The organism is Pseudoduganella rhizocola (assembly GCF_045984285.3).
In the GTDB taxonomy this organism is placed as follows: Bacteria; Pseudomonadota; Gammaproteobacteria; order Burkholderiales; family Burkholderiaceae_D; genus Rugamonas.
Genome location: NZ_JBJQIK030000002.1, coordinates 501,753 through 613,014, shown reverse-complemented (window position 1 = coordinate 613,014; position 111,262 = coordinate 501,753). Strand labels below are relative to the sequence as shown.

Below are 111,262 nucleotides of genomic sequence, written 5' to 3'. Positions count from 1 at the left end.
GGCCTTCTCCTTCCAGGCCCTGATTTCGTCAGTCCCGGTGTGCACCTGGCCGACATCGTTCACAACGGCTTGCGCGGTGAAGCACCGCGCAACGGCTTCAGGGGTCTGCTGATCGGCCACAAAATAGGCCGATATCGGCTCGGGCAGGTGTAACGCGGCTTGTGTGCTCATAACTTTGGCTCCTTGTGGTGAATATGAGCGTAAGGATGCGCCAGCGCGGCCCATTAGTGAATGCTCTAGAATTTGAATGTATTATTTAGAAAATAGTTCATAATCTGTGTGACACTGAACGAAGGGGACGGTACCTGATGCGTGGATCTGATTTTGCGGAGTTGAAGGCTTTCGTCGCCGTCGTGGAGCGCCAGAGCTTTGCCCGCGCGGCAGAGCATCTGGGCCTCTCGCCGTCGGCACTCAGCCAGACCATCCGGCAGCTCGAAGAACGCATCGGCGCGCGTCTTCTGAACCGCACTACGCGAAGCGTTGCGCCCTCGGCGAGCGGCGAACGGCTTTACAGCCGCGTGGCGCCCTTGTTTCGGGAGATGGATGTTGCTGTCGCAGAGGCCAGCGAGGCGACAGGGCAGATAAGCGGCACGCTGCGCATCAACACGCTGGGCATCGCAGCGCGGACCATCATTGCACCCCGGCTGGCACGCTTCCATCAGGCATACCCTGACGTGGTGCTCGACATCGTGGTTGACGACGCGCTGGCCGATATCGTCGTTGGCCGTTTCGATGCTGGCATCCGCGTGGGCAACCGGCTGGAAAAGGACATGGTTGCCATCCGCCTCACGCCAGACCTGGACATGGTGGCCTTCGCATCTCCGGGCTACCTGGCGCGTTGCGGCACACCGAAGACACCAGCAGATTTGCACCGCCACGCCTGCATCAACTGGCGGCTCCAGATGGATGGCCGGCACTACCGCTGGGAGTTCGAGAAAAAGGGCCAACGGCTCGAAGTGGCGGTGAACGGACCCATCGTCACCAACCACGCTGACATAGGCATTGCCGCAGCGCTGAATGGGCTCGGCATTGCCTATCACTTTGAGCGGGATGCCGTAGGAGAGCTGCTGGCTCAGGGCCGGCTGGTTCAGGTGCTCGCGGACTGGTCGATTTCGCGCCCGGGACTGTTCCTCTACTACCCGAGCAGGCAGCATCGCCCCGCCCTCCTTGGTGCATTCATCGACTGCCTGCTGGATCGAAAACCGTTCGACCGACGCTGAGCTCCAGCGAACTGATCTGTTAGATAGTATGTGAACGCGTTGGCCGATACTAACGCGCTGCGGGGCATCAAGCTCGAACGCTTCTGGCGCCCCCAGCGACTGCGCCATCCTCCCCGCCTATGCCGTGCTGCCGCTGGACGACTTCGCTCGGCGCATAACCAAACTGTGCCTTGAAGGCGCGGCTGAACGCCGCGTCCGACGCGTAACCGACACGCTCCGCTACCTGGGTGATCCGCAGGGCGCCGCCGGCCAGCATGTCAGCAGCCAACGTCAGCTTCAGGCGTTTGACATACTGCAGGGGCGCTTCGCCCACGCGCGCCGTGAAGCGCTCTGCAAAAATCGTCCGCGACATCGTCGCCAGCGACGCCAGCTGCCGAACCGTCCACGGTGCAAACGGCGCGGCGTGGATCGCATTGAGCGCGCGCCCGATGCGCTCATCGCCGATGGCGCCAATCCAACTGTTGGGATGGGCCTGACTGGCCGCCCAGGTACGTAGTGTGCGGATCACCAGCAAGTCGATCAAGCGCGAAATCATCAGCGAGGATCCAGGCTCTACTTCATGCGACTCCTTTACCAGGAAATGCGTCAGCGCATTCAGCCAGTCAGGCGGCTTGCCGGGGCCGGCCTGCAGATGAACCACTAGCGGCAGCGCCGCCATGATGGCCGCCAACGATCCGCCCTCGAAATGGAACAGGCCGCCGACCACACTAGCGGCCGCGCCATCCCCGCCATAGTCGAGTACCGACCTGTCGCGGTCGAAGTGCGCACCGATCACCTGGCCGATGGGCACCGGTGGCGTGGCCAAGTCATCGCCAACTACGTGGCCAGTGCCGTGCGGCAGCAACACCATGTCGCCGCAGCCAAGGCGCACCGGCGCCGCGCCCAACGGCGTGAGCCAGGCGCTGCCGCTGGAGATGAAGTAGAAATGGGCCGGCCCTGCGGGGAAAGCGATGCTCCATGGCCCCCGTAGCTGCGCCGAATACACCAGTTCCCCACGCAGGCGGATCAAGGTCAGCACCTGCGACAACACATCCGCCCGAGTCGCCGCCATGCCATAGTCCTGCGCATTTCCGGACGATCGATCATGAGACACGGGGACTTCGCTATGGCTGTTCATACCTGGCGATCCTATCATTTGTCCTGTGGTTCCAATTTAATTTCCCTCTCAAAGGAGTATCTCATGAAAGCACTGAACAAACTTGCATTGATCACCACCGCGCTGATCGGCGGCCAAGCGATGGCTGCAGAAAAGCCGGCCATCGCCTTGGTGCACGGCGCCTTCGAAGACAGCCACGTGTGGGACGCCGTCAGCAGCAAGCTGCAGGCCGACGGCTACCGCGTTATCAACGTCAACCTGCCGGGCCGCCCCAGCGCGCCGCTTGCCTCCAATCTGGTCACCAGCGAACTGTACCGCGACACCGTGTTAAGCGCGATCGGCGCCGAGAAACAACCAGTGGTCTTGGTCGGCCACAGTTTCGGCGGCATTGCGGTATCGGCGGTGGCAGAGGCCGCGCCGGCCAAGGTGCGCACCGCCGTCTACGTGGCGGCCTACCTGCCGCAGAACGGCGAGTCGATGCTGTCACTTGCCAAGCAGGACCGTGACAGCAAGGCTGGCCCCGCGCTGCATATCGACGAGGCAAAGGGCTTGGTTTCGGTCGATTATGCGGCCCGTGCCGACCTGTTCGCCAATGGCGCGCCCGCCGGGCTGCGCAAGATGCTGCCGGACCTGATCATCGATGAACCTCTGGCGCCAATCGTCACGCCTCTGGCGCTGAGTGCCGCGAGCTTCGGCCAGGTCGACAAGGTGTATATCCACACCGCACGCGATCAGGTGGTCAGCCCATACTTGCAGCAAAAGATGGTAGCGGCCACGCCAGTGCGGCTGCAGTTGACGCTCGATACCGGCCACACGCCTTTCCTGACCGATGTTGCCGGGCTGACCAACGCAATTGAACAGGCTGCCAAATAAGCGGTGTGATGCACGGGACTACGGCCGCAGCAGGTAAAGCTTCTGCTCGCGGTAGTCCCACACAGTTTTGAACTGGCGCAGGAAGGCATAACCCAGTACCAGCACTGCCGGATCGGTCAGCCCGGTTGGAACGGCGGCGGGAAAACCGCTGGTCAGCACGAAGATTTCCTTCAAATCCGGCATAGCGGTGGCGCCGATCCTCAGCCCGGAAAGATCATATCTGCCGTCTTTTCCGGATGGTTTCAGCACGCCGCTGGCGAGCAGCCGATCCATACTCTGCTGGTCGATACATAACATGCCGTAAGCCCCGGTATCAAAGGCGGCGGCAACAGGCAGATCACCCACGCGGCCTGCCATCACCGGGATATGGGGAAGCTTGCGCAGGCCGAACGGCAGCGCCGCCACCAGTTCCTCGCCCGCCAGCGCGTCGGCGGAGGCGCTGCGGTAGAAGGTGGCCTTTTGCTGACGGTAATCCATCTTCAGCGTCGATGGATTCCACAGATTGAAGCCGATCCAGCCAAGAAAGTCGGGAGTGATGCGTTCGAGCTGAGTGGCATCCTGCGTTTGCACGGTGGTGACCTGGGGGAAATCGAGTCCCCCCACATGAACCTGCCGAACCACTGGCGCGCGCCGGATGGCAAATTTTTGGCCACTGCCGAATTGCCCGTCACCGGTTGACGTGGTGTCAAGCGGGACGCGATGGTCGTTAATCGCCAGCGCGATTTCCAGCCCAGTATCCAGCATCCATTTCCCGCGCACGCCTTCCACGCTGCCTTCGACGAAGGGATACTCCCGCACCATTACGAAAGGCAGGGTGACAATCTCAGCTCGCAAGCGGAACTCGGGAGCTTGCTCGGATTTCGCCAACCCCTCGGTGCTGGCAATGGCGGACAGGCTGAAGATTCCCAGCGCCCATGCGGTGACCCATGCCTGGGCACGTTGCGCCGTGGCCGATTTTTTCATCTTGCTCCCTTGGCTAAAGTGAGCCACCATCATACTCTTCGGCCATTTTTTACTCATCTATACAAAGAGGGGCGCGACAGGTCGCGCAGCGCGGCTGCCCATCTCACGCTGGGTTGCCACCAATGCAGTCAAACGCATTTTCAGTATCCCAACTAGAAAGCGCCCGATTGGGATAGGTATGCGCTAGCTCCTCCAAGTTGACACTTTGACGCTTGAGCGAGAAATCGTTAGGGACTTCATGCATCTCATAAAAGCTAATCTTGACCTCACGTTCGGCAAGCGAACATATGACCGCATGCTTCACAGTGTCCGGGCAGCGAATACCAAACGTAATATCGGTTAGTTCAAACGGCGACTCAGCCAGCCCCCTCGGCCCTAGGTGGCGCCACTCCTTTTCGTACTTCCAGTCCTTCGCCTTTCGCAAAAACACTGCGGCATTAATTTCACTACGTGCCGCGACATCGCCGTCGAGCATTGCTGCGATTCTGCTTGTTGCGATCAATCTCGACCCGCCGTAGTCAACCCTATACAGCTGGGATCTTGCTCGTTCTGGAATGCTATAACCAACGCAGAGTCCCCTATGTTCATCGCCATAGTGACTCCACATAAGGGGGCAGGAAAAGCGCCGAGCGAGCGAGAAGACACCACTGCCGTACTGGCCCATCAGCTCTGTGCGTATGTGTCGAGTTAGGATCTCCCGGTGCGCGTCATCCGCAGGCGCACCATAGCCCGGATCACTCGCGTAATACTCGGCTTGGTCAAGGAGTTGCTGTGCGCGCCTTACAGAGTGCTTCTCAATATGCTCAAGCGTCTTGGGGCCTCGATATTTAATCGTTCTAGCAGCCCCTTCCATTTCTTCCTTTACACGCTGCTGCACCATGCGCCGAAGAATCTCTCTGAGCTCGTGAATCGTGGAATCCGACTGCACACAAGGCTTCGTGTCTAAGGGATCGTTAAATGATGTCGGATCAGCGTAAAACACTGCATCTGATAACAGCAATTCTATTGTCCTCGCAGAAAAGCCCCGGTACTTATAAAGACGCTTAGGAGCAAGCTCAATCCCCTGATCCACGTCGTTCGGTATGTTCATCGATATTTCCGTCTCCGATTTTCAAATGCAGGCTTCGTTCCTTCAAGAATATCCACAGCAGCGCGATTCAGCGCCAACTCTTCGATCCCACCCGATGTGTATTCGATTTGGTTGGTACCGTCCCTCCGCATCGTGCACACGATGACTTGCTCGGCGTCGCAGGCGACCGCAAGGTTGGCGTTATGCGTGACCATAATTACTTGGCGATGTTGCTTAGCCCTAGTTAGGACGTTGACCAGAAGTTTGTAGACCGTCTCGTTATCCAAATTTTCCTCTGGCTGGTCCAGGATAATTGGGATTCGTTCACGGTCTACAAGTAGATAGAATATTAGAAGTAGTGCGCCGCGTTGACCTGGAGATAGCCGTTCAAGCTCCACGTTGTCGAGGTTCAGACCGTAACTCAAATCGGCGTATGAAAGTCCGAAAAGGAAATCCATAAGCTCTGAGGGTGTGCGATTGGACTTCACGAGCGATGTCAGGGCAACAGGCTTCCCTGTATTGGTCGTCGTTAGTTTCAAGTGCGCTGCGTCAAGGAAGGCCCGCAATCCCTCTTCCGTCTCAAGGTCATATGTTGCGATCAATGTCTGGGCCACTGCCCGCGATTCCTCAATGCCAGCGAAAGAGCCGACACTCTGCTTCACAAAGTCGAACAGCCGAACTACAAACGGGTCAAACGAAAACTTCACCGAGAAATTTACCCCGAGTGCGTCTTTGATTTGAGGCTCTTCATCGATAAGCTTCTGCACAGAACTGAACATCTGTCGCAGCAACTCCGCCCGCTGCTTGAGACACCTTAGAATTTCTATCGAAATAAGGGTACGCTGCTCAACCAACTTATTGAGCTCTTGGCGTTGTGTCCCCAGTGCTCGAAGCTGGGCCCACAGGCCGGCAAACGATTCCGGCAATTCAGGATTCCCGACAGCGGCCTTCCACTCTTGCTCCCAATCTTTAAGCCGCTCGATTGACTCTTGATGGAGCTTCATCGGCTCATTCATTTTCGTCTGCTCCGCAGCTCTCATTCCGCGGAGGTTGGAAAGTCTCGCCGTTAAGGAATCCTCTCTGGTTTCGTCCAGCTTGGCACGAGCGGCCTCTAACGCCTGTGTCGCGGCTGTACGCAAGCCGTCAACTTTGCTTAAGTCAGTTGCAAACGTGATGATTTCGTCGACCTCGAGCTGAAGGGTCGAGAGTTTTGGATCAAGCTCCAATCTCTCTTCCTTGACATACTTCTCGACTCGAGCAATGTGTTCCTTCACATCGTCGATAATTCGGATGGTACCTTTGTCAGATTCGGATTGGTTCCGTACGCTCTCGATTTGAGCATTTACGTCATCGATAAGTGCATTCAATTCTTCGATTCGTTTCGCTGCTCCGGCAGTCACTTCGTCGTTTTCCGAAGGAGCGGCTAGAACAACCGGAACGTTGGCTTTGAGAGCCCTCAGTCGCACCAGGGCGAGGCGAACAGATTGTCGTAAGGACTGTTGAGCGTCAGGAGTGACCTCCGCTGTTAAGCTGAGAATCCTCGAGTTAACGCCAGTAAGTCTGCTGCGATGGGTCGCAATCTCTCGTTCAATGCTGGCGCTTCGCCTATCGATGATGTCGTCAAGGGTGTATGCGCCGTCCCGCTCATCATGAGGTATGTGGGAGTAGATGACTTGTTTCAGTTCCTCTTGAAGAAGCTTATCATCACCGGCTACGTGATCATTGCAAAGCTCCTCAAAGTATCTCTGAGGAAGATACTTAACCCTCTGCACGGAAGAAGGCGAACGGCTACTAGAAAGTAACCGCCACTCGGCGGCTTTCGCATCTTGGTTCCACTTCAGCATCGCCTCAAACGAGCTCGCCTTGTCATCTTTCTTCAAGCGAAACCGATGCTCAGAGAGGAACGAGAAGTAGTTGGAATTCAGCGTGTCGCCAAGTAGGCCAAGAACGTCAGCTAGCGCGCTCTTTCCACTTCCTTTTTTGCCGATGAGCGCGACCAAGTCCTGATTAAATTCCAAATTTGTTCCGTCGAGCCAGGCGCCAATCTCCGGAGCGCCAGCGCGCTTCCTAACATGAATGGATTCAATAAATAGCTGTGGATTCCTCGCAACAAAATCTAACTTCGGAGGCGTTGGCCCAGTAAATGATCGATTAGCGGGCTCTTTGCAAGCTTGAAGAAGACCAGAAAAATTTGGTGATGCCTTGATCCAGGTCGCTCGTCCGCCGGGAAAACTTCCATAATCAGTAATCTTATGCGCATCGCTGCCACGAACCGCTAGTTTTGGATGCTTTATCGCCTCTTGAAACTCCGAGAAGTACTCTTGGTTTTCGTTGGTCTGAATGCCAGCGAACGCGTCACGTGTTCCTTGGTTGCCGACCTCGAAGATTGCCTCCATTGCTAGAAGCTCATTCGGAAACGAGTGATGTTCTCGAAACTTAATCTTCTTGACCCCATCATTCGTATCAAACGGTACAAACAAAATTGCCTCGTCACTGCCAAACTGCTTCAGAGCTGCCTTTACAGAGTCGGTGCTTACCTCAACGGTCTTACTGGCTGCGATTAGTGCAACGGCCTTGTCAGACATAACGGTAGCTTTTGAGGTACCGAGCTGGGCGAGTCTCTTATCGGTGAGGTGTTCACGAGCCCATTCAATGAGATAGTCGTCGTTCAACGGCTTATCTGTGATGCTTAAGTGAAGCTGTGATTTGAATGCCTGCAGCTTTTCGTCTGACAAGCCTTCATTGAGTATCACATGCATATTTAGGCGGAAGTCCCCTGGCGACACCATCCGAAGCTCGATGCCAGGGAGTATTGTGGCATCGCATTTGATTGCGCCGGGTTGTTTCAAGTAGTCGCGAAGTGCGATGACGCCGTCGAACGTCCAATAGTCCATAACCGCAACTACAGCACAATTAGATGCGTTTATGCCTTTAACTACCTGCTCAAGCAGCGCGGTACGCTCCTCAACCGAACTGATGTCACGCAACCGCTTGCCACCCGACCATTCGTATGACGCGGGCGTGTGAATATGAAGGTCCCATCTATTCCAAAGTGCACCTCTACCCATCTCAACCTCGCGCCAGAATTGATTTCTTATGGTCGCATTGTTAAGTCTTCTTGGCAACAAACCTTAATCGTCGCCTCCTCACGCCCGACGCAGTACAGCAACATTTAAAAGGCTCTAATATCAAACCGAGTTAACACAGTTAAAAACAGGAGCCTTTCTAGGCTTTTCGCTACAAGCCAATAGATTCGTCGGAATATCGATGAGCGAGCTAAGACCCGTTAACCCTGAGAACTCAATGAATGAGTAAGTGGCGAGTTGTGCTGGCGTTGCCATATGCTTCTGCGACAGCGCAAGGGAAGCGAAATTGTGGAGGCTAAGGCCGAAATCGTACCGGTATAGATGACATTGCACGCCGTAAGACGCTTTTGAAATCAAAGCCTTAGGGACACGTTATCGGATTGCTACACGACCGGGTCCAGGACAAGCTAACGATGCGGACGATCGTTATAGATGGTGCATACGCCGCGCGCCCACGGCGCGCGGTGCTGCCGCGCCGCGGCAGCAAATGGGCGATTCGAAGAGCCCGGGCCCGGTAGGGCCCGGTCTTCGAATCCCACCGACTCCGTCCGGAACAAAAAAAATGGGCTCCCGCAGGGGAGCCCATTTTTTCTGTTCCTGGCGGAGACGGTGGGATTCGAACCCACGATACAGGTTTTGCCCGTATGCTTCCTTAGCAGGGAAGTGCCTTCGGCCACTCGGCCACGTCTCCTAGCTGATTGCTCAACTATTGCCCTTCTCTCTCACGTTTCCGTGCCAGATCAGGACGACCGCCATAGTAATTGCCCGAACCACTTTGGTCAAGGAAATCGGCGGTTTTTTTCTGAAATATTTATTCTTTTTCCAACTCGAACGCCTTGTGCAGCGCGCGCACCGCCAGCTCCATGTATTTCTCGTCAATCAGCACGGAAATCTTGATCTCGCTGGTGGAGATCATCATGATGTTGATGGTCTCTTCCGCCAGCGTCTGGAACATCTTGGAGGCCACGCCTACGTGCGAGCGCATGCCCACGCCCACCACCGAGATCTTGGACACCTTGGCGTCGCCAATCAGGCTGGAGAAGCCAATTGCTTCCTTCTGCGCGTTCAGCGCTTCAATCGCCTTGTTGTAGTCGTTGCGCGAAACGGTGAAGGTGAAGTCGGTTTTGCCATCCACGCTCTGGTTCTGGATGATCATGTCCACTTCAATGTTGGCGTCGGCCACCGGGCCCAGGATGTGATACGCCACGCCCGGACGGTCCGGCACGCCCATCACGGAGATTTTGGCTTCGTCACGGTTGAAGGCGATGCCGGAGATGACTGCTTGTTCCATATTGGTGTCTTCCTCAAACGAAATCAGGGTGCCCGAGTTGGCTTCTTCGGCCAGATCCATCAGCGGATCGGTCAGCGAGGACAGCACGCGGGTCGGTACGCGGTAGTTGCCGGCAAATTCCACGGAGCGGGTTTGCAGCACTTTGGAACCGAGCGAGGCCAGTTCCAGCATTTCTTCAAACGTAATCGCCTTCAGGCGGCGCGCTTCGGATACCACGCGCGGGTCGGTGGTGTACACGCCGTCCACGTCGGTGTAGATCAGGCATTCGTCGGCCTTCAGCGCAGCGGCAATCGCCACGGCGGAAGTGTCGGAACCGCCGCGGCCCAGCGTGGCGATGTTGTCGTTGTCATCCACGCCCTGGAAGCCGGTAATGACGACGATCTTGTTCTCTTCCAGGTCTTTGCGCACGCGCGCGTCATCAATCGACTGGATGCGCGCCTTGGTGAAGGCGGAGTCGGTTTTAATGCCAACCTGCCAGCCGGCGTAGGACACGGCCTGTTTGCCAATCGCCTGCAGCGCCATCGACAGCAGGCCCACGGACACTTGTTCGCCGGTGGAGGCGATCATGTCCAGCTCGCGCGGGTCGGGCGGGTTCTGGATTTCCTTGGCCAGGGCGATCAGGCGGTTGGTTTCGCCGGACATGGCCGAAGGCACGACCACAATCTGATGTCCCGCATCGTGCCACTTGGCAACACGGCGCGCGACGTTCTTGATGCGTTCCGGCGATCCCATCGACGTGCCGCCGTACTTGTGAACGATTAAAGCCATAACTTGAATTCGGTTGAAGGTAAAGGGAGCCCTTTACTCTACATGCTGCGGTGCAAAACGACAAGTCAATAAAGTTATGACTATATACAGACTTAGCATATGCACATATCAAATTGCCGGGGTAACTGATCTTTATTCGGCCTGCCAGCGAAAAACGATACGATCGCCGGTACCTAAGGTCATTTTATGGCAGTCCATGCCGATACCGGCAGCGAACAAAACTTGCCCCGGAATGCTGACCACGGGGCTGCGTTCGCGCTCCCAGGCCGGCACGCCAAGCGCCTGGTAGTGGTGCTTGAGGTTGCGGGTGGGACGGTTATGGGCGGGCTTGAGGCGTTCGCCGCCGCGGCGGAATTCGATGGTGAGCAGCTGGTCCCGCAACCAGGCGGGGTCGAGGCCCTCTTCCGCCTTGTCAAAATGCAGGGTGCCGCCGTAGGCCGGGAACGGCATGCTGGCTTCACCGGACCAGCGGAAGTGCTGGCCTGGCTTGTCGTCGAACTGGTCTTCGCGCGTGCCTTCCAGCTCGCGCAGCTTGGGCGCCAGGTGCAGGCGGCCGCGGTGGCGGCGCACTTCGCAGTCGGGGTGGCTTACCTTCAGGTTGGCGTCTTCGCGGGCCGTGAGGGCCTGGTCCTGCATCTCGGCCAGCCAGGCGGCGGATGGAATGCGGATCTGGCGTACCGCGAACCAGTGCCGCAGCACGTTGGCGCGGCGGTCCTTGCTGAGGGCGGCAAGCGCTGTCAGGTCGATGCTGTCGCCCTGCAGGATGGCTTGCAGGTCCGCTTCGGCCAGTTCGGTCAGCAGGCGCTGGGCGGATTGGGCGTGGCTTGCGCTGCGGGCGAAGCGTTCCTGGAAGCCGGGAAAGGATGCGGCCAGCAGCGGCATCACGCCGTGGCGCAGGGCGTTGCGGGCGTAACGCGGGTCGCTGTTGGATTCGTCTTCGATGTGGGCGATGGCGTGTTCACGCACGTATGCTTCGAGCTGGGCGCGCGAGGCTTGCAGCAGCGGACGGGCCAGCAGCAGGGTTTCGTTCTGCAGCAGCTCGGGGGCGTGGTTGAAGGCGTCCATGCCGGAGAGGCCTGCGGGGCCGGCGCCGCGCAGCAGCTGGAGCAGCACGGTTTCAGCCTGGTCGTCCTGGTGGTGGGCGGTGAGCAGCAGGCTGACGCCATGCTCCTTGCACAGGCTGCCCAAGGCGGCGTAGCGGGCTTTGCGGGCGGAGGCTTCGGTGCCTTTGCCGTCGGCTTGCAGGCTTACCTTGCGCGCGGCGTAGCTGATGCCGAGGCGCGCGCATTCGGCGGCGCAGTGGGCTTGCCAGGCGTCGGCGTTGGGGCTCAGGCCGTGGTGGATGTGGAAGGCATGCGGGTTGTGCTTGCCGCTGGCGTGCAGGGCGTGCAGCAGGGCTGAGGAGTCGAGGCCGCCGCTGTAGGCGATGGCGATGCCCTGCTCTGCTACACCAGCGGGCAAGGCTGCCAGGGACTGGTTCAGCAGATCAGTCAGCGGGATTGACTTCATGGCAGGCGCGTCGTCCCCGCGCAGGCGGGGACCCAGGAGAGATAATCGAAGACAGACCCTGGATAAAAATAATCAGGGTCTGTCCCCAATTTATTCTTGCGGGGTGGTTTCTTTGAATTTGCCGTAGCTCATCAGCTTTTCGTGGCGGGCTTCGAGCAGGTCTTTGGTTTTCATGCCCTGGAACTGGCGCAGGCTGTCGGCCAGCGCACGTTTCAACATCGTCGCCATCGCTTTCGGGTCGCGGTGGGCGCCGCCCAGCGGTTCGTTGACGATTTTGTCGATCAGGCCGATGGCTTTCAGGCGGTGCGCCGTCAGGCCCAGTGCTTCGGCGGCGTCGGCCGCACGTTCGGCGGTCTTCCACAGGATGGAGGCGCAGCCTTCAGGGGAAATCACGGAGTACGTGGCGTATTGCAGCATCAGCACGGCGTCGCCCACGGCAATCGCCAGCGCGCCGCCGGAGCCGCCTTCGCCGATGATGGTCGCAATCAGCGGCACTTTCAGCTCGGCCATCACGTACAGGTTGTGGCCGATGGCTTCGGACTGGCCGCGCTCTTCGGCGTCAATGCCGGGGAAGGCGCCGGGCGTGTCCACGAAGGTGAAGATCGGCAGGTTGAATTTTTCGGCCAGCTTCATCAGGCGCATGGCCTTGCGGTAGCCTTCCGGCTTCGGCATGCCGAAGTTGCGCATGGCGCGTTCTTTGGTGTCGCGGCCTTTCTGGTGGCCGATCACCATGCAGGGCTGGCCGTTGAAACGGGCCAGGCCGCCCACGATGGACTGGTCGTCCGCATAGGTGCGGTCGCCGTGCAGTTCGTGGAAGTCGGTGAAGATTTCGTTCACATAGTCCATGGTGTATGGACGCTGCGGGTGGCGGGCGATCTGGGCCACCTGCCAGGGCGTGAGCTTGGCGTAGATATCTTTGGTCAGCTGCTGGCTTTTCTTGGCCAGGCGGTCGATCTCTTCCGAGATGTCGACGGCGGAATCGTCCTGCACGAAGCGCAGTTCTTCAATCTTGGAATCCAGCTCTGCAATTGGCTGCTCAAAATTGAGGAAAGTGGTTTTTGTCATTGTACCTCCGAGAGTATGACGCTCCCGTCTGCCCCGCTTATGGCTGGGCTGCGGGAGGTCGAATTTTCGCTATTCTACCGGAACCGGGTCCAGACTACGCCATAAATACCAGGTGGCCACCGTACGATACGGTTCCCAGTTGGCCGACACTTCGCGCGCATCGCTGCGGGAAACGGGCTCGCCCGAGAAGTAGTTGTGGCTGATGCCTGCGATCAGGCGCTGGTCGTCCAGCGGCAGCACGTTCGGCCGCAGCAGGTTGAAAATCAGGAACATTTCGGCCGTCCAGCGGGTGATGCCGCGAATCTGCACCAGTTCCGCAATCACGGCCTCGTCGTCCATCGAGTGCCACTGGGTGGCGTGGACCTTTTTTGCCTTGAAATTGTCGGCCAGGTCCAGGATGTATTCGGTCTTGCGTTTGGAGAGGCCGCAGGCGGCCAGCTCCCCTGCCCCGGCTTTCAGCACGGCGGCAGGCGCGAATTTGGGACAGCACTCCAGCAGCTTCTGCCAGGCCACATTCGCGGCCTTGGGCGTTACCTGCTGGTTGACGATGGAACGCGCCAGGGTGGTGAACGGGTCGTCGTGGCCCACCAGGTGCAGGTCGCCGAACTTGGGAATCAGCTTGCTCATGATGCGGTCGCGCTTCATGAGCTCGCTTTTGGCGTCTTCCCAGTACGGTGGCACTGCCACGCTGTTGTCCCTCGATTGAACCATTATGCGCGGCGCCAGTTGGTGGTGCCGTCAGGCTTGTCTTCCAGGACGATGCCGGCCGCCAGCAGGTCGGCGCGGATCTTGTCGGATTTGGCGAAGTCGCGCGCCTTTTTGGCGGCGGCGCGGTCGGCAATCGCCGCCGCAATCGCGTCTTCGCCCATGGCGTCGCCCACGGCCGCCTGCAGGAATTGCTGCGGCTCGCGTTCCAGCAGGCCCACTACTGCGGCCAGTGCTTTCAGCTGGCGCGCCAGTTCCGCCGACTTGGTCTTGTTCACTTCCGTGGCAAGGTCGAACAACACGGCGATGGCGACCGGGGTGTTGAAGTCATCGTCCATCGCTTCGGCGAAGCGTTTGGCGTGCGCTTCGTTCCAGTCCAGCGCCTTGCCGTCGCCGCTGACGCCGTCCAGCGCCGTATAGAGGCGGGTCAGCGCAATGCGGGCATCGTCCAGGTGCACGTCCGAGTAGTTCAGCGGGCTGCGGTAGTGGGCGCGCAGGATGAAGAAGCGCAGCACTTCGGCGTCGTACTGCTTCAGCACGTCGCGGATGGTGAAGAAGTTGCCCAGGGATTTGGACATCTTCTCGTTGTCCACGTTCACAAAGCCGTTGTGCACCCAGTAATTCACCATCGGATGGCCGAAGGCGCCTTCCGACTGTGCGATTTCATTTTCGTGGTGCGGAAATTCCAGGTCGCGGCCGCCGCCGTGGATGTCGAACTGCTCGCCGAGCAGCGCGCAGGACATGGCGGAGCACTCGATATGCCAGCCCGGACGGCCGGAGCCCCATTTCGAGTCCCACTTCGCTTCTTCCGGTTCGCCTTCCTTGGAGGCCTTCCACAGCACGAAGTCCAGCGGATCGCGCTTGCCGGTGTTCACGTCCACGCGCTCGCCGGCGCGCAGGTCGTCCAGCGAACGGCGCGAGAGCTTGCCGTAGCCTTCGAAATTGCGCACGGCGAAGTTCACATCTCCGTCGTCCGATTTGTAAGCCAGGCCTTTCGCTTCCAGCTGCTCGATGAGGGATAGCATCTGCGGCACATATTCGGTAGCGCGCGGCACATCGGTCGGCTGCAGGATGCCCAGGGCGCCGATGTCTTCGTCCATGTATTGCGCAAAGCGCGTGGTCAGCGAGCGGATGGTTTCACCGTTCTCCACGGCGCGCTTGATGATCTTGTCTTCGATGTCCGTGATATTGCGCACGTACTGCACGTCATAGCCCGATGCCAGCAGCCAGCGGTAGATGACGTCGAACGCCATCATCATGCGGGCGTGACCGATGTGGCAGTAGTCGTAGATCGTCATGCCACAGACGTACATGCGGACTTTGCCCGCTTCCATCGGTTTGAAGGTCTGCTTCTCGCGTGCCAGCGTGTTGTAAATCTTTAAATTACTCATCGGACTCGTATTCTGATTCTCTTCCCGTCTCCCGGCGCAAAACGGCTGCCGGGCGCCTTGCACTATGGAGTGCCGCGCCTGCGCTGCTGCTGTTTTGCCTTGGGAGTGACAGCCCCTTGGTGGAGTTCTTCTTTGATAGAATGGAACGTCGTCGCCAAGTATAGCATTGATAAAATGGCGAAAGCACTTTATGGAAAGCGGAGAAGATGATTAAAAAAAGCTTGACCTTTCTCGGCGCAATGCTTCTGAGCGGCGCCGCCCTGGCAGCCGAGATGCCGCAGGTGTCCATCAAAACCACCGAAGGCGAGATTATTCTTGAGCTGAATGACGAGAAGGCGCCCAAATCGGTGGCCAATTTCCTGGCCTATGTGAAAAGCGGCTTCTATAAGAACACCATTTTCCACCGCGTGATTGACGGCTTCATGATCCAGACCGGCGGTTACACCAAGGATTTGAAGGGCAAGCCGACGCTGAAACCGGTCAAGAGCGAGTCCCAGAACGGCCTGCGCAACGAGCCTTATACCGTGGCCATGGCGCGTACCGACAATCCGGATTCGGCCACTTCCCAGTTCTTCATCAACGTGGCCAATAACGAAGGCCTGAACTATCCGATGCCGGATGGCGTGGGCTATACCGTATTCGGCAAGGTCATCCAGGGCCAGGAAGTGGTGGACAAGATCAAGGGCGTGCTGGTGGACGATAAGCCGATGTTTGCCAATATCCCGGTCAATCCCATCACGATCAAGTCCGTTACGGTACTGAAGACGAAGATCGAAACGAAAACCGAGCCGACACAGTAAAATAGCGTTTTGTCATGGGCTGCTGTAATATCGCGGCCCTGTTTCACACAACAATACCCACAGGATTCAACATGACCACCATTACCATCACCACCAACAAAGGCAAGATCGTTGCTGAACTGGACGCGGAAAAAGCGCCGAAGACCGTCGAAAACTTCCTGCACTACATGAACGCCGGCCACTACAACAACACCATCTTCCACCGCGTTATCGATGGTTTCATGATCCAGGGCGGCGGTTTCGAGCCGGGCATGAAGCAGAAGCCTGCCGACAAGACCGTGGAAAACGAAGCCAAGAATGGCCTGAAGAACGAGCCATACACCCTGGCCATGGCCCGCACCTCGGCGCCGCACTCGGCATCGGCCCAGTTCTTCATCAACGTGAAGAACAACTCCTTCCTGGACTACCCGGGCCAGGACGGCTGGGGCTACGCAGTGTTCGGCAAAGTAACCGAAGGCACCGAAGTCATCGACGAAATCAAGAAAGTGAAAACCACCCGCAGCGGCATGTTCGCCGACGTGCCGGTGGAAGACATCATCATCGAGAAGATCGAAGCAGCTGCTTAATTTGCAGTGATTCTTTTCATCTCAGACCTGCATTTGCAGCCGGAGCGCCCGGCGATCACGGAAGCCTTCCTGCGCTTTCTTGACGAACAGGCGCTGGCTGCAAAGCAGCTCTACCTGCTCGGCGACCTGTTCGAATACTGGGCAGGCGACGACGACCTCTCCGCCCCCTTCCACCAGCAGATAGTCAGCGCCCTGCGCCGCGTGAGCGATGCCGGCGTTGAAGTATTCTGGATTGCGGGCAATCGCGACTTCCTCGCCGGTGCCGATTTTGCCACTGCGGCGGGCTTGACGCTGCTGCCCGAAACCTGGGTCATTGAGGTTGGCGGCAAGCGCATCGTGCTGTTGCATGGCGATGCGCAATGCACGGACGACGTCAAATACATGGCTTTCCGCGCGCAGGTGCGGCAGCCCGCGTGGCAGCAGCAATTCCTGGCCATGCCGCTGGAGCAGCGCAAGCAGATCATCGCGGGGCTGCGCGAAAACAGCAAGCAGGCCCACACCGAAAAATCGTACGAGATCATGGACGTTACGCCCGCGGCCATTGCCGAAGTCTTCGAGCAAACCGGCGCCACGATCATGATCCACGGCCACACCCACCGTCCGGCGGTGCACGACGTTGACGGCAAGCTGCGCTACGTCCTCCCCGACTGGGAGCCCGATGCAGCGCCGCCGCGCGGCGGCTGGCTCGCCCTCGCCGACGACGGCACCCTCACCCGCCACGCCCTCCCCGCCAAGCAACCCTGACACCATGGGGTCAGGCACCCAGGTGTCAATAGCTGAGCCCGCGACACCATGGGGCCAGGCCCCAACTGTCGCGAGCTCAACCACCCACTTGCTGCCGAGTCCGCGACACGAGGGGGCTGGCCCCATGGTGTCGCGGACTCAGCGGTTCCAGATTTGGGCTTCGGTCCAGCCGAGCTCGGCGAAGTCCTGCGCGCGCAGGGGTGCCTCGCCCTGGGCGAAGAATTCGTCTAGCTGGGGAGGCTTTACGGGCGTGCCGGACAGCATGTTGTGCACCTGCCCGCGGTGGTGGATCTGGTGCTGGAAGATGTGCGCCAGCAGCCGCACCCGGGTGTCGCGCTGGGGCTCTCCTTCGCGGCCGATGCTCACCACATGGTTCAGCACCTCATCGCTCAATTGCGCGCAGTAGGCAATCAGCTTGCGGTCGGATGCGGCCTGCTCGCGCCATAGCTCGGCGCAGGTGGCCATCGGTTCCGGTGGACGAAAGAAGGTTCCGTAGTCCGGATGCGGCGCTTCGCCGCGCCAGTCGCGTTTAAGGCCATCGATGTAGAACCAGTCCACCGTGAGGATGTGGTTCAGCGTGGCCTTAATGCTGGGGAAGAATCCAATGCGCGGCGCTTCGAAGTCCTCCTGGCTCAGTTCATTGCAAGCCCGCAATAACCGGTGGTTGGCCCACGCATTGTTATAGGCCTGCGTCAAAAGATGGTGGGATAAGGTGTTCATCGTTTCCGCAGCTTACTTGAATTCGAATCGCCGCGGCATATGCTGGGCCTCATGTGCACTCGCTGCGGAGGATGCCATGTTGAATGCCGACATGTTGCGCAAGGCCTTTCCTCTTTGTGCCGACGCGGAGGACTGGGCCGCCGCCCTCTTCCCCGCCATGCAGCGCTTCCGCATCACCACCAAGGGCCGCATTGCGGCCTTCCTGGCGCAGGTGGGGCATGAATCAGGCGGCTTCCAGCGCCTGGAAGAGAACCTCGTCTATCGAACGCCTTCGCGCCTGGCGGCCGTGTGGCCGCGCAGGTTCTGCGATGCGGGCATGGCCGAGCCCTTTGTCTGCAATGCGGAAGGCCTGGCCAACTTCGTCTATGCGGGCCGCATGGGGAATGGCGACGCCGCCAGCGGCGACGGCTACCGCTTTCGTGGCCGTGGACTGATCCAGCTTACCGGCCGTGAGAACTATGCGCGCGCTGCAGCGGCGCTGGGCCTTGACCTGCTGGCGCAGCCGGAGCTGCTGTCCTCGCACGGTCCTGCGGCATTGAGCGCAGCCTGGTTCTGGGATGACCGCGGCCTGAATGCGCTGGCCGATACGGGCGCATTCGACGAGATCACGCGCCGTATCAACGGCGGCGTGACCGGCCTCGCAGAGCGCCGCGAACTATTGCGGCGCGCGCGTGCCGCGCTGGAGGCTTAGCTGGAGGCGCGCGGAATGCGGCTGAAGGCCGATTCCAGGCGGCGGATCAGCGGCAGGTTCATGGTATGCGTGTGCTTGTTCCAGCGGTCCATGGTTGCCTGCAGCTCATTCTGCAGCTTGTGCGCGAGCTGGATCTCACCGGCGCCCGCCGCCCAGATGGCAAATTCCGCGCGCGCCTCAAAGCTGCCGAAGCGCTCCACCGCAGACTCGAATTCTGCGCGCGCTTCTGCATTGCGCCCGGCGGCCGCATAAGCCTGCGCGAGCAGCACACTGGTTTGCTCCGGGCGGTAGTTGCGATCGGTGCGTCGTACGTAATCGAGATGCGTTACCGCTTGCTCAGCATCGCCACTGGCCAGCAAGGCGCGCGCAGCGCCCAGGCGGATTTCAAGATCGCCGGCAAAGGCGCCTTGCAGGCAGGCTTCATACATGGACGCCGCCTCCTTCGCTTCCCCCGCTTCCAGCAAGGCTGCTGCGAGACGCATCTGGTTCTGCGCCGTCGGCGTGAACTCGAAAGCGTCGCGCGCGGCACGCAGCTCGCGCGTAGGATCGAGCGCTTTCGCGGCGCTGGCCACGGCCTTGCGCGCGCCGTGCTCCAGCCGCGAGTTCGGCAGATACACGCCGAAGAAATACACCACACTGCCCAGTAAGGGGAACGAGAACAAAATCAGCAGCCAGTACATCTGCTGGCGGCTGCGAATGGCGTGAACCGCGAAAAAGAGTGCGACCAGAACGTGCAGGCCGATGCCGAGGATGGGCATGGTGATCTCCAGGAATCAGTTGCACATATTTTAGAGCCAGCCTTGCCACGGCACAACTGACACATCGGTGCCTGACCCCATGGTGTCATACTGACACCATGGGGTCAGGCACCTGTTGTCAGCGTGGCTGGGGTTCGATGTGGATCAGCAGGCCTTGCGGTGTGGTGCGGATGGAGGTGGGGATGAACTGCACGCCGGCGTAGCGCAGCTCGTCGACGCGGAAGGTGTAGAGCGGCACGTCGCGCACCAGTTTGTTGGCCAGCACGTCGGCTACGGCGGCCACCTGCTGCTGGGTGCGCGAATCCAGTGCGTCAAGCTGGAACTGGTCGATGCGGGCGTCGTGCAGGAAGACCGCATTGCGGGCATTGTCCACCACCAGGCGGCCGGAAATCGCCAGCGCGCCTTGCCAGGACTGGCGTCCCAGGATGGGCGTCACGTCCATGCGCGCCGCCAGCTGCACGCGGTCGTTCATGCCTTCGATGGCGATGCGCGGCTGCGATAGCTGTACGTCAAATACCGCCAGCACACGCTGCTGCACCGGGAAGTGGCGGTCCAGGCCGCGCTGCAGCTTGTCCAGCGGCACGTCTACGTCGCGCGGCCCCGTGAAACTGGCGCAGCCTGCAAGGGCAGCCAGCAGCAGTATTGCGAGACAACGGGCGAGAATGGATTTCATCATGCGCTTTCCTTTGAATTGGGCGACGGCCATGCGCGGCATGCCGTAGAGTTTGGCCGATCATAAAGGAATCGCACAATGGAAGGAACACGAATCGGATGCGCGGGCTGGTCGATCCCGCGCGATGCGGCGCAAGGCTTTCCCGGCGAAGGCAGCCATCTTGAACGTTTTTCACGCGTCTTGAACGCTGCGGAGATCAATACTTCGTTCTACCGCCCGCACAAGCCGGAGACTTACCAGCGCTGGGCCGGAAGCGTGCCCGACGACTTCCGCTTTGCCGTCAAGCTGCCCCGCACCATCACGCACGACGCAAAGCTGCGCGGCGTGGATGCCCTGATCACCCAGTTCGCATCGGAAGCAGCTGGCCTGGGACCGAAGCTGGGCTGCGTACTGGTGCAACTGCCGCCGAAGCTGGAACTCGACCAGGGCGCCGCGCGCGATCTGTTCGCCGCCCTGCACGCGCATTTCGGCTGCCTGCTGGCCTGCGAGGCGCGCCACGGCTCGTGGTTCGGCGAGGCCGCCACACAGCTGCTGCGCGACGCCGGCGTCACGCGCGTGATCGCCGATCCCGCTGTCGGTGAACCCGGCCCTTATGTGGCCACCAGCGAAACCGCCTACATCCGCCTGCACGGCAGCCCGCGCATCTACTACTCCTCCTATGAAGCCGCCAGGCTGGCCCAGGTGCGCGACTATGTCGCCAGCCAGAAAGCCGCCTGGGTGATCTTCGACAATACCGCCTCCGGCGCCGCCGCCGCCAACGCCCTCGACCTCCGCAAGCTGATGAGCTGACCGCCGCCTGCGGAGACGAAGCGAAAAATTGTTTGCGTTCTGATTTTTTAGTGTTATAGTTCACTACAACACCAGTCCATCACAACACTACTGGAGAGGAGCCACGCATGTGGAATGAAAACACGCCGATTTACCGCCAGCTCAAGGAGCGGGTCATCGGCATGATGTTGGACGGCTTGCTGAAGCCGGGCGACGCCCTGCCCTCCGTACGGCAGGTAGCAGCCGATTATCAGCTCAACCCGATCACCGTCTCCAAGGCATATCAGGAGCTGGTCGATGAAACCTTGGTAGAAAAACGAAGGGGATTAGGTATGTACGTCACTGAAGGCGCTGTCGACAAACTGCTGGCATCCGAACGCGAACGCTTCCTGAGCGAGGAATGGCCGGCGATGGTGGAGCGTATCCGCCGCCTGGGGCTGAACCTGGAGCAGCTGCTGCAAGGCGCGCAAAAACCGGGGGCCGCCGTATGAGTGCCCTGATCTCCGCCAAAGGCCTGACCAAGCGCTATGGCAAGCAGGCCGCCCTCGACAGCGCCTCCTTCGACGTGCAGCCCGGCCGCATCGTGGGCCTGATCGGTCCTAACGGTTCCGGCAAGACCACCACGCTGAAGGCTATTCTCGGCCTGTGCCAGTTCGAAGGCGAGCTGTCCGTTCTGGGCATGGATCCGCGCAGCCACCGCGACGAGCTGATGCGCGATGTGTGCTTCATCGCCGACGTGGCCATCCTGCCGCGCTGGCTGAAGGTGAAGGACGCCATCGACTTCGTGGCCGGCATCCATCCGCGCTTCGACCGCGAGAAGGCGCAGCGCTATATCGAGCACACCAAGCTGTCGCCGAACATGAAGGTGAAGGCCATGTCCAAGGGCATGATCGTGCAGCTGCACCTGGCCCTGGTGATGGCGATCGACGCCAAGCTGCTGGTGCTTGACGAGCCGACCCTGGGCCTGGACATCCTGTACCGCAAGCAGTTCTACCAGAACCTGCTGGAGGACTACTTCGACGAGAACAAGACCATCGTCATCACCACGCACCAGATCGAAGAGGTGGAACACATCCTCACCGACCTGCTGTTTATCCGTGACGGCAAGATCACGCTGGCCGCGTCGATGGACGAAATCAGCGACCGCTACACGGAAGTGATGGTGAATCCGCACTCCGCCGCCGCGGCGGCAGCCCTGCAGCCGATGGCGCAGCGCACGGTGTTCGGCAAACCGGTAATGCTGTTCGACGGCGTGCCGCGCCAGCAGCTGGAAACCCTCGGCGAACTGCGCACCCCCAGCGTGGCGGACCTGTTCGTCGCGAGCATGAAAGGAACCTACGAATGAATACGATGAAATGGCTGGTCAAGCGCGAGTTCTGGGAACACAAGGGCATGCTGCTTTGGGCGCCGCTTGCGATCGGCGCGGTCATGATCCTGTTCAGCGTGATCATGATGGCCAAGGGCCACGACGTTGGCCTGCACATGGAAGGTCCGGATGGTGAATTCACTTCCACCACCGTCACCATCGCCGATGCGCAGAGCCGCAAGATGGTGGAACTGTCGGCAGTGGGCTTCCCCGCCATTGCAGCGCCGCTGTACATCAGCATGGCCTTCCTGGTGTTCTTCTACTCGCTGGGCGCACTGTATGACGAGCGCAAGGACCGCAGCCTGCTGTTCTGGAAATCGCTGCCGGTGTCGGACGCCACCACCGTGCTGTCCAAGGCCGGCATGGCGCTGATCGTGGTGCCGCTGGTGGTGCTGGCGGCCGCTTACGTGACCTCGCTGGTGATCCTGCTTGCGGTCTACGCCACACTGGCCTTCAAGGGCGCCAACCTGTTCGGCGCGCTGTTTGCCACGCCGCAGTTCTGGCTGACGCCGATCCGCATGCTGTCGCTGCTGCCGGTGTACCTGCTGTGGGCCCTGCCGACCGTGGGCTGGCTGCTGCTGGTGTCCAGCTGGGCGCGTTCCAAGGTCTTCCTGTGGGCCGTCGGCGCACCGCTGCTGGTGCTTGCGCTGCTGGCCTGGGCCGAGAAAGCCTTCGCACTGGGCGTGGACATCAAGTGGTTCGTGAAGCACGTCGTGTTCCGCATGCTGGGCAGCACCATGCCGGGCACCTGGTTCTTCGGCAGCGAAACGGCGCGCGAGGCGATGCAAACCGCCGGCCACGTCGCCCGCGAACAAGGCCCGCTGCTGATGTTCAATGAGTTCTACCTGCAGTCCTGGCAGTCCGTGCTGTCCACCGATGTGCTGGTAGGTGCTGCGGCAGGTGCGGCGATGATTGCCGGCGCCGTGTGGCTGCGCCGCTGGCGCGAAGAAGGCTGATCCACGCCGGGCGCTTGCAGGTTTTGTAAGTTTTGTCTTACATGAGCACCCGCCCGGCACCGATGTTGAGCTCTGCAAAAAATTTGCATAATGCAATCAATGCGCCGGCGGTTGCCGGCGCGCTTTGTATTTTTGATTGCCAATGCCATGAATATCGTCGACCAGCGCTACCTGTCCGGCTCCAACCGCTACTGCAGCGAACCGTGCCTGCTCAGCATCCTGGAACTGGATCATTCTCCTACCGAAGATGAACTGCACACGCTGAAGGCGGGACTGGCGCGCGCCCTGCCCGGCCTGCGCCGGGGCCGCAGCCTGATCGGGGTGATCGGCGACGATGCGGACGACCGCTCCACCAGCCTGCGCCTCGCGCGCCTGATCCAGAGTGTCGCAATCGAACTGCACCGCCTGACGGGCGATGACGTGATGGTGGGCTTCGTGGGCCGCGTGCCGCGCGCAGACAAGCGCTATCGCCTTATCCTGCCCTTCCGCAGCGGCGAAGTGGCGAATGCGGCGCTGGCGCTTTCGCTGGACCTGGTCAGCGCCATCCTGGCGGGACAGGAGCTCGACCTGCAGGCCGGCATCGGCCAGCTGGAGGCAATTGCGTCGCGCAGCAAGCCGCGCGCGACGAATGACGCTGTCGCCAGCGACGCTATTCGAATTGCCGCCTGAATTGCTCGAACTGGGCTGACAGCGCCGCGAATTCCTCGCGCAGCTGCTGCACTTCCTGCTCCAGCTGCGCCACCCTGTCGTTGCGGCCCGCGCCACCGGATGGCGCCGCGCTCACATAGCCCGCTTCCTCCTGCGCCAGCACTTCCTCCCCGCTCAGCAAATGGCCGTAACGCGGTTCGCGCGTGCCGGGCGCCTGCGCCAGCTTCGCCACCAGCGGCGGGTATTTATCGATCAGGAACTGCAGGCCCGCTTCCACTTCCGCCACCGACTTGAATTCGTGCATGCGTCCGGTGCGGGTACGGATCTCGCCCGCCGTCTGCAGGCCGCGCAGCATCAGGATGGTGAGAATGGCGACCTTGTCCTGCTCCAGCGTCCATTTGATGCGCATGCGGTGTTCGTATTTCGTCACGCGTGCGCCGGCCTGGGTGATGGAGCTCACCAGCTTGCGCTGGGTAAGGCGTTCCAGCGCATCGGCAACCGTTTCTTCCGACAGCTGCATTACCGGGTCGCGGCTGGACAGCTGATTGCAGCCGTTGGTCAGTGCGTTCAGCGACAGCGGGTAGTTATCCGGCGTCAGCCCTTCTTTTTCGGCCAGCACGGCCAGCACGCGGATCTCGACGGGATCGAGGATGTCGTCGCTCATGTTCTTCCTTTATTCGACCAGCTTGTTCAATTCTGCCGTATCGACTTTATCGCATGGCTGCAGATCCTGGCAAGGCAGGCCTGCCGCGCGCAATGCCGCCGTGATGCGTTCGATCTGCTGCTCCTGGGCCTCGGCGTGGGCGATCAGGCTTTGCAGGGCTTTCGATAGAGGATCGTCGCCGCTGGTGGTCACGCCGTAGGCGGCGAACAGGCGCGAAGCGGTGCCGTGCGGGTGCTCGGATTTCTGCACGATGTGGGCCGGGTTGCCGACGGCTGTGGCGCCGGGCGGCAGTGGCTTCAGCAGCACGGCGTTGGAGCCGACCTTGGCGTATTCGCCGACCGTGAACGCGCCCAGCACTTTGGCGCCGGCGCCGATGATGACGCCGCGCTCCAGCGTGGGGTGGCGCTTGGCGCCGCTGTGCAGAGAGGTGCCACCCAATGTGACGCCCTGGTAGATGGTGCAGTCGTCGCCCACCACGGCGGTTTCGCCGATCACTACGCCGTAGCCGTGGTCGATGAAGACGCGGCGGCCGATGGTGGCGCCGGGGTGGATTTCGATGCCGGTCAGCCAGCGGGCGATGGTTGAGATGAAGCGGCCCAGCCATTTCAGGCCGTGGGTCCAGCACCAGTGGGACCAGCGGTGCAGGATGATGGCGTGCAGGCCGGGATAGCAGGTCAGCACCTCCCAGCCGTTGCGGGCGGCGGGATCGCGTTCGATGATGGCGCGGATGTCCTGGCGGATGTGGCGGAACATCATTCTAGTGTACGCGATTCCGGATGGATAATTGGGGACAGACCCTAATTTACGGCCGCGGACCAGGAGACCGGGGACGGACCCTAAGTTTCGGCTTTGCCGAAATTAGGGTCCGTCCCCTCTGCCATAGGCGGCGCTGCTTCAGTATGCTGGCCGCGGGCTTTTCCTGCTTAGCCTTCTTTGGCGAGGCGCTGGCGGCGGGCTTCGTAGAGGCAGACGCCGGAAGCCACGGAGACGTTCAGGCTCTCGACCGAGCCGAACATCGGAATGCTGACCAGCATGTCGCAGGTCTCGCGCGTGAGGCGGCGCATGCCCTCGCCTTCGCTGCCCATCACGATCGCGGTCGGGCCCGTGTAATCGCCGTCATACAGGCCTTTTTCGCCGTCGTCCGAGGTGCCGATCAGCCAGATGTCGCGGTCCTTCAGGTCGCGCAGGGTGCGCGCCAGGTTGGTCACGGTGATATACGGCACGGTCTCGGCGGCGCCGGAGGCCACCTTGGCCGCGGTCGCATTCAGGCCGACCGCGCGGTCCTTCGGCACGATCACTGCATGCGCGCCGGCGCCATCGGCAACGCGCAGGCAGGCGCCGAGGTTGTGCGGATCGGTGATGCCGTCCAGGACCAGCAGCAGCGGCGGGCCGTCGATCGCATCCAGCAACTCGTCCAGGTTGCGGGCCAGCGCCAGCTGGGAGGCGAAGGCGATCACGCCCTGGTGGCGGCGGGTGCCCACGATCTTGTCGAGGCGCGCCGAATCAACCGGCATCACGCGCACACCGGCGGCCTTGGCGTTGGCGATCAGGTCTTTCATGCGGCGGTCGTCGCGCTGGGCGTCGACAAAAATCTCTTCCACCGACGAAGCTTCGTGGCGCAGGCGCGAGGTCACGGCATGGAAGCCGAAAATCATTCTATTCTTGGACATATCTTATTCTTGGGATTGCGCCGCAGCAGAAGCGCTGCGGCGCCGGGGATTAACGTTTTTTCTTGCTCTTGCTGCTGGACTTGGCCGCGCGCGCAGGCGCTGCCTTGGCCTTGCCGCCTTTGGCTGCAGCCGATTTCGGCTTCGCGCCCGGATAGCTGTAGTTGCCGTCCGCGCCCACGCCGGTCCTGGCCTTGCCGCCATTGCCCGCCGCAGCGCGCGGCGTAATGGTGGGGCCGGAAGACTTGGCTGCACCACGCGGCGCGGCCTTGCGGGCACGGCCTTGCGGCAGCTCGTCTTCGTCGTCGAACTCGTCGCGGCCGGCCTTGCGGCCGCCTTTCTTCGGCGCGGCAAACTGCGCGGTTTCGCTGTCGGCGAGGCGCAGGTCGATCTTGCGCGATTCGAGATCCACGCGCACCACCTGCACCGTGAGGCGGTCGGTCAGCTGGTAGCGCTTGCCGGTGCGTTCGCCGCGCAGCTCATGGCGCGCTTCGTCGTACTGGAAGTAGTCGCCGCCCAGGTCCGTGATGTGCACCAGGCCTTCCACAAAGAGCTGGTCCAGCTGCACGAACACGCCAAAGGTGGTCACGCCGGTGATGATGCCGGTGAATTCCTCGCCCAGCTTGTCCTGCATGAAGTAGCACTTGAGCCATGCTTCCACATCGCGCGAGGCTTCGTCGGCGCGGCGCTCATTGGCAGAGCAGTGCACGCCCAGCGCATCCCACACGGTGAGGTCGGCCGGGGCTTTGCGCTCCTTGCCTTCCTGCTTGTCCTTCAGCGCCTGGCGCCGCATCGCGTTCGACACGTTCGTATTCAGCACGCTCTTGTCGGCCACCTTCGGCTCGTACTTCTTCCCTTGCAGGATGGCCTTGATGGCGCGGTGCGTCAGCAGATCCGGGTAGCGGCGGATCGGGCTGGTGAAGTGGGCATAAGCCTCAAACGCCAGGCCAAAGTGGCCGATGTTGTCCGGGCTGTAGACCGCCTGCTGCATGGACCGCAGCAGCATGGTCTGCAGCAGGTTCGCATCCGGGCGGCCCTTGATCTTCTTCATCAGCTCCGCGTAGTCGCGTGCAACCGGCGTATCGCCGCCGCCCAGCGACAGGCCAACCTGCTTGAGGAAGGTGCGCACCTGCGTGAGCTTTTCCTTGGTCGGGCTGGCGTGGATACGGTAGGTGCCGGGGTGCTTGTGGCGCAGCAGCAGGTCTGCCGCACACACGTTCGCCGCCAGCATGCACTCTTCGATCAGCTTGTGCGCATCGTTGCGGGTGCGCGGAATGATCTTCTCGATCTTGCCGGCAGGGTTGCAGACGATATAGGTCTCGGTGGTTTCGAAGTCGATGGCGCCGCGTTCGAGGCGCGACTTCAGCAGCGCGTGATAGACGTCGTACAGGTTCTGCAGGTGCGGCACAATGGCCGGGCGGCGTGCCGCTTCCGGACCCTTGGTGTTGCCAAGGATGGCCGCCACTTCGGTATAGGTCAGGCGCGCAGCCGAGTGGATCACGGCCGGATAGAACTGGTAGGCCTTGATCTCGCCCGCCGCCGTAATCACGGCGTCGCACACCAGCGTGAGGCGGTCCACCGCCGGATTCAGCGAGCACAGGCCGTTGGACAGCTTCTCCGGCAGCATGGGAATCACGCGGCGCGGGAAGTACACCGAGGTGCTGCGCTCCAGCGCATCCGCATCCAGCGAATCGTTCGGCTTCACATAATGGCTCACGTCCGCAATCGCCACGATCAGGCGGAAGGCCTTGCTGCGGCCAACCTTGACCGGTTCGCAGTACACGGCATCGTCGAAGTCGCGCGCGTCTTCGCCGTCGATCGTCACCAGCGGCACGTCGCGCAGGTCCACGCGCTCGCCCCAGTCGGCCTGGCGCACCACGTCCGGCAGCTTGTTGGCCTGTTTCAGCGCGGCTTCCGAGAACACATGCGGCACGCCGAACTTGCGCACGGCGATTTCGATCTCCATGCCGGGATCGTCCATATCGCCCAGCACTTCGACGATGCGGCCCACCGGCTGCTTGAAGCGGCCCGGCTGCTCGGTCAGTTCAACGCTGACGATCTGGCCGCTCTTGGCCTTGCCTACCGCGCCGGACACGAGAATGTCCTGGCCGATGCGCTTGTCCTCGGGCGCCACGATCCACACGCCGTTGTCCTTCAGCAGGCGGCCGATGATGTGGGTATTGCCCCGCTCGACGACTTCAACGATGGTCCCTTCGGGACGGCCGCGGCGGTCATGGCCGGTGATCTTGGCCAGCACCCGGTCGCCGTGCAGCACCTTCTGCATCTCGCGCTCGGACAGGAACAGGTCTTCGCCCGGCTCGTCCGGAATCACGAAGCCGAAGCCGTCGCGGTGCGCGCTGACGCGGCCGGCGATGAAGTCGGAATGGTCGGCCAGCACGTAGAAGCCGTTCGCATCGGAGCGGATCTGGCCGTCACGCTCCATTGCGCTCAGGCGGCGCGTGAGGACGGCGTGCGAATCGGCCTTGACCTTCAGGGCCAGTGCCAGCGCACGCAGGTCGAGCGGCGCCTTGGCGCTGCGGAAGATGCCGAGAATTTCCTCGCGGCTTGGAATGGTATGAGTAGATTGGTTCAAAAGTTCTATGGTCTTATTATTGTTAAAGGAAGGATTCGCCCCAAACGACAGCCGTAGTGTACCGGAGCGCCACCGGTTTGACTAACGCGCACGAACGATACGAAATCTGGGCGTAGGTATTTGACATCCGAAAATATTTCTCTATAATCTCGGTCTCTCGCAGCAATGCGGGACGGCGAGTGGATGTGCAGTGTGGAATGAAAGTTCATCTGGCGCAAAACTCTCCAAGGCCGTATAATAGCAGATGTTGCATGCAGTATCAGTGCCCACGTGGCGGAATTGGTAGACGCGCATGGTTCAGGTCCATGTGCCGCAAGGTGTGGGGGTTCGAGTCCCTCCGTGGGCACCACTCTACAGAATCCGCAAAAAACGCCGCAATCCGAAAGGTTTGCGGCGTTTTTTCTTTTGTCGCCGCCTTTTACAGCAGCGCCCGCCTCCTGCCGGCGGCGCCCCGCACCCTCCCCGTCCAGCACGCTTCTTGCACCGTAGTGCCCTTGCACTCACCACAGGGAGCCCATCATGAAACGACTTGTTTTCGCCGCGCTGCTCGCCGGCGCTGCGGCCAGCTGCTTTGCCAATCCCGTCTTCAACTTTACCTTCACGCCCGGCACCTCGGCGCAGGCCCGGCAGGGCTTTATCGATGCCGCCGCGCGCTGGTCCGCGCTGCTGAAGGACAATGTGACCATCGACCTCACCGTCGGCTTCAACCCGCTCGGCCCGGGCATCCTCGGCCAGGCCGCCTCTGCCGAAGATTTTTACAGCTACTCCAACTTCCGCAGCGCACTTACTGCCGACATTACGTCCGGCCATGACGCCAAGGCCGTCGCCCATCTGGCAGGAGGCAGCAGCTTCGACATGCTGATCAACCGCACCAGCAATAACCCGAACGGTCCCGGCAGTGCGACGCCCTACCTCGACAATAACGACAATGCCAACAACATGACCTTGTCGATCACCACGGCCGAAGCCAAGGCGCTGGGCCTTGCCTATACCCCGCAGATGGTGGGCGGCTGCACCGTGACCTGCGACGGCTTCATCCAGTTCAGCAGCAACTTCGCCTTCGATTTCAATCCACACGACGGCATCGACGCCAATGCCTATGACTTTGTGGGCGTGGCGGCGCATGAAATCGGGCACACGCTGGGCTTCATCAGCGGCGTTGATATCCTGGACTTCAACTCCCCGCCCAACGGCGGGCCGTACAACGACGCTGAATTCATCTACGTCTCCGGGCTCGACATGTTCCGCTATTCCGCGCAAAGCGCCGCCCAGGGCGTGATCGACTGGACTGCGGACGACCGCGCCAAGTATTTCTCGCTGGATGGCGGCGTCACGGTGGGCCCGGAGTTCTCCACCGGCGTGACCTTCGGCGACGGCAGCCAGGCCAGCCACTGGAAGGACGACCTGTATATCGGCCTGATGGACCCCACCGCCGGCCAGGGCGAATTGCTGGCCATTAGCCTGAACGACCAGCTGGCGATGGACGCCATCGGCTGGGACCTCACAACCCCGGTGCCGGAACCCTCCATGCTGGCCATGCTGGCGCTCGGATTGCTGGTGCTGGGCGGCCGTGCCGCACAAAAGGGCACTTTATTTCGGAAAAGCACAAATTGACCATTGACCTATCCGGTCGGGTACTTTAATATGCGTGCCTCTGTTGCAGAACATCGCAGCAAACGGAAAAACAGCGCCCACGTGGCGGAATTGGTAGACGCGCATGGTTCAGGTCCATGTGCCGCAAGGTGTGGGGGTTCGAGTCCCTCCGTGGGCACCAAGCGCTGATTTTCCGGATCGAGCAGTACCAGTGCCCACGTGGCGGAATTGGTAGACGCGCATGGTTCAGGTCCATGTGCCGCAAGGTGTGGGGGTTCGAGTCCCTCCGTGGGCACCACTCTACCGGATACGCGGAAAACGCCGCAAGCTTTTACCAGCTTGCGGCGTTTTTCATTTTACGCAGCCAGAACAGCTTTCACGGCGTCCGCCAGCGAACGCGTTGGATGGCCGATCAGCTTGGACAGCGTGCGGCTGCCCTCGTCCAGCGCGCCATGCGCCGCATTGGCATCCGCATCCGCGATCAGGGCAGCCATTGCCGGCGGCAGCTGATGCGCCAGCAGCGCCGCTTCATACTCCGCCTGCGGCAGGTTCAGGAACTTCACCTCCCGGCCCGACTGGCGCGCAACTTCGGCCGCCAATTCTCCCAGCGTGAACGGCATGTCGCCGCCCAGCTCATACACCTGCTGCGGAGCGCCGGAGACCAGCACGGCCGCAGCGGCTTCCGCATAATCGGCGCGCGCCGCAGCGGCAATGCGGCCATCGCCCGACCCGCCCGCCAGCACGCCCTGCGCGGCCGCACCGGCGATGCTGCCCGCATAGTTTTCCAGGTACCAGCCATTGCGCAGGAAGGCGAAAGGCAGGCCGCTGGCGCGGATCGCTTCTTCCGTCGCCTTGTGTTCGGCGGCCACGCTCATGGGCGAGGTATCGGCGCGCAGCACGCTGGTGTAGGCCAGCAGCTTCACGCCCGCGCGCTCGGCGGCGGCGACCACGTTCAGGTGCTGCGGCAGGCGCTGGCCCACCTCGCTGGACGAAATCAGCAGCACTTTCTCCGCGCCGGCGAAGGCGGCCTCCAGGCTGGCCCGGTCCGTATAGTCCGCGCGCCGCACTGCAACGCCCTTCTGCGCCAGCGCCCCGGCTTTGGCCGGATCGCGAACAGCCGCCACGATTTGCCCGGCCGGCACCCGCTTCAGCAGCGCCTCCACCACCAGCTTGCCCAGTTCGCCAGTTGCTCCAGTTACCACAATCATGATGCTTCCTTTCGGGATTTGTTTGAGTGAAGCGATGATATGGCCTATACTAACTTTTTGTAAGTACCCACTTTTTTGTTAGTACCCCTATGACCCGATCGACCCGAAATGCCGTTGCGGCGGCGGTTGCCGCCGGCCAGGTGCTGGCCCATGACTGTCCCTCGCGCACGGTGCTGAACCACGTGTGCAGCCGCTGGGGCGTACTGGTACTGATCGTGCTGCTGGACGGCACTCACCGTTTCGCCCAGCTGCGGCGCGAGGTGAGCGGCGTCAGCGAAAAAATGCTGTCGCAGACCCTGGATGCGCTGATCGGCGACGGCTTCGTCTCGCGCCTGCAGCTGCCGGTGATCCCGCCGCATGTGGAATACAGCCTCACGCCCCTGGGCCGCGAAATTGCGGAAAAGGTGGAAGCGCTGGTGGACTGGATCCAGGACAACTACCCGCGCGTGGCCGCCGCGCAAGCGGAGTTGCAGGAAAACAGCAAAGCTGCCTGAACCCGAGGCTTTGTAATACACTGGCCGCATGAAGCAGCCGAATCCTCCGGACGCACTGCATACCATCCTGATTGTCAGCGGGCCTGACTTCGATCCGGCGGCGCTGCGCGACAGTCTGGCTGCCCGTTCCGTCGGCGTGCGCATCGCCACGCGCGGCGATGAAGCGTTGAAGGCGGCGCAGGAAGACGGCATCAGCCTGGTGCTGCTGGACGCGGCGCTGGCGGGCAGCGCCAGCCTGGAACTCTGCACGCGCCTCGCCGCCGCCGGTCCTGTGCTGCTGGCATCGGCCCACCCTTCGGACGAGGAGCAGCAGGCGGCGATGGAAGCCGGAGCGGCAGGCTACCTGCGGCTGCCCTGCACGCCGCAGGACATCGTTGAAAAAATCCTCATCGAACTGACCGTGCGCCACGCCTGGCCGGCGGCGCCGGACAGCGGCCTCGATACCAATGCGCTGGAAGTGAATTACCACACGCTGCTGGCCGGCTCGCCGGACAGCATCATGCTGTTCGATGCCACGCGCGGCCTGCCGGTGGATGTCAACCGCAATGCGGAACGGCTGTTCGGGCGCAGTGCGCAGGAGCTGATGGGCATGCAGCTGGCCGAACTCTGTCCGCCGCTGCAGCCGGACGGCACGCCTTCCGCGGTGGCGGTGCGCACCTTGATCGACAAGGTGATGGGCGGCGAGGTCCGCGTGTATCCGCTGTCGCTGCGCCATGCCAGCGGGCGCCAGATCGACTGCGAAATCCGCACCGTGCTGCTGAAGAAAGGCGCGCTGCAGCTGCTGCATATGCGCCTGGTGGACGTGACCGGCCTGCGCCTGGCGGAGGCGCTGCGCACGGGGCAGAACCAGTTGCTGGAGCTGATCGCGCGCGGGGCCCCGCTCGGCACCATCCTCACCCAGCTGGTGCAGCTGGTGGAATCGCAGGCGCATGGCATGCTGTGCTCCGTGATGGTGCTCGATGACGACGGGTTCACCCTGCGTCCCGCCGCCGCGCCCAGCCTGCCGCCGGACTATGTACAGTCGCTGGACGGCGCCCGCATCGGCCCCAATGAAGGCTCCTGCGGCTCGGCGGTGCACCGCCGCGCGCCGGTAGTGGTAGCCGATATCGAGCACGACCCGCTATGGAAGAACTACCGCGATATGGCCCTGGCCTACGGCCTGCGCGCCTGCTGGTCCATGCCCATCATGCTGGATGCGGATACGGTGCTGGGCAGCTTCGCCATGTACTACCGCGAGGTGCGCACGCCGCGTGCGGAAGACGAGCGCCTGATCGGCGTGGCGGCGCACCTGGCCAGCATCGCCATCGAACGCACGCAGCGCGAAGCCGAACTGCAGCGCCACCGCCTGCACCTGGAAGAGCTGGTGCAGGCGCGCACGCTGGAACTGCGCCGCGCCAAGGAGCGCGCCGAGCAGGCCAGCGAAGAACTGAAGGCGGCGCTGGAACACCTGGGCGAAACGCAGGATGAACTGGTCCGGCGCGGCAAACTGGCTTCCCTGGGCGCGCTGGTGGCGGGCGTAGCGCACGAACTGAATACACCGATCGGCAACAGCATCGTGACAGCGGGCGCCATGAGCGAGAAACTCGATGCGCTCGCGGGCCAGCTGGAAACCGGCTTGCGCAAATCGGAACTGGCGCGCTTTGTTGACGCGGCGCGCGAAGCCGAAGGCGTCATGCAGCGCAACCTGGAGCGGGCGGCAAAACTGATTGCCAGCTTCCGCCAGATCGCGGTGGACGCAGCGGGCTCGCAGCGCCAGCAATTCGCACTGGATCAATTCATTGTGCAGCAGCTGGTTTCGCTGCAGGCCGCGCTGCCCGCGCCGCGCCCGGCGGTGCGGCAGCAGCTCACGCCCGGCCTCAGTATCGACAGCTATCCCGGTCCGCTGGCGCAGGCCCTGGCCAGCCTGTTCGAGAACGCCGTCATCCACGGCCTCGATGGGCGGCACGACGGCATCATTACCGTGGGCGCAGCGGGGCATGGCGAACAGGATGTGGAGATCTGGGTCAGCGACAACGGCGCGGGAATCCTGCCCGAGCATCTGGGGCGCGTGTATGATCCCTTCTTCACCACCCGTCTCGGCGCGGGCGGATCGGGGCTCGGGCTTTATGTGATTCACAATATTGTCACGGGCGTACTTGGCGGCCGCATCGAGGCCGTCAGCCTGCCGGGCAAAGGCGCCCGCTTCACCATGATCCTGCCGCGCACCGCACCACGATGAAAAAGCCCTGCACCCTCCTCCTCGTCCTGCTGTTCAGCGCCGCAAATGCTGCGCCCGCGCCATGGTTTCTATGGCAGAGTAAGACCGACGGCAGCAAAGTCTGCTCCCAATCCCCCCTCGGTAAAGGGTGGGAAAAATTCAGCGGCCCGTTTACCGACAGCCGTTGCACAAAACTGATTCCACGTTCATTATTAAAGCGCTCTTTGCTGGACCGACAATAAACTCTGAGGAGACCACATGTTTCAGAATCCCGAACAGTTCGCCGCAGCCACCAAAGCCATGTTCGAGTTCCAGCTCGAAACCTTCAATACCTTGACCAACCGCGCCGTGCAGGGCCTGGAACAGGTCGTGGCGCTCAATCTGGCCACAGCCCGCTCCACCATGGAAAGCGGCCTGGCAGCCGGCAGGGAATTCAGCCAGGCCGGCTCGCCCAAGGCGGCAATGGATGCCGCCAGCAGCAAGCTGCAGCCGCACCTCAGCGGCGCCGCCAGCTACAACCAGCAGCTGGGGCAGATCCTGTCCGACCTGCAGAAGGAATTCAACGACGCGGCCGAGGCGCACATGAAGGAAGCCAAGTCCAACCTCAGCGCCCTGATCTACGACGTGACCAAGAACGTGCCGCCCGGCTCGGAAAACGCGGTGGAAATCGTGAAACAGGCCATCGATAACGCCTACAAGGGCTACGAGCAGGTAACGGCGGCCACGCGCCAGGCCGTGGTCATTTTTGAATCCCAGGTGGCGAAAGCGCGCGCCATGGCCGAGGCCCAGGCTACGAAACAGTAAATTTGCTGGGCAAGCCGGAGCGGACGCGATACACTGTATAAAAATACAGTTCGTACCGCAGTTCGCCCCGCAATGAATAAAGTTCTGGAAAACGCGTTTTACTACCTGGACAACTTCCACCAGGTCTTGCAGTGGATTGGCGAGCGCTACGGCGACCTGCTCAATGAGGAAGAACGCGCTTTCATCGACCGCTTTCCCCTGCTGCCGCAGGCCGCGCGCGCCCTCTTCGTGCGCATGGTGATGCGGAAGGGCGTGCTGTTCCGCGCAAGCAAGCTCAGCTACGCTGAAATCGGCTGCACCCATGATGCGGCCCAGCCCCTGGCACTTGAAGGCTGGATCGAGCACGATCCCGAACTCTCCCTCGACCAGTTATTCGACCTGCTGCAAAAGCCGGAAATCGGCCGCCTGTTCCAGCTCGTTGCGCATGAGAAAGCCGCGCGCAAGGCCGAGCAGCTCGAAGCGCTGCGCGAGCGCCACGAAGGCAGCCACCGCTTTTCGGCCTGGTATGCGAATTCGGGCGACCACGTCTACCATGTGCGCGCCAAGCCGCTGTGCGACCGGCTGCGCCTGATCTTCTTCGGCAACTACCACCAGGACTGGTCGGAGTTCGTGCTGTCCGACCTTGGCGTGTACCGCTACGAGAAGGTGGAGTTCCCGCCGTCGGCGCGCGGCTTCCGCACCCGGCGCGATATCGACGAATACCTGGAACTGCACAGTTGCCGCGAGCGCTTCCGCGAAGGCGAACATCCGCTCGAGGTGCTGGCTTCGCTGCCGCCTGCCGGCAGCGACAACGAGTGGCTGGCCAGCCGCCGCCAGAAGCTGCTGTTCCAGATGGGCCAGCAGCTCGAGAAGCTGCGCGAGTGGGATGGCGCCTTCAGGGTCTACCGCGACTGCAGCTACCCCGGCGCCCGTTCGCGCGCCATCCGCGTGCTGGAGAAGGACGAACAGATCGGGCTCGCCTGGGAGTGGCTGCGCAAGGCGCAGGAAGCGCCCGAAAGCGAGGCGGAACGCCAGCACCTGCTGCGCATGGAGCCGCGCCTGCGGCGCAAGCTGGGGCATGTGCGGGCCCTGGCGCGCAAGCCTACACCGGTCGCGCGGCTGGACCTGAACCTGCCGATGCCGGTCAGCGAATGGTATGTGGAAGGCGTGGTGCGCGACCACCTGGCGCGGGAGGACGCGCCGGTGTTCTATGTCGAGAACACGCTGATCAACTCCCTGTTTGGCCTGCTGTGCTGGGACGCGGTGTTTGCCGCCGTGCCGGGCGCCTTCTTCCATCCCTACCATCACGGCCCGGCCGACCTGCACAGCGCGGACTTCCAGCGCCGCCGCGCCGCGCAGTTCGCGGCCTGCTTTGCGCAGCTGGAGGATGGACGCTACCAGGACACCATCCGCCGCAACCTGGTGCTCAAGCACGGCATCCAGTCGCCGTTCGTGTTCTGGGGCGTGATGGATGAAACGCTGCTGGACCTGGCGCTGTCCTGCATTCCCGCCGAGCACCTGAAGAAGTGGTTCGAGCGCATCCTGGCGGACGTGAAGTCCAACCGCACCGGCTTTCCGGACCTGATCCAGTTCTGGCCTGCGGAACGGCGCTACAACATGATCGAAGTAAAAGGCCCCGGCGACCGCCTGCAGGACAACCAGCTGCGCTGGATCGACTACTGCGCCCATCACAACATGCCGATCTCGGTGTGCTACCTGCAGTGGGCGGAATGAGCTATACCATCGCCGTGCGCGCCCTGTGCGAGTTCACCGCCAAGGCGGGCGACCTCGACCTGCGCTTCACGCCGTCGCCGACGGCGCAGGAAGGGATTGCGGGCCACGCGCTGGTGGCAGCGCGACGCGGCGATGACTACGAGCGCGAAATCTGCCTGCGCGGCAGTTACGGGCCGCTGAATGTGCGCGGCCGCGCCGACGGCTACGACAAGCGCCGCAATCAGCTGGAAGAAATCAAGACCTTCCGCGGCGACCTGTCGAAGATGCCGGCCAACCACCGGCACCTGCACTGGGCGCAGCTCAAGGTCTACGGCCATTTGCTGTGCGCCGAACGCGGGCTGGCATCGCTGCGGCTTGCGCTGGTCTATTTCGACATCGGCAGCCAGAAAGAAACACTGATCACGCAGGACGCGGACGCCGGGGAACTGCGTGTGTTCTACGAAGCGCAATGCAGCCTGTTCCTCGCGTGGGCCGAGCAGGAAATGGCGCACCGCGCCGCGCGCGACGCGCAGCTGAAAAGCATCCGCTTCCCTTTCGACGGCTTCCGTGCAGGCCAGCGCCAGCTGGCGGAAGCCATGTACAAAACCAGCGCGCGGGGCTGCGCCCTGCTGGCGCAGGCGCCGACCGGCATCGGCAAGAGCATGGGCAGCCTGTTCCCGCTGCTGAAGGCCAGCGCCGAACATGGGCTGGACAAGATCTTCTTCCTGGCCGCGAAAACTTCAGGCCGCCGCATGGCGCTGGATGCGGCTGACACCATCCGGCAAAGCGCGCCCCTGCTGCCGCTGCGCGTGCTCGAACTCACGGCCCGCAGCAAGAGCTGCGAGCATCCCGACAAGGCCTGCCATGGCGAATCCTGTCCGCTGGCGGCGGGCTTTTACGACAGGCTGCCGGCAGCGCGCAGTGCGGCGCTGCAGCTGCCCATCCTCGACCGCGAAGCAGTGCGCGGGGCGGCGCTGGCGCACCAGGTCTGTCCCTACTACCTGCAAAGCGAGCTGGCACGCTGGGCGGACGTGATCGTTGGCGACTACAACTACTATTTCGACTTCACCGCGATGCTGTACAGCCTCACGCTGATGAACGAATGGAAGGTCGCCGTGCTGGCGGACGAAGCGCACAATATGGTGTCGCGCGCCCGCAAGATGTATTCCGCCGAGATGGAACACAGCAGCCTGCGCATGCTGCGCAAAGCCGCACCCGAAGCGCTGCGCAAATCGCTGGACCGCGTGCACCGGCAATGGAGCGCGCTTGAAAAGGAGCAGGACGAGGAATACAAGGGCTACGCCGATCTGCCCGAGAAATTCATGGGCGCCCTGCAGACGGCGGCGACCGATATCGGCGACTACATGGCCGAGCACCCGCAATGGTTTGACGGCGACATCCTCGACTTCTATTTCGAAGCGCTGCACTTCGGGCGATTGGCGGAAAGCTTCGGCCAGCATTCGCTGTTCGACATCACGAAGAGCGGCAGCGCGGGGCGCAGCAACTCCGTGCTCTGCATCCGCAACATCGTTCCCGCGCCTTTCCTGAAACCGCGCTTCGAAGCGGCCCACGCCACGGCGCTGTTCTCGGCCACGCTCAGCCCGTGGAACTACTACAGCGATACGCTGGGCATGCCACCGGATACGGCATGGATCGACGTTGAGAGCCCCTTCGACGCTGCGCAGCTCGAGGTGCAGGTCGCAGGCCACATCTCCACCCGCTACCAGCACCGCGAGCGCTCGCTGGCGCCCATCGTGAAGCTGATGGCCGCGCAATATGAACGCCAGCCGGGCAACTACCTGGCCTTCTTCAGCAGTTTCGACTACATGGACAAGGCGGCGGCGCAGTTCGAGCGCGAGCACCCCGGCATCACGGTATGGCGGCAAAGCCGCCGCATGGACGAGGGCGAGCGCGATGCTTTCCTCGCGCGCTTTACGCCAACGGGCGAAGGCATTGGCTTTGCGGTGCTGGGAGGCAGCTTCGGCGAAGGCATCGACCTACCGGGCGCGCGCCTGATCGGCGCATTCATCGCCACGCTCGGCCTGCCGCAGCTGAATCCCGTGAATGAGCAGATCCGCGAGCGCATGGAGGCGATTTTCGGCGCGGGCTACGACTATACGTACCTGTACCCCGGCCTGCAGAAAGTCGTGCAGGCCGCCGGCCGCGTCATCCGCACCACCACAGACCGCGGCACCATCCACCTGATCGACGACCGCTTCACCCGCCCCGACATCCGCGCCCTCCTCCCCGCCTGGTGGCACCTCCCGTAGCAGAAAGTATGACACCGTGGGGTCAGGCACCAGCTGTCAGTATGACAGACGGTGCCTGACCCCACGGTGTCATACCGTCCGGGTAACTTATTGGATGGCGGTGCGGATTTTTTGGTAGCCGCTGCGGCTGATGGGGAGACGGGGACCGGATTTCAGCACCGCGACGTGGCTGTCCTTGCTGACCTGCTCGATGCGGCTGACGCATTCGATGTTCACCAGGTAGCTGCGGTGGATGCGGAAGAACTTCTCCGCTTCCAGCTGCGATTCAAGCTCGCTCAGGCGCTGGTTCTTCAGCAATGCCTTGCCTTCCGTGTGCACTTGCACGTAGTCGTCCTGCGCTTCGATGTAGTCGATTTTCTCGGCCGGGATCACGTGCACCTTCGCCCCGTCGCGGATCAGCACCCGGCCCAGCGGCCTGGCGCGCGTGGAGGCCACATCGCGCACCACGGCTTCCACCGCCGCCTCCGTGCCGCGGTCGCCCAGGCTGGCGCGCGCATGCGCCAGCGCCTGGTCGAAGCGCTGCTGGCTGAAGGGCTTCAGCAGGTAGTCCAGCGCATGGTGGTCGAAGGCCTTGATGGCGTACTGGTCGAAAGCCGTGGCGAAGATAAAGCGCGTTTTGCTGCCCACCAGTTCCGCCACTTCAAAACCGTCCAGCTTCGGCATCTGGATGTCGAGGAAGACCAGGTCCGGCTCCAGCTCGGTGATAGCCTTCACCGCCTCGAAGCCGTTGCCGCATTCGGCCAGCACCTCCACATCACCATGTTCGGCCAGGTATTCGCGCACCACGCCGCGCGCCAGCATTTCGTCGTCGACGATGATGACTTTCATCGGTTTTCCTCTTCGCCCGTCTGCGCAGGCATCGTGATATTGACCTTGAAGCTGCCGTCTTCGCGCTCCCATTGCACGCTCGCTTCGTGCCCGTAAGCCGCCGCCAGGCGCTGGCGCACATTGCTCAGGCCTATGCCGTTGCCGCGCGCTTCGGGCAGGTCGGCGTCGATCGCGTTATGCACGGTGATGCGCAGCTGCGAGCCGTCGCGCCATGCTGCCACCATCACCAGCCCGCCCTCGGGCAACTGCCCGATGCCGTGCTTGATGGCGTTTTCCACCAGCGGCTGGATGATCATCGGCGGCACGCAGCACTCCAGCGCACCCTTCTCCACCGCCTCTTCCACAACCAGCCGCTCGCCGAAGCGCACTTTTTCGATCGCGAGGAAATGCCGGATCAGCACCATCTCCTGCTCCAGCGTGACCTTGCGGTGCGATTCCATGCCCAGGCTCTGGCGGAAGAAGCTGGCCAGCTGCAGCGTCATCTCGCGCGCCGCCTTCGGGTTCTGCGAAGTCAGCGCGCTGATCGAGTTCAGGCTGTTGAACAGGAAGTGCGGGTCGATCTGGGTGCGCAGCATGCGCAGTTCCGCGTCCTGCGCCAGCACCTGCAGTTCCAGCTCGCGCTTCTCCGCGTTCCGCGCCCGCACGAACTCGATCATCAGGTAGTTGATCACCGCCAGCAGTCCATACAGCAGCACGCCCAGCGTGAACAGCAATGCCATCAGCTGCGCATTGAACTCGATGCCCGCCCACCAAACGCCGAAAGACTGGCACACCAGGTTCCACAGCTGCAGCACGCCGATCCACACAAGGCTGATCAGCGCTGCCGCGGCGCCCAGCGCCAGCAGCACCAGGCCCATATGCTTGTCGCCGCCGAGGGGATTGGCGCGGCACAGGTAGTAGGCCGAGAAGCCTGCCGCCACCGCGAACAGCAGGGTGCCCGGCACCGCGAACAGCATGGCGTTCGGCACCGGCGACTGCGTGACCAGCGCGACAACCCTGCCCAACGCCGGCGCAATCAGCGACCAGATTGCCAGGTAGAGGGCCAGGCCGCGCCCTGTGAGCATCCTTTGCATCAGTTACGGACTTCCACGCCGCCCATGATGGCGTAGCCGCGCACGATCAGGCGCTTGCCGGTGCCCTTGGCCAGCACGGTCTTCTCGTCGAAGCCGCCCAGGATAGGCGTGCCTTCCAGTTCCACCTGCCAGTCCGCAGGGATCTTGATGGTGATGCCGCCCATCATGGCGAATACATGCACGTAGACGTCGCCATTGATCGAGGCATCGCGCAGATCAAGTTCGCAACCGCCCATCATGGCGGTGAGCTCGCCGCCACGGTAGTCCTGCGACACGCAGCGCCGTACCGATGCGCCCAGGATGGCCGTCATGTTGACGACATTGCCGCCATCCTCTTCCTTGCTCATGCCGAAAATGGCGTCGCCCGCGCCATCCTTGCGCTGCTTCGCGGAGCGGAACACCACCATCAGGCCGACCGCAATCATCACCAGCGGCGCCATCACGCGCCAGCTGATGTAGATCAGGCCCATTCCCTTCAACATCAGCAGCAGGCCAAACAACAGCAGTCCGCCGCCCACCAGCTGGGATTTCGAGCTGCGGGCCTGCATCAGCTTCAGCGAGCCCGCCACGATCAGGATCATCGGCCAGAACTGGAAATCGAAGTCGAAGTCCAGCCATCCGAGGTTATCCAGCAGGAACAGCATGCCGACCACAATGACCGCGACACCTACCACCACTTGCCCCGCCGGGCTGCGTTCGCGTCGGGTTCTCATTTACATCTCCTTGCTTTTGGAATCGAAGAATTTGTTGGCCAGCGGCTGCAGCACCAGGCACACGCCCGCCACCACCACCAGGATGGGCCAGCTGTTGAAGAAGGTCAGGCCCCACAGGTGCTCGCTCGCGGCATAGAACCATGCGGCGAAGGCCACCTGGCCCAGGCCGTCCATGAACTGCTTGCCGTCCGCCGGCAGGATCAAATTATTGAGGCCGAAAATCAGCAAGATCACTGGCCACCAGGTCCAGAGCATGCCCACTTCGAGCATGTCCTCGCGATTCATCAGGAAGGCCACGCCCGCCGCCACGATCAGCAGGCCCCAGAGGATCTGCTTGCGCGTTTGCTGCATCCCGTTTTTCATTTGCTGCTCCCCGTCTTGTGTTTAGTTGAACGTAACAATACGTGGGAACATGGGCGGCCGATACCGCTTTTCGGTGAATGGCGGCTGGGAACCGGTGAATGACGCAGTTTTCAGTGAATGGCGCCGTAAACGCCAAAAAAGCCCATCCCGGGAGGAATGAGCTTCTTGTTTCGAGACATCAGCCGGTATCAGGCTTGAGCGGAGGCGGCAGTCTGGCCTTTCTGGGCGTTGCGGTATTTCGCCTGGGCTGCGGCCTTCTTCACAGCTTCCATGGCGACGTTCGCTGCCTTGATGCGTTTCTTATCGTCCTTGCTGCGGTGCTGCGCGATGTCTTTGTTGCCGATACGTTTTCCCATTGCTTCCTCCTGTTTTACGACCTGCCGTTGCCGATTTTCTGCTCGAACATCATGAGGCCCCAGCCCAGTTGACGGCGGATTTCTTCCGGCGTCGGCGGCGGCTTCACTTCCTGTGAACGGCGTTCGAGGTACTCGCGCACTACATACTTCGATGGATGGTTCGTCTGCGTCGTCATGTGACCTCCCGTATCGGCGCTGAATCTGGTGCCGGCGCTTTAGGCGGCCGGACTTGCCTGCGGACGAGCGGACCTGCTTCGTTTTCTTGGATTCGCTGCATAGCGCATCAATCACGCAAGGCCAGTTTATGACGTGGGCATGACAGGCACCGTGCGGTATCGAACAAAATCACCGCCGCGCAGGGCTAATCGTGATGTGGGATCAGGCCTACAGCTTTTGCTGGAGGAATTCGAGGAAGCAGCTGATACGCTGCGCGAGCTGCGTGTTGCGGTAGTAGACAGCGTTGATCTGCTGGCGGTAGCCGGTGTTGAAGTCCTGCAGCAACGGCACCAGGCGGCCGGCTGCAATATCGGCGCGCGTCATGAAGTCCGCAAGGCAGACGATGCCCTGCCCTTCGATGGCCAGCTGGCGCAGCGTTTCGCCGCTCGATGCGGAAATGGCCGGCTGTACCGCATAGGTGTCGCCGCCGGTATGGCGCAAGGGCCACTGGTTGCCCAGTTCGTACTGCACGAAGCCAATCAGCGTATGGCGCGCGAGTTCGCCGGGGCTGTGCGGCCGGCCCTGCTGTTCCAGGTAAGCCGGGCTCGCAAGGATATGCAGGGGGCTCGAACTCAGGGGCCGCGCATGCAAGGTGGAATCGCTCAGGGCGCCGATGCGGATGGCGATATCGGTGCGGTGCTCGATCAGGTCGGCAATCTGGTCGTTGCTGCGCAACTCCAGGCGGATCTCCGGATACAGCCGGCGGAACTCCGCCACATGCGGCACCACGCAATGCAGCATGAAGGGCGAGGCCGCATCGACCGCGAGGCGGCCGGATGGCTGCTGGCTGCGGATGCGGATGCATTCCTCCATCTCCTCCATCGAGGCCAGGATGCTGCGCGCCTTGTCCAGGAAGAGCTGGCCTTCTTCGGTGAGTTCCATGCGCCGCGTGGTGCGGGTGAGCAAGGTGGTCTGCAGCTTTTCTTCCAGCCGCGACAAGGCACGGCTGACGCCTGAGGTGGTCTGTCCCAGATGCACCGACGCTGCGCTCAGGGTGCCGGAATCGACTACCGCAACAAAGATTTTCAGGTCGTCCGAATTGATATCCATCAGCCAATTATAACGGGGGCGATAAACCCCAATTTATGACTGCCGGAAATCAAGCGCGAAAAAGATTGAGCTTGACTTTACGGGACTTTGAGCAGGTGCCTGGGATGAGTAGCTTTTCGCTGAAATTACGGTTCATTAGTGTAGCAAGCATGCCCCAAGTCGAGATAATATAAATAACGTTATCAGAATTGCAAATTTTCAATTTCAACAGGCAATTGATTTTTCGGATGAGCATTTCTGGCAACGATGGTAACTACTCTCTGCAACAACAAACGAGTTCAAGGGGTATACAAATGAAGAAAGCGTTATTAAGCAAGGTAGCCGGTTCTTTACTTCTCTCCGCTGGCCTGCTGGCCAGCACCGGTGCAAGCGCTCAGACCACACTGACGTTTGACGCCGCAGGTAATGCCGTCTTCGGCATGACCCATGCAACTCCCGGCGTGGATTTCGAGGACGATTACCTGTTCTCGGTCGATGCGGCAACGATGGGTTGGGCCAGCGGCACTGCCGTGGTCGGCAAAACCTGGATCGATTCGTCCCGCCTTTCCAACTATGGGATCACGGAAATCACTTTCTTCCGTGTTGAAGATGACTCTTCGCGCACGATGCTGAGCACGTCCTTCACCACCGCCGGTGGTATCGAGTTCTATCCGATGGATGCGCTGATGTCGGGCAACTACGGGTTCACGGTGACTGGCAGCACCGCGATTCCGGACATGGGCGGCTCTTATGCCGGTACCCTGAACCTGCAAACGGCTCCGATCCCGGAACCTGCTACCTACGCAATGCTGGGCATTGGTATCGGCCTGCTGGCCTTTACCGCACGCCGCAAGTCGAACAACAAACTCGGCTGACCCCGGCGCACCCCGTTTCACCGACCCGCTGCGGCGGGTCTTTTTTTAAGCGTAGCGCAGCACTTCGGCCAGTTCCGGCGCGAAGACCAGGCGCTCCTTGCCGGTCAGCAGCAGGAAGTGCTTGCCGGTGCAGCGCGCCAGCAGCGTCATGCCGATGCGCTCGGCCACCATATGGCCCATCTGCGTGGTGCCGGAACGGGACAGCAGGAAGGGAATGCCCATCTGGGCGCCCTTGATCACCATCTCGGAAGTAAGGCGGCCGGTGGTGTAGAAAATCTTGTCGGCGCCGTCCATGCCTTCCAGCCACATCAGGCCGGCAATGGCGTCCACCGCATTGTGGCGGCCCACGTCTTCCACGAAATACAGCAGTTCGCCCCTGGCCGAGAACAGCGCGCAGCCATGCACGGAGCCGGCCTGCTTGTAGATGGACTGGTGGGTGCGGATGGTATCGACAATGCCGTACAGCGTGGACTGGTGCAGCCGCGCCGCATCCGGCAGGCGGATCTTGTCCACGTCGTCCATCAGGCCGCCGAACACGGAGCCCTGGCCGCAGCCGGTAGTGACGACCTTTTTGGATGTGCGCTCCTCCACATCGGCAATGCCGTGGCGGGTTTTGACGGCGACCGCATCCACGTCCCAGTCCACATGCACGGAAACGATATCGTCCAGCGAACGCACCAGGCGCTGGTTGCGCAGGTAGCCCAGCGTGAGCGCTTCCGGCGCCCCGCCCAGCGTCATCAGCGTGACCAGCTCGCGCTTGTCGACGTAGACCGTCAGCGGCCGTTCGGCGGGAATGGCAATGATGGACGCGCGGCCGCGCTCGTCCAGCACTTCGACTTCGCGGGTGAGGACGGCACTGGCGGCGGACAGTTCGGGACGGTATGCCATCTTAATTCTTGCCGGGCGGAGGCTGGCGCGCGCCCGCTTCCGGGCTCGGCTTGGAATCCGCGATGCCGACTTCCTTGGCTGCCGCCACCTGCGCCACATAAGGACCGGGATTCACACAGGCCGGCGTTTCCATCGACGGCTTGCCGCCATTTTTCTTGTGATACCCGGCCGCGATGCGGTCCTGCGCCAGGCAGAGCTGGTAGGCCATGGTCTTGTCGGTCCAGGCCTGCTTGTCTTTCACGGCGGCCGCGGCCGCTTTCTGTTCTTCGGTCAACGGCGGCAGCTTGGCCTGCGCCAGTCCGGCCAGCGCCAGCAGCGCCAGTGCAGCACATAGTTTCTGTTTCATGTCCGGTCTCCTCACACGGTTTTCGGCGCAGTGGAACTGACGGTGGCGGCGCCTTCCTGCGTTCTCACGCGCGGCACACGGCCATGCTGGATATCGTCGTACCACAGGTCGTGGTGCTCCACAGCCCACTCGTCGTCCACATAGCCGTCGCGCATGGCGCGGTAGGCGCCTTCCATGCCGATGGTACCCAAATAAATATGGCCCAGCGCCGCAGCCATCACCAGCACGGCAGCGGCGATGTGGACGATGTTCGCCACCTGCATCATGGCGCGCGTATAGTCCAGGCTCGGCACAATCCTGTTCAGCACGAAGCCGGAAGCGCTGACGATAATCCCCATCAGCACCACACCGCCCCAGAACCACAGCTTCTCGCCGGCGTTGAAGCGGCCCGCGTGCGGATGGCCCTTGCCGATGGCGCCGCCCAGCGTGAACAGCCATTTGAAGTCCGCCGCGATGGGGAAATTATCGCGCACATAGGTGATGAACATCACGATCAGCGAAATCGAGAACAGCGGCCCCACAAAGTTGTGGATGGTCTTAAGCGCATAGGTCAGGTAGCCGAACAGCGTGTGGCCGATGATGGGCATCAGCACGAATTTGCCGAACATCATGGTCAGGCCGGACAGCATCAGGATCACGAAGGTGATCGCCACCGTCCAGTGCACCATGCGCTCGGTGGGCGTGAAACGCTCGATCAGGCGGCCGGTGCGCGGGTGGCGCAGCTTGATGGGGCCTTTCAGCAGGTACATCGCGGCAATGGCCAGCATGGCCACAATCAGGAGCCAGCCGCCGATCTGCATCAGCGGACCGTTGCGGTACTGGCGCCATGCTTCGCCTGCCGTCGTGGCATGGCTCTGGCCGGGGAACTGCGCCTTCGGCTGGATCAGCACACCGGCCTCGGGGTACGGCAGGCTGACGTAGTTGGGCGTGCCCTGCTTCACCTGGCGCCAGGTGGGCGCCAGGTTGCCGGGCTGGTCGCGGGTGCGCTCGGCCTGGTTCTGTTTCAGGATATCGACCGATTCAACGCGCGGGGCTGACAGCATCGGCGTTTCGGCGTGCGCACCGGGGCCGGCTTTCGCAGCCGGCGCTTCACTGACGGGCTGCGCCTGCGCAGGCGCGCCCACCAGCGGTTTCTGCGCGGGTGGGCCCAGGTCGGGCTGCGGGTCCTTTGTGACGGGAGCGGCCGCCGTGGCGGCGGTATCCGCAGCGGCTGCAGGCGCTGCAGCCTTGTCCTGCGCGGCGGCGCTGCCGCCCAGCCCCACAGCGGCGCCGAGCAGGAGCATGGCAAGCCATCGTTTCATGGTGTGACCTCCGCTTATCGCGCGCTGATGCGGTTGTACTCGTTCTGCAGCTGGCCGCGTTCGCGCACCTGCTTGTTCCAGGCATCCTTCGAGCCCGGCGTCCAGCCCTTGGCCACGTTCATGTCGCCCGGCGCGCCCTTGTAGGCCGCGTCGTCCCCGCGTTCCACCGCGGCGCCGGCTTTCGCCTGGTCGATCTCGCCGCAGGCCGACAGGGCCAGCGCCAGCATGGCTGCTACAGCTGCGGTGCGCTTCATGATTTGCCTCCTTGCGGGCCAGTCGCCTCGGGGTTTGGCGATTTGCCGTAGGCCGTGCCCCAGCCCCACACTTCGCTGCCCTTGCCGCGCGTGATCACGCGGGTGCGGAAGATATCGGCAACCACGTCGCCGTCGCCGCCCAGCAGGGCCTTGGTCGAGCACATCTCGGCGCAGGCCGGCAGCTTGCCTTCGGCCAGGCGGTTGCGGCCATATTTTTCGAATTCCGCCTGCGAGCCGTTTTCTTCCGGACCGCCGGCGCAGAAGGTGCACTTGTCCATCTTGCCGCGCAGGCCGAAGGTGCCGTTGGACGGGAACTGCGGCGCGCCGAAGGGGCAGGCATAGGAGCAGTAGCCGCAGCCGATGCAGGCGTCCTTGTTGTGCAGCACCACGCCTTCGTCGGTGCGGTAGAAGCAGTCCACCGGGCACACCGCCATGCAGGGCGCGTCCGAGCAGTGCATGCAGGCCACGGAGACCGATTTCTCCTGCCCCACCACGCCGTCGTTGATGGTGACCACGCGGCGGCGGTTCACGCCCCACGGGACTTCATGCTCGTTCTTGCAAGCCGTGGCGCAGCTATTGCATTCGATGCAGCGCTCGGTATCGCAGATAAATTTCATGCGTGCCATGGTGTCCCCTTCAGGCGGTGAAACGTTCGATGTTGCAGATCGTTGTTTTGGTTTCCTGCATCATGGTGACGGAGTCGTAACCGTAGGTGGTGGCCGTGTTGACCGCCTCGCCGCGCACGATAGGCGCCGCGCCTTCCGGATAGAACTCCAGCATATCCTTACCCTGCCACCAGCCTGAGAAGTGGAAGGGAATGAAGGCCGTATCCGGTCCCACGCGCGGCGTAACCAGCGCGCGTACCTTGATGCGCGCCCCCGTCGGCGTGGACACCACCACGTATTCGCCATTGCGGATGCCGCGGTCGTTCGCTGCCTTCGGATTGATTTCGACGAAATTCTCCTGTTGCAGTTCGGCCAGCCATGGGTTGGAACGGGTCTCTTCGCCGCCGCCCTCGTATTCGACCAGGCGGCCGGAGGTGAGGATGATCGGGAATTTCTTGTCCAGCCCTGCTTCCACGTTCTTCTGCTGCACCGACTTGTACAGCGTGGGCATGCGCCAGAAGGCCTTCTTGTCGTCGTGCGTCGGGTATTTCGCCATCAGGTCGGGCCGGGTGCCGAACAGCGGCTCGCGGTGCACCGGCACCGGGTCGGGGAAATTCCATACCACCGCGCGCGCCTTGGCGTTGCCGAAGGGGTGCACGCCGTGCACCTTGAGGCAGACGCGCTGGATGCCGCCCGACAGGTCGGTCTTCCAGTTCTTGCCTTCCGCCGCCTTCTTCTCGGCTTCGGTGAGGTCGTCCCACCAGCCCAGTTTCTTCAGCAGCACGTGGTCGAATTCCGGATAGCCGGTGGTGATGTCGGCGCCCACGGAATGCGAGCCGTCTTCCGCCAGCAGGCTGACGCCGTCCTTCTCCACGCCGAAGTTGGCGCGGAAGTTGCCGCCGCCGTCCATCACGTGGCGGCTGTTGTCGTAGAGGTTGGGCGAACCGGGATGCTTGAGTTCCGGCGTGCCGTAGCAAGGCCAGGGCAGGCCGAAGTAGTCGCCCGTGAGGTCGTAGCCCGTGACCGGGTCCTTGCCGCCTTTTGCGCGCAAGGTCTTCACATCGAACAGGTGCATATTGCGCATATGCGCTTTCAGGCGCTCCGGCGACTGGCCGGTGTAGCCGATGGTCCAGCTGCCGCGGTTGATCTCGCGCAGCATGTCCTCCGGTTCCGGCTCCATCATGCCGCCCTTGCCCGGCACCAGCTTGATCTTCGCCACCAGCTGCTTGGCGAAGCCCAGCTTCTCGGCCAGCTGGTACATGATCATGTGGTCGGTGCGCGATTCGAACAGCGGCTCGATGACCTTCTCGCGCCACTGGATCGAACGGTTCGACGCCGTCACCGAGCCGGAAGTTTCGAACTGCGTGGCGGCCGGCAGCAGGTAGACGGCGCGGTTCGGATTGATCTCCTGGCCATCCACCTTCATCGCCGCCATGGCGGCGGTAGCCGATGGATAAGGGTCGATCACCACCAGCGTATCGAGCGCATCGAAGGCCTTCTTCATTTCCAGACCGCGCGTCTGTGAGTTCGGCGCGTGGCCCCAGAACACCATGGCCTTCACATTGCTGTCCTGGTCGATCAGCTCATTCTTTTCCAGCACCGCATCGACCCAGCGCGACACCGTGGTGCCGGACTTCTCCATCATGGCCTGGGAGGCGAACTGGCTCTTCACCCATTCGTAGTCCACGCCCCACACCGCGCACCAGTGCTTCCAGGCGCCGGCGGCAAGGCCGTAGTAGCCGGGCAGCGAATCCGGGTTCGGGCCCACGTCGGTGGCGCCCTGCACATTGTCGTGACCGCGGAAGATATTGGTGCCGCCGCCGGACTTGCCCACATTGCCCAGCGCGAGCTGCAGCAGGCAGGAGGCGCGCACGATGGCATTGCCGGTCGTGTGCTGGGTCTGGCCCATGCACCATACCACCGAGGACGGCCGGTTCATCGCCATCGTTTCGGCGGCCTTGAACACTTCCGCTTCCGGCACGCCGCAGGCTTCTTCCACGCGGTCCGGGGTCCACTTCATCACCTCTTCGCGCACCTTGTCCATGCCGAACACGCGGTCGTTGATGTACTGCTTGTCTTCCCAGCCGTTCTTGAAGATGTGGTACAGCATGCCGTACAGGTAAGGGATGTCCGAACCGGAACGGATGCGCACATACTGGTCGGACTTGGCCGCCGTGCGGGTGTAGCGCGGATCGACCACGATCATCTTCGCGCCGCCCTCCTTCGCATGCAGCATGTGCAGCATGGAGACCGGGTGCGCCTCGGCAGCGTTCGAGCCGATATACATCACGGCCTTGGAGAACTGCATGTCGTTGTAGCTGTTGGTCATGGCGCCGTAGCCCCAGGTGTTCGCAACCCCCGCCACCGTGGTCGAGTGGCAGATGCGGGCCTGGTGGTCGCAGTTATTGGTGCCGAAGAAGGACACGAACTTGCGCAGCAGCTGGGCCTGTTCATTATTGTGCTTGGACGAGCCCACCCAGAACACCGAGTCCGGCCCGTTCTTCTTGCGCGTGTCCAGCAGGCGATCCGCAATCTCCTGCAGCGCCACATCCCAGCTGATGCGCTGGTATTTGCCGTTCACCAGCTTCATCGGATATTTCAGGCGGTATTCGCCGTGCCCGTGCTCGCGCAGCGCCGCGCCTTTCGCGCAATGCGCGCCAAGGTTGATGGGCGAATCGAAGACCGGCTCCTGGCGCACCCACACACCGTTTTCCACGACGGCGTCCACCGCGCAGCCCACCGAGCAGTGGGTGCAGACGGTGCGTTTCACCTCATGCTTCGCTTTTGCGCCTGCGGCCGGCGCATCGGCCGCGCGGGCCTTGCGCAGCAAGGGCGTCTGCGAAATCGCCAGGCCGGCGCCAACGCCGATACCGGAACGTTTGAGGAAAGCGCGGCGGTCCATGGTAGGCAGCGCGCGCGACAGGCTTTCGCTCAGGCCAGCAGCGAAACGGCCGGACGAACGCTGGCCCGCAGGCCCTTTACGTGTCAGCAGCATGGTGAGTCCCCTTCCAACTCAGAGTTTGGCGGTACGGTAGTATTTTTTGATGTGTTCGCTAAGGCGGTATCCCGTACCGCCCGGATCTGCGGCTTCCGGCTCCGCAGCGGGAAGCTCGGCAGGTTTGGACGCCAACTTGACGGCGACACCGGCGGCGGCAACTGCGCCCAATCCGGTAAAGAAGCTTCGGCGTGACGGTTTTGCTTGGGTGGACATCCGTGTCTCCTCAGACAGGTTGTATTGCTCAATTATTACGTCTGTAAAACCTTAACACAATTAAAAATTTATTTCATTCCTGTAGCGATGCCATATCGAAGGCCTGCATCTCGATGGCGAAGAACGCCTGGGCCAGCCGCGCCACCGGAGCGTAGAAGCGCGCCTGCGGATGCTGGATAACGGTGGCGCAGAAGGCCTGCACCCAGGGCTGCATATGCGCGGCAAAAAATTGTTTCTGCGTTGCGATGCTGCCATGCAGCACATCTTCGCTGGTGATCAGGTGCCGCATCACCTCGCATAGTGAAGAGATATGGTCTTCACTTTCGGTGACGTCGTCTTCCCGCTCCAGGCCCAGGGCAAGCAGGTCCGAACGCAGCTGGGCCAGCGGCTTCTCCATCATGAAGCCCGACAGGTACCAGGAGCCGTACAGGAAGATCTCCGGCTTGCCGACGCCGATGAACAGCGCCTCGTATTCATCGCGCGCGCGTTCCGGATCGGACTCCCTGCAGGCGCGCTGCAGTTCGCGCCACACGTCCGGCAGTTCGCCCACGCCGTCCGACGGCGCCTCGGCGATGGAATCGAGAATCTCATTGGTGGGCGGCTGGTAGAACAGCACGGCCAGCAGGCCGTACAGGTCTGCGCGCGCGGCCTCTTCGCCACGGTCCGGCGTTTCGAATTGCAGGCTGGTTTCCATTAGCGCTTCACCTCAAAGATGGAGACTTCTTTTGCAGGCTGCATCATGTCGACCACGCGGCAGTCGCCGCACATGCGCAGCCGGTCCAGGTTCGCCGCAAAGGCGCCGTGCGAGGAAAGCTTTGCCACCATGTTCTCCACCATCTGCAAGGTGCCGAAGGGCTTTTCGCAGCGGATGCAGTGATACGGCTGCGCTTCGTTCATCACGCGCGGCTGCTTCGCTTCCGGCGCGAGCAGCAGGCGCGGCGTGAGCGAAATGGCGTTTTCCGGGCAGGTCTTTTCGCACAGGCCGCACTGCACGCAGTTGGTCTCGGTGAAGCGCAGCTGCGGCAGGCTCGGGTTGTCGGCCAGCGCGGATTCGGGACAGGCGCCGACGCAGGCCATGCACAGCGTGCAGGCGTCCTTGTTGACGGCCAGCGTGCCGAAGGGAGCGCCGGCAGGCAGCGCCAGCTCCTGCTTCGGCTGCGGCGCGTGCTTCAGCAGGTGATCGAACACGAAATCGAGCGTGGTGCGCTTGGCGGGCGCGATATTGAAAGCTGCCGCCTCCTGCGGCGCCTGGCCCGCTTCGCAGCGGCGCAGCGCGCTGTCCAGCGTGGCGGCATCGGCGGCCTGCAGCAGCGCGATATGTTCGCCTGCGTAGCCGAGCTCCGTAAGGATGGCTTGCGCAATGCCGATCTGCGCGCGCAGCGCATCGATGTACTGCGGCGCCTCTTCGCCGGTGCTCAGCACCATCACATTCGACGCGCCGTAGGCCACTGCAGCCAGCCAGATATCGATACCGGCCGACGCCACATGATGCAGCGCCAGCGGGATGATGCGCGCGGGCAGTCCGCGCAGCAGGCCGGCGCCGGCCTGCCGTCCGAGCTCCTGCACCAGCGCCGCCCCGCCCTGCTCGCTGTGCAGCAGCAGCGCCGGGCGCTTGCCGCCCGCCTTTGCATACGTGGACAGCATGGTGCGGATGCGCGCACCCTGGTCGGAAGCGCGGGGATAGGCATAGGTCAGCGCGCCCGACGGGCACACGGTGGTGCAGGCGCCGCAGCCCACGCACAGGTTGGGATTGACCTTGATATGGTCGCCATGATGGCTTACCGCCTGCGCGGAGCACACGTCGATACAGGCATTGCAGCCGGTTTTCTGGTTGCGGCTGTGGGCGCAGATGCTTTCCTTGTACTGGAAAAATTTGGGTTTGCCGAACGTGCCTACCATGCCGGCCATGGCCTGCGCCATGTCGGCCGCTTTCGCTTCCGATGTGCCGGGCGCGAAATAGCCCTGCGGCGGCTGGTGCAGCGTGATCAGGGGCTGCTCGCCCAGGTCGAATATGAGGTCGAACTCCGCCTCGCGTTCCGTATCGCGGCGCGCGAAATCGATGGCGCCGATGGCGCCGCAGGCGGCCACGCAGTCCTGATGCGAAGTGCATGCGCTCAGCCTGACCTGGTAATCGAGGCCAATCGCATTTTCGGGGCAGGCCTTCACGCAGGCATTGCAGCGCGTGCAGAGATCGAGGTCGATGGGATTGGATTGCTGCCAGCTGACGCTGAAGGCGCCAAGGTAGCCGCTGATCCTGACACCGCTGCCCGAATGCGTGGGCCAGTCGTGATGGGCAGGCAGCTGCGCGCCTTGCGTATCGGTGAGGAGCACGCTCACATCCAGCTGGCCCTGCAGGCGCTTCGCCCACGGCAGCACGCGCGCGGCAGGGCCGAGCAGCAAGGCGCGTCCTTCCGAATGGTATTCGACTTCCGGCACCGGCTCGGGGTCCGGCAGGCGCGCGGCGGCCAGCAAGGCCGCCATCTTCGGCGTGGCCTGCTGCGCTTCGGCGCCCCACCCTCCGGTTTCGCGGATATTCACGAAGCGGATCGGGGCCACGGTGTTCTTCTGCTCCGCCAGTTCGGAGAACAGCGGCTGTTCCTGGGTGCAGGCGACAACCAGGCGTTCGCTGCCATCCAGGGCTTCCAGATACTGGCCTACTTCGCGGCGGCACAGCTGCGATGCGGGCGCCAGCGGCGTGTCCAGCGCATCGCCAAGCGCCGCGCCGTCCAGCGGCATGGTACGGTTGCAGCTACATACTTTGATTCGGGCGTTCATCGTCTTCCTGGCTTGGGGCTTGGGCTTCTTCCTTCTTCTCCTGTTCTTCCTCGACGTAACGGAACAGGGGATTCAGCAAGTCTTTGGCATGGGTGAGCGCGGCCAGCATGGCGGCCGGGATCGGATCGGGCTTGCTGTAGTCGCCGATATAGATATCGAGGCCGTCCATCACGTTGAAGTGCGGGTCGGTGAACAGCTTTTTCATGGCGGCGCGGCGCACGCTTTCATCCACGCCGCGCGCAACGAAGGGAGTGAGGTCGTCGTGGTGGCCCAGGGCGGAAAGCTGTTCCAGTGTCGGCGCGGGAAGCGGCTCGGGTTCAATGGCTGGCGGCTGCTCCGCATCCGCGGGCGCCAGCTCGGCTGCGGCCTCCGTCTTGCGCCGCGACCAGCGCGCAAAGAAGGTTTCAGCCGCCATGGCGTTCTCCTTCGGCACGCGCCATGCGCTCCACGCCGGCGCCCCCTTCGAAGGAAGGCTTCCGGCGCTTGCGCTTGGGTTCTGGGCGGTACCACTCCTGCACGAACTGTTTCAGATGGTCGGCGATCCATTCCGGCACCGGCAAGGTATCCACCTGCTCCCCGCCATCCATCAGGCGCGCCGCCTCGTTATAGGACAGCGTGACGAAACGCGGAACGGCCACTTCCTGGCCGTCGAGCTGCTCGGGGCGCCACATGATGAACCAGCACGGTGCGCCGCTATCGGCGTTCAGGAAATAGCCTTCCGCCTCGTCGCTGTATAGCCGCAGCTCGAAACCGCTGAACAGCCAGCGCGTATCGTCCTCGCCGCCGCGCAGTTCCCGCGGCGGACCGGCCGGAAAGTCAGGCTCGATGAAAACTTCGAGAGGTGACCAATGGTAAGGCTGCCAGCGGCTCGCGAGCGGCTTTCGTTGCATCACGACCGCCAGCCTGAGTGCGTCTGTCTCCACTTCACCCCCACATGCATATTCTGCAGATACGCCAATATGCAACAAACAGCGTCTTATGCCAAGAGTAAATTGTTGATAAGATGCCCGTCATTCTTTTTCAACCCAAAAGGGAGATGGCATGCTTCGACAAAAAACGGCGCAGTACTTCGCGACACTGTTCGGCCTGCTGCTGCTTGCCAGCACTGCTGCAGCGCAAAAACTGCCTAATGTGATGATACTCGCCACCGGCGGCACCATTGCGGGCACCGGCGCCACCAGCACCACCACCGTTGGCTACACCGCGGCCACCGTGGGTGTGCAGCAGCTGATCCAGGCCGTGCCGGAGCTGACGAAAGTGGCGAATGTGACGGGCGAGCAGGTGTTCCAGATCGCCAGCGAAAGCATGACCAACGAGCACTGGCTCACGCTGGGCAAGCGCGTGAATGCGCTGCTCGCGCAGCCGAACGTGGACGGCATCGTCATCACCCACGGTACGGACACGCTGGAAGAAACCGGCTACTTCCTGAACCTGGTGGTGAAGAGCCGCAAGCCGGTGGTGCTGGTGGGCGCCATGCGCCCTTCCACCGCCCTCTCTGCCGATGGCCCGATCAACCTGTTTAACGCCGTGCTGGTGGCGGGCAGCGCCGATGCCGTCAACAAGGGCGTGATGCTGGCACTGGGCGACCAGATCCACGCTGCGCGCGACGTCACCAAAACCAATACCTCGACGCCGGACAGCTTCAAGACCCCTGAACTGGGCATGCTGGGCTATGTACAGGGCGGCAAAGCCTTCTTCTACCGCACGTCGACCCGCAAGCACACGGCCGACACGGAATTCGATATCAGCGCGCTGCAGTCGCTGCCGCAAGTGGACATCGTGTACGGCTACGCGAATATGAACACCGTGGCGCTGGACGCTTTCGTGGCCGCAGGCGCGAAAGGCATCATCCACGCCGGCACCGGCGACGGCAGCGTGGCAGCGAAAGTGAAGCCCGGCCTGGTCGCCGCGCGCAAGAAAGGGACCATCATCGTGCGCGGCAGCCGCGTCGGCAATGGCATCCTCGCACGCAACGGCGAGGCGAACGACGATGAGCTGGACTTCGTGGTGGCGGACACGCTGAACCCGCAGAAGGCGCGCATCCTGCTGATGCTGGCACTGACCAAAACGAACAGCACCAAAGACATTCAGCGCATGTTCTACACCTACTAAGATGCGGCGGGCACGCGCTTGCGGGCACGCTTCACTTCATACATATGCTGGTCCGACCGGGCCAGCAGTTCTTCCGCAGTCACCGAGTGATCCCGGCTCAGGGCCACGCCAACGCTGGCGCCGATGCGCACCGTATGGCCGTTGGCGTCCAGCGGCTGGGAGATGGACTGTAGCAGCGCCTCCTTGACCCGCTCCACCACTGCCGCATTGCCCTCGGGCTGCGGCAGCGCCACCACGAATTCGTCCCCGCCCATGCGCGCCGCCAGGTCGCTGGTGCGGATGCATTCGCGGATGCGGCGCGCGATCTGCACCAGCACCGTGTCGCCGGCCGCGTGGCCGTAGTTGTCGTTGATGGGCTTGAAGCCGTCCAGGTCGATGAACAGCACGGCCACCGGCGGCTGCCCCGGCTCCAGCATGCAGCCGAGCTGGCGCATGAAGCGGATACGGTTGGGCAGGCCGGTCAGCGGATCGTGCTCGGAAATGTAGTCGCTCTGGCGCCGCGCCTCCTCTTCGATTTTCAGGTCGCGGTGCAGCGCGTTTTTCAGCAGGAAGGCCTGGCGCGAGAAGCGCTCGCGTATCAGCAGCGAAAACAGGCCGATGAGATTGGCCGAGATCAGGAAGAAGCAATTGGTCGTCAGCAGCACCCATTCGCCGCGCGTGGGCATTTCCTGGCTGGCGACGGCCAGCCAGATATAACTGAGCGCCAGCAGGAAGCCGACCGTGCAGCCTATCCGCGGCGGCAAATAGGTCCAGGAATATAAAGCCATCGACACCAGGATCAGGCCCGCATAATAAGCACCCCATCCCAGGTCGCCGGGATGCGAGAACAGCATAATGGCTTCAATACCCGCGCCCCAGATCAGGTATTCGCAAATGGTAATGGCCTGGTAATGCCGGACAAAGAAATCCGGCCGGCTCTGCGTCAATACGAATATCAGCGCGGTCAGGCCCACCACAATAATGCGGATAACCCAGGCTTCAAACAAGGCGGATGGCACCGCCCATATATCGAGCACGCCAAAGGCGAGATACAGCAGCGAGCAGAGAATACTCGTGTGACGGGCCACCCGTCCTTTTTCTTTCGACAGGTCGGCCTGATACGCTTCTTCTAGGCGGGGTGGAAACGACAATGTGGAACCTTGGGCAATGGGAGCGGAATGTGCGATGGCATTAGCTTAGCAGCCCCGGCACGCTCCGCCGCCACGATGACGTACGGAAACTACAGTTTGCGCCCTTCTTGCGCCAGGAAATGGCGCGTTTCAACCAGAAAGCAGCACGAGCCCATCTACTCTTGGGTAAGCGCGGCCCGCGCAGCGTTGACGATTCGCTCACCGAGCCGTTCGATGTTCGGCGGCTGCACGCGCCAGGAGTGCCAGAACAGGCGCACGTCCTCATACTTTCCCGGCGCCAGATCGACCAGTTCCCCCTTCTTCAGCAGGTCGCCGTATTGCTGTTCCGGGAGCATGCCGTAGGCAATGCCGGCGCGAATGGCCTGCATGAAAGGACCGCTGGCCGGAACATAATGGACCGGGTAATGTCCCGGCAGCAGGCCGAGATAGCTGCGAATAAAATCCGTCTGCAATAAATCCTTGCGGTTGAATATCGCCACAGGGGCTTTTTTCGCCGAATCGCGATTAAAACCATTCGCGAACCATTTATCGCGGAATGCGGGCGAAGCCAGCATCCGGTAGCGCATTATTCCCAGCGCTGCAATGGCGCAGCCGCGCATCGCTTTGGACTGGGTGGAAATACCGGCTACCGCCGAACCATTTTCCAGCAGTTCGTATGTGTAGTTCTGGTCGTCGAGAATTATTTCCACATTCAGGTGCTGTTCGGCGAGGAAGCCGGCAATGGCAGGCAGCAGCCAGGTTTCCAGCGTGTCGTTATTGACGGCGATGGAGATATTGCTGGCCAGGGCAGCATCGCCGAGATCGGACAGGAAATCCTCTTCCAGCAGGCGGGCGCGGCGCAGGTATTGCAGCAGGCGCCGCCCCGCGCCCGTCGGACGGCAGGGCCTGCTCCGTACGAGCAAAGGGCTGCCCAGGGCACTCTCCAGCGCCCCGATACGCTGCGAGACGGCGGAAGGCGTGAGGTGCAGATGGGCCGCGGCCTGCTCGAAACTGCCCATGTCCAGCACCGCCAGGAAGGCTTCGCATTGCCGGGAATCGAACTTCATGGCCGTCCTTTAGAAAAATTAATGTTTGTGGAATTTTATTAATTTTACTTCACACCAGGAGGTACCGGCCCCAGCATACGTCTTCAAGGAGGACGTATGAGTACTTATCTGAGCGGTTTGGGGCTGGGCGCAAGCCTGATCATGGCGATCGGCGCGCAGAACGCGCATGTGCTGCGCATGGGAGTCCAGCGCCAGCATGTGCTGCTGACGGTGGCGAGCTGCATCGTGATCGATGCGGTTCTGATTTCGGCCGGCGTGGCGGGGGCCGGTTCCCTGATCCAGGATTCGCCGCTCGCCCTCACCCTGGCGCGCTGGGGCGGCGCCGCCTTCCTGGTGTGGTATGGCTTGCGCAGCTGGCGCAACTTATTGCGCAGTAATGCGCTGGATGCCTCGGACCAGGTGGCCAAGGTGGGCGCAAGAACGGCGCTGGCCAGCGTGGCGGCAATGTCCCTGCTCAATCCCCATGTTTACCTGGACACGGTAGTGCTGCTGGGCTCGATCGGCGGCAGCTATGAACCCGCGGAACGGCTGCACTTTGCGGGCGGCGCGATCACGGCTTCCCTACTCTGGTTCAGCCTGCTGGGTTTCGGCGCCGCACGCTTCGCGGGATTGCTGTCGCGGCCGCTGGCCTGGAAATGCATCGAAGCGCTGACCGGCGCCACCATGCTGCTGATCGCGGCCGGGCTGGCGCTGCGGGCCTAGCACAGTACATTTATAGCCCAGTTGACATTTCTCAACCGCATTGATTCAAAATCGCAACAGCTAAACGATTGCGCAATCGATAGCAAAAAATAATTACAGGCTCGACTAGCAAAACTGCACTTTGTTAACGATTTTCACGGCGGAGTTGCATACACTGGAGTTTCGACTTCGGAGGAAGAGCGACCATGGACCACCCAGCTACCATCTGCAATCGTAAAGACGAGCACCAGGCAGCCATCATCAACCATGGCCTGGCCCTGCAAGCAATCGCAGGGTCGGCGGAGGCGGTACGCTATCTCGTGGAACAGCGCGTGGAAAGCGAAACCATCAAGCGCGTGCTGACGGACTCGATGTCGCGCCGTACGCCCGATTAGCCGCCGCATGTGCGCTGGCGTACGTCAGCGCTTCCCGACTTTCGCTAGACTCTTACTATCATTATCGATAGCAAGGGATCAGTAATGCGCGGGCGTACCAACAGAAAGTATTCACGCATGGATGCCATCACGGCAAACCTCGTCAACCGGGGCCTGACCATCCAGGTAACGACCGGCCCCAGGGACGCCGTGCGCTTCCTCACGACCAATGGCATCGGCCTTGCCACCATCAGGCGCGTGCTGGCCTGCCCCAACCAGCGCAGGCCGCACGGCTGACAGCGTGGGGCCCGCCGGCCTCAGGGCTGGGTGACAGTCACCGTATAAACGCCCTCTTCCACAAAGGTATTGCTGGTGACAATAATCTCGTGGAATCCATCGAAGGTCGCGGTATAGGTCAGGGAGGCCGTGCCCGGCGAAGTCCGGCGCGCGCTCGCCACGGCCGGGCTGGTCGGCGTGCGGTCGTCGCGCAGGATCAGGTAGGGGCTGAATGCCGTGGTGGCCAGCGAGATCGACACCGTTTCCCCGGTCTTCAGCAGGAGCACAAGACGGTCTTCGTTGTCGCCCATGAAGGAACAGTTGCCGGCCTTCAGGTTCTGCGTGACCGTGCTGCCGAAGGTAGCGAAGATGATCGGGCGGCACGTCGCCGCATCGCTGATCGCATTCGAGAAGTCGTCGGTCAGGCTCAGCGTATAGCTGCCCGGCGCAGCAGGCGACGGCGTGTACACGCGCACCAGGAAGTCGCCGGCCGGCAGCGTGTATTGGAGCTCCAGCGGGTTCAGCGCAGCGGGGGCAAAGGCATCGCTCGGCATCTCGCCGACCACGCGCCCAGCAGCGGTAAAGATGCGCAGCTGGCGGCCGCTGGCGGCAGTCACTTTGGCGCGGAAGGATGTTGGGGCGCCCAGCTTCAGCGTGTATTCATCGTACAGACGGGCCAGCGCAGTGTCGCTGCAATCGTCCGTTGTCCACGCCCCCGCCACCGGCACGCCGATCACCACAGGCTGCTTGACGCAGCCGGCAGCCAGGGTGGCGTTGACGGCAATATCCACACTGGCGCTCGTGCCGGCCTTGGCCGTCAACTTCTGCACGCCAACGGCCGGGCCCAGCGTCCAGCCCGGTACGCGGGCCACGCCGGCAGCATTGGTGGTGGCAGTGGTGCCCGCGAGCACGCCACTGTTGGCGGCCACGGAGAAGGTAACAGCCGTATTCGCCACCGGATTATTGTTGGAGTCGGTGACGGTAACACCGGGCGCGGCCAGCACGGCGCCGATATTGCCGCTGGTGACATTGTCCGGCAGCGCGCTGATCTTGGATGGCGCACCGGCGGTCGCCTTGGCCGTCACGGTGGCTTTGGCGCTGGCGGAAGTGATGCTGAGGGTCTGGTCGCCCGCCGCCGTGCCCAGTGTCCAGCTGCTGATCGTCACCTTGCCCGCGCTGTCGCTGGTGTAGGCAGTGGTGCCCAGTGCGCCGCCTCCGGTGGCCACAGCAGCGGTGGCGCTTGCATTGCCAACCGGCGCGCCGCCTGCATCCACCAGCGTCAGCACAATCGGGTCGGCGACCTTGGCGCCGGCCACCGCAGTCTGGTTATTGCCACTCGTTACATTGATGCTGCTGACGACTGCCGGGCCATCATTGCCGCCGCCACAGGACACCAGGCTCGCCAACAAGATGCCGCTGCATAGCAAACGCAGATTCATATTTCCCCCGAATGTGATTATTAGTTTTGCCCAGGACACTATAATTTCCTGACTTCAAAACCTCAATCGAATTGGCGGTAGATGTCTCTTTTCTACCGCAAGTACAGTTGCGGCTCACTTGAAACGCTCCCAGCTCAAGCGCACGGCCTGATGCGCCTGGACAGCATGTCCTGCTCGAGCAGATCGGGCTCGTGGTGCATCGCGCCACGATGGCGCATTGGTGGGGATGTGGAACAGATGATGCAGGGCCTGCGCTGCCACACGTGATGGCCTGCCCAGCTGGGTTCGAACCAGCGACCCTCAGCTTAGAAGGCTGATGCTCTATCCAACTGAGCTATGGGCAGTAGGGGTACAAATGAAAAGCGGGCTGTACGTGACAGCCCGCTTGCGGAATGTGGTCGGAGTACAAGGATTCGAACCTTGGACCCCCTGCTCCCAAAGCAGGTGCGCTACCGGGCTGCGCTACACTCCGATAAGACCAATCATACTCGCTCCCCAGGGGGGCAGTCAATGTTGATGCCGTGCAGCACTCTCCTGGCTTGCCGCCTGCGCGGCAACGACGCTTAAGCGGCGGCGGGCAGTTCCACCTTGTCGGCAATCCGGCGCGCCATGCTCTGGGCGCGCTCGGCGTCGCGTGCTTCCACCATCACGCGGATCAGCGGTTCGGTGCCGGAGGCGCGGATCAGCACGCGGCCGGTATCGCCCAGCTCCTGTTCCACACGCTCTTTCTCCGACACCATGGCCGGATTCTTCTGCCAGTCGAAACCGGCGGGCACGCGCACATTGATCAGGGTCTGCGGGAACAGCTCCAGCGCACCGGCAATCTGCGCCAGCGTCTTGCCGCTGCGCTTCAGGGCGCTCAGCACCTGCAGCGCGGAGACGATGCCGTCGCCCGTGGTGTGCTTGTCCAGCGCCAGCAGGTGGCCGCTGCCCTCCCCGCCCAGGATCCAGCCCTTTTCCTTCATCACTTCCAGCACGTAGCGGTCGCCCACCTTGGCGCGCGCGAAGCCGATACCTTTTTCCCTGAACGCCACTTCCAGCGCCATATTGGTCATCAGCGTGCCCACGGCGCCCGCTACCGGGCCGGTAGCCAGGCGGTCCATCACCATCACGTACAGCAGTTCGTCGCCGTTATAGAGGCGGCCGTTGGCGTCGCACATGATGAGGCGGTCGGCATCGCCGTCCAGCGCGATGCCGAGGTCGGCGTCATGCGCCAGCACGGCGGCGGCCATGGCCTTCGGCGCGGTGGCGCCGTGGCCGTCATTGATGTTGAAGCCATCCGGCTTGTTGCCAATGGAGACCACTTCGGCGCCCAGCTCGTGGAACACGTGCGGCGCGATATTGTAGGCGGCGCCGTGGGCGGAATCGACCACGATTTTCAGCCCGCGCAGGTCCAGTTCATTCGGGAAGGTGCTCTTGCAGAATTCGATGTAGCGGCCGGACGCGTCGTCCAGGCGCTTGGCGCGGCCCAGCTTTTCGGAAGGCACGCAGCTCATGGGCTGGTCGATCTGGGCTTCAATGTCCAGCTCCACCGCGTCCGGCAGCTTGGTGCCCTGGTCGGAGAAGAACTTGATGCCATTGTCCTGGAAGGGGTTGTGCGAGGCGGAGATCACCACACCGGCCGAGAGGCGCAGCGCGCGGGTCAGGTAGGCGATGGCGGGCGTGGGCATGGGGCCGGCCAGCATCACGTCCACGCCGGCTGCGGCGAAACCAGCTTCCAGCGCCGCTTCCAGCATATAGCCGGAGATACGCGTGTCCTTGCCGATCAGCACCGTGGGACGGGCCGTGCCGGCGGTGGCCGTTTTCGCCAGCACCTTGCCTGCGGCATAGCCGAGGCGCATCACGAAATCGGGCGTAATCGGGGCTTCGCCCACCAGTCCGCGCACCCCGTCGGTGCCAAAGTATTTACGTGCCATGTTCTTGTCCCTTTATCGTTAATGTGCTGCCTGCCACACCTTGAGCGCGTCCACCGTTTCGGCCACATCGTGCACCCGCACGATCTGCGCGCCATGCGCCACGGCGGCCAGCGCGCCGCCAATGCTGCCCGCCAGGCGCTGCTCCACCGGCTTGCCCGTCACCGCGCCGATCATCGACTTGCGCGACAGGCCGGCCAGCAGCGGCACGCCCAGTTCGGCCACCATCTGGCGGCCTGCCTTGAGTAAAGCGTAATTATGCTCGACGGTCTTGCCAAAGCCAAAGCCCGGATCGATCCACAGGCGACCCCGGTCAATACCGGCCGCCGTCATGGCCTCGATGCGCCCGCGCAGGAAGTCCGTCACCTCGCGCACCACGTCGCCGTACTCCGGCTTCTGCTGCATGGTTGCAGGTTGATCAAGCATGTGCATGATACACAGCGCACAGTCGCTGTCGCGCACCGCTTCGATGGCGCCCTCGGCGCGGAAGCCGTTGATATCGTTGATCATATCCACGCCGGCCAGCACCGCTTCGCGCATCAGCTGCGGCTTGTAGGTATCGACCGAGATGGCCTTGCCACAGTCGCGCAGCGCATACAGCACGGGCATGACGCGGTGCAGCTCATCTTCCAGCGGCACCGGCGGCGCGCCGGGCCGGGTGGATTCGCCGCCCACGTCGATGATGTCCACGCCGTCGCGGATCATCTGCTCCGCGTGCGAAATGGCGTAGTCGAGGGAGGCGAACTGGCCGCCGTCGGAAAAGGAATCGGGCGTCACATTGAGGATGCCCATCACGAGCGCGCGCTGCGCCGGGAAATTGAAGCGGCCGAATGGAATGGTAGGCATGGCGTTCTGAAAACGAAAAGGGCGAGGATTCCTCCTCACCCTTTCTATGCTGATGCGGCGTGCGCTATCAGGCCGGAGCGGTGGCGTTCGGCGAAGCCGATGGGCCGTCGCCGCTCGGCTGCTTGCGCAGCGTGACGCCGGCTTTCGGCGGACGCGGCTCCTGGCCGGCCATGATGTCGTTGATCTGGTCCGCGTCGATGGTTTCCCATTCCAGCAGGGCCTTGGTCATCATTTCGACCTTGTCGCGGTTCTCGTCCAGCAGCTTGCGGGCCAGCGCGTACTGCGAGTCCAGGATGTTGCGGATTTCCGCATCCACCTTCTGCTGGGTCGCTTCCGAGATGGTCTTGTTGGAACCGCCGAGGAAGCCTTCGTTCTGCTCGTCCTCGTACACCATCACGCCCAGCGAATCGGACATGCCGAAGCGCGTCACCATCGAGCGGGCCAGCTTGGTGGCGCGCGAGAAGTCGTTGGCGGCGCCGGTCGACATCTGGCCCACGAACAGCTCTTCCGCGATACGGCCGCCGAACAGGATGGAAATCTCTTCCAGCATCTTGTCCTTGTAGCCGGAGATCTTGTCGTGCTCAGGCAGCTGCCAGGTCAGGCCCAGGGCCCAGCCGCGCGGCATGATCGTTACCTTGTGCACCGGGTCGGCCTTCGGCAGCAGCTTCGCCACCACGGCGTGGCCCGACTCGTGGTATGCCGTGTTGCGGCGTTCCTCTTCGCGGATCACCATGGACTTGCGTTCCGGGCCCATGAAGATCTTGTCCTTCGCGTCCTCGAAGTCCTGCATGTCCACCAGGCGCTTGCTGCGGCGGGCCGCAAACAGGGCTGCCTCGTTGACCAGGTTGGCCAGGTCGGCGCCGGAGAAGCCCGGGGTGCCGCGCGCCAGGATGTCGGCCTTCACGTCGGTGCCGATCGGCACTTTGCGCATGTGCACGTTCAGGATCTGTTCGCGGCCGCGGATATCCGGCAGGCCCACGGACACCTGGCGGTCGAAACGGCCCGGACGCAGCAGCGCCTTGTCCAGCACGTCCGCGCGGTTGGTCGCGGCAATCACGATCACGCCGGAGGAAGCTTCGAAACCGTCCATCTCCACCAGCAGCTGGTTCAGGGTCTGTTCGCGCTCGTCGTTACCGCCGCCCATGCCGGCGCCGCGGTGGCGGCCGACAGCGTCGATCTCGTCGATGAAGATAATGCATGGGGAGTGCTTCTTCGCGTTCTCGAACATGTCGCGCACGCGGCTTGCGCCGACGCCGACGAACATTTCAACGAAGTCCGAACCGGAGATCGAGAAGAAAGGCACTTTCGCTTCGCCAGCAATGGCGCGCGCCAGCAGGGTTTTACCGGTACCCGGAGGACCGACCATCAGCACGCCGCGCGGAATGCGGCCGCCCAGTTTCTGGAACTTGGTCGGGTCTTTCAGGAAGTCCACGATCTCGGTGACTTCCTCTTTCGCTTCGTCGCAGCCTGCCACGTCGGCGAAAGTGACGGTGTTATTCGTTTCATCGAGCATGCGCGCCTTGGACTTGCCGAAGCTGAAGGCCCCGCCCTTGCCGCCGCCCTGCATCTGGCGCATGAAGAAGATCCACACGCCGATCAGCAGCAGCATCGGGAACCAGGACACGAACACCTGCTGCAGGAACGATGGCTCCTCGGGCGGACGCACGTCGAAGCGCACGCCGTTGTCGCGCAGGTCGCCGATCAGGCCGCGGTCGAGATAGGTGGCCGTGGCACGGACGCGCGAGTCGTCGGTACGGGTTGCGGCGATGGTATTGCCTTCGATGACCAGGTCCTTGATGCGCTTAGCCTTGATGTCATCCAGCAGGTCGGAATAAGGGATGGTCTTGCTGCCACCCGCGGTGCCATGGCTGCTGTCGAATTGCTTGAACAGCATGAACAGCAGAAGCGCCACTACCACCCAGATAGCGGATTTGGAAAACATATTATTCACGAAAACTCCTTCGGATGCCTGCGCACCTGTTACCTGTAGCTCGAATCATTTTACTCGCAATAAGCAGGCCGTGCTAAGAAACCTGCCCCAAAGGTGCGGGAAAAGCAGCGAAACACCACCTTTCCGGGCCGATGTGCGGCTTGGATGGCCGAAAACAAGGGTCAGATTATCAATTTTCTACCGGATTTTTCAATCCGCGGCCCAGCAGGAAGATTTCCGAAGATTTATCGCGGCTCGCCTTCGGTTTTTTCTGCGCCACCGTCTTGAATTCACGGCGGAATTTTTCAACGATCTGGGTAAAACCCATGTCCTTGAAACATTTGACCAGCAAGGCGCCGCCGGGTTTCATATGATGTTGAGAAAACTCAATTGCAATGTCGATCAGGTCTTCCATGCGCGCCGCGTCGGCGATGGCAATGCCGGACAGGTTGGGCGCCATGTCGGACAGCACCAGGTCCGCCTTGCGCCCCTGCAGCACGTCGGCCAGCCGGTCGAGCACTTCCTGCTCGCGGAAGTCGCCCTGGATGAAGTGCATGTCGGCGATGGGTTCCATTGGCAAAATATCAAGGCCGATCATGGTGCCGTTGATGCCCCCGTCCTCCCCGCCCGCCAGCTTGCGGCGCACGTACTGGCCCCAGCTGCCGGGGGTGCAGCCCAGGTCCACAATGACCTGGCCGGGCTTGATCAGTTTGGCGTCTTCGTCGATCTCCTTGAGCTTGTACGCGGCCCGCGCGCGGTAGCCGTCCTTCTGGGCCGCCTTCACGTAGGGGTCGTTGATATGGTCGTGCAACCAGTTTTTATTTAATTTGTTCTTTGCCATTCGCGTAGAATACTGCTTTTAAGAGAACCACTGAAAAATCAATATGTTGAACCTGACACCTGTCGAGCGCAGCGCACTGCGCGCCGAAGCGCACGGCCTGAAACCTATCGTCATGATTGGCGAAGCGGGCCTCACCCCCGCCGTGATGAAGGAAATCGAACTGGGCCTGGATTCGCACGGCCTGATCAAGGTCCGCGTTTTCGGCGACGACCGCGAAGCCCGCATCGAAATGTATGAAACCATCTGCGCGGAGCTGGATGCGGCGCCGGTGCAGCACATCGGCAAGCTGCTGGTGCTGTACCGCCCGAAGAAGGAAACCGAGAAGACCGGCAACGCCAAGGCCGGCAAAGGCATGCGCACCGTTACCATCGTCAAGCCCAGCCCAAGCGGCACCAAGAAGCCGACCGTGAGCAAGGTTCTGCTGAAGGGTAATGAACGCGTGACCCAGGGCGGCAATATCAAGCGCGCCAAGAAGCGCCAGACCAGCAGCAAGAAGGCGCTCGCCTAAGTCCGCGGCTCGCCGGAAATTGGGGACAGACCCGGATTTTTGAAATCCGGGTCTGTCCCCAATTTCCGGCAACTCAGTCGGTGACTGAGATCAGCAGCCAAACCGCCAAAAAGCTCTCCACGAGATAGATCACGCTGGACACCCCGTGCAGCAGCCCGAAGCGGCTCTTCACCGCCTCCTCCACCAGCCCGGTCGCCCGCAGCTCCGCCATCATCGGCTGCAGGCCGAAATGCACCGCCACGGTACACAGCAGCATTGCCGCGATAATCGCCAGCACCTTGCGCCGGCGCACCGAACGCCACTCAGGCGTGGCCAGCCACAGCAACAGCATCAGCAGCAGGCCGCACACCAGCGAAGCCATGGCCTGCACATGGAACATGCTGCCCGCAATCGTGCCCGCCAGCGAGCGGTCGCTGAGCGTGGCGAACAGCGTGGGCGCCACCAGGTAGCCCACGGTCCACAGGCTGCCCGCCCAGACCACGGCCACCAGCAGGCGAAGGCGCGCCAGCAGCATCAGACGTAGCGCACTTCGAGGATTTCGTACTCGCGCGGGCCGCTCGGGGCCTGCACTTCCACCACGTCCTCGGCCGACTTGCCGATCAGCGCGCGGGCGATCGGCGAGGTCACGGACACTTTATTCAGCTTGATGTCCGCCTCGTCCACGCCCACGATCTGGTAGCTGACCTTCTGGCCATTCTCCAGGTCTTCCAGGTCCACGGTGGCGCCGAACACCACGCGGCCGTCCGCGTCCAGCGTCGAGGGATCGATGATCTGGGCGCTGCTCAATTTGCCTTCCAGCTCGGCGATGCGGCCTTCGACGAAAGCCTGGCGCTCCTTGGCGGCGTCATATTCTGCGTTTTCCGACAGGTCGCCATGCGAACGGGCTTCGGCGATCGCGTCGATCACAATGCGGCGCTCCTTGGTTTTGAGCTGGTGCAGTTCTTCCTTCAGCAGCTCGGCGCCATATTTGGTCAGTGGAACAGAATTCATGGTTGTCTCTTGATTAAATTTCAAAAAACACAGAGCCCGCGCCAGACTGCGGCGCGGGCTCCGTGATTAAGATCCTGCGTGCTACTCGAGGAGCTTAGTGTAAGGTTTTATGCAGGCCTTGTAAATCGTACACGTGCATCTCGTCCAGATGGCGGATGCCGGCCACCGCCGCCTCAGCGCCCGCAATGGTCGTGTAGGTGGTGACGCGCGCCGCCAGCGACGAAGTGCGGATTGTACGCGAGTCCGAGATCGCGTTGCGTTTCTCTTCAACCGTGTTGATGACGAGGACGATCTCGTGGTTCTTGATCATGTCCACCACGTGCGGACGGCCTTCCAGCACCTTGTTCACCGCCGTTACCGGCAGGCCGGCCGCCGCGATCACCGCTGCCGTGCCCTTGGTGGCGCACAGGGTGAAGCCGGCATCGACCAGGTCGCGCGCCACTTTCACGGCGCGCGGCTTGTCGGCCGCCTTCACGGACAGGAACACCTTGCCGGAGGTCGGCAGCTTCACGCCCGCGCCCAGCTGCGATTTCACGAAGGCTTCCGCGAAGGTCTTGCCCACGCCCATCACTTCACCGGTCGATTTCATCTCAGGGCCGAGGATGGTGTCCACGCCCGGGAATTTCACGAACGGGAACACGGCTTCCTTCACGCTGTAGTAAGGCGGCACCACTTCCTTGGTCACGCCCTGCTCCGCCAGCTTCTGGCCCACCATGCAGCGCGCCGCGATCTTGGCCAGCTGCAGGCCGGTCGCTTTCGACACATACGGCACGGTACGCGATGCGCGCGGGTTCACTTCCAGCACATAGACCACATCCTGCCCATCCTGCTTCTGGATCGCGAACTGCACGTTCATCAGGCCCACCACGTTCAGGCCCTTGGCCATCAGCGAAGTCTGGCGCTTCATTTCGTCGATGGTTTCCTGCGACAGCGAGTAAGGCGGCAGCGAGCAGGCGGAGTCGCCCGAGTGCACGCCGGCCTGTTCGATGTGTTCCATCACGCCGCCGATGAAGGTGGTTTCACCGTCCGAGATGCAGTCCACGTCGCACTCGATGGCGTCGTTCAGGAAGCGGTCCAGCAGCACCGGCGAATCATTCGACACCTTGACCGCTTCGCGCATATAGCGTTCCAGGTCGCGCTGCTCGTGCACGATTTCCATCGCACGGCCGCCCAGCACGTAGGAAGGACGCACCACCAGCGGGTAGCCGATTTCCTGCGCCAGCGCCAGCGCGTCGGCTTCGGTGCGCGCGGTGCGGTTCGGCGGCTGGCGCAGGCCCAGGTCCTGCAGCAGCTTCTGGAAACGCTCGCGGTCTTCGGCAGCGTCGATCATGTCCGGCGAGGTGCCCACGATAGGCACGCCGTTGGCTTCCAGGTCCAGCGCCAGCTTCAGCGGGGTCTGGCCGCCGTATTGCACGATCACGCCGACCGGTTTTTCCAGGTCCACGATTTCCAGCACATCTTCCAGCGTCAGCGGCTCGAAGTACAGGCGGTCGGAGGTATCGTAGTCGGTCGATACGGTTTCAGGGTTGCAGTTGACCATGATGGTCTCGTAGCCGTCTTCGCGCATGGCCAGCGCGGCGTGCACGCAGCAGTAGTCGAATTCGATGCCCTGGCCGATACGGTTCGGGCCACCGCCCAGCACCATGATCTTCTTCTTGTCGGTCGGCGCGGACTCGCACTCCTCGTCATAGGTGGAGTACATATAGGCCGTGTTGGTCGAGAACTCGGCGGCGCAGGTGTCCACGCGCTTGTAGACCGGACGGATATTCAGCTCGCGGCGCTTGTTGCGCACTTCGGTGTCCGTGGTCTGCAGCAGGTAGGCCAGGCGGCGGTCCGAGAAGCCCTTCTGTTTGAGCTTGAACAGCGTGGTGCGGTCCAGGTTTTCCAGCTTCTGGGTATCCAGCCACAGTTCCAGGTCCACGATCTCCTTGATCTGGATGAGGAACCACGGGTCGATGCGGGTCAGGTTGTGCACCTCTTCCAGCGTGAAGCCCTGTGCGAAGGCGTCGCCCACGTACCAGATACGCTCAGGACCAGGCTCGCCCAGTTCCTCTTCCAGCTTCTCGCGGTCCTTGGTCTTTTCGTTCATGCCGTCCACGCCCACTTCCAGGCCGCGCAGGGCTTTCTGGAAGGACTCCTGGAAGGTACGGCCGATGGCCATCACTTCGCCCACGGATTTCATCTGGGTGGTCAGGTGGCTGTCGGCGCTCGGGAATTTCTCGAAGGCGAAACGCGGGATCTTGGTGACGACGTAGTCGATCGAAGGCTCGAAGGACGCAGGCGTCGCGCCGCCGGTGATCTCGTTGCGCAGCTCATCCAGCGTGAAGCCCACGGCCAGCTTGGCCGCCACCTTGGCGATCGGGAAGCCGGTGGCTTTCGAGGCCAGCGCCGAGGAACGCGACACGCGCGGATTCATCTCGATGACGATCATGCGGCCGTCCTTCGGATTGATCGAGAACTGCACGTTGGAGCCGCCGGTATCCACGCCGATCTCGCGCAGCACTGCCAGCGAGGCATTGCGCATGATCTGGTATTCCTTGTCGGTCAGCGTCTGCGCCGGCGCCACGGTGATGGAGTCGCCGGTGTGCACGCCCATCGGGTCCAGGTTTTCGATCGAGCAGATGATGATGCAGTTGTCCGCCTTGTCGCGCACCACTTCCATCTCGTACTCTTTCCAGCCCAGCAGCGATTCCTCGATCAGCAGCTCATTGGTCGGCGAGGCCTCCAGGCCGCGCTTGCAGATCTGCTCGAACTCTTCTTCGTTGTAAGCGATGCCGCCGCCGCTGCCGCCCATGGTGAAGGACGGGCGGATGATGGTCGGGAAACCGACTTCGCGCTGCACGGCCCAGGCTTCGTCCATGGAGTGCGCCACGCCGGACTTGGCGGAGCCGAGGCCGATCCTGGTCATCGCATCCTTGAACTTGGAGCGGTCTTCGGCCTTGTCGATGGCTTCCGGCGTCGCGCCGATCAGTTCAACCTTGTATTTATCCAGCACGCCGTTGCGGTGCAGGTCCAGCGCGCAGTTCAGCGCGGTCTGGCCGCCCATGGTCGGCAGGATGGCGTCCGGCCTTTCCTTGGCGATGATGCGTTCCACCACCTGCCAGGTAATCGGCTCGATGTAGGTCACGTCCGCCATTTCCGGGTCGGTCATGATGGTGGCGGGATTGCTGTTGACGAGGATGACCTTGAAGCCCTCTTCGCGCAGGGCTTTGCAGGCCTGGGCGCCGGAGTAGTCGAATTCGCAGGCCTGGCCGATGATGATCGGGCCGGCGCCAATAATCAGGATGCTTTTAATGTCTGTACGTTTTGGCATTTATTTCTTCTCCGCGGCTTCCATCATCGAGATGAAGCGGTCAAACAGGTAGGCGACGTCGGTAGGACCAGGCGATGCTTCAGGGTGGCCCTGGAAGCAGAAGGCCGGGGTGTCGGTGCGGGCGAAGCCCTGCAGCGAACCGTCGAACAGCGACACGTGGGTGACGCGGCAGTTGGCCGGCAGCGTGGCCGCATCCACGGCGAAACCGTGGTTCTGCGAGGTGATGAGCACCTGCTTGCTGTCCAGGTCCTGCACCGGGTGGTTGGCGCCGTGGTGGCCGAACTTCATCTTCAGCGTCTTCGCGCCGGAAGCGAGGGCCATGATCTGGTGGCCGAGGCAGATGCCGAACACCGGGATCTTCTTCTCCATCAGTTCACGGGTAGCCTTGATCGCGTAATCGCATGGCTCGGGGTCGCCGGGGCCGTTGGCCAGGAAGATGCCGTCCGGGTTCAGGGCCAGCGCATCGGCCGCGGTGGATTCCGCCGGCAGCACGGTCACTTTGCAGCCGCGCTCGGCCAGCATGCGCAGGATATTGCGCTTCACGCCGTAGTCGAAAGCGACCACGTGGAAGCGCGGCTTCTCCTGCTTGCCGTAGCCTTGGCCCAGCTTCCATTCGGTTTCAGTGAACTCGTAAGCGGTCTTGGTGGACACCACCTTGGCCAGGTCCATGCCGCTCAGGCCCGGGAAGGAGCGCGCCAGCTCGACAGCCTGCGCCACGGAAGGCTCGTTGCCCAGCGTGCCGGTGAGGATGGCGCCGCCCTGTGCGCCCTTCTCGCGCAGCAGGCGGGTCAGCTTGCGGGTATCGATGCCGGCGATGGCCACGACATTCTCGGCCTTCAGGTAATCGGACAGGGATTGGGTGGAGCGGAAATTCGATGCCATCAGCGGCAGGTCGCGGATGATGAGGCCTGCGGCGGCCACTTTGGCGGCTTCGACGTCTTCGGTATTGATACCGTAGTTGCCGATATGCGGATAAGTCAGGGTAACGATCTGGCGGGTATAGCTCGGATCGGTCAGGATTTCCTGGTATCCGGTCATGGAGGTATTAAAGACGACTTCACCGGTGGTATGGCCGGCAGCGCCAATAGAATAACCTTTGAAAATAGTTCCGTCAGCGAGGGCCAGGATGGCCGGAACGGCTGGGCCAGCGAAAAATGGCGGCAAGGGCAACTCCGTATAAAGTTACCGTAGCGGCGCCACGTCAGACGACCGGCAGGAATCCCGGCGTGAGGCCAGGTTGCGGTCAGATGATGATGGGTGTGAGTGGTAGGCGCTACGGTAGATGTGATTTGGCTAAACCTTTGAATTATAACCCAAAGGCCGCCTTTTCACAAGCCGTGCGCCTGCTGCTTACAGGGCGGCGATGCCGGCCTTGGCGATCTGCGCGTCTTCGTTGGATTTGACGCCGGAAACGCCCACGGCGCCGATGGTGTGGCCGTCCACCACGATGTTTACGCCGCCCTCAAGCATGCCGTCCAGCTCAGGGGCGCTGAGGAAGGCCACGCGGCCGTTGTTGATGATCTCTTCGTACACGCGCGATTCACGGCGGCCCAGCGCCGAGGTCTTGGCCTTGGCCGGGGCAATGTGCGAGGACAGCGGCGCGGCGCCGTCCAGGCGCTGCAGCCACAGCAGGTGGCCGCCGTCGTCGCAGATGGCGATCGATACGGCCCAGTTATTGGCCAGCGCTTCCGCTTCGGCCGCAGCGGCGATCTTCTTGACGTCGGCCAGGGTGAGGAATGGTTTGGTCTGCATTTGTTCTTGTCCTTATGCGTGGTTATTGAACGGCAGGCGCCTCGCGCCGCACCTTGTTGAGTTTCTGCTTCAGCTGCGCCATCAGCGCCAGCGTGGCCTTCTCGCCCGCCTGCATGGCCCGCGTACGGCTGGCGAAGTCGCTGCTGCCCATATTGCCGAGCGGCGGCTGGATCACGATGTCGGCGTCGCGCAATTCATACTGGTTGATGCGCTGGCCCATGATGCTGAAGGTCTGCATGATGACTTCCAGCGAGGAGATCGCGGCCTGGGCCTCGGTCTGCGTGGAGATATTGACGGCGATGATGAACTCCGCGCCCATCTCTTTCGCAAAACGCACCGGCACCGGCGCCACCAGGCCACCGTCGACATAGGTATGGCTGCCGATGGTAACGGGCTGGAATACGCCGGGCACCGCCGAACTGGCGCGCACCGCCATGCCGGTATTCCCGCGCTGGAACAGGATGGGCTGGCCCGTCTTCAGGTCGGCCGCCACTGCGCCGAAGGGCAGCTTGAGCTTTTCGATCGGGCGGTACTGCACTGCCTTGTTCACATAGGTCTGCAGCGCCTCGCCTTTCAGCACGCCGGAGGACTTGCTGAACAGGGGCAGCGCCCAGTCGGAAATGGCCGCTTCGTCCATCTCGTTGGCCATCTTCTGCAGCGCCGCCGCATTGTTCCCGGCCGCGTACATGGCGCCCACCACGCTGCCCGCGCTGGTGCCGACCACGATGTCCGGCACGATGCCGTTGGCTTCCAGCGCCTTGATCACGCCGATGTGGGCAAAGCCGCGCGCGGCGCCGCCTCCCAGGGCGAGACCGATCTTCACCTTGCGCAGCACTGGCGCAGGGGGCGGCAGGTTGGTGGGGGTGTTATCACCGAGCGCCGGAGGAATCACGGGCGGCGCCGCCGGAGTGCCGTCGGGAGCCGTGGTGGTGGCGCCGGGCGTAAGGACAGGCGGCGTGCTCCGGGTGGCGGGGGTGCTGCCACATCCGGCCAGCGCAGCGGCGGCCAGGACGGCAAGAATCAAACGGTTTAAATGCATGGGTCAATCTGCTCAGTTGAACCGCGGATTGTACCGTATGCGCCGGTCCGGCATCACCACCCGGCTCCGGCTTCCTGCGGGAACAGCATGTCCGACAGGAAGATACCCAGCACGAAGGCCACCACATGCAGCAGGACGATAATCGCGAATTTCAGCAGCACCCTGCCCTTGCTGCGCGCTTTGTCCCACCACAGCACGTAATAGAGGATGGTCAAGAAACCCAGCACGATCACAAGGATGTTGAGTACTCGGGGCCTGTGGATGCCGCGCTCGATCGCATCCGTGCGGTACCAGAGGTACATGAAGAAGTTATCGAACAGCATATAGGCCATGTCGGCCGGCCCGAACAGCGGGCCGCCCTCATTGCCGGTATTCAGGACACTGCCGAGGATATTTGCCAGGAGCGAGGTGACGATGTACGCAAACTGGATGCCGCGCGCGGTATTGAGACGGGCGCGGAAGGCCGTTAGATTTCCCATCGGCAAATACTAACAGATGGCCGCCCCCGGCGGCCGGGAAGTTCAGGCCGTGAGCGCTGCCGCTTGAGGAGCCCAGGCCAGGGACTTGGGCAGGTTGACCGTGAAGGTACTGCCCTGCCCCGGCTCCGAGGTAATGGTCAGCGTGCCGCTATGCCGCAGCAGCACATGCTTGACGATGGCCAGGCCGAGGCCCGTGCCCTGCGTTTCGCGCGAACGGCTCTTGTCCACGCGGTAGAAGCGCTCCGTCAGGCGCGAGATGTGCTCGGGGCTGATGCCGATGCCGCTGTCCTGCACCACGAAGCGCACGCCCTTGTCCGTATCTTCCCAGCGCAGGAAGATCTTGCCGCCCGCCGGCGTGTAGCGCACGGCATTCGAGGCCAGGTTGCCGAAGGCGCTGTACAGCTCTTCGTAGGCGCCCATCACGTCGCCGCCCGCCACTTCCAGCGAGATGTCGTGCTTGCCGGCGGACAGGCCCTGCGAGTCGCGCAGGATCTGCTCCATCATCTTGCGGATGTCCACGTGCTCCGGGCGCATCGGATGGTCCACCGATTCAAGGCGCGACAGCGTGAGCATGTCCTCGATCAGGTTCTGCATGCGGTGGCCCTGCTCCATCATCAGCTTCAGGTGCGCTTCGCGCGTCTTCGCATCGAGCTGCTCGGATGCGGCGATTTCGAGGAAGCCCACGATCACGGTCAGCGGCGTGCGCAGCTCGTGCGAGGCGTTGGCGATGAAGTCGCGCCGCATCATTTCGGCACGCTGCGTTTCCGTCACGTCGTGCGTGACCAGGATCTGGCGCCGGTTTTCGAAGGGGATGATGTGGACGATCAGCTTGCGGCCGCGGAAGCTCAGCGTCAGCGGCTGGTCGTAGCGCCCCAGGATCAGGTAGTCCATGAAATCCGGGCTGCGCACCAGGTTGGTCACGCGCATGCCCTTGTCGCGGTCATGGCGCAGGCCCAGATGCTCTTCGGCCGCCGGGTTGCACCATTCGAGGAACAGCACGTCGTCCATGATGACGACGCCGTCCGGCAGCAAATGCATGGCCTGGCGGAAGCGGGCCAGCCATTCGGTCAGTTCGGCCTGGTTTTTTTCATCGTCGCGCCGCAGGCGGTAGAGACGGGAGAAAATGCCGGTCCACGCGCCCCAGCCGTCCGGCAGCTTGCTGCTCTGCGGGTGATCGAGCCAGCCGCTCAGCTGGAACAGGTAGTTGAGCTGAACCACCAGCATGGCCACCAGCGCAAGCATGCCCACCACCAGCGCGGACACCGCATCGAACCACCACCACAACAAGCCGACGCCGCCCAGCAGGAGCCCCATCCTCAGGGCCACGGGCACCCAGAACAGCAGTTTCGGGCTCATGTTTTCTCGGACAGCATGTAGCCGACGCTGCGCACCGTCTTGATCAGGTGCTCGGCTTCCTTCAGCGCCTTGCGCAGGCGCAGCACATGCACGTCCACGGTCCGCTCCTCGATCACCACGTGGTCGCCCCACACCTTGTCCAGCAGCTGGCTGCGCGAGAACACACGCTCGGGGTGGGCCAGGAAGAACTTGAGCAGCTTGTATTCCGCATGGCCGATATCGATCTTGTTCTCGCCCATCGAAACCGTGCAGCTCACCGGATCCAGCGTGATCGGGCCCGCGCGCATGGCCGTATCGGCATGCTCCGGCGTCTTGCGGCGGAGCAGCGCACGCGCGCGCGCCAGCAGCTCGCGCGGCGAAAAAGGCTTGGTGATGTAGTCGTCGGCGCCGCTGTTCAGGCCCGCCAGCTTGTCCTCTTCCATGCTCTTTGCCGTCAGCATGATAATCGGGATATCGGCGAAATTGCGGTCGCCGCGGATGCGGGCCAGCAGGCGCAGGCCGCTCTGGTCGGGCAGCATCCAGTCCAGCAGGATCAGCTGCGGGGTGCGCTGGTGGATGAAATCCCAGGCCTCCTGCGTGCTCTGCACGGCGCAGCAGTTCCAGCCCGCGTCGCGCAGCGAGAAAGTGACCAGTTCTACAATGGCCGGTTCGTCTTCAACAATCAGTACAGTCGTTTTGTCGGATGCCATGCTGCTATTTTACTCGTTGCTCGGCTCGGCGTCAGTCGCCGCAGGCTTGGAATGGCGGATATCACGGCCTTCCACCACATAGATCACATACTCGGCAATATTCTTGGCGTGGTCGCCGATGCGTTCGATGGCCTTTGCCACCCACATGGTATCCAGCGCTGCCGAAATGGTGCGGGGATCTTCCATCATGAAAGTAATCAGGTTGCGCATGATGGAGCGGAATTCGTGGTCGATGATCGCATCCTGCGCGATCAGTTGCAGCGCCTGGGCGCCGTCATTGCGGGCGAAGCAGTCCAGCGCGTCGTGCAGCATGTCGCTGGTGGCGTTGGCGATGCCGCGCACCATCTCGTAGTGGTTCACGGTCACGGCGCCGCGGCTGTGCAGGGCCTTGGCGGTGCGCGCGATCTTGGTAGCTTCGTCGCCGATGCGTTCCAGGTCGGTGATGACCTTGATCGTGGCCATGATCGTACGCAGGTCGTTCGCGGCCGGCTGGCGGCGCACGATCAGGTGGCTACAGGCGTCGTCCAGCTGCAGCTCCAGCTGGTTGACGGCGTCGTCGTCGCGCATCACGCGCTCGGCGCGTTCCAGGTTGCCGATGCGGAAGCAGGTCATCGCGTCCAGGAACTGCGTTTCGACCATGCCGCCCATCAGCAGCACCTTGGAGCGGATCGCTTCCAGGTCCAGGTCGTATTGTTTGCTTGAATGTTCACCCATCATGGCGGTTTCTCCCGATTGTTGTTCTGCTTAGCCGAAACGGCCGGTGATGTAGTCCTGCGTTTCTTTGCGCGCAGGGTTCATGAAGATCTGGTCGGTCTCGCCGAATTCCACCAGCTCGCCCAGGTACATATAGGCGGTGTAGTCGGAGCAGCGCGCGGCCTGCTGCATATTGTGGGTGACGATGGCGATGGTGTAGTCCTGTTTCAGTTCGCTGATCAGCTCTTCCACTTTCGAGGTCGAAATCGGGTCGAGTGCGGACGTCGGCTCGTCCAGCAGGAGCACGTCGGGCTTCACCGCCACGCCGCGCGCGATGCACAGGCGCTGCTGCTGGCCGCCGGACAGCGACAGGCCGCTCTTGTTCAACTTGTCCTTCACTTCGGTCCACAGCGCCGCCTTCTTCAGGGCCCATTCCACGCGCTCGTCCATCTCGCCTTTCGACAGGTCTTCGTACAGGCGCACGCCGAAGGCGATGTTGTCGTAGATCGACATCGGGAACGGGGTCGGCTTCTGGAACACCATGCCCACTTTGGCGCGCAGCATGTTCAGGTCCTGGTTCGATTCCAGGATATTGCGGCCGCGGTACATGATCTGGCCTTCCGCGCGCTGGCCCGGATACAGGTCATACATGCGGTTCAGGGTGCGCAGCAGCGTCGATTTGCCGCAGCCGGACGGGCCGATGAAAGCCGTCACCTGCTTCTCGTGGATGTCGAGGTTCACGTTATGCAGGCTGCGGGTCTTCCCGTAGAAGAAGTTCAGGCCCGAAATCTCGATGATCTTGCGTTTGCTGTTCTCTTGGCTCATGGTCGTAGTCATATTCTGTTTAATTCGGTGCTTTTTGCGTGAAGACGGTACGCGACAGGATGTTCAGCGCCAGCACGCTGAAGGTGACGAGCAGCGCGCCGCCCCAGGCCAGCTCGCGCCAGTTGTCGTAAGGGCTCATCGCGAACTGGTAAATCACGTACGGCAGGTTGGCCATCGGCTTGTTCATGTCCAGGCTCATGAACTGGTTGCTCAGGGCCGTGAACAGCAGCGGCGCGGTTTCGCCGGACACGCGGGCTACAGCCAGCAGGATGCCGGTGATGACGCCGGCCTTCACGGCGCGCAGGCGCACCATCATCGCCACCTTCCAGCGCGGAGCGCCAAGGGCAAAGGCCGCTTCCAGCAGGCTGTTGGGCACCAGGCGCAGCATATTGTCGGTGGTGCGCACCACCACCGGCACGGCGATCAGCGACAGCGCGATGGAACCGGCGTAGCCCGAGAAGTGCTTTACGTTCGCCACGTACAGGGTGTACACGAACAGGCCGATCACGATGGACGGCGCGGACAGCATCACGTCCGTGACGAAGCGGGTCAGCTGGGCGATCTTGTTCTCATCGCCGTATTCGGCCAGGTAGATACCGGCCAGGACGCCGATCGGCGTGGACACCGCCGTGGACAGGCCCACCATCATCAGCGAGCCGACGATGGCGTTCATCAGGCCACCGCCTTCGGTGCCGGGCGCAGGCGTGGACTGGGTGAACAGGTTGACGCTCAGCGCGGAGAAGCCGTTGATCAGCAGCGTGGCAAGAATCCACAGCAGGAAAATCAGGCCCAGCGACATGGCGCCCACCGACAGCGCGATGCCGATGCGGTGCGTGCGCAGGCGCTTGCGGTAGACAGGGTTCATTGGGGTGCTCACGGGGTTGCTCATTTCACGCCCTCCTTGCGGGACATACCGGCCAGCATCAGCTTCGCGGCCGACAGCACGATCAGGGTGATGATGAAGAGGATCAGGCCCAGCGACAGCAGCGAGGACACATGCAGCGGCGTGGCCGCTTCGCCGAATTCGTTGGCCAGGGTGGAAGCGATGCTGTTCCCCGGCGAGAACAGGCTGGAACCCAGCTTGTTGGCATTACCGATGACGAAGGTAACGGCCATGGTCTCGCCCAGCGCGCGGCCCAGGCCGAGCATCACGCCGCCGACCACGCCGGACTTGGTATAAGGCAGCACGATCTTGCGCACCACTTCCCAGCGGGTGCAGCCAAGGCCGTATGCGGATTCTTTCAGCACCGCCGGCACGATCTCGAACACGTCGCGCATCACGGAGGCGATGAAGGGAATGATCATCACGGCAAGAATAATGCCTGCGGTGAGCAGGCCGATGCCCATGGTGGGGCCCTTGAACAGCACGCCGAGCAGCGGCACATGGCCCAGCGTCGCTTTCAGGAAGGGCTGCACATAGTCGCCGAACAGCGGCGCAAACACGAACAGGCCCCACATGCCGTAGATGATGGAGGGCACGCCGGCCAGCAGTTCAACCGCCGTACCCAGCGGGCGGCGCAGCCACACAGGGCAGATCTCGGTAAGGAACAAGGCGATGCCGAAGCTGACCGGGAAGGCGATCAGCAGCGCGATGCCGGAGGTGACGAGGGTGCCGACGATGGCGATCAGGGCGCCGTACTGGTCGTTGACCGGATCCCATTCGACGGTGGTGATGAACTTCGGCCCGAACTCCTTGAAGGCCGGCATGGCGCCGATCACCAGCGAAACGATAATGCCGACCAGCACGAACAGCACGGAGAGTGCGAACAGCATGGTCAGCTTGTGGAAGAGGAAGTCCTGGATGCGCTGCTTGCGCATGGTGGACTGCAGGGCTGCCTGGACTGCGGCCTCGTTCATGTCGGGCTCCTGAACGGACAGCGTCGGAGAAGTGATTTCTGCGCTCATGGACATTTTCTTATAGATGGTAGTTAGCCGGGAGCCCCCGTGGGCGGGAGGTCCCGGCTAACTCCCTCAGCCGGGGCCGAGGGAGCAGGTCCGATTAGTACAGGGCTTTACCGGAAGCGTCTTTCAGGTTCGCTTTCCAGGAGGACTGCACTTGCTTGACCACGGCTTCAGGCATCGGCACGTAGTCCAGTTCCACCGCAGCCTTGTCGCCGTTGGCGAAGGCCCAGTCGAAGAACTTGATCACTTCCTTGCCCTTGTTGGCGTCAGCCTGCTGCTTGTGCATCAGGATGAAGGAAGCGCCGGTGATCGGCCACGAAGCCTTGCCTGCCTGGTCGGTCAGCACCACGCCGAAGCCTGGGGTCTTGGTCCAGTCGGCGTTGGCGGCAGCGGCCTTGAAGTTCTCGTCGTCAGGCTGCAGGAACACGCCGTCCTTGTTCTTCAGCTGGGTGTGCGACAGCTTGTTCTTCTTGGCGTAAGCCCATTCCACATAGCCGATCGCGCCCTTGATACGCTGCACGTTCGCGGCCACGCCGTCGTTGCCCTTGCCGCCCACGCCTACCGGCCATTTCACTGCGGTGCTGGCGCCAACCTTGGTCTTGAATTCAGGGCTGGTTTTGGACAGGAAGTCGGTGAACAGGAAGGAAGTGCCGGAGGAGTCAGCGCGGTGCACCACGGTGATTTCGGCTGCCGGCAGTTTCACGCCCGGGTTCAGGGCAGCGATGGCGGCGTCGTTCCACTGGGTGATTTTGCCCAGGTAGATATCGGCGATGACCGGGCCGGTCAGCTTCAGCTGGCCGGGGGTGATGCCGTCCACATTGACCACGGCAACCACGCCGCCCATGATGACCGGGAACTGCATCAGGCCATCGGCATCCAGTTCTTCCGCCTTCAGCGGCATGTCGGACGCGCCGAAATCGACGGTCTTGGCTTTGATCTGCTTGATGCCGGCGCCGGAACCGACGGAAGCATAGTTCAGGCCATTGCCGGTAGCTGCCTTGTACGACTCAGCCCACTTGGAGTAAATCGGGTAAGGGAAGGATGCACCAGCACCGGTCACGTCCGCCGCGAACACGCCGGCGGTCGCCACTGCTGCGGAAACACCTACGATCAGGGAGGCGAACACTTGTTTCATACGCATATCAAAGTTCCTCTACGGGGTTGGGGTTTGAATGCTGCGAAGTGTATGCGGCCAATGTGACAGCTTTATGACATATCCGCCATTAGCTGAAATATTTCAAAAAGCCCCGTCACAGCCCTGTCATATTTCCTATCTACACTCTCTCGCGCGCCTGTAAAAAGCGTGGGGCGCTAGAATTTGTTCGCGTGAAAAGATATCGAAAAGATAAGAGCATGAAGCCAGAGACTCGCAGCGAAGCCTCCAAGCAGGCTATCTTCCTGGACCGCGAGCTGTCCCAGCTCGCCTTCAACCGGCGCGTGATGGCGCAGGCGGAAGATCCCAGGATTCCGGTGCTGGAGCGGCTGCGCTATTTATGTATTGTCAGCAGCAACCTGGATGAGTTCTTCGAAGTGCGCGTGGCCAGCCTGCTGGCGGCGGCCAGTGTGGACGGCAGCCACACCGAGCACCCTGCCCTGACCGCGACGCTGAACCGCGTGAGCGCCGAGTGCCATGCCCTGGTGGCGCGGCAGTATGAAATACTGAATACCGAAGTGCTGCCGCTGCTGCAGGCGAACGGCGTGCGCATCGTGCGCCACAACCAGCGCAATGAAGCGCAGCGCGCCTGGGTCAAGGATTATTTCGAACGCGAGGTGCGGCCCCTGCTGACGCCGATCGGCCTCGATCCCGCCCACCCTTTCCCGCAGGTGGTAAACAAGTCGCTGAACTTTATCGTGTCGCTGAGCGGCAAGGACGCCTTCGGCCGCGGCACGGCGATTGCCATTGTGAAGGCGCCGCGCATGCTGCCGCGCGTGATCCGCCTGCCGGACGAGCTGTCCGACGAACCGGGCATCTCTTTCTGCCTGCTGTCCTCCGTGATCCACGCCCATATCTCGGACCTGTTCGTGGGCCGCGAGGTGCTGGCCTATTCCCAGTTCCGGGTGACGCGCGATTCGGATCTGTGGGTGGACGAGGACGAAGTGAAAAACCTGCGCCAGGCGCTCAAGGGCGAGCTGCAGGGCCGCCAGTTCGGCCGTTCGGTGCGGCTGGAGGTGGCGAAGAGCTGCCCGCTGGAGCTGTCCAGCTTCCTGCTCAACCAGTTCGGCCTGCAGAGCAGCCGCCTGTACCAGGTGGACGGCCCGGTGAACATGGTGCGACTGAACGAGATCATGGACCACGTGCAGGCGCCCGAGCTGCGCTTCCCGCCTTTCGTGCCGGGCATGCTGCACAAGACCGCCAACGCCGACATCTTCGCCTCGCTGCGCCAGCAGGACATGCTGCTGCACCATCCCTTCCAGTCCTTCCAGACGGTGATCGATTTCATCCGCAGCGCGGCGCTGGACCCGAACGTGGTGGCCATCAAGCAGACGGTCTACCGCACCGGCATGAATTCGGACCTGATGGAAGCGCTGATCGCCGCCGCGCGCATGGGCAAGGAAGTGACGGTGGTGGTGGAGCTGATGGCGCGCTTCGATGAGGAAGCCAATATCAACTGGGCCGACAAGCTGGAACAGGTGGGCGCCCAGGTGGTGTACGGCGTAGTGGGCCTGAAGACGCACGCCAAGATCGCGCTGGTGATCCGGCGCGAAGCGGGCGAGCTGCACTACTACGCCCACCTCGGCACCGGCAACTACCACCCCACCACCACCAAGTTCTATACCGACTTCGGCCTGCTGACCAGCGACCCGGCGCTGGGCCGCGAGGTCAATGAAGTGTTCATGCACCTTACCAGCCTGACCAAGCCGGCCAAGCTGCACCATATCTGGCTGGCGCCGTTCTCGCTGCAGAGCGAGATCATCAAGGCCATCAGGAACGAGGCCAAGATCGCCAAGGCCGGACGTCCGGCGCGCATCATCGCCAAGGTGAATGCGCTGGTGGACGAATCGGTGATCCGGGCGCTGTATGACGCCTCCAAAGCCGGCGTGAAGATCGACCTGATCGTGCGCGGCGCCTGCACGCTGAAACCGGGCGTGCCGGGCCTGTCCGAGAACATCAAGGTGCGTTCCATCATCGGCCGCTTCCTCGAGCACAGCCGCATCTACTACTTCCGCAACGACCTGGCGCACGACATCTATCTCGCCAGCGCGGACTGGATGAGCCGTAACCTGTTCCGCCGCATCGAAGTGGCCTTCCCGGTGCTGGACAAAAACCTGAAACGCCGCGTGCTGGCCGAGGGATTGAACCCCTACCTGAAAGACAACTCCAATGCATGGGAGCTGGAGCCGGACGGCCACTACCAGCGCCGCAAGCCGCGCGGCAAGCAGCTGCCTTTCAGCGCCCAGCAGCACCTGATGGAAACGCTCGGCACGCAGTCCGCCGACAGCACAGACTGACAGCCTTTTACGGGAGAGCGCATGGACCTGATCTTGTGGCGTCACGCAGAAGCGGAACCGGGAGACGAAGGCCTGCCCGACCTCGAACGGCAGCTCACGCCGAAAGGCCAGAAGCAGGCCAAGCGCATGGGCCAGTGGCTGGACTCGCAGCTGCCGCACGGCTGCCGCATTCTCGCCAGCCCCGCCGTACGCACGATCCAGACCGCTGAAGGCCTGGACCGCAAATACAAAACCCATCCCGAACTCGTGCCCGGCGCGGAGCCGGAAGCCGTGCTGCAGGCTGCGAACTGGCCGAACGGGAAGGATACCGTGCTGATCGTGGGCCACCAGCCCACGCTGGGCCAGGCCGCCGCGCTGCTGATGACGGGAGAAGCGCTGGATTGGGAGATGAAGAAGGCCGCTGCATGGTGGTTCTCGCAGCGCGAACCGGGCGACCCGGAGAGTATCTATCTCAAGGCCGTGATGTCGGCCGACCTGGTGGTGAAATAAGATGCTTGCATTGCCCTTGGTAAGTGCTAAAGTTTATACGTAGCACCAGTATGTAGCACCTACGGGGAGAGCAACCATGCCTTACCTGCTCACAATCGGGATCTTCTGCGCCACGGTAGCACTCATCGCCTTTGAGCTGCTCTCGGAAAGCAAGGGAGCCCATGACATGCACGACCGCTATCACGAATAGCACTCGCCGCCCAGGCGGCGCAGGCTCCGCCAACGGCCCTTTCGCGAGGGCCGCTGCCGGAGCCTTATTCGTTTACGGCGGGGATCAGGCCAGCATGTCGAACAGCGAGCGCGGGCCATTCAGGCCGCCCAGCAGGTTGTTCGTGGATTGCTCCTGCATCGTGTAGAGCTGGGCCAGGGCCTGCGCCTGCTTGGTCAGCGAGGTGGCCAGCTTGTCCTTCTTGTCCAGCAGCGAATCGAGCTCCTTGCCCACCTGCGCGGTCTCGCGCTTGATGGCGCTGCCGGTGCCGGTGAGGCCGTCGATCTTTTTGTCCAGCTGGTCGGCCAGGCCCCTGCCCTCGTTGGTGAACAGCTTGCTCACCGCATCGGGATCGGCCGTGATGGCTGCCGCCAGCTTCTTCTCGTCCAGCTGCAGCTTGCCGTCGGTGCCGAGCGTGATGCCGGCATTGGCCAGGTCGCCGCTGTCGTTCCTGATCAGCTGCGTGAGCTGGCTGCTGGCCTGCGACACCGAGGCATTGCCCTTCAGGGCGCCGCCCGCGAGCGCGGACAGGCGGTTGGACAGGTCGTTGAAACCGGCCACGAAATTCTTCACGTTCTTCAAGATCTGGCTGCTGTCCTGCGACACGGTGAGGTCGGTCTTGCCGGTGCCGCTCAGGTTCAGCGTGACGCCTTTCACCGCATCGGTGAGCGTGTTGCCGGCGCTGCGCACTTCCTTGCCGTCCACCGTGAGCACGGCGTCCTGCGCGGCCTGCGCCTCATCCAGATTATTGAACAGGTTTTTCACGCCCGCGTCGCCGGTCACGCTGATCTTCAGTTCCTTCGCTTCGCCGCTCTCGCTGCGCACCTGGAGCACATAGCCGCTGCTGCCCTTGACCACGCTGGCATCCACGCCCGCCTTTTTCAGCGCGCCCGCAATGCCGTCCAGCGTGCTGCTGGCCGGGTCGATGGTGATGTTTTTCGTGTTGTCCTTGCCGCCCGTGCCGATCTCAACTTTAATGACGGCGCTGCCGCCCAGGCCAATTTGCGTATTGGCGGCCAGCTGCGGATCGCTGTTGAGAATCTGGTTCTGCGCCAGCTGCTTGACGTCGATCTGGGTGGTGCCTGCCGCTGCGCCGGAAGTGGTGCTGGCGCTCAGCACGCCCTTGGTGGACGAGGTGGCGCTGGTGCTCAGGCCCTTTCCCGCCAGGCTTTCCGCGATATTCTGGAATACCGACAGAGCGCTTTGCAGCTGGCCGAGGCCGGACAATTTGGTCTGGTCCTTGGTGAGGCTGGCGTTCAGCTTGTCGATGGTGCCCTTCTGCGCGGCCAGCGTCTGCTGCACCTTGGCCGCAACCGTGGGCGACAGCGCGCCGGAGGTGGCGCTACTGCTGCTGTTGCCATACATGGCGGAGATGATATTGCCGGCGTTCGACATAAGGCTATCCTTTAATAGACCTCATTATTATCCCATATGGCCCAACAAGCAAACGCCGGAACAAACCGGAAATCACCGCATAAACTTGTTGATGGCGTTCTGCGCCTCGTGGTCCAGGGGCTGGAAGGTGAAGCCGATTTTGAACTGGTTGTCGCCGAGGATGCAGTTGGCCACCTTGACGCGGACAGTGACAATCTGGGGTTTGCCGTCGACCAGCATCTCCCAGACCACCTGCCCGGTCCGGCCGACGTCCAGCCGATAGTCCGTCGCGATGGACACGCCACCGGTACCGAGATCGAGGGTGCGGGCAGCCTGGGGGCTGCCGCCGTCCGCTAACCACATGGCGCGCGTACGCAGGATCTTGCGCGCCCCTTGCCGCTGATCAACTAGCACTTTGAAGTCCGACTGGAAATTGGTTGGTTAAAGTGAACCGATTCCAGCCATTGTACTGCGCATTCAGCTAAGTTGCCATGAGGCATGTCATTGAAATTCCCGAAGTCGCGTGAACGCATCATCGATGCGGTCCACGGCGATGATCGTCATCCCTTCAATGGGCTGTTTTGGTGCATTTGCCTTGGGAATCATGGCGATGGAGAAGCCCAGCTTGGCGGCCTCGCGCAGCCGCTCCTGCCCGCGCGGCGCGGGGCGGATTTCGCCCGCCAGTCCCACCTCGCCGAAGACGACGAAGCCGCGCGGCAAAGCCTTGTTGCGCATCGAAGAATTGATTGCGAGCAACACTGCAAGATCGGCGGCGGGCTCTGTAATCTTTACGCCGCCCACCGCATTGATAAAGACGTCTTGGTCGAAGGCGGCGATACCGGCATGGCGGTGCAGCACGGCCAGCAGCATGGCGAGCCGGTTCTGCTCCAGGCCCACGGACAGGCGGCGCGCGTTCGGCAGGTGGCTGGCATCCACCAGCGCCTGGATTTCCACCAGCAGCGGGCGGGTGCCCTCCTGCGTCACCATCACGCAAGAGCCGGGCACCTGGTTGTCGTGCTGGGACAGGAACAGGGCGGACGGGTTGGACACGCCCTTGAGCCCCTTCTCCGTCATCGCGAACACGCCCAGTTCGTTCACGGCGCCGAAACGGTTCTTGATGGCGCGCACCAGGCGGAAGCTGGAATGGCTGTCGCCCTCAAAATAGAGCACGGTATCCACGATGTGCTCCAGCACGCGCGGGCCGGCCAGCGCGCCCTCCTTCGTCACATGGCCGACGAGGATGATGGTGATGCCGCTCTGCTTGGCCACCCGCGTGAGCTGGGCCGCGCATTCGCGCACCTGGGCCACGGAACCGGGCGCCGAGGTCAGGGCATCGGAATACAGGGTCTGGATCGAGTCGATCACGGCCACCTGGGGCTTCAGGTCGGCCAGGGTGTTCAGGATTTTCTCCAGCTGGATCTCGGCCTGCAGCTTGAGCTCTCTGGCATCGATGGCCAGGCGCTTGGCGCGCAAGGCGATCTGGGCGCCGGATTCCTCGCCGCTCACATAGAGCACGCTCTTCACCTGCGACATATTGGCCAGTGCCTGCAGCAGCAGCGTCGATTTGCCGATGCCGGGATCGCCGCCGATCAGCACCACGCCGCCCGCCACCAGGCCGCCGCCCAGCACCCGGTCGAACTCCTCGATGCCGGTGCCGAAGCGCGGCACATCCAGCGCCTCGATATCGTTCAGCGACAGCACCGGCGCGGTCTGCGCCAGCGACTGGTGCTGGCTCTGCGAGAAACGGTTGGCGCCCGGGCTTTCTATGACGGTTTCCACCATCGTATTCCACTGCTGGCAGGACGAGCACTGGCCCGTCCACTTGCTGCTGGTGCCGCCGCATTCGGTGCAGGTGTAATTCGTCTTCGCCTTGGCCATTGCTCAGCCTTCCAGTACGCGCACGCGTTGCGTGATGGCGCACATCAGTTCATAGCCGATGGTGCCGGCCGCCGCCGCCACCTCGTCGATTGGCATGCCCTCGCCCCACAGCACCACCCGGCTGCCCACGCCGGCCTGCGGCACCGGCGTCAGGTCCACCATCAGCATGTCCATGGACACCCGGCCGATGGTGCGGGTGCGCACGCCATCCACCAGGATCGGAGTGCCGGTCGGCGCGTGGCGGGGATAGCCGTCCGCATAGCCGCAGGCCACGGCGCCCACCCGCATCGCGCCATCGGCCTGGAAGCGGCTGCCGTAGCCGACGAAGTCGCCGGCCTGCAGTTCCTGCACGCCGATGATTTCGCTCGCCAGCGTCATGGTCGGCTTGAGGCCGAATGCTTCGGCGCTCTGGCCGCCCGGCGAACCGCCGTACAGCATGATGCCGGGACGGATCCAGTCGCTGCGCAGTTCATCCGCCAGCGCAGGCATCTGCAGCACGCCCGCCGAATTCGACAGGCTCCAGGCGCCCGGCAGGCCGGCCGCGCCCTCATTGAAGCGGCGGATCTGTTCGCGGATGGGCACGCACTGGTGAGCCGTTTCGTCGGCATTGGCGAAGTGGGTCATGAGCGTGATGCCCCCCACATTCGGGTTGGCGCGCAGGCGGGCATAGGCCGCGCCGAAAGCCTCCGGACGGAAGCCGAGCCGGTTCATGCCGGTATTCATCTTGAGGTGAACGTCGATCTTTGCATCCAGCTGCACCGATTCCAGCATGGCGATCTGTTCGGGACAATGGACGGCGCCGTCCAGGCCATGCTGCGCCATGGTGTGCAGGTCGGCGGTATCGAACCAGCCCTCCAGCAGCAGGATGGGCTTGCTCCAGCCCAGTTCACGCAGGCGCGCTGCGTTGTCGAACTCGATCAGGGCCAGGCCGTCCGCCGCCGCGAAACCGCGCAGCGCATATTCCAGGCCGTGGCCGTATGCATTCGCCTTGACCACACCCCAGGCCTTCGAGCCCGGTGCGCAAGCCTTTGCACGGGCCAGATTATGTGTCATAGAAGCAACATGAATTGTCGCGGTGATAGGCCTTGGCATGGAAGTTTACGGCAGTAAAGAGAAGCCGGGATTTTACCTGAGAGGAGGCTTAAGCGCCCTTGCCTTTTCTTTGGAAAGCTTACTATTCATGGTATAAAGCAAGCCGAGATCAGTTTTCGAGCCCCAAGAATGAAACGTGGTTTTTATACCATCATGGCAGCGCAGTTTTTTTCGTCGCTGGCAGACAACGCTTTGCTGTTTGTTGCGATCGACCTGCTGATCGAGATGAAGTCGCCGGGCTGGATTACGCCCCTGCTGAAGTTCCTGTTTGTGCTGTTTTACGTGCTGTTGGCTGCATTTGTCGGCGCTTTCGCCGATTCTTTGCCCAAGGGCCGGGTCATGTTCATTGCCAACATGATCAAGATCGGCGGCTGTGCGCTGCTCTTCTATAACCTGCACCCGCTGGCCGCCTATGCGATTGTCGGTATCGGCGCCGCCATTTACTCCCCCGCCAAATACGGCATCCTCACCGAGCTGCTGCCTGCCGAAAAGCTGGTGGCGGCCAATGGCTGGATCGAAGGCCTGACGATTTCCTCCATCATCCTTGGCACCGTGATGGGCGGCGCACTGGTGGGCGACCGCGCCTCCGCCATGCTGCTGAGCATCGACGTGCCCCTGATCGACACCGGCATCGACACCGGCGCGGAAGCCGCGCTGTGCATCATCGGCCTGCTGTATCTGGTGGCGGCCGCCTTCAACCTGCGCATTCCGCTCACCGGCTGCGTGTATCCGCACCAGGAGCGCAATCCTGCACGCCTGATCGAAGACTTCGCGAACTGCTGCGTGATCCTGTGGAAGGACAAGCTGGGCCAGATCTCGCTGGCCGTGACCACCCTGTTCTGGGGTACCGGCGCCACGCTGCAGTTCATCGTGCTGGAATGGGCCAAGACGGCGCTGAACATGAGCTATGAGAAGGCCACCAGCATGGTGGGCCTGGTGGGCGTGGGTGTGACCGTGGGCGCGATCATGTCCGCCCGCATGATCACGCTGCGCCAGTCGCTCAGCGTGATTCCCTTGGGTATCGCGATGGGCGTACTGGTGATGGCCATGGCCTTCGTGCACACCACCTGGCTGGCCTACCCGATGCTGATCTTTATCGGCGTGCTGTCCGGCTTCTTCGTGGTGCCGATGAACGCGCTGCTGCAGCACCGCGGCCACGTGCTGATGAGCGCGGGCCACTCCATCGCCGTGCAGAACTTCAACGAGAACCTGTCGATCCTGACCATGCTGGCCGTGTATTCGCTGATGCTGCGTCTGCACCTGCCGCTGAACGTCATCATCGTCCTGTTCGGCCTCTTCCTGGCCGGCACCATGATCTTCATCATGCGCCTGCACCAGGCTAATCAGCGCGAACATGATTCGCTCGCGCTGATCGGCGAGCACAAACACTGATTTTCTTCAGCCGGGCAAAGCGCCGCTCGCACGGCGTCCGGCGGCCTTGTGGCGCCAGTCGTCCGGCACGATAAATCCCCGCGACACCTCCACCAGCCAGCCGTTTTCCTCGCGGATTTCGGCGGCCAGCACCGGCGACGGATCGGTGAGGAATTTCTCCGCCAGCAGCGCATGCAGGGCATCGCGCCGCAGCGGCGCGGGCGCGGCTTGCGGCGCTTCCGCGTCGGCGCGCTGCTTCAGGGGCGCCAGCCAGAGCAGGCGTGGCAGCACGATGAAGCGCTCGCCCTCCTCCTGCGCGAAATCGCTCAGCGTGCGCCAGCAACCCGCGCAATGACCGGGCGAGATGCCGTCGATGGCGGGCACCGGCCCGCGCGGATAGAACAGCCAGCCCTTCACCAGCGCCTGCGCGCCGACCACGGGTTCCGCCAGCAAGGCCTGCGCGGCGGGATGCTGCGCCAGCGCCAGCTGGTGGTCCAGGATCTTGCGCATCTTGAGGCCGAGGGTGTCCGCCAGGTTGGGGCCGATCAGGCGGTCCGGCAGCGTGTCGCCGTCCAGCAGGTAGAACTTGCAGGCGAATTCGATGTGGTGCAGGCCGCCGGGCACGCGCAGCAGGAAGTCGAATTCCCCGACCGTATCGTTGCGGGCGGCGCGCACCTGCAGGCCATGCGCGGCGAGCTGCCCGCGCTGGGCGAAATAGAAGGCCATCAGCTTCTCGGCGTAGAGGCCGAGGCGGGAGTAGAACTTGCTGCCGAGGGCGGCATCCAGGGCAGAAGGGTCGCGGTCCAGTTCTTCAAGCCACTGGGCCGCGCCCGGATCCGGCGCCAGCGTGGCGATGCGGGACTGCCATTGCGGCGCTTGCGGGTCCAGCAGGTTGGGCGAATCCAGCAGCCAGGCCAGCGCACGCACGTGGGGCCGCACCAGCTGCGGCCAGCGGCGCCCGAACTGCGCCTGGTAGCTTGTATCGGCAGGCGTGTCAGCGGCGTCCGGCATGCGCGGCCTTTGCCAGGCACAGGTCGGACCAGGCCTTGCCCTTGTCCTCGGGCTTGCGCAACAGGTCGGACGGATGGTAGGTGGCCACCACCGGCACATCGTTATAGCTGCGGATGGCGCCGCGCGCGGCGCTGCCCAGCAGGCCCTTGGCGGCAGTCTGGCCAATGGTGACGAGCACGCGGCTCCGGGCCAGCTGCAGTTCGCGGTCGAGGTAAGGACGGCAGGCGGCCAGCTCGTCGCCGGTCGGCAGGCGCTCGCTGCCATCATCATTGCTCGGGCGGCATTTGACGAGGTTCGTGACGTAGGCGCCCTGCGCGGTGCTCTGGTCGAGGGCGCGCAGCATGTTGTCGAGCAGGATGCCGGGATCGCCCGCCACCGGTTCGATGGCGGATTCATCTTCGGCGGTGGGCATGGTGGCCAGCATGATCCAGCTGGCTTGCGTGTCGCCGCGTCCCGGCACGGCGGCAACGCGCGTGCGGCACAGATTGCAGCGGGTGCAGGATTTGACGGCGGCCTGCAAGGTGGGCCAGTCCATGGCCGCGATCTCTTCGTCGGAGACAGCCGGCATGGCGGATTCGCGGCGGGCGCGGACCGGTGCTGGCGCGGACGGCATGTCATCGAACCAGGAGTTATCGTCTTCCGCAGGCGCTGGTGCGCTGCGTGCAGCCGGACGCAGCCCCGGCGGCGCGGCTGCCGGACGCGCCGGGACCGGCACGTCGTCGAACCACGCGGTCGATTCCGCGTCGGCAGGCGCCGGCGCTGGGGCGGGCGCCGGTGCGCGGGCCGCAGGTGCCGGCGCATGCGCAGGTGGCGCGCCAGATGCCTGGGCTGGCGCATTCGCCGCGCGTTGCGCGGCGTCGCGGGCTGGCAGTGCCTCGGGTGCAGGCGGCGCGACGCTTGCGGGATTGGGCGCATCCCCCGCAGTATTCCGGGCTTGCACCGCCGCGTTGGCGGACGCTCCCGAAGCAGGCGCGTGCCCGTGCAGCTCCGGCGCGGCCACCGCATCATGGGCGGCTGCGGACATTTCCGGCTCAGCGCTTTCCGTGCGTCCGCGCAGCACCCAGCGCGTACCGATCCCCATCTCGTCCAGGAAGACGGCGCTCCGAGGTGACAGCTGACTCATAAGGCAAACCGCATCACAATTGCGTCCTCGCGTTGCTGATTGGCGGCCGGGTAATACCCCTTGCGGCGCCCGATCTCATTAAATCCATAGCGCCGGTAAATCTCCAGCGCCCGCGTATTCGACGGCCTGACTTCGAGCAGCATCGACTCCATGCCCAGCCCGCGCGCGCAGGCCACGGACTGGTTCAGCAAAAAGCGCCCCAGTCCCTTGCCATGGTGCTTGCGCGCCACCGCCACGTTCAACAGGTGCGCCTCATCGACAATGGCCATGATGAGGAAATAGCCGAGCAGCTCGCGCGACTGGTCGCGCAGCACCCAGGCCTGGTACTCCTGCTTCAGCGAATCGGCGAAATTCTGGCGCGTCCACGGATGCGGATACACATCCTGCTCCACGGCCAGCACGTCATCGATATCCGGCTCCTGCATCGGCTCGTACACGAGCCGCGCCAGGTCCCACACCTGCGTCATGCCTGCGCCCCGGCCTTCATGCCCTCGCGCTCGGCCTTGGTATACGCCACCTTATTGCGCAGATAGAGCGGCTGCGCCTGCGCGGCAGGCAGTCCCTGGCCTGCTGCAAAAGCCCGTTCGCCCAGCACGGCGATCTGCGCAGCATGCGGCATCACATCGCCATGCACGCTGGCGGCGAAGTCCTTTCCGGCGAACGCCTCCGGGTAGGCCGCAAAGCCGTTCCCGCAAGCGGCAGGCGTTCCGGCAGGCGCCACCTGCTGCGGCGCTGTGAGCACCGCCGGCAGCACCTCCACCAATGCATCGCCATCGAAACGGTACTGCGCCCAGTACACCTCATTCATGCGCGCATCCAGCACGGCCAGCACCTCCTGCGCCGCGTGGCGCTGGCGGCAGGCAATGGCCATGGCCTCCAGGGTCACCACCGGCAGCAGCGGCAGGCCGGCGCCGAAGCCCAGTCCCTGCGCGATGCCGCAGGCCGTGCGCACGCCGGTAAAGGAACCCGGTCCGGCGCCGTAGGCGATGGCGTCGCAATCGCCGAGCTGAATCCCCGCCTCCGCCAGCAGTTCCTGGATCATCGGCAGCACGGCCTGGGAATGGGTGCGCACGCCGGACGATTCACGGAAAAACAGCTGGCCGTTGCGCAGCAGTGCGCAGGAAGCCATTTCGGACGAGGTTTCAATAGCAAGAATGGTAGGCATAAGCAGTATTTTAACCCGCCATGTACAATACCAGCCATGCACAGCACTACCCTAAACGCCGATAACCGCGCCGAAGTGGCCGCCGCGCTGGCGCAGGACCGCCTGATCGTGGCCTGCCTGTGCGCCGCCTGGTGCGGCACCTGCTCCAGCTACCGCGCCAGCTTCGAAGAGCTGGCGATGAAGCATCCGGAAAAATACTTCCTGTGGGTGGATATCGAGGACCATGCCGACCTGGTGGGCGACCTCGACGTCGAAAACTTCCCCACGCTGCTGATCCAGCGCCATGAAAACGTCGCCTTCTTCGGCACCATGCTGCCTGACCCCAACGTGGCCAACCGCCTGATCGAAACCCTCGCCGCCCAGCCCGAAGACGAGCTGGCCCGCCTCGCCCAAAGCACCGCCGAACGCCGCCAGTGGCAGCAAGACTGCAACCTCCGCGCCCTCATTTCTTAATTGGGGACAGACCCTAATTTTTAGAAATTAGGGTCTGTCCCCAATTAATTTGCAACATTGGTCGGCAAGTGCGCATTTTTTCAGTGGGGAGCACGCGCAACCCGCACTGAAATTGCGTTAATCCGCTCCTCGGCGCTACATTCCTACGGACTGATCCGACTGAAATTGGGGTCGGACCCTAATTTCTAAAATCAGGGTCTGTCCCCAATTTCTAAGCAATTTTCAGGGGGAGGGAGCGGAGGCGCTGGCCGGTGAGCTTGAAGACGGCATTGGCGACCGCGGGGGCGATCGGGGGGACTGCCGGCTCGCCCACCCCTTCCGGGGGCTCGGTGCTGAGGACGATGACGGTCTCCACATATGGCGCCTGCGGCATGCGCAGCACCGGGTAGTCGCCGAAATTGCTCTGCTCGACCTTGCCGTCCTTGAACGTGATTTCGCCCGACAGCGCTGCCGACAGGCCGAAAACCACCGACGATTCCACCTGCTGCGAAATGATGTTGGAGTTGACCGAGGTGCCGCAGTCGATCGCGCAGATCACCTTGTGCACGCGGATCTCCTTGCCTTCCACCGACACTTCCGCCACCTGCGCCACAATGCTGCCGAAGGACTGGTGCAGCGCCACGCCGTGCGCCCTCCCCTTGCCCGGCACACCGGCCTTGCCCACCGCCGCGTTCAGCACCGCCAGATGGCGCGGGTGCCGCAGCAGCATGCCGCGCCGGAAGTCCACCGGGTCGCGCCTGGCCGCATGCGCCATCTCGTCGATGAAGCTCTCCTTGAAGAAGGCGTTGTGCGAGTGGCCAACCGAGCGCCAGTTCCCGAGCGGTACAACGCTGTCGACAATCACATGCTCGATGCGCTGGTGCGGAATCTCGTACGGCATGTCGTACTCGCCTTCCGCTGCTGCCTTGTCCGGCCCCGCGGCAGGCAGGCCGAGATTGCGCTTCATGAATTGCTGCGTCAGCGAGCCGCTGGCGGAGCGGTTGTGCCAGTAGAGGATATTGCCTGCCGTGTCCAGCGCCGCAGTAAAGCGCGCCGTGGCTGCCGGACGGTAGACGTCGTGCGTCATGTCGTCTTCGCGCGTCCAGATCACCTGCACCGGCTGCCCCTGGCATTGGCGCGCCACCGCTACCGCCTGCGCCACGATGTCGGCTTCGAGCCTGCGGCCGAAGCCGCCGCCCAGCAGGTATTCGTGCAGCTCCACGTCATCTTTCGATACGCCGCCGATGCGCGCCGCCATGTCGATGGCGATGCTGGGCACCTGGGTGCCTACCCACAGCCGCACCTTGCCATCCTTGACCTGGGCCGTGCAGTTCATCGGCTCCATCGTGGCGTGCGCGAGGAAGGGGGCACGGTATTCAGCCGATACCGCCAGCGCACCGCGCTTCGCTTCTTCCACATCGCCGGTTTCGTGGTAAACGTGGCCTTCGTCGCCGTCCAGCGCCTCTTCAAATTCCCGGTAGATCCGTTCGTTCGACAGCAGCGCATGCTCGCCCGCTTCCCAGCGGACCGGCAGCGCCGCAGCGGCCTGCTTCGCCTGCCAGAAGGTGCGCGCGACGATCGCTACACCGCCTCCCGCGCCGGTCTGGCCGGTCAGTGCATTCGTGAAATCGATCACACTCAGCACGCCGGGCATGTCGAGGATCGGGCTCGGATTGATGCCGGCAATGGTCCCGCCTATCATCGGCGCCATGCGCACGGCCGCGTAGATCATGCCTTCTGGCCGCGCGTCGATACCGAATTGCGCGCTGCCGTTGGACTTGGCGGGCGTGTCGCGGCGCCGCGCCGGGGTGCCGATCAGGCGGAAGGCGTGCGGTTCTTTCAGCTTCACTTCGCCCGGCGAAGCCACGGAAGCCATCAGCGCAAAGCTGCCGTAGCTGGCGCGGCGCTTCGTGATGTCGTGCACCAGGTAGCCGCCTTCGGTGCGCACCTGCTCCGGCGGCACCTTCCACTCGCGCGCGGCGACGGCAACCAGCAGCGCACGCGCCGTGGCGCCGGCTTCGCGCATCGGCAGCCAGGCGTCCTTCACGCTCGATGAACCGCCCGTGAGCACGATGCCCAGTTCGCGCGCCACCTTGGCCAGCATGTGCTGCGCCACCGCCTTGATGCTGCCTTCATCGTCCGGATGGAATGGCAGGTTCTCGCGCATGACCGCAAGGTTGGCGTAGATCTTGTCGTTCGGCGCCTGCATGATGCGCACCGATGCCAGCGGCACGTCCAGTTCTTCCGCCACCAGCATGGGCAGCGCGGTGTGCACGCCCTGCCCCATTTCCGCACGCGGCACCACCACGCCGACCGTGTTGTCCGGGGCGATCGCAATCCATCCGTTCAGCGCGATTTCGCCATTCTTCAGGGGCAGCGCGGCGCCGGCCTTGAGGCGCTGGCGCGGCGGCATGACGCCCCAGCCGACAATCAGTGCGCCAGCGGCGGCGGCGCCGCTCAATACGAAGCGGCGGCGGGACATGGAGCGGGGTTTCAGCATTGTGCGCTCCTTATGGCAGCCAGCGTTGCAGCAGGTCTTCCGGCATCACCGGACGGCTGTAGAAATAGCCCTGCGCCTGGTTGCAGCCGTGGCGCAGCAGGAAGGCCGCCTGGTCATGCGTTTCCACGCCTTCCGCAATCACGGACAGGTTCATGCTCTTGCCGAGCTGGATGATGGCGATGGCAATCGCTTCGTCATTCACGTCGGTCGAGATATCCTTGATGAAGGAGCGGTCGATCTTCAGCGTCTGCACCGGCATCTGCTTGAGGTAGGCCAGCGAGGAGTAGCCGGTGCCGAAATCGTCGATGGCCAGGCTCACCCCGATCGCGTGCAGGTCGTTGATGAAGGCCAGCGCATCGCCGGTGTTCATGATGACGGACTCGGTCACTTCCAGCTGCAGGCGGTGCGGCTCCAGCCCTGTTTCGCGCAGGATGTCGGCCACCATGCTGACGATGCTGCCGCGGTCGAACTGCTTGGCCGACAGGTTGACCGCCATCTTCGGCACTTCCAGGCCCGCTTCCTGCCAGCGCACCATCTGGCGGCAGGCTTCGGACAGCACCCATTTGCCCAGCTGGTTGATGAAGCCCGTGTCTTCGGCCAGCGGAATGAAGCGGATCGGCGGCACCAGGCCAAGTTCCGGATGGTTCCAGCGCACCAGCGCTTCCACCCCGATCAGGCGGCCCGTATCGATCTCCACCTGCGGCTGGTAGTTGAGGAAGATCTCTTCCTTCTCGATGGAGCGGCGCAGGAAGGTCTCCAGGCGCAGGCGCTCCACGCCTTCGCCCGTCATCGACGGCGCGTAGAAACGGTAGCCGTTGCGGCCGCGCGCCTTGGCCTGGTACATGGCCACGTCCGCATTCCGGATCAGCATATTGAGGTCGGAGGCATCGGCCGGGAACAGGCTGACGCCCACGCTGCAGGTGACGAACAGCTCGTGCCCCGCCACCATGAAGGGCTGCTCGAACATGGCCACCAGCTTTTCCGCCACCTGGCTGGCCCCGTACTGGCCATCCACATCTTCCAGCAGCACGATGAATTCGTCGCCGCCCAGGCGGGCCAGCGTGTCGCCGTCGCGCAGCTTGCTCGACAGCGCCTTGGCCACCTGCTGCAGCAGTTCGTCGCCAATATGGTGGCCCAGCGTGTCGTTCACGTTCTTGAAGCGGTCAAGGTCGATGAACAGCAGCGCCAGCTGCTCGTTGCCGCGCGTGACGCGCTGGATGGCGTGGTGCAGGCGGTCGTGGAACAGCAGGCGGTTCGGCAGCGCCGTGAGCGGGTCGTGGTGCGCCAGGTGGTCCAGCTTCTCCTGCGATTCCTTGACCTTGGTGATGTCGCTGAACACGCCCACATAGTGGGTGGTCATGCCCGACTGGTCGCGCACGGCCGTCATCGTCAGCCATTCCAGGTACTGTTCGCCGCTCTTGCGCAGCGACCAGACCTCGCCGCGCCAGTAGCCATTCGTCACCAGCTGCTCCCACAGCGCATCGTGGAAGCCTTCGTCGTGGCGGCCGGAGCGCGTGAGCGAACGGTCCTTGCCCAGCGCTTCTTCCTCGCTGTAGCCGGTGATCTGCGTGAAGGCCGGATTCACGGCAACGATGATGCCGCGGTCGTCCACCACCATCACGCCGTCCGCAATGTGCTGCAGCACGGTGGCCGACAGGCGCAGCTTCTCTTCCGCTTCCTTGCGTGCCGTGATGTCGGCGTACACCCAGATGCTGCCTTCGTTCGGGCGGTGCTGGTCGATGGCGCAGCCGCTCACCATGCACCAGAACAGCGAACCGTCCTGGCGGCGGTAGTGGCGCTCCTCGCTGAAGTATTCGCCGTTGCCCAGCGTTGGATACTGGCGCGCGCCGGCCGCCTCGAAATCGAAGGCGGTAGGGAAGACGATGGAAGTCGAATTACCCGTCATCTCTCCCGGCGCGTAGCCGAACAGCTCCTCGCAGCGGCGGTTGACCGACACAATGCTGCGGTGGCGCACGAACATCACGCCGAACATCACGTTGTCCAGGATGGCGCTCTGCTCGGCCAGCAGGGCCTCGATGCGCATCTCGTTGTGCTTGCGGTCGCTCACATCGGTGATGATGCCGTCCACCAGCGGTCCGATACCGTCCACCTGCGGCTGGCCGTTTTCCTGTACCCAGCGCTCCACGCCGGTGGAGTCGATGATGCGGTATTCAATTTCGTAGGCGCGGCCCTCGCGGATCGCCGCGGAGCATTCGCGGCGCTGCATGCGGCGGTCTTCCGGCGTGATCAGGTTGGCCCAGGAGTGCGTGGTGCTGCGCATGAACTGCTTGGCCGAGTAGCCCGAAATCTCCTCGATGGCATCGCTGACGAATTCGATCGGTCCGTCGGGCCGGTAGCGGAATACGGCGCCCGGCACCTGTGTCACGATGGTGCGGAAGCGTTCTTCGCGCTGGCCGATATCTTCGAACAGGCGCTTGATCGCCATGCGCATCTGTTCCAGCTGGCCTGCCAGGCGGCCCAGTTCATCGCTGCTGCGCAGCTCCATGCGGGTTTCGAAGTCGCCGTGCGACAGGCGGTCGGAGAAACGCGTGAGCTTGCGCAGCGGGCGGATCAGGCGCTTGTTCAGGAACAGCACGATCAGCAGCAGCGACACGGTGAGCTGGGCGGCCAGCACGAACACATAGGAGCGCTGCTTCTCGCGCAGCTCCTGCTGGCTGCGCGCATCGTCCATCTCCACCATGATGCGGCCGATATGCTCGCCGCGCACCAGCACTTCGCGCTCGGCGCGGTAGACATTGCCGATGGCGCGCTTGGGCGCTTCAAGATGGATGAACTGGGTATCGGCCTGCCCCGTGACCTGCACCTGCAGCACGGAGCGGTCGCGCATCACCGACTCCACCAGCGAGTGGGCCGATTCGGCATTCATGTTCCACAGGGATTCCTGCATGCCGAGGGCCAGGATGTCGGCGTTGCGCTGCAGGGATTCGTTCAGCATGGTGCGGGCCGACTGCTGCTCGTGCACGCCGATCAGCAGGTAGCTGCCGACGATTGCGGGGATCACGAGGCCGCCGAACACCACCAGCAGCAAGGCGCCATAGATCGACAAGCCGTAAAGCGCACCGAGTCGGGTGCGCAGGAGACGGTAAAAAGACTCAGCCATGCAAAAACGGCAGCGAATCAAGCTGCTTCAAATCCGGCATATGGGGCTCGAATGATTATGTAATGCAATTATGCACGTAAAGGCGTAACAAAGTCACTTCTCATAGGGAGGCGCCGGGCAGATGTGCCACAAACTTGCTATGATGCCCGGACTTTTCACCTCCCCTATTGCAGGAGTAGCAACCATGTCGTTTTCCATGTATTCCGCCTCGGTCCCGGTTTTCAAGCAAATGCTGAACAGCCTGCTGGCCGTTTTGAACAAGGCCGAGGCCCACATCGAGGAGAAAAAACTCGATCCGAACGCCTTCCTGCAGTTCCGCCTGTATCCGGACATGCTGCCCTTCCTGCGCCAGGTGCAGATTGCCGCCGATTTCGCCAAGGGCGCCGGCTGCCGCCTCGCGGGCCAGGAAGTGCCGTCCTATGAAGACTTCGAGAAGACCTTCCCGGAACTGAAGCTGCGCATCGTGAAAACGCTGTCGCTGCTGGACAATCTGCCGCAATCGGATATCGAAGGCAGCGAAGACCGCGCCATCACCACCGGCAGCGGCGAGAAGACCCGCCACTTCGTGGGCAAGGACTACCTGCTGCACTACGCGCTGCCGCATTTCTACTTCCACTGCACCACGGCCTACGCCATCCTGCGCCACAACGGCGTGGAGATCGGCAAGAAGGACTACATCGGCACCTACTGATAAATTGGGGACAGACCCGGATTATACGAACCGTATAATCCGGGTCTGTCCCCAATTTTCAGGTGTTGCGGCGGGGGTAGCCCTGGGCGAGGATGCGCTGCCAGACGACTTCTTTCTGTTCGGCGCTCATCGATACCCAGTGCGCTACCTCGATATAGGTGCGGCCGCAGCCGCGGCAGATTTCGTCGAAGGTGGTGGAGCAGACGGCGACACAGGGCGTGTCCGGCCGTTCAGGGAGCTTTTCGCCGGCCATTACTTTACCTGCAGGCCGAGCTTGTCCCAGCCTTCGTGGCCCAGCGCTTCCATCGTTTCGATGTTCTTTTCGAAGATCTGCTCGGCTTCCGGGAAAGCTTCCACCGCCCGGTCCACGCTCTCTTCACGCAAGAGGTGCAGGATGGGGAATGGCGAACGGTTGGTGTAGTTGGTGATGTCATTCCGGTCCGTATCGGCGAACTGGTATTGCGGGTGGAAGCTCGCGATCTGCAGCTCGCCGTCGAGCTGCATGTCTTCCAGCGCTGCGTCCGCCACGTCCAGGAACTCGTTGTAGTCCTCGAAATCTTCCAGCACCCAGGGGTGGATCAGCAAAGTGGTATCCACCTGTTCGGCATCCGTATCGCTCAGGTGCTGCAGCTCGTCCATCAGCTGTTCCAGCAGTGCTTCCGGCGTGGACGCGTCCGAGACGACATAGCGGATCTGCTTCTTGACATGCACCGCCTTGGCAAAGGGGCACAGGTTCAGCCCGATAACGGCTTTTTCGAGCCACTGCTCTGTGGCCGAAATAACGGCGTCGTGGTCGAGATCAGGGCTGCTCATGGGGTGTTTCCTTCAGTAATACGGTGACTAAACTCCGCATTGTACGCACACTCCTGGCGGCGCGCCATTTGTACGCAATATCGTCCAATTTGCAGGCAATTTCCGATATTCGACTGACATTATTGTCAAAGTTTTTTGTAACCCGGCCGTCATTTTTCTTGACGCGTCAGCCGTATCCTACGTACACTTCCCCTTTGAAATAGTCCGTCCGCTGTTCTCGACGACAACATGGAGTACTATGCAAGCTCAGATCAAGACCCTTACCTTGCTGGCAGCCGTCATCGCCAGCGCGGCACCGGCGATCAGCCAGGCAGTGGAAACATCCGCTCTCTCGACTTCCGTTCCCATCGCAGCCCCGGCCATCCAGGCGGCGGCAGCCCAGCCACAAAAAGCCAGCGAAGAAGCCTTCCGCGAGACCGACGTCTGGAACCGCATCCGCACCGGCTATGGCATCCCTGATATCAATAACTCCCTGGTGCAGAAGCATGCCAGCTGGTATGCCGAACGTCCCGACTATATTGCCCGCACCACGGCGCGCGCCTCCCAGTACCTGTTCCACATCGTAACGGAGCTGGAAAAGCGCAATATGCCGACCGAACTGGCCCTGCTGCCGTTCATCGAGTCCGCCTTCAATCCTACCGCCGTCTCCAGCGCCAACGCCGGCGGCATGTGGCAGTTCATGCCCGGCACCGGCCGCGATTTCAACCTGAAGCAGAATGCCTTCAAGGATGAGCGCCGTTCCGTCATCGCGTCCACCGACGCCGCCCTGACCTACCTGCAGCGCCTCTACGATATGTTCGGCGACTGGCAGCTGGCCCTGGCCGCCTATAACTGGGGCGAAGGCTCGGTACAGAAAGCCATCAAGCGCAACCAGGCGGCCGGCAAGCCGACCGATTTCGAAAGCCTGGCCGACCTGATGCCGGCCGAAACCCGCAACTATGTGCCGAAGCTGCAGGCGGTGAAAAATATCGTTGCCAACCCGGCCCAGTTCGGCCTGGCCTTGCCGCAGATCCAGAACCAGCCCTACTTCACCGCCGTCGACAAGACCAGCGATATCGACCTGGCCGTTGCGGCCCAGCTGGCCGAGCTGTCGATCGATGAATTCAAGGCCCTGAACCCGCAGTTCAAGCGCCCTGTCATCACCGGCGGCGAGCAGACCCAGATCCTGCTGCCGAAGGAGAACGCCGAGAAGTTCCACCTGAACCTGGCGCAGTGGGGCCGAGCCCTGTCCAGCTGGACCACGCACAAGATCAGCAGCACCCGGGAAAGCATCGCTTCCCTCGCCTCCAGATTCCGCACCACCCCCGAGGTGATCCGCCAGGCCAACAACCTGCCCCAGCGCAGCGTGCTGAAAGCCGGCTCCACCATCCTGGTGCCGAAAATCTCGGCCAGCGTTGCCGATATTCCGGCGGACATCGCCGAAAACGCCTCGGTCGCCGTCGAGGAACGTACCGAGAAACGCAGCAACTACAAGCAGGCCAAGGCCGGCAGCAGCAAGGCCAAGGCGCCGATCTCGCTGGTGAAGGCGCGCGTGTCGCGCTCGGAAGCCGGCAAATCCAAATCCCGCCGCAGCAGTAACTGATACCGTCCGCCGCCACTGCCATGCTTGCAGTTGCGGCGGCATCAAGCTACCATCTCGGTCTTGCGCTGAGTCGTTCATCTATTACAACAACAAGCTGCATGGTCGCCGGCAGAGAACCGGCAGGGGCAGCAGCAGGCAACTGGAGTTAACATGGCTTTCTTGCAAGGCAAAAAAATTCTGATCACGGGCTTACTGTCCAACCGTTCCATCGCTTACGGCATCGCCCAGGCCTGCCAGCGTGAAGGCGCCGAACTGGCCTTCACCTATGTCGGCGAACGCTTCAAGGACCGCATCACCGAGTTCGCCGCCGAATTCGGCAGCAAGCTGGTGTTCGACTGCGACGTGTCCAGCGACGAGCAGATCGAAGCGCTGTTCCGCGACCTGGGCAAGGAATGGCAGCACCTGGACGGCCTGGTGCACGCCATCGGCTTTGCGCCGCGCGAAGCCATCGCCGGTGAATTCCTGGACGGCCTGACCCGCGAAAACTACCGCATCGCCCACGATATTTCGGCTTACAGCTTCCCGGCCATGGCCAAGGCGGCGCTGCCGATGCTGCGCGAAGGCTCTTCCCTGCTGACCCTGTCCTACCTGGGTGCAGTGCGCGCCATTCCTTACTACAACACCATGGGCCTGGCGAAAGCATCGCTGGAAGCTTCGGTGCGCTACCTGGCCGAGAACCTGGGCCAGAAGGGCATCCGCTCGAACGGCATTTCGGCCGGCCCGATCAAGACCCTGGCCGCCTCCGGCATCAAGGACTTCGGCAAGCTGCTGGGCTTCGCATCCAGCCACGCGCCGCTGCGCCGCAACGTGACCATCGAAGAAGTGGGCAATACCGCTGCCTTCCTGCTGTCGGACCTGTCGTCCGGCATCACCGGCGACATCATTTATGTCGACGGCGGCTTCTCGCACGTGATGGGCCTGAACGCCAGCGATTACCAGTAAGCATTCTTGCGACAAAAAAGCCCGCCGGCCTGTGCCTGGCGGGCTTTTTACATTTCTATTGGTTATCTTTTCTTTAAAACATTGTTATAGTCTTGCAATATAAAAAAAGATAAGCCAAGGCTAGTAGTGAACCGCAATCCCTCGCTGGAGAGACTGATATCGCCCGACCGGGCCGATGTCCTGCCCTCCGTTAACCATCCGCCCAAGCGCCTGTTCCTGGCCGGCGCCCTGCTGCTGGCCATCCTCGCCTGCGCATGGTTCGCGCTCGGCGTGATCGACACCCGCATCAAAGGCCGCTGCATCCTGCTCAGTCCACAGGGGGTGGACAACCTGAGCGCGCTGGTGGAAGGCCGCGTGTCCGGCCTCGCGGTGCGCAACGGCGACAAGGTGGCCGCCGGCCAGGTGCTGGCCACCATGCGCAAGCCCGAATTCGAAGCCCGCATGGCGCGTGCCGAGGCGCGGCTGGGCGAACTGCGTGTGCGCGAGCAGTCCGCCGCGGCGCTGATCGCGCGCAGTGGGCAGCAGGGCCGCAGCGCCGCAGCCAGCGAACAGGCCACATTGGCCGGGCGCCTGCAGACCCTCGCCGAACGCCTGCGCCTTGCGCGCCAGCGCGTCGCCACGCAGGAAACGCTGTTTGCACAGGGACTGGCCACGCGCCAAAGCCTGCTGTCGGCGCAGGATGCAGCCGAGAAGCTGGCGCTGGAACAATCTACCCTCAACAGCCGCATGCGCCAGCTCAGTTTCCAGACGCAGGAAGAGCAGCGCATGCTGGCCACCGAAACCAGCCAGCTGGCGCTGCAGGTAACAGAAGCGGAACGCGAGCTGGCCCTGCTGCGCAAGCAGGAGCGGGAACTGATGCAGGTGCGTGCGCCGTTTGCGGGCACCGTCATCGAAGTGAAAACGCAGAATGGCCAGGCGCTGGCTGCGGGCGGACCCATTGCCACCATCGAACGCAGCGGCAACGACGGCGCCGCGCCCCTGCAGGCGCTGGTCTTCGTGCGCGCGGCGGACGGCAAGCTGCTGCATCCGTCGATGCAGGCCGAGATCACGCCGACCAACGTGAAGCGGCAGGAGTTCGGCTTTATCCGCGCCAGCATTGGCGATGTATCGGCCTTCCCCGCCAGCCGCGCCGCCATCGTGCAGCGCCTGGGCAATCCGGATGTGGTGCAGGAGCTGTCCGGCACCGGCGTGAGCACGCAGGTGCAGGCGACGCTGCTGCGCCGTCCTGATGGCGTCTACCAGTGGTCCGGCGCGGCAAGGCTGCCGCCGCCGGTGCACAGCGGTTCCATGTGCAGCGCCGAAGTGGTGGTGCGCGAACAGCATCCCTATGAGCTGGTGTGGCCGATGATGAAGAAGCTGGTGGGGGTCAGCTGATGGGTTTCTTCACTCCCCGCCTGATTCCCGGCGTAGTGCGCACGCCCACCATGATGCAGATGGAGTCGCTCGAATGCGGCGCCGCGGCGCTGGGCATCGTGCTGGCTTATCACGGGCGCTACGAACCGCTGGAACAGCTGCGCGTGCGCTGCGGCGTGGGACGCGACGGCGCCAAGGTCAGCAACCTGCTGCGCGCGGCCCGCAGCTTCGGCCTGGAAGCCGGCGCATGGAGCACCGAAGCGGGCGAGCTGCCCAAGCTGAAGGCGCCCTTCATGGTGTTCTGGAACTTCAACCACTTCGTGGTGGTGGAAGGCTTCTCCGACGGCCTGGTCTACCTGAACGATCCCGCCAGCGGGCGGCGCACGGTGGCGCAGGAGGATTTCGCTGCCGCCTTTACCGGCGTGGTGCTCACGTTTGCGAAAACGCCGCAGTTCGAGCCCGGCGGCGCTACCGGCAGCCTGCTCAGGACCATGCTGCAGCGTATCACGAGCGACCGCCCCGCCCTCGCCTTCGCGGCGCTGGCCGGCCTGTTCCTCGTGATACCGGGCATGGTGATTCCGGTGTTCACGCGGCTCTTCGTGGACCGCATCCTGATCGATAACCAGATGGGCTGGTTCCTGCCCATCCTGCTTGGCCTGCTGCTCAGCACCCTGCTGGAAGCGGGCCTGGCGTGGCTGCAGGGTTCGCACCTGCTGCGGCTGCAGTACAAGCTGGCGCTGTCGGCCACGGGGCGCTACTTCTGGCATATCCTGCACCTGCCGGTGCTGTATTTCGCGCAGCGGGCGCCGGGCGAGATTGCGTCGCGCCTCAGCCTGAACGAATCGGTGGCGAAGGTGGTGTCCGGCGACCTGGCGCGCGCGCTGATCAACGGCGGCCTGGCCTTCTTCTTCGTGGCCGTGATGCTGACGTATGACGTGCTGCTGACCAGTATCAGCGTGGCCGTGGTGGCCATCAGCATGGCGGCCTTCCACTTCGCGGCGCGGCGCACGCAGGAACTGTCCGTGACCTATGCGATTGCCGATGGCCGGCTGCGCGGCAATGCCTCGAACGGCATCGCCATGCTGGAAACCCTGCAGGCGTCGGCCGACGACAGCCACTTCTACACCAAGTACATGGCGCAGCACGCGCTGGTGGTGAGCGCGAACCAGCGCATGGAAACCAGCAGCGCGCAATACAGCCAGGTGCCGGCCTTCCTGATGATGTTCAACACCACGCTGATCCTCGTGATCGGCGGCTTCCGCGTGATGGACGGCTACCTCACCATCGGCATGCTGATCGCCTACCAGGGCCTGGTGGCGAACTTCGCGCGGCCGATGTCCGACCTGTTCAACGTGCTGGAGAAGGTGCAGCGCCTGCGCGGCGACCTGCAGCGCCTGGACGATGTGCTGAACTGCGCGCCCGACCCGCTGACCGGACATCCGGTGCCGGCGCGGCCGGACCTGTCACAGAAGCTGTCCGGTGCGCTGACGCTGCGCGATGTGCGCTTTGCCTACAGCCCGCAGGACAAGCCGCTGTTCGACCAGCTGGATATGCAGGTGCTGGCGGGAGAGCGCATCGGCATCGTGGGCGCCTCGGGCGCCGGCAAGTCCTCGCTGGCGCGGCTGATCGCGGGCATGTACGCCCCGGATAGCGGCGAGATCCGTTTCGACGGGCAGGCCCGCAGCGCGCACCCGCGCGAGCTGCTGGCCAGCTCCGTGGCCCATGTGGACCAGGACATCCAGTTCTTCGAAGGCACCATCCGCGAAAACCTGACGCTGTGGGACCGCAGCCTGGGCGAAGCGCAGATGGTGGCTGCGGCGCGCGATGCGCTGATCCATGATTTCATCATGAGCCTGCCGCAGGGCTATGACACGCGCATGGACGAGAATGGCCGCAACCTCTCCGGCGGCCAGCGCCAGCGCCTGGAAATCGCCCGCGCGCTCACACTGAATCCGCGCGTGCTGCTGCTGGACGAGGCCACCAGTTCGCTCGATGCGGCCTCCGAGGCGCGCATCCTGGACAACTGCCGCCGCCGCGGCTGCACGGTGCTGGTGACAACGCACCGCCGCTTCGTGCTCAACGCCTGCGACCGCGTGATGGTGCTGCAGAACGGCCGCATCGCCGAAGAGGGCCTGTTCGACGAGCTGTATGCGCAGCCGGACAGCATCTGCCGCCGCGTACTGGAGGACGCATGAAGCGCGATCCTGTCGCCCAGCGCTCCCTGCCCCGCGCCGCCGCCGCGCTGGACGGCCTGCGCATGCTGGACAGCGGCAGCCTCAGTCTCTTCCTGCATCTGCCGCAGGGTACGGCGCGCGGCCTGCTGCCGCTGGGCGAAGTAGCCGCACCGGCAGTCGTTCCGCCGCTGCCGAGCGTGATGATCGGCACGCTGGCGCATGAGCCGGTTGCCTTCCCTTCCATCGATGCGAAGACCAGCGTGGCCGAGCTGCATGATGTGCCGCTGGATGCATGGCTGAACAGCGCCGCCGCCGTGGCAGTGTGCTGGCCCGTGCCCCCGGGCGGCCAGCAGGTGGATGCGCAGATCGAGCGTGGCGTGTTCACCGCGCTGGCCGGGCAGCGCATTGCCAGCGGCGCCCTGGTGCTGCTGCGCGTGATCGAGGGTTCGCTGCAGGTGGAAGGGCTGGACCACGGCCAGCTGCTTGTTCCCGGCGACGTACTGGCCGCTCCGCGCGAGATCGTGTTCCGCGTGCGGGACGACGTGACGCTGCAGGTCTTCCGTTTCGGCGAAGCGGAACCGGAAGTGCGCCTGGCCTGCCTCGAAAAACTGTGGCACCTGTCCTTCCACACAGCGTGGGACCGCTGCCTGCAGGAGCAGGCGCTGGAGGAGCAGCGGCTGGGCGATGCACGCGAACGCGAGCAGGAAGATGTGGACCGCGGCATCAGCGACCTTGCAGGCCTGGTGGAAGGCGATGCAAGCTGGATCGAGCCGGAAACCGCCGCACCGCCGCCGCTGCTGGCGGTGGCCGCGCACCTCGGCGCCGCGCTCGGTGTTGAATTCAAGAAGAATGCGCGCGCGGGCCGGGGCAATGCGGAAACCGCAGCCGAACTGTCGGAACTGAACGGCCTGCGCTCGCGCCAGGTGCTGCTCGGCGACCGCTGGTGGCAGGCCGACAGCGGCCCGCTGCTGGCCTTCACTGCAGACGGCGACCAGCCGGTGGCCCTGCTGCCGCAGCGCTGGAAGCGCGGTTACGTGGCCATTCATGCGAACGGCGAGCAGGAGGATGTCAGCGCGGCCAGCGCCGCGCGCATCAAACCATACGCCTACGTGTTCTACCGCCCGCTGCCGAATAAATCGCTGACCGAAATCGACCTGCTGCGCTTCGGCCTGCGCGGCTACGGCAAGGAGATGGCCTCCGTGGTGGCGCTGGCGGGCGTTGTCGGCGCATTGGGCCTGGTGGTGCCGCTGGCCAGCGCACGCGTGATGGACACCATCATTCCGTCGGCCCAGCCACGCCTGCTGCTGCAGATGGGCCTCGGCCTGCTGTGCGTGACGATGACCATCGCCCTGTTCTCGCTGGTGCGTTCGCTGATGGTGCTGCGCATCCAGGACAAGATGGACATGGCGATCCAGGCCGCGGTATGGGACCGCCTGCTGCGCATGCCGGCCAGCTTCCACCGGCGCTACTCGGTCGCCAACCTGGAATCGCGGGTGCGTGCCTGCCAGAAGATCATCCGCATCCTGTCCGCGCGCACGGTGGCGAATATCTTTGCGGGCGCCTTCTCGGCACTGAACTTCCTGGTGCTGTTCTGGTTCAGCGCCACGCTGTCGCTGCTGGCGCTGGGCCTCGTGGCGCTCGCGGCGGCAGCCGTGACCTGGTTCCGCCGCCGCTCGGTGCGCATCGCCATCGAGGCGCCGGACCCGCCACGCAAGCTTTCCACGCTGGTGCTGCAGCTGATCCAGGGCGTCGGCAAGCTGCGCGTCGCGGGCGCCGAAAGCCGCGCCTTCGCGCAGTGGACGCGCGACCACGCGCTGGGCGAGGTGCCGAATGTGGGCCAGGGCTCGCTGCGCGTGGCGGAGCGCGTGTTCTTCCGTGGCCTCGACCACATGGCCGTGCTGTTCCTGTTCGCAGCGGCAGGCTGGATGATTTCGGGCAGCCGCGACCACCTGTCGGCCGGCGAGTTTGTCGGCTTCTTCGCCGCTTTCGGCGGCGTGTTCCACGGCGTGCTGGTGCTGTGCGAAACACTGATCGACATCGTCGCGGTCTCGGGCGCCTACGTGAAGGCGCGGCCGATACTGGACACGGTGCCGGAGGCGGAGCAAGGCAAGACCCGTCCCGGCACGCTGACCGGCCACCTGGAAGTGAACAAGCTCAGTTTCGCCTATTTCAAGGGACCGCCCGTGCTGCATGAGGTGAGCCTGACGGCGCGGCCTGGCGACTTCATCGCCATTGTCGGCTCCTCCGGTTCCGGCAAGTCCACGCTGATGCGGCTCCTGCTCGGATTCGAGAAACCGGGCGGCGGCTCCATCCTGTACGACGACAAGGAGCTGGCCGAAATGCAGCTGCGCCAGCTGCGGCGCCAGTTCGGCGTGGTGCTGCAGGATACGCGCCTGCTGGCGGGCGATATCCTCAGCAATATCGTGGGCGACAGCGGCGCGTCGCTGGAACAGGCCTGGGCGGCGGCCGAGGGCGCGGCGGTGGCGGAAGACATCCGTGCCCTGCCGATGGGCATGTACACGGTGATCGGCGACGGTCCGAGCACGCTGTCCGCCGGCCAGCGCCAGCGCATCCTGATCGCCCGCGCGCTGGTGCGCAAGCCGGCCGTGCTGTTCATGGACGAAGCCACCAGCATGCTGGACGGCCCGTCGCAGGCGCGCGTGATGGCTAACCTGTCGCGCCTGCGCGTCACGCGCATCGTGATCGCGCACCGCCTCTCCACGCTGGCGGGCGCCGACAAAATTCTGGTCCTGGAAAACGGCCGCGTGGCCGAACAGGGAAATTACGGCGAGCTGATGGCGCTGGGAGGCATCTTCCACGCCATGGCGCGCGAGCAGGAGTAAGGTAATGCGTAAGGTTTTATTCATCCTCAGCGAGTTGTGGGACGAAGACGTGGACTGGATCGCCAGCCACGGCGAGCGCCGCGCCTATCCGGCAGGCACCGAGCTGATTCCCTTCGACAGCCGGGTGGACAGCGTCTACTTCGTGATCGACGGCAGCTTCGATGTGCTGACCGGTAAGGGCGACCTGATCGTGCAGCTGGGCAGCGGCGAGATCATCGGCGAAATGTCGCTGGTCGATCCTGCCCGCACTACGGCCATCGTGCGCGCCGGCGAGGGCGCCGTTGCGCTGCGCCTGCCCCACGACGTACTGCGCGAGAAGCTGGCGCACGATGCGCCGTTCGCGGCGCGCTTCTACCGCGCCCTGTCGGTCTTCATGTCGGACCGCATCCGCCACACCACGCGCCGTTTCGGATACGGTGGCGGCGCCCCCGATCCGAATGCGCCGCAGATGAGCGAGATCAACGAGGAGCTGGTGGACAAGATCCATCTCGCGGGCGCCCGCTTCGACCGCATGCTGAAGCGGATGGCGAGCTAGGGGATGAGGCGGATTGCAGTCCTGCTGCTGTGCGCGGCCACGCCCGTCCTGCATGCGCAGACCATGTTGCTGCGCGATGCCATCGGCCTCGCATTGGCGCGCAGCCCGGACATCACGCTGCAGCGCTATGCGCAGAGCGCCAGCGAAGGCGTGGCGCGCAGCAGCAATGCGCCCTTCGACCTGATCCAGACTGCCTCCGTGGGCGGCACACGCGACGAGCGGCCGCTGCGCGCCGACGAACGCGCGCGCTACCTGAGCCTCGGCCCGGACCAGATGATCAATGGTGGTACGGCGGCCATCGGCGCTTCGCGCCAGCTGGAATCAGGCCTGCAGCTGAGCGGCCAATACGCCCTCACCCGCGCCAGCGACAATGTGCAGGGTGCGCAGAACATCCCCAGCCAGACCAGCGACCGCCTCACCTTCACTTTGCGCGTGCCGCTGCAGAAGAACCCCGGCAAGGACGCTGCGGCTGCGCGCGATGCCGCGGTGCTGGATGCCGGCGCCGCGCAGCGGGAAACCGAGCAGGCCGTGGCGCGCACCGTGCTCGCCGTGGTGCAGGCCTACTGGGACTGGACCGCGCGGGAAGCCGCCGCCAGGGTGGCCATGGCCGCCGAGGCGCGCACGCGCCAGCTGCGGCGCGAAACCGAGAAGCTGGTGGAGGCCGACGAGCTGCCGCCGGCGGACCTGAACCTGCTGACCGCCGCCGTCACGGAACGTGAAGCCTCGCGCATCGGCGCCGAGCAGCGCGCCCGCGACGGCCGCTTCCTGCTGGCCCGCCTGTACGGCATGGACGCGGGCGAAACCGCAACGCTCGCCGCGCCGGGCGAGCGCCTGCCGGAGCACGCGGGCAGCGACACGCTGGCCGCGCTGGGCGCCCAGGCCCTGCAGCGCCGCGCCGATCTCGCCGCCCTCAAGCTGCGTGAAGACGCGATGTCCACACGGCTGCAAACGGTGCGCAACAGCGACAAGCCCACGCTGGACCTGGACCTTTCCGCCTATTACGCAGGCCTGCGTGAAGGCGCGCGCACGGCGGCTGCGGCCTTCGACCCGACCTCGCGCCATAGCGGCCCCGGTGTGGCGGCCAAGCTGTCCTTCCAGTTCCCGGTGCAGAATTCGGCCAACAGCGGCGCCCTGCAAGTCGCCGCGGCCAATGCCGACAGCGCGCGCCTGCGCCGCGTCACGCTGGAACAGTCGATCACGGCCAGCATGGAGTCGGCCTACCAGGCTTACGGCGCCTACG

General features: G+C 63.1%; 104 protein-coding genes and 6 tRNA genes (2 of these 110 only partly in view). 38 read left to right on the top strand and 72 right to left on the bottom strand.

What is annotated here, in order from left to right; genetic code table 11:
• Positions 1–171, bottom strand: partial view of a nuclear transport factor 2 family protein gene (locus tag ACJRPG_RS06550; protein ID WP_407999233.1) — the 5' portion only. It extends 168 nt beyond the left edge of the window; 171 of the gene's 339 nt are visible here — the first part of the coding sequence; it begins with the start codon at positions 169–171; the stop codon falls past the left edge of the window.
• A 137-nt stretch (positions 172–308) separates the two neighbouring features.
• Between ACJRPG_RS06550 and ACJRPG_RS06545 the strand changes: the two genes are divergently transcribed.
• On the top strand, positions 309–1,220 hold the full coding sequence (locus ACJRPG_RS06545) for a LysR family transcriptional regulator (protein WP_407999232.1): 912 nt from the start codon (positions 309–311) through the stop codon (positions 1,218–1,220).
• Positions 1,221–1,287: 67 nt separating this feature from the next.
• Here ACJRPG_RS06545 and ACJRPG_RS06540 read toward each other — a convergent pair whose 3' ends face one another.
• Positions 1,288–2,337 (bottom strand): AraC family transcriptional regulator, encoded by a 1,050-nt coding sequence (locus tag ACJRPG_RS06540; RefSeq protein WP_407999231.1) that lies wholly within the window; start codon positions 2,335–2,337, stop codon positions 1,288–1,290.
• Between the two features lie 63 nt (positions 2,338–2,400).
• Here ACJRPG_RS06540 and ACJRPG_RS06535 point away from each other — a divergent pair, with 63 nt between their 5' ends.
• Positions 2,401–3,189: an alpha/beta fold hydrolase gene (locus ACJRPG_RS06535; protein WP_407999230.1), complete on the top strand. Its 789-nt coding sequence runs from the start codon at positions 2,401–2,403 to the stop codon at positions 3,187–3,189.
• Between the two features lie 18 nt (positions 3,190–3,207).
• Here ACJRPG_RS06535 and ACJRPG_RS06530 read toward each other — a convergent pair whose 3' ends face one another.
• From ACJRPG_RS06530 to cysS, 9 genes are all read right to left on the bottom strand, one after another.
• Positions 3,208–4,152, bottom strand: coding sequence for a hypothetical protein (locus tag ACJRPG_RS06530; protein ID WP_407999229.1), 945 nt, complete (start codon positions 4,150–4,152; stop codon positions 3,208–3,210).
• A 103-nt stretch (positions 4,153–4,255) separates the two neighbouring features.
• Positions 4,256–5,242: a DUF2971 domain-containing protein gene (locus tag ACJRPG_RS06525; RefSeq protein ID WP_407999228.1), complete on the bottom strand. Its 987-nt coding sequence runs from the start codon at positions 5,240–5,242 to the stop codon at positions 4,256–4,258.
• On the bottom strand, positions 5,239–8,289 hold the full coding sequence (locus ACJRPG_RS06520) for a TrlF family AAA-like ATPase (RefSeq protein WP_407999227.1): 3,051 nt from the start codon (positions 8,287–8,289) through the stop codon (positions 5,239–5,241). Before ACJRPG_RS06520 ends, ACJRPG_RS06525 begins: the two co-directional genes overlap by 4 nt.
• Positions 8,290–8,905: 616 nt before the next feature.
• Positions 8,906–8,998, bottom strand: a tRNA-Ser gene (locus tag ACJRPG_RS06515).
• Positions 8,999–9,118: 120 nt separating this feature from the next.
• On the bottom strand, positions 9,119–10,366 hold the full coding sequence (locus ACJRPG_RS06510; RefSeq protein ID WP_407999226.1) for an aspartate kinase: 1,248 nt from the start codon (positions 10,364–10,366) through the stop codon (positions 9,119–9,121).
• 132 nt (positions 10,367–10,498) lie between these two features.
• Positions 10,499–11,875 carry a tRNA lysidine(34) synthetase TilS gene (gene tilS, locus ACJRPG_RS06505; RefSeq protein ID WP_407999225.1) on the bottom strand — a complete coding sequence of 459 codons (1,377 nt, stop codon included), beginning with the start codon at positions 11,873–11,875 and terminating at the stop codon, positions 10,499–10,501.
• Positions 11,876–11,965: 90 nt separating this feature from the next.
• Complete coding sequence (locus tag ACJRPG_RS06500) at positions 11,966–12,940, bottom strand: acetyl-CoA carboxylase carboxyltransferase subunit alpha (RefSeq protein ID WP_407999224.1); 975 nt, start codon at positions 12,938–12,940, stop codon at positions 11,966–11,968.
• 69 nt (positions 12,941–13,009) lie between these two features.
• Positions 13,010–13,651, bottom strand: a complete 642-nt coding sequence (locus ACJRPG_RS06495) for a DNA-3-methyladenine glycosylase family protein (protein WP_407999223.1) — start codon at positions 13,649–13,651, stop codon at positions 13,010–13,012.
• Positions 13,651–15,036: a cysteine--tRNA ligase gene (cysS, locus tag ACJRPG_RS06490; protein WP_407999222.1), complete on the bottom strand. Its 1,386-nt coding sequence runs from the start codon at positions 15,034–15,036 to the stop codon at positions 13,651–13,653. The genes ACJRPG_RS06495 and cysS overlap by 1 nt, the downstream gene beginning before the upstream one ends.
• Positions 15,037–15,242: 206 nt before the next feature.
• Here cysS and ACJRPG_RS06485 point away from each other — a divergent pair, with 206 nt between their 5' ends.
• The 3 genes from ACJRPG_RS06485 (at position 15,243) to ACJRPG_RS06475 (ending at position 17,146) form a co-directional block, all read left to right on the top strand.
• The gene (locus tag ACJRPG_RS06485; RefSeq protein ID WP_407999221.1) at positions 15,243–15,836 is read left to right on the top strand and encodes a peptidylprolyl isomerase; all 594 of its coding nucleotides are present in this window, start codon (positions 15,243–15,245) and stop codon (positions 15,834–15,836) included.
• 71 nt (positions 15,837–15,907) lie between these two features.
• Complete coding sequence (locus tag ACJRPG_RS06480) at positions 15,908–16,402, top strand: peptidylprolyl isomerase (protein ID WP_407999220.1); 495 nt, start codon at positions 15,908–15,910, stop codon at positions 16,400–16,402.
• 6 nt (positions 16,403–16,408) lie between these two features.
• Positions 16,409–17,146 (top strand): UDP-2,3-diacylglucosamine diphosphatase, encoded by a 738-nt coding sequence (locus ACJRPG_RS06475; protein WP_407999219.1) that lies wholly within the window; start codon positions 16,409–16,411, stop codon positions 17,144–17,146.
• A gap of 138 nt (positions 17,147–17,284) precedes the next feature.
• Here the strand turns inward: ACJRPG_RS06475 and ACJRPG_RS06470 are convergent, their stop codons facing one another.
• Complete coding sequence (locus ACJRPG_RS06470) at positions 17,285–17,866, bottom strand: DinB family protein (protein ID WP_407999218.1); 582 nt, start codon at positions 17,864–17,866, stop codon at positions 17,285–17,287.
• 76 nt (positions 17,867–17,942) lie between these two features.
• On the opposite strand from ACJRPG_RS06470, the gene ACJRPG_RS06465 reads away from it, so the two are divergent.
• Complete coding sequence (locus ACJRPG_RS06465; protein ID WP_407999217.1) at positions 17,943–18,557, top strand: glycoside hydrolase family 19 protein; 615 nt, start codon at positions 17,943–17,945, stop codon at positions 18,555–18,557.
• Here ACJRPG_RS06465 and ACJRPG_RS06460 read toward each other — a convergent pair.
• A complete protein-coding gene (locus tag ACJRPG_RS06460) occupies positions 18,554–19,315 on the bottom strand; it encodes a tetratricopeptide repeat protein (RefSeq protein WP_407999216.1) in 762 nt (253 codons plus the stop codon). The two genes, ACJRPG_RS06465 and ACJRPG_RS06460, sit on opposite strands and share 4 nt — an antisense overlap.
• A gap of 118 nt (positions 19,316–19,433) precedes the next feature.
• Positions 19,434–19,991: a DUF1439 domain-containing protein gene (locus ACJRPG_RS06455; protein WP_407999215.1), complete on the bottom strand. Its 558-nt coding sequence runs from the start codon at positions 19,989–19,991 to the stop codon at positions 19,434–19,436.
• A 75-nt stretch (positions 19,992–20,066) separates the two neighbouring features.
• On the opposite strand from ACJRPG_RS06455, the gene ACJRPG_RS06450 reads away from it, so the two are divergent.
• From ACJRPG_RS06450 to ACJRPG_RS06430, 5 genes are all read left to right on the top strand, one after another.
• A complete protein-coding gene (locus ACJRPG_RS06450; protein ID WP_407999214.1) occupies positions 20,067–20,777 on the top strand; it encodes a DUF72 domain-containing protein in 711 nt (236 codons plus the stop codon).
• Between the two features lie 107 nt (positions 20,778–20,884).
• Complete coding sequence (locus ACJRPG_RS06445; RefSeq protein ID WP_407999213.1) at positions 20,885–21,247, top strand: GntR family transcriptional regulator; 363 nt, start codon at positions 20,885–20,887, stop codon at positions 21,245–21,247.
• Positions 21,244–22,101, top strand: coding sequence for an ABC transporter ATP-binding protein (locus ACJRPG_RS06440; RefSeq protein ID WP_407999212.1), 858 nt, complete (start codon positions 21,244–21,246; stop codon positions 22,099–22,101). Before ACJRPG_RS06445 ends, ACJRPG_RS06440 begins: the two co-directional genes overlap by 4 nt.
• On the top strand, positions 22,098–23,078 hold the full coding sequence (locus tag ACJRPG_RS06435) for a hypothetical protein (RefSeq protein ID WP_407999211.1): 981 nt from the start codon (positions 22,098–22,100) through the stop codon (positions 23,076–23,078). Before ACJRPG_RS06440 ends, ACJRPG_RS06435 begins: the two co-directional genes overlap by 4 nt.
• A gap of 147 nt (positions 23,079–23,225) precedes the next feature.
• Positions 23,226–23,747 carry a hypothetical protein gene (locus ACJRPG_RS06430; RefSeq protein WP_407999210.1) on the top strand — a complete coding sequence of 174 codons (522 nt, stop codon included), beginning with the start codon at positions 23,226–23,228 and terminating at the stop codon, positions 23,745–23,747.
• Here the strand turns inward: ACJRPG_RS06430 and ACJRPG_RS06425 are convergent.
• The 4 genes from ACJRPG_RS06425 to rnr form a co-directional block, all read right to left on the bottom strand.
• Positions 23,728–24,390, bottom strand: coding sequence for a YceH family protein (locus tag ACJRPG_RS06425; RefSeq protein ID WP_407999209.1), 663 nt, complete (start codon positions 24,388–24,390; stop codon positions 23,728–23,730). The two genes, ACJRPG_RS06430 and ACJRPG_RS06425, sit on opposite strands and share 20 nt — an antisense overlap.
• Positions 24,391–24,399: 9 nt before the next feature.
• Positions 24,400–25,143 (bottom strand): serine O-acetyltransferase, encoded by a 744-nt coding sequence (gene cysE / locus ACJRPG_RS06420; RefSeq protein WP_407999386.1) that lies wholly within the window; start codon positions 25,141–25,143, stop codon positions 24,400–24,402.
• Between the two features lie 170 nt (positions 25,144–25,313).
• Positions 25,314–26,060, bottom strand: a complete 747-nt coding sequence (gene rlmB / locus ACJRPG_RS06415) for a 23S rRNA (guanosine(2251)-2'-O)-methyltransferase RlmB (RefSeq protein ID WP_407999208.1) — start codon at positions 26,058–26,060, stop codon at positions 25,314–25,316.
• Positions 26,061–26,109: 49 nt separating this feature from the next.
• A complete protein-coding gene (gene rnr, locus ACJRPG_RS06410; protein ID WP_407999207.1) occupies positions 26,110–28,650 on the bottom strand; it encodes a ribonuclease R in 2,541 nt (846 codons plus the stop codon).
• Positions 28,651–28,914: 264 nt separating this feature from the next.
• Here rnr and ACJRPG_RS06405 point away from each other — a divergent pair.
• The 4 genes from ACJRPG_RS06405 (at position 28,915) to ACJRPG_RS06390 (ending at position 30,541) form a co-directional block, all read left to right on the top strand.
• Positions 28,915–28,999 (top strand) — tRNA-Leu (locus ACJRPG_RS06405).
• Between the two features lie 170 nt (positions 29,000–29,169).
• Positions 29,170–30,264 carry an NF038122 family metalloprotease gene (locus ACJRPG_RS06400; RefSeq protein WP_407999206.1) on the top strand — a complete coding sequence of 365 codons (1,095 nt, stop codon included), beginning with the start codon at positions 29,170–29,172 and terminating at the stop codon, positions 30,262–30,264.
• 75 nt (positions 30,265–30,339) lie between these two features.
• Positions 30,340–30,424: transfer RNA gene (locus tag ACJRPG_RS06395), tRNA-Leu, on the top strand.
• A 32-nt stretch (positions 30,425–30,456) separates the two neighbouring features.
• A tRNA-Leu gene (locus ACJRPG_RS06390) sits at positions 30,457–30,541 on the top strand.
• Between the two features lie 58 nt (positions 30,542–30,599).
• On the opposite strand, the gene ACJRPG_RS06385 is transcribed toward ACJRPG_RS06390, so the two are convergent.
• Positions 30,600–31,451, bottom strand: coding sequence for an SDR family oxidoreductase (locus tag ACJRPG_RS06385; RefSeq protein WP_407999205.1), 852 nt, complete (start codon positions 31,449–31,451; stop codon positions 30,600–30,602).
• A gap of 89 nt (positions 31,452–31,540) precedes the next feature.
• Between ACJRPG_RS06385 and ACJRPG_RS06380 the strand changes: the two genes are divergently transcribed.
• From ACJRPG_RS06380 to ACJRPG_RS06360, 5 genes are all read left to right on the top strand, one after another.
• Positions 31,541–31,945: a winged helix-turn-helix transcriptional regulator gene (locus ACJRPG_RS06380; RefSeq protein WP_407999204.1), complete on the top strand. Its 405-nt coding sequence runs from the start codon at positions 31,541–31,543 to the stop codon at positions 31,943–31,945.
• Positions 31,946–31,973: 28 nt separating this feature from the next.
• Positions 31,974–34,163, top strand: a complete 2,190-nt coding sequence (locus ACJRPG_RS06375; protein WP_407999203.1) for an ATP-binding protein — start codon at positions 31,974–31,976, stop codon at positions 34,161–34,163.
• 237 nt (positions 34,164–34,400) lie between these two features.
• Positions 34,401–34,946 carry a phasin family protein gene (locus ACJRPG_RS06370; protein ID WP_407999202.1) on the top strand — a complete coding sequence of 182 codons (546 nt, stop codon included), beginning with the start codon at positions 34,401–34,403 and terminating at the stop codon, positions 34,944–34,946.
• 72 nt (positions 34,947–35,018) lie between these two features.
• Positions 35,019–36,659, top strand: coding sequence for a VRR-NUC domain-containing protein (locus ACJRPG_RS06365; protein WP_407999201.1), 1,641 nt, complete (start codon positions 35,019–35,021; stop codon positions 36,657–36,659).
• On the top strand, positions 36,656–38,908 hold the full coding sequence (locus ACJRPG_RS06360; protein WP_407999200.1) for a helicase C-terminal domain-containing protein: 2,253 nt from the start codon (positions 36,656–36,658) through the stop codon (positions 38,906–38,908). Before ACJRPG_RS06365 ends, ACJRPG_RS06360 begins: the two co-directional genes overlap by 4 nt.
• An 87-nt stretch (positions 38,909–38,995) precedes the next feature.
• On the opposite strand, the gene ACJRPG_RS06355 is transcribed toward ACJRPG_RS06360, so the two are convergent.
• From ACJRPG_RS06355 to ACJRPG_RS06325, 7 genes are all read right to left on the bottom strand, one after another.
• Positions 38,996–39,736 (bottom strand): LytR/AlgR family response regulator transcription factor, encoded by a 741-nt coding sequence (locus ACJRPG_RS06355; RefSeq protein ID WP_407999199.1) that lies wholly within the window; start codon positions 39,734–39,736, stop codon positions 38,996–38,998.
• Complete coding sequence (locus ACJRPG_RS06350; protein ID WP_407999198.1) at positions 39,733–40,809, bottom strand: sensor histidine kinase; 1,077 nt, start codon at positions 40,807–40,809, stop codon at positions 39,733–39,735. Before ACJRPG_RS06350 ends, ACJRPG_RS06355 begins: the two co-directional genes overlap by 4 nt.
• A complete protein-coding gene (locus ACJRPG_RS06345; RefSeq protein ID WP_407999197.1) occupies positions 40,809–41,522 on the bottom strand; it encodes a LiaF transmembrane domain-containing protein in 714 nt (237 codons plus the stop codon). Before ACJRPG_RS06345 ends, ACJRPG_RS06350 begins: the two co-directional genes overlap by 1 nt.
• Complete coding sequence (locus ACJRPG_RS06340; protein ID WP_407999196.1) at positions 41,523–41,885, bottom strand: LiaF transmembrane domain-containing protein; 363 nt, start codon at positions 41,883–41,885, stop codon at positions 41,523–41,525.
• A gap of 188 nt (positions 41,886–42,073) precedes the next feature.
• Positions 42,074–42,241 carry a hypothetical protein gene (locus ACJRPG_RS06335; protein WP_407999195.1) on the bottom strand — a complete coding sequence of 56 codons (168 nt, stop codon included), beginning with the start codon at positions 42,239–42,241 and terminating at the stop codon, positions 42,074–42,076.
• Positions 42,242–42,255: 14 nt separating this feature from the next.
• Positions 42,256–42,417, bottom strand: coding sequence for a hypothetical protein (locus ACJRPG_RS06330; protein ID WP_407999194.1), 162 nt, complete (start codon positions 42,415–42,417; stop codon positions 42,256–42,258).
• A 208-nt stretch (positions 42,418–42,625) separates the two neighbouring features.
• Positions 42,626–43,507: a LysR substrate-binding domain-containing protein gene (locus ACJRPG_RS06325; protein WP_407999193.1), complete on the bottom strand. Its 882-nt coding sequence runs from the start codon at positions 43,505–43,507 to the stop codon at positions 42,626–42,628.
• A gap of 293 nt (positions 43,508–43,800) precedes the next feature.
• Here ACJRPG_RS06325 and ACJRPG_RS06320 point away from each other — a divergent pair, with 293 nt between their 5' ends.
• Positions 43,801–44,361 carry an FxDxF family PEP-CTERM protein gene (locus ACJRPG_RS06320; protein WP_407999192.1) on the top strand — a complete coding sequence of 187 codons (561 nt, stop codon included), beginning with the start codon at positions 43,801–43,803 and terminating at the stop codon, positions 44,359–44,361.
• Between the two features lie 45 nt (positions 44,362–44,406).
• Here the strand turns inward: ACJRPG_RS06320 and ACJRPG_RS06315 are convergent, their stop codons facing one another.
• From ACJRPG_RS06315 to ACJRPG_RS06265, 11 genes are all read right to left on the bottom strand, one after another.
• On the bottom strand, positions 44,407–45,249 hold the full coding sequence (locus ACJRPG_RS06315) for a formate dehydrogenase accessory sulfurtransferase FdhD (RefSeq protein WP_407999191.1): 843 nt from the start codon (positions 45,247–45,249) through the stop codon (positions 44,407–44,409).
• 1 nt (position 45,250) lies between these two features.
• Positions 45,251–45,595, bottom strand: a complete 345-nt coding sequence (locus ACJRPG_RS06310) for a hypothetical protein (protein ID WP_407999190.1) — start codon at positions 45,593–45,595, stop codon at positions 45,251–45,253.
• A gap of 11 nt (positions 45,596–45,606) precedes the next feature.
• Positions 45,607–46,896: a formate dehydrogenase subunit gamma gene (locus ACJRPG_RS06305; protein ID WP_407999189.1), complete on the bottom strand. Its 1,290-nt coding sequence runs from the start codon at positions 46,894–46,896 to the stop codon at positions 45,607–45,609.
• Positions 46,897–46,910: 14 nt separating this feature from the next.
• Complete coding sequence (locus tag ACJRPG_RS06300) at positions 46,911–47,150, bottom strand: hypothetical protein (RefSeq protein ID WP_407999188.1); 240 nt, start codon at positions 47,148–47,150, stop codon at positions 46,911–46,913.
• Entirely contained in the window at positions 47,147–47,776 is a 630-nt protein-coding gene (gene fdh3B / locus ACJRPG_RS06295) for a formate dehydrogenase FDH3 subunit beta (protein ID WP_407999187.1), read from the bottom strand. The genes ACJRPG_RS06300 and fdh3B overlap by 4 nt, the downstream gene beginning before the upstream one ends.
• A 10-nt stretch (positions 47,777–47,786) precedes the next feature.
• Complete coding sequence (locus ACJRPG_RS06290; protein WP_407999186.1) at positions 47,787–50,750, bottom strand: formate dehydrogenase subunit alpha; 2,964 nt, start codon at positions 50,748–50,750, stop codon at positions 47,787–47,789.
• Between the two features lie 18 nt (positions 50,751–50,768).
• Positions 50,769–50,966 (bottom strand): hypothetical protein, encoded by a 198-nt coding sequence (locus ACJRPG_RS06285; RefSeq protein WP_407999185.1) that lies wholly within the window; start codon positions 50,964–50,966, stop codon positions 50,769–50,771.
• A 73-nt stretch (positions 50,967–51,039) separates the two neighbouring features.
• Positions 51,040–51,660 carry a TorD/DmsD family molecular chaperone gene (locus ACJRPG_RS06280; protein ID WP_407999184.1) on the bottom strand — a complete coding sequence of 207 codons (621 nt, stop codon included), beginning with the start codon at positions 51,658–51,660 and terminating at the stop codon, positions 51,040–51,042.
• Positions 51,660–53,741, bottom strand: coding sequence for a 4Fe-4S binding protein (locus ACJRPG_RS06275; RefSeq protein ID WP_407999183.1), 2,082 nt, complete (start codon positions 53,739–53,741; stop codon positions 51,660–51,662). The genes ACJRPG_RS06280 and ACJRPG_RS06275 overlap by 1 nt, the downstream gene beginning before the upstream one ends.
• Positions 53,716–54,156, bottom strand: coding sequence for a DUF3306 domain-containing protein (locus ACJRPG_RS06270; protein WP_407999182.1), 441 nt, complete (start codon positions 54,154–54,156; stop codon positions 53,716–53,718). Before ACJRPG_RS06270 ends, ACJRPG_RS06275 begins: the two co-directional genes overlap by 26 nt.
• Entirely contained in the window at positions 54,146–54,631 is a 486-nt protein-coding gene (locus ACJRPG_RS06265; RefSeq protein ID WP_407999181.1) for a DUF3305 domain-containing protein, read from the bottom strand. The genes ACJRPG_RS06270 and ACJRPG_RS06265 overlap by 11 nt, the downstream gene beginning before the upstream one ends.
• A 151-nt stretch (positions 54,632–54,782) precedes the next feature.
• Here ACJRPG_RS06265 and ACJRPG_RS06260 point away from each other — a divergent pair, with 151 nt between their 5' ends.
• Positions 54,783–55,853: a type II asparaginase gene (locus tag ACJRPG_RS06260; protein ID WP_407999180.1), complete on the top strand. Its 1,071-nt coding sequence runs from the start codon at positions 54,783–54,785 to the stop codon at positions 55,851–55,853.
• Here the strand turns inward: ACJRPG_RS06260 and ACJRPG_RS06255 are convergent.
• Positions 55,850–56,983 (bottom strand): diguanylate cyclase domain-containing protein, encoded by a 1,134-nt coding sequence (locus tag ACJRPG_RS06255; protein WP_407999179.1) that lies wholly within the window; start codon positions 56,981–56,983, stop codon positions 55,850–55,852. The two genes, ACJRPG_RS06260 and ACJRPG_RS06255, sit on opposite strands and share 4 nt — an antisense overlap.
• Positions 56,984–57,138: 155 nt before the next feature.
• Positions 57,139–58,029 carry a LysR family transcriptional regulator ArgP gene (locus tag ACJRPG_RS06250; RefSeq protein WP_407999178.1) on the bottom strand — a complete coding sequence of 297 codons (891 nt, stop codon included), beginning with the start codon at positions 58,027–58,029 and terminating at the stop codon, positions 57,139–57,141.
• A 96-nt stretch (positions 58,030–58,125) separates the two neighbouring features.
• On the opposite strand from ACJRPG_RS06250, the gene ACJRPG_RS06245 reads away from it, so the two are divergent.
• The 3 genes from ACJRPG_RS06245 (at position 58,126) to ACJRPG_RS06235 (ending at position 59,381) form a co-directional block, all read left to right on the top strand.
• Positions 58,126–58,731 carry a LysE/ArgO family amino acid transporter gene (locus ACJRPG_RS06245; RefSeq protein WP_407999177.1) on the top strand — a complete coding sequence of 202 codons (606 nt, stop codon included), beginning with the start codon at positions 58,126–58,128 and terminating at the stop codon, positions 58,729–58,731.
• A 185-nt stretch (positions 58,732–58,916) separates the two neighbouring features.
• Positions 58,917–59,105, top strand: coding sequence for a hypothetical protein (locus tag ACJRPG_RS06240; RefSeq protein WP_407999176.1), 189 nt, complete (start codon positions 58,917–58,919; stop codon positions 59,103–59,105).
• 84 nt (positions 59,106–59,189) lie between these two features.
• Positions 59,190–59,381 (top strand): hypothetical protein, encoded by a 192-nt coding sequence (locus ACJRPG_RS06235; RefSeq protein ID WP_407999175.1) that lies wholly within the window; start codon positions 59,190–59,192, stop codon positions 59,379–59,381.
• A gap of 20 nt (positions 59,382–59,401) precedes the next feature.
• On the opposite strand, the gene ACJRPG_RS06230 is transcribed toward ACJRPG_RS06235, so the two are convergent.
• The 7 genes from ACJRPG_RS06230 to ACJRPG_RS06200 all read right to left on the bottom strand — a co-directional run bounded on the left by ACJRPG_RS06230 (position 59,402) and on the right by ACJRPG_RS06200 (position 66,329).
• Positions 59,402–60,799, bottom strand: coding sequence for a hypothetical protein (locus tag ACJRPG_RS06230; RefSeq protein WP_407999174.1), 1,398 nt, complete (start codon positions 60,797–60,799; stop codon positions 59,402–59,404).
• Positions 60,800–61,066: 267 nt separating this feature from the next.
• A tRNA-Arg gene (locus ACJRPG_RS06225) sits at positions 61,067–61,143 on the bottom strand.
• Between the two features lie 51 nt (positions 61,144–61,194).
• Positions 61,195–61,271, bottom strand: a tRNA-Pro gene (locus tag ACJRPG_RS06220).
• A gap of 91 nt (positions 61,272–61,362) precedes the next feature.
• Complete coding sequence (gene glmM, locus ACJRPG_RS06215) at positions 61,363–62,715, bottom strand: phosphoglucosamine mutase (RefSeq protein WP_407999173.1); 1,353 nt, start codon at positions 62,713–62,715, stop codon at positions 61,363–61,365.
• 18 nt (positions 62,716–62,733) lie between these two features.
• Positions 62,734–63,558, bottom strand: coding sequence for a dihydropteroate synthase (folP, locus tag ACJRPG_RS06210; protein WP_407999172.1), 825 nt, complete (start codon positions 63,556–63,558; stop codon positions 62,734–62,736).
• A 67-nt stretch (positions 63,559–63,625) separates the two neighbouring features.
• Entirely contained in the window at positions 63,626–65,509 is a 1,884-nt protein-coding gene (ftsH, locus tag ACJRPG_RS06205; protein WP_407999171.1) for an ATP-dependent zinc metalloprotease FtsH, read from the bottom strand.
• Positions 65,510–65,678: 169 nt separating this feature from the next.
• A complete protein-coding gene (locus tag ACJRPG_RS06200) occupies positions 65,679–66,329 on the bottom strand; it encodes an RlmE family RNA methyltransferase (protein ID WP_407999170.1) in 651 nt (216 codons plus the stop codon).
• Between the two features lie 43 nt (positions 66,330–66,372).
• Here ACJRPG_RS06200 and yhbY point away from each other — a divergent pair, with 43 nt between their 5' ends.
• Positions 66,373–66,837, top strand: a complete 465-nt coding sequence (yhbY, locus tag ACJRPG_RS06195; protein ID WP_407999169.1) for a ribosome assembly RNA-binding protein YhbY — start codon at positions 66,373–66,375, stop codon at positions 66,835–66,837.
• Positions 66,838–66,910: 73 nt separating this feature from the next.
• Here yhbY and ACJRPG_RS06190 read toward each other — a convergent pair whose 3' ends face one another.
• The 14 genes from ACJRPG_RS06190 to pstS form a co-directional block, all read right to left on the bottom strand.
• Positions 66,911–67,351, bottom strand: coding sequence for a DUF4149 domain-containing protein (locus ACJRPG_RS06190; RefSeq protein ID WP_407999168.1), 441 nt, complete (start codon positions 67,349–67,351; stop codon positions 66,911–66,913).
• On the bottom strand, positions 67,351–67,827 hold the full coding sequence (gene greA / locus ACJRPG_RS06185) for a transcription elongation factor GreA (RefSeq protein ID WP_407999167.1): 477 nt from the start codon (positions 67,825–67,827) through the stop codon (positions 67,351–67,353). Before greA ends, ACJRPG_RS06190 begins: the two co-directional genes overlap by 1 nt.
• Before the next feature lie 94 nt (positions 67,828–67,921).
• On the bottom strand, positions 67,922–71,140 hold the full coding sequence (carB, locus tag ACJRPG_RS06180) for a carbamoyl-phosphate synthase large subunit (protein ID WP_407999166.1): 3,219 nt from the start codon (positions 71,138–71,140) through the stop codon (positions 67,922–67,924).
• On the bottom strand, positions 71,141–72,304 hold the full coding sequence (gene carA / locus ACJRPG_RS06175; protein ID WP_407999165.1) for a glutamine-hydrolyzing carbamoyl-phosphate synthase small subunit: 1,164 nt from the start codon (positions 72,302–72,304) through the stop codon (positions 71,141–71,143).
• 186 nt (positions 72,305–72,490) lie between these two features.
• Complete coding sequence (locus tag ACJRPG_RS06170) at positions 72,491–72,892, bottom strand: GlcG/HbpS family heme-binding protein (protein WP_407999164.1); 402 nt, start codon at positions 72,890–72,892, stop codon at positions 72,491–72,493.
• Between the two features lie 22 nt (positions 72,893–72,914).
• Positions 72,915–73,931 carry a patatin-like phospholipase family protein gene (locus ACJRPG_RS06165; RefSeq protein ID WP_407999163.1) on the bottom strand — a complete coding sequence of 339 codons (1,017 nt, stop codon included), beginning with the start codon at positions 73,929–73,931 and terminating at the stop codon, positions 72,915–72,917.
• Positions 73,932–73,984: 53 nt separating this feature from the next.
• Positions 73,985–74,410 carry a hypothetical protein gene (locus ACJRPG_RS06160; RefSeq protein WP_407999162.1) on the bottom strand — a complete coding sequence of 142 codons (426 nt, stop codon included), beginning with the start codon at positions 74,408–74,410 and terminating at the stop codon, positions 73,985–73,987.
• A 42-nt stretch (positions 74,411–74,452) separates the two neighbouring features.
• The gene (gene phoR, locus ACJRPG_RS06155) at positions 74,453–75,766 is read right to left on the bottom strand and encodes a phosphate regulon sensor histidine kinase PhoR (RefSeq protein ID WP_407999161.1); all 1,314 of its coding nucleotides are present in this window, start codon (positions 75,764–75,766) and stop codon (positions 74,453–74,455) included.
• The gene (gene phoB, locus ACJRPG_RS06150) at positions 75,763–76,455 is read right to left on the bottom strand and encodes a phosphate regulon transcriptional regulator PhoB (protein WP_407999160.1); all 693 of its coding nucleotides are present in this window, start codon (positions 76,453–76,455) and stop codon (positions 75,763–75,765) included. The genes phoR and phoB overlap by 4 nt, the downstream gene beginning before the upstream one ends.
• A 9-nt stretch (positions 76,456–76,464) precedes the next feature.
• Positions 76,465–77,172: a phosphate signaling complex protein PhoU gene (phoU, locus tag ACJRPG_RS06145; RefSeq protein WP_407999159.1), complete on the bottom strand. Its 708-nt coding sequence runs from the start codon at positions 77,170–77,172 to the stop codon at positions 76,465–76,467.
• Between the two features lie 27 nt (positions 77,173–77,199).
• Positions 77,200–77,973 carry a phosphate ABC transporter ATP-binding protein PstB gene (gene pstB, locus ACJRPG_RS06140; RefSeq protein ID WP_407999158.1) on the bottom strand — a complete coding sequence of 258 codons (774 nt, stop codon included), beginning with the start codon at positions 77,971–77,973 and terminating at the stop codon, positions 77,200–77,202.
• A gap of 19 nt (positions 77,974–77,992) precedes the next feature.
• The gene (gene pstA, locus ACJRPG_RS06135) at positions 77,993–78,862 is read right to left on the bottom strand and encodes a phosphate ABC transporter permease PstA (protein WP_407999157.1); all 870 of its coding nucleotides are present in this window, start codon (positions 78,860–78,862) and stop codon (positions 77,993–77,995) included.
• A complete protein-coding gene (gene pstC / locus ACJRPG_RS06130) occupies positions 78,859–79,830 on the bottom strand; it encodes a phosphate ABC transporter permease subunit PstC (RefSeq protein ID WP_407999156.1) in 972 nt (323 codons plus the stop codon). The genes pstA and pstC overlap by 4 nt, the downstream gene beginning before the upstream one ends.
• A 142-nt stretch (positions 79,831–79,972) precedes the next feature.
• Positions 79,973–81,010 carry a phosphate ABC transporter substrate-binding protein PstS gene (gene pstS / locus ACJRPG_RS06125; RefSeq protein WP_407999385.1) on the bottom strand — a complete coding sequence of 346 codons (1,038 nt, stop codon included), beginning with the start codon at positions 81,008–81,010 and terminating at the stop codon, positions 79,973–79,975.
• A gap of 218 nt (positions 81,011–81,228) precedes the next feature.
• On the opposite strand from pstS, the gene ppk1 reads away from it, so the two are divergent.
• Both ppk1 and ACJRPG_RS06115 read left to right on the top strand, forming a co-directional pair.
• Positions 81,229–83,325 (top strand): polyphosphate kinase 1, encoded by a 2,097-nt coding sequence (gene ppk1 / locus ACJRPG_RS06120; protein ID WP_407999155.1) that lies wholly within the window; start codon positions 81,229–81,231, stop codon positions 83,323–83,325.
• Between the two features lie 21 nt (positions 83,326–83,346).
• The gene (locus ACJRPG_RS06115; RefSeq protein WP_407999154.1) at positions 83,347–83,814 is read left to right on the top strand and encodes a SixA phosphatase family protein; all 468 of its coding nucleotides are present in this window, start codon (positions 83,347–83,349) and stop codon (positions 83,812–83,814) included.
• A 274-nt stretch (positions 83,815–84,088) separates the two neighbouring features.
• Here ACJRPG_RS06115 and fliD read toward each other — a convergent pair whose 3' ends face one another.
• From fliD to alr, 4 genes are all read right to left on the bottom strand, one after another.
• Positions 84,089–85,417, bottom strand: coding sequence for a flagellar filament capping protein FliD (gene fliD / locus ACJRPG_RS06110; protein WP_407999153.1), 1,329 nt, complete (start codon positions 85,415–85,417; stop codon positions 84,089–84,091).
• 72 nt (positions 85,418–85,489) lie between these two features.
• The gene (locus ACJRPG_RS06105) at positions 85,490–85,810 is read right to left on the bottom strand and encodes a PilZ domain-containing protein (RefSeq protein ID WP_407999152.1); all 321 of its coding nucleotides are present in this window, start codon (positions 85,808–85,810) and stop codon (positions 85,490–85,492) included.
• A gap of 87 nt (positions 85,811–85,897) precedes the next feature.
• The gene (gene radA, locus ACJRPG_RS06100) at positions 85,898–87,274 is read right to left on the bottom strand and encodes a DNA repair protein RadA (protein ID WP_407999151.1); all 1,377 of its coding nucleotides are present in this window, start codon (positions 87,272–87,274) and stop codon (positions 85,898–85,900) included.
• Between the two features lie 3 nt (positions 87,275–87,277).
• Positions 87,278–88,366, bottom strand: a complete 1,089-nt coding sequence (gene alr, locus ACJRPG_RS06095; protein WP_407999150.1) for an alanine racemase — start codon at positions 88,364–88,366, stop codon at positions 87,278–87,280.
• Between the two features lie 129 nt (positions 88,367–88,495).
• Here alr and lplT point away from each other — a divergent pair, with 129 nt between their 5' ends.
• Positions 88,496–89,758: a lysophospholipid transporter LplT gene (gene lplT / locus ACJRPG_RS06090; RefSeq protein ID WP_407999149.1), complete on the top strand. Its 1,263-nt coding sequence runs from the start codon at positions 88,496–88,498 to the stop codon at positions 89,756–89,758.
• Positions 89,759–89,764: 6 nt separating this feature from the next.
• Here the strand turns inward: lplT and ACJRPG_RS06085 are convergent, their stop codons facing one another.
• The 4 genes from ACJRPG_RS06085 to tsaB are packed head-to-tail and all read right to left on the bottom strand — an operon-like array spanning position 89,765 to position 93,036.
• On the bottom strand, positions 89,765–90,748 hold the full coding sequence (locus ACJRPG_RS06085) for a DUF1853 family protein (RefSeq protein WP_407999148.1): 984 nt from the start codon (positions 90,746–90,748) through the stop codon (positions 89,765–89,767).
• Positions 90,732–91,871: a uracil-DNA glycosylase gene (locus ACJRPG_RS06080; protein WP_407999147.1), complete on the bottom strand. Its 1,140-nt coding sequence runs from the start codon at positions 91,869–91,871 to the stop codon at positions 90,732–90,734. Before ACJRPG_RS06080 ends, ACJRPG_RS06085 begins: the two co-directional genes overlap by 17 nt.
• Positions 91,868–92,338, bottom strand: a complete 471-nt coding sequence (gene rimI / locus ACJRPG_RS06075) for a ribosomal protein S18-alanine N-acetyltransferase (protein WP_407999146.1) — start codon at positions 92,336–92,338, stop codon at positions 91,868–91,870. The genes ACJRPG_RS06080 and rimI overlap by 4 nt, the downstream gene beginning before the upstream one ends.
• The gene (tsaB, locus tag ACJRPG_RS06070) at positions 92,335–93,036 is read right to left on the bottom strand and encodes a tRNA (adenosine(37)-N6)-threonylcarbamoyltransferase complex dimerization subunit type 1 TsaB (protein ID WP_407999145.1); all 702 of its coding nucleotides are present in this window, start codon (positions 93,034–93,036) and stop codon (positions 92,335–92,337) included. Before tsaB ends, rimI begins: the two co-directional genes overlap by 4 nt.
• 36 nt (positions 93,037–93,072) lie before the next feature.
• Between tsaB and ACJRPG_RS06065 the strand changes: the two genes are divergently transcribed.
• On the top strand, positions 93,073–93,489 hold the full coding sequence (locus ACJRPG_RS06065; protein WP_407999144.1) for a thioredoxin family protein: 417 nt from the start codon (positions 93,073–93,075) through the stop codon (positions 93,487–93,489).
• 211 nt (positions 93,490–93,700) lie between these two features.
• On the opposite strand, the gene ACJRPG_RS06060 is transcribed toward ACJRPG_RS06065, so the two are convergent.
• On the bottom strand, positions 93,701–95,968 hold the full coding sequence (locus tag ACJRPG_RS06060; protein ID WP_407999143.1) for a xanthine dehydrogenase family protein molybdopterin-binding subunit: 2,268 nt from the start codon (positions 95,966–95,968) through the stop codon (positions 93,701–93,703).
• Positions 95,969–95,978: 10 nt separating this feature from the next.
• Positions 95,979–99,089 carry a bifunctional diguanylate cyclase/phosphodiesterase gene (locus tag ACJRPG_RS06055; RefSeq protein WP_407999142.1) on the bottom strand — a complete coding sequence of 1,037 codons (3,111 nt, stop codon included), beginning with the start codon at positions 99,087–99,089 and terminating at the stop codon, positions 95,979–95,981.
• A 184-nt stretch (positions 99,090–99,273) separates the two neighbouring features.
• Here ACJRPG_RS06055 and ACJRPG_RS06050 point away from each other — a divergent pair, with 184 nt between their 5' ends.
• Complete coding sequence (locus ACJRPG_RS06050; protein WP_407999141.1) at positions 99,274–99,780, top strand: DUF1993 domain-containing protein; 507 nt, start codon at positions 99,274–99,276, stop codon at positions 99,778–99,780.
• A gap of 58 nt (positions 99,781–99,838) precedes the next feature.
• Here the strand turns inward: ACJRPG_RS06050 and ACJRPG_RS06045 are convergent, their stop codons facing one another.
• Together ACJRPG_RS06045 and ACJRPG_RS06040 are read right to left on the bottom strand one after the other, a co-directional pair.
• Positions 99,839–100,033 carry a DUF1289 domain-containing protein gene (locus tag ACJRPG_RS06045; RefSeq protein WP_407999140.1) on the bottom strand — a complete coding sequence of 65 codons (195 nt, stop codon included), beginning with the start codon at positions 100,031–100,033 and terminating at the stop codon, positions 99,839–99,841.
• Entirely contained in the window at positions 100,033–100,593 is a 561-nt protein-coding gene (locus tag ACJRPG_RS06040) for a DUF1415 domain-containing protein (RefSeq protein ID WP_407999139.1), read from the bottom strand. The genes ACJRPG_RS06045 and ACJRPG_RS06040 overlap by 1 nt, the downstream gene beginning before the upstream one ends.
• A gap of 238 nt (positions 100,594–100,831) precedes the next feature.
• On the opposite strand from ACJRPG_RS06040, the gene ACJRPG_RS06035 reads away from it, so the two are divergent.
• From ACJRPG_RS06035 to ACJRPG_RS06005, 7 genes are all read left to right on the top strand, one after another.
• A complete protein-coding gene (locus tag ACJRPG_RS06035; RefSeq protein WP_407999138.1) occupies positions 100,832–102,175 on the top strand; it encodes a transglycosylase SLT domain-containing protein in 1,344 nt (447 codons plus the stop codon).
• Between the two features lie 150 nt (positions 102,176–102,325).
• A complete protein-coding gene (gene fabI, locus ACJRPG_RS06030; RefSeq protein ID WP_407999137.1) occupies positions 102,326–103,117 on the top strand; it encodes an enoyl-ACP reductase FabI in 792 nt (263 codons plus the stop codon).
• Between the two features lie 126 nt (positions 103,118–103,243).
• Positions 103,244–104,491 (top strand): NHLP bacteriocin system secretion protein, encoded by a 1,248-nt coding sequence (locus ACJRPG_RS06025; protein ID WP_407999136.1) that lies wholly within the window; start codon positions 103,244–103,246, stop codon positions 104,489–104,491.
• Positions 104,491–106,665, top strand: coding sequence for an NHLP family bacteriocin export ABC transporter peptidase/permease/ATPase subunit (locus ACJRPG_RS06020; protein WP_407999135.1), 2,175 nt, complete (start codon positions 104,491–104,493; stop codon positions 106,663–106,665). Before ACJRPG_RS06025 ends, ACJRPG_RS06020 begins: the two co-directional genes overlap by 1 nt.
• On the top strand, positions 106,662–109,487 hold the full coding sequence (locus ACJRPG_RS06015; protein ID WP_407999134.1) for an NHLP bacteriocin export ABC transporter permease/ATPase subunit: 2,826 nt from the start codon (positions 106,662–106,664) through the stop codon (positions 109,485–109,487). The genes ACJRPG_RS06020 and ACJRPG_RS06015 overlap by 4 nt, the downstream gene beginning before the upstream one ends.
• A 4-nt stretch (positions 109,488–109,491) precedes the next feature.
• The gene (locus tag ACJRPG_RS06010; RefSeq protein ID WP_407999133.1) at positions 109,492–110,022 is read left to right on the top strand and encodes a cyclic nucleotide-binding domain-containing protein; all 531 of its coding nucleotides are present in this window, start codon (positions 109,492–109,494) and stop codon (positions 110,020–110,022) included.
• Positions 110,023–110,025: 3 nt separating this feature from the next.
• Positions 110,026–111,262: the 5' portion of a TolC family protein gene (locus tag ACJRPG_RS06005; protein WP_407999132.1), read on the top strand. It continues 266 nt past the right edge of the window; only the first 1,237 of its 1,503 coding nucleotides appear in the window; its start codon is at positions 110,026–110,028; the stop codon falls past the right edge of the window.

What these genes read in the sequence shown, in the direction of transcription:
- ACJRPG_RS06545 (WP_407999232.1), top strand. Translation starts at nt 309, where the DNA reads ATGCGTGGATCTGATTTTGCGGAGTTGAAGGCTTTCGTCGCCGTCGTG.
- ACJRPG_RS06540 (WP_407999231.1), bottom strand. Translation starts at nt 2,337, where the DNA reads ATGAACAGCCATAGCGAAGTCCCCGTGTCTCATGATCGATCGTCCGGA.
- ACJRPG_RS06535 (WP_407999230.1), top strand. Translation starts at nt 2,401, where the DNA reads ATGAAAGCACTGAACAAACTTGCATTGATCACCACCGCGCTGATCGGC.
- ACJRPG_RS06530 (WP_407999229.1), bottom strand. Translation starts at nt 4,152, where the DNA reads ATGAAAAAATCGGCCACGGCGCAACGTGCCCAGGCATGGGTCACCGCA.
- ACJRPG_RS06525 (WP_407999228.1), bottom strand. Translation starts at nt 5,242, where the DNA reads ATGAACATACCGAACGACGTGGATCAGGGGATTGAGCTTGCTCCTAAG.
- ACJRPG_RS06520 (WP_407999227.1), bottom strand. Translation starts at nt 8,289, where the DNA reads ATGGGTAGAGGTGCACTTTGGAATAGATGGGACCTTCATATTCACACG.
- ACJRPG_RS06510 (WP_407999226.1), bottom strand. Translation starts at nt 10,366, where the DNA reads ATGGCTTTAATCGTTCACAAGTACGGCGGCACGTCGATGGGATCGCCG.
- tilS (WP_407999225.1), bottom strand. Translation starts at nt 11,875, where the DNA reads ATGAAGTCAATCCCGCTGACTGATCTGCTGAACCAGTCCCTGGCAGCC.
- ACJRPG_RS06500 (WP_407999224.1), bottom strand. Translation starts at nt 12,940, where the DNA reads ATGACAAAAACCACTTTCCTCAATTTTGAGCAGCCAATTGCAGAGCTG.
- ACJRPG_RS06495 (WP_407999223.1), bottom strand. Translation starts at nt 13,651, where the DNA reads ATGGTTCAATCGAGGGACAACAGCGTGGCAGTGCCACCGTACTGGGAA.
- cysS (WP_407999222.1), bottom strand. Translation starts at nt 15,036, where the DNA reads ATGAGTAATTTAAAGATTTACAACACGCTGGCACGCGAGAAGCAGACC.
- ACJRPG_RS06485 (WP_407999221.1), top strand. Translation starts at nt 15,243, where the DNA reads ATGATTAAAAAAAGCTTGACCTTTCTCGGCGCAATGCTTCTGAGCGGC.
- ACJRPG_RS06480 (WP_407999220.1), top strand. Translation starts at nt 15,908, where the DNA reads ATGACCACCATTACCATCACCACCAACAAAGGCAAGATCGTTGCTGAA.
- ACJRPG_RS06470 (WP_407999218.1), bottom strand. Translation starts at nt 17,866, where the DNA reads ATGAACACCTTATCCCACCATCTTTTGACGCAGGCCTATAACAATGCG.
- ACJRPG_RS06465 (WP_407999217.1), top strand. Translation starts at nt 17,943, where the DNA reads ATGTTGAATGCCGACATGTTGCGCAAGGCCTTTCCTCTTTGTGCCGAC.
- ACJRPG_RS06460 (WP_407999216.1), bottom strand. Translation starts at nt 19,315, where the DNA reads ATGCCCATCCTCGGCATCGGCCTGCACGTTCTGGTCGCACTCTTTTTC.
- ACJRPG_RS06455 (WP_407999215.1), bottom strand. Translation starts at nt 19,991, where the DNA reads ATGATGAAATCCATTCTCGCCCGTTGTCTCGCAATACTGCTGCTGGCT.
- ACJRPG_RS06450 (WP_407999214.1), top strand. Translation starts at nt 20,067, where the DNA reads ATGGAAGGAACACGAATCGGATGCGCGGGCTGGTCGATCCCGCGCGAT.
- ACJRPG_RS06445 (WP_407999213.1), top strand. Translation starts at nt 20,885, where the DNA reads ATGTGGAATGAAAACACGCCGATTTACCGCCAGCTCAAGGAGCGGGTC.
- ACJRPG_RS06440 (WP_407999212.1), top strand. Translation starts at nt 21,244, where the DNA reads ATGAGTGCCCTGATCTCCGCCAAAGGCCTGACCAAGCGCTATGGCAAG.
- ACJRPG_RS06435 (WP_407999211.1), top strand. Translation starts at nt 22,098, where the DNA reads ATGAATACGATGAAATGGCTGGTCAAGCGCGAGTTCTGGGAACACAAG.
- ACJRPG_RS06430 (WP_407999210.1), top strand. Translation starts at nt 23,226, where the DNA reads ATGAATATCGTCGACCAGCGCTACCTGTCCGGCTCCAACCGCTACTGC.
- ACJRPG_RS06425 (WP_407999209.1), bottom strand. Translation starts at nt 24,390, where the DNA reads ATGAGCGACGACATCCTCGATCCCGTCGAGATCCGCGTGCTGGCCGTG.
- cysE (WP_407999386.1), bottom strand. Translation starts at nt 25,143, where the DNA reads ATGTTCCGCCACATCCGCCAGGACATCCGCGCCATCATCGAACGCGAT.
- rlmB (WP_407999208.1), bottom strand. Translation starts at nt 26,060, where the DNA reads ATGTCCAAGAATAGAATGATTTTCGGCTTCCATGCCGTGACCTCGCGC.
- ACJRPG_RS06400 (WP_407999206.1), top strand. Translation starts at nt 29,170, where the DNA reads ATGAAACGACTTGTTTTCGCCGCGCTGCTCGCCGGCGCTGCGGCCAGC.
- ACJRPG_RS06385 (WP_407999205.1), bottom strand. Translation starts at nt 31,451, where the DNA reads ATGATTGTGGTAACTGGAGCAACTGGCGAACTGGGCAAGCTGGTGGTG.
- ACJRPG_RS06380 (WP_407999204.1), top strand. Translation starts at nt 31,541, where the DNA reads ATGACCCGATCGACCCGAAATGCCGTTGCGGCGGCGGTTGCCGCCGGC.
- ACJRPG_RS06375 (WP_407999203.1), top strand. Translation starts at nt 31,974, where the DNA reads ATGAAGCAGCCGAATCCTCCGGACGCACTGCATACCATCCTGATTGTC.
- ACJRPG_RS06370 (WP_407999202.1), top strand. Translation starts at nt 34,401, where the DNA reads ATGTTTCAGAATCCCGAACAGTTCGCCGCAGCCACCAAAGCCATGTTC.
- ACJRPG_RS06365 (WP_407999201.1), top strand. Translation starts at nt 35,019, where the DNA reads ATGAATAAAGTTCTGGAAAACGCGTTTTACTACCTGGACAACTTCCAC.
- ACJRPG_RS06360 (WP_407999200.1), top strand. Translation starts at nt 36,656, where the DNA reads ATGAGCTATACCATCGCCGTGCGCGCCCTGTGCGAGTTCACCGCCAAG.
- ACJRPG_RS06355 (WP_407999199.1), bottom strand. Translation starts at nt 39,736, where the DNA reads ATGAAAGTCATCATCGTCGACGACGAAATGCTGGCGCGCGGCGTGGTG.
- ACJRPG_RS06350 (WP_407999198.1), bottom strand. Translation starts at nt 40,809, where the DNA reads ATGCAAAGGATGCTCACAGGGCGCGGCCTGGCCCTCTACCTGGCAATC.
- ACJRPG_RS06345 (WP_407999197.1), bottom strand. Translation starts at nt 41,522, where the DNA reads ATGAGAACCCGACGCGAACGCAGCCCGGCGGGGCAAGTGGTGGTAGGT.
- ACJRPG_RS06340 (WP_407999196.1), bottom strand. Translation starts at nt 41,885, where the DNA reads ATGAAAAACGGGATGCAGCAAACGCGCAAGCAGATCCTCTGGGGCCTG.
- ACJRPG_RS06335 (WP_407999195.1), bottom strand. Translation starts at nt 42,241, where the DNA reads ATGGGAAAACGTATCGGCAACAAAGACATCGCGCAGCACCGCAGCAAG.
- ACJRPG_RS06330 (WP_407999194.1), bottom strand. Translation starts at nt 42,417, where the DNA reads ATGACGACGCAGACGAACCATCCATCGAAGTATGTAGTGCGCGAGTAC.
- ACJRPG_RS06325 (WP_407999193.1), bottom strand. Translation starts at nt 43,507, where the DNA reads ATGGATATCAATTCGGACGACCTGAAAATCTTTGTTGCGGTAGTCGAT.
- ACJRPG_RS06320 (WP_407999192.1), top strand. Translation starts at nt 43,801, where the DNA reads ATGAAGAAAGCGTTATTAAGCAAGGTAGCCGGTTCTTTACTTCTCTCC.
- ACJRPG_RS06315 (WP_407999191.1), bottom strand. Translation starts at nt 45,249, where the DNA reads ATGGCATACCGTCCCGAACTGTCCGCCGCCAGTGCCGTCCTCACCCGC.
- ACJRPG_RS06310 (WP_407999190.1), bottom strand. Translation starts at nt 45,595, where the DNA reads ATGAAACAGAAACTATGTGCTGCACTGGCGCTGCTGGCGCTGGCCGGA.
- ACJRPG_RS06305 (WP_407999189.1), bottom strand. Translation starts at nt 46,896, where the DNA reads ATGAAACGATGGCTTGCCATGCTCCTGCTCGGCGCCGCTGTGGGGCTG.
- ACJRPG_RS06300 (WP_407999188.1), bottom strand. Translation starts at nt 47,150, where the DNA reads ATGAAGCGCACCGCAGCTGTAGCAGCCATGCTGGCGCTGGCCCTGTCG.
- fdh3B (WP_407999187.1), bottom strand. Translation starts at nt 47,776, where the DNA reads ATGGCACGCATGAAATTTATCTGCGATACCGAGCGCTGCATCGAATGC.
- ACJRPG_RS06290 (WP_407999186.1), bottom strand. Translation starts at nt 50,750, where the DNA reads ATGCTGCTGACACGTAAAGGGCCTGCGGGCCAGCGTTCGTCCGGCCGT.
- ACJRPG_RS06285 (WP_407999185.1), bottom strand. Translation starts at nt 50,966, where the DNA reads ATGTCCACCCAAGCAAAACCGTCACGCCGAAGCTTCTTTACCGGATTG.
- ACJRPG_RS06280 (WP_407999184.1), bottom strand. Translation starts at nt 51,660, where the DNA reads ATGGAAACCAGCCTGCAATTCGAAACGCCGGACCGTGGCGAAGAGGCC.
- ACJRPG_RS06275 (WP_407999183.1), bottom strand. Translation starts at nt 53,741, where the DNA reads ATGAACGCCCGAATCAAAGTATGTAGCTGCAACCGTACCATGCCGCTG.
- ACJRPG_RS06270 (WP_407999182.1), bottom strand. Translation starts at nt 54,156, where the DNA reads ATGGCGGCTGAAACCTTCTTTGCGCGCTGGTCGCGGCGCAAGACGGAG.
- ACJRPG_RS06265 (WP_407999181.1), bottom strand. Translation starts at nt 54,631, where the DNA reads ATGCAACGAAAGCCGCTCGCGAGCCGCTGGCAGCCTTACCATTGGTCA.
- ACJRPG_RS06260 (WP_407999180.1), top strand. Translation starts at nt 54,783, where the DNA reads ATGCTTCGACAAAAAACGGCGCAGTACTTCGCGACACTGTTCGGCCTG.
- ACJRPG_RS06250 (WP_407999178.1), bottom strand. Translation starts at nt 58,029, where the DNA reads ATGAAGTTCGATTCCCGGCAATGCGAAGCCTTCCTGGCGGTGCTGGAC.
- ACJRPG_RS06245 (WP_407999177.1), top strand. Translation starts at nt 58,126, where the DNA reads ATGAGTACTTATCTGAGCGGTTTGGGGCTGGGCGCAAGCCTGATCATG.
- ACJRPG_RS06240 (WP_407999176.1), top strand. Translation starts at nt 58,917, where the DNA reads ATGGACCACCCAGCTACCATCTGCAATCGTAAAGACGAGCACCAGGCA.
- ACJRPG_RS06235 (WP_407999175.1), top strand. Translation starts at nt 59,190, where the DNA reads ATGCGCGGGCGTACCAACAGAAAGTATTCACGCATGGATGCCATCACG.
- ACJRPG_RS06230 (WP_407999174.1), bottom strand. Translation starts at nt 60,799, where the DNA reads ATGAATCTGCGTTTGCTATGCAGCGGCATCTTGTTGGCGAGCCTGGTG.
- glmM (WP_407999173.1), bottom strand. Translation starts at nt 62,715, where the DNA reads ATGGCACGTAAATACTTTGGCACCGACGGGGTGCGCGGACTGGTGGGC.
- folP (WP_407999172.1), bottom strand. Translation starts at nt 63,558, where the DNA reads ATGCCTACCATTCCATTCGGCCGCTTCAATTTCCCGGCGCAGCGCGCG.
- ACJRPG_RS06200 (WP_407999170.1), bottom strand. Translation starts at nt 66,329, where the DNA reads ATGGCAAAGAACAAATTAAATAAAAACTGGTTGCACGACCATATCAAC.
- yhbY (WP_407999169.1), top strand. Translation starts at nt 66,373, where the DNA reads ATGTTGAACCTGACACCTGTCGAGCGCAGCGCACTGCGCGCCGAAGCG.
- ACJRPG_RS06190 (WP_407999168.1), bottom strand. Translation starts at nt 67,351, where the DNA reads ATGCTGCTGGCGCGCCTTCGCCTGCTGGTGGCCGTGGTCTGGGCGGGC.
- greA (WP_407999167.1), bottom strand. Translation starts at nt 67,827, where the DNA reads ATGAATTCTGTTCCACTGACCAAATATGGCGCCGAGCTGCTGAAGGAA.
- carB (WP_407999166.1), bottom strand. Translation starts at nt 71,140, where the DNA reads ATGCCAAAACGTACAGACATTAAAAGCATCCTGATTATTGGCGCCGGC.
- ACJRPG_RS06170 (WP_407999164.1), bottom strand. Translation starts at nt 72,892, where the DNA reads ATGCAGACCAAACCATTCCTCACCCTGGCCGACGTCAAGAAGATCGCC.
- ACJRPG_RS06165 (WP_407999163.1), bottom strand. Translation starts at nt 73,931, where the DNA reads ATGCATTTAAACCGTTTGATTCTTGCCGTCCTGGCCGCCGCTGCGCTG.
- ACJRPG_RS06160 (WP_407999162.1), bottom strand. Translation starts at nt 74,410, where the DNA reads ATGGGAAATCTAACGGCCTTCCGCGCCCGTCTCAATACCGCGCGCGGC.
- phoR (WP_407999161.1), bottom strand. Translation starts at nt 75,766, where the DNA reads ATGAGCCCGAAACTGCTGTTCTGGGTGCCCGTGGCCCTGAGGATGGGG.
- phoB (WP_407999160.1), bottom strand. Translation starts at nt 76,455, where the DNA reads ATGGCATCCGACAAAACGACTGTACTGATTGTTGAAGACGAACCGGCC.
- phoU (WP_407999159.1), bottom strand. Translation starts at nt 77,172, where the DNA reads ATGATGGGTGAACATTCAAGCAAACAATACGACCTGGACCTGGAAGCG.
- pstB (WP_407999158.1), bottom strand. Translation starts at nt 77,973, where the DNA reads ATGAGCCAAGAGAACAGCAAACGCAAGATCATCGAGATTTCGGGCCTG.
- pstA (WP_407999157.1), bottom strand. Translation starts at nt 78,862, where the DNA reads ATGAGCAACCCCGTGAGCACCCCAATGAACCCTGTCTACCGCAAGCGC.
- pstC (WP_407999156.1), bottom strand. Translation starts at nt 79,830, where the DNA reads ATGAACGAGGCCGCAGTCCAGGCAGCCCTGCAGTCCACCATGCGCAAG.
- pstS (WP_407999385.1), bottom strand. Translation starts at nt 81,010, where the DNA reads ATGAAACAAGTGTTCGCCTCCCTGATCGTAGGTGTTTCCGCAGCAGTG.
- ppk1 (WP_407999155.1), top strand. Translation starts at nt 81,229, where the DNA reads ATGAAGCCAGAGACTCGCAGCGAAGCCTCCAAGCAGGCTATCTTCCTG.
- ACJRPG_RS06115 (WP_407999154.1), top strand. Translation starts at nt 83,347, where the DNA reads ATGGACCTGATCTTGTGGCGTCACGCAGAAGCGGAACCGGGAGACGAA.
- fliD (WP_407999153.1), bottom strand. Translation starts at nt 85,417, where the DNA reads ATGTCGAACGCCGGCAATATCATCTCCGCCATGTATGGCAACAGCAGC.
- radA (WP_407999151.1), bottom strand. Translation starts at nt 87,274, where the DNA reads ATGGCCAAGGCGAAGACGAATTACACCTGCACCGAATGCGGCGGCACC.
- alr (WP_407999150.1), bottom strand. Translation starts at nt 88,366, where the DNA reads ATGCCAAGGCCTATCACCGCGACAATTCATGTTGCTTCTATGACACAT.
- lplT (WP_407999149.1), top strand. Translation starts at nt 88,496, where the DNA reads ATGAAACGTGGTTTTTATACCATCATGGCAGCGCAGTTTTTTTCGTCG.
- ACJRPG_RS06085 (WP_407999148.1), bottom strand. Translation starts at nt 90,748, where the DNA reads ATGCCGGACGCCGCTGACACGCCTGCCGATACAAGCTACCAGGCGCAG.
- ACJRPG_RS06080 (WP_407999147.1), bottom strand. Translation starts at nt 91,871, where the DNA reads ATGAGTCAGCTGTCACCTCGGAGCGCCGTCTTCCTGGACGAGATGGGG.
- rimI (WP_407999146.1), bottom strand. Translation starts at nt 92,338, where the DNA reads ATGACGCAGGTGTGGGACCTGGCGCGGCTCGTGTACGAGCCGATGCAG.
- tsaB (WP_407999145.1), bottom strand. Translation starts at nt 93,036, where the DNA reads ATGCCTACCATTCTTGCTATTGAAACCTCGTCCGAAATGGCTTCCTGC.
- ACJRPG_RS06065 (WP_407999144.1), top strand. Translation starts at nt 93,073, where the DNA reads ATGCACAGCACTACCCTAAACGCCGATAACCGCGCCGAAGTGGCCGCC.
- ACJRPG_RS06060 (WP_407999143.1), bottom strand. Translation starts at nt 95,968, where the DNA reads ATGCTGAAACCCCGCTCCATGTCCCGCCGCCGCTTCGTATTGAGCGGC.
- ACJRPG_RS06055 (WP_407999142.1), bottom strand. Translation starts at nt 99,089, where the DNA reads ATGGCTGAGTCTTTTTACCGTCTCCTGCGCACCCGACTCGGTGCGCTT.
- ACJRPG_RS06050 (WP_407999141.1), top strand. Translation starts at nt 99,274, where the DNA reads ATGTCGTTTTCCATGTATTCCGCCTCGGTCCCGGTTTTCAAGCAAATG.
- ACJRPG_RS06045 (WP_407999140.1), bottom strand. Translation starts at nt 100,033, where the DNA reads ATGGCCGGCGAAAAGCTCCCTGAACGGCCGGACACGCCCTGTGTCGCC.
- ACJRPG_RS06040 (WP_407999139.1), bottom strand. Translation starts at nt 100,593, where the DNA reads ATGAGCAGCCCTGATCTCGACCACGACGCCGTTATTTCGGCCACAGAG.
- ACJRPG_RS06035 (WP_407999138.1), top strand. Translation starts at nt 100,832, where the DNA reads ATGCAAGCTCAGATCAAGACCCTTACCTTGCTGGCAGCCGTCATCGCC.
- fabI (WP_407999137.1), top strand. Translation starts at nt 102,326, where the DNA reads ATGGCTTTCTTGCAAGGCAAAAAAATTCTGATCACGGGCTTACTGTCC.
- ACJRPG_RS06020 (WP_407999135.1), top strand. Translation starts at nt 104,491, where the DNA reads ATGGGTTTCTTCACTCCCCGCCTGATTCCCGGCGTAGTGCGCACGCCC.
- ACJRPG_RS06015 (WP_407999134.1), top strand. Translation starts at nt 106,662, where the DNA reads ATGAAGCGCGATCCTGTCGCCCAGCGCTCCCTGCCCCGCGCCGCCGCC.
- ACJRPG_RS06010 (WP_407999133.1), top strand. Translation starts at nt 109,492, where the DNA reads ATGCGTAAGGTTTTATTCATCCTCAGCGAGTTGTGGGACGAAGACGTG.